At 68.4% G+C, this 88,053-nt stretch carries 85 protein-coding genes, 2 tRNA genes and 2 pseudogenes; 62 read left to right on the forward strand and 27 right to left on the reverse strand.

Annotated elements, in window-relative coordinates; all coding sequences use genetic code 11:
• Positions 1-75 precede the first annotated feature (75 nt).
• From KO481_RS09300 to KO481_RS09310, 3 genes are read right to left on the reverse strand one after another with little or no spacing between them, the layout of a single operon-like run.
• Positions 76-1,506 carry an NAD(P)(+) transhydrogenase (Re/Si-specific) subunit beta gene (locus KO481_RS09300; RefSeq protein ID WP_215916555.1) on the reverse strand — a complete coding sequence of 477 codons (1,431 nt, stop codon included), beginning with the start codon at positions 1,504-1,506 and terminating at the stop codon, positions 76-78.
• The gene (locus KO481_RS09305) at positions 1,506-1,820 is read right to left on the reverse strand and encodes an NAD(P) transhydrogenase subunit alpha part 2 (protein ID WP_215916556.1); all 315 of its coding nucleotides are present in this window, start codon (positions 1,818-1,820) and stop codon (positions 1,506-1,508) included. The genes KO481_RS09300 and KO481_RS09305 overlap by 1 nt, the downstream gene beginning before the upstream one ends.
• 56 nt (positions 1,821-1,876) lie before the next feature.
• The gene (locus KO481_RS09310; protein ID WP_215916723.1) at positions 1,877-2,935 is read right to left on the reverse strand and encodes a Re/Si-specific NAD(P)(+) transhydrogenase subunit alpha; all 1,059 of its coding nucleotides are present in this window, start codon (positions 2,933-2,935) and stop codon (positions 1,877-1,879) included.
• 353 nt (positions 2,936-3,288) lie between these two features.
• Here KO481_RS09310 and KO481_RS09315 point away from each other — a divergent pair, with 353 nt between their 5' ends.
• Genes KO481_RS09315 through KO481_RS09325 form a run of 3 tightly spaced genes read left to right on the forward strand, consistent with a single transcriptional unit; the run spans position 3,289 to position 5,287 of the window.
• Complete coding sequence (locus KO481_RS09315) at positions 3,289-3,822, forward strand: HIT family protein (protein ID WP_215916557.1); 534 nt, start codon at positions 3,289-3,291, stop codon at positions 3,820-3,822.
• Entirely contained in the window at positions 3,819-4,631 is an 813-nt protein-coding gene (locus KO481_RS09320; protein WP_215916558.1) for a maleylpyruvate isomerase family mycothiol-dependent enzyme, read from the forward strand. The genes KO481_RS09315 and KO481_RS09320 overlap by 4 nt, the downstream gene beginning before the upstream one ends.
• Positions 4,632-4,636: 5 nt before the next feature.
• Positions 4,637-5,287 carry a Type 1 glutamine amidotransferase-like domain-containing protein gene (locus KO481_RS09325; RefSeq protein WP_215916559.1) on the forward strand — a complete coding sequence of 217 codons (651 nt, stop codon included), beginning with the start codon at positions 4,637-4,639 and terminating at the stop codon, positions 5,285-5,287.
• 34 nt (positions 5,288-5,321) lie between these two features.
• Here the strand turns inward: KO481_RS09325 and KO481_RS09330 are convergent, their stop codons facing one another.
• Entirely contained in the window at positions 5,322-6,473 is a 1,152-nt protein-coding gene (locus KO481_RS09330) for a lactonase family protein (RefSeq protein WP_215916560.1), read from the reverse strand.
• 137 nt (positions 6,474-6,610) lie between these two features.
• A complete protein-coding gene (locus KO481_RS09335) occupies positions 6,611-7,264 on the reverse strand; it encodes a TetR/AcrR family transcriptional regulator (RefSeq protein WP_215916561.1) in 654 nt (217 codons plus the stop codon).
• A gap of 75 nt (positions 7,265-7,339) precedes the next feature.
• Between KO481_RS09335 and KO481_RS09340 the strand changes: the two genes are divergently transcribed.
• Complete coding sequence (locus tag KO481_RS09340) at positions 7,340-7,729, forward strand: DUF1761 domain-containing protein (RefSeq protein WP_215916562.1); 390 nt, start codon at positions 7,340-7,342, stop codon at positions 7,727-7,729.
• Positions 7,730-7,831: 102 nt separating this feature from the next.
• A complete protein-coding gene (locus KO481_RS09345; RefSeq protein ID WP_215916563.1) occupies positions 7,832-8,146 on the forward strand; it encodes a hypothetical protein in 315 nt (104 codons plus the stop codon).
• Positions 8,147-8,174: 28 nt separating this feature from the next.
• Here KO481_RS09345 and KO481_RS09350 read toward each other — a convergent pair whose 3' ends face one another.
• The 3 genes from KO481_RS09350 to KO481_RS09360 form a co-directional block, all read right to left on the reverse strand.
• Complete coding sequence (locus KO481_RS09350; RefSeq protein ID WP_215916564.1) at positions 8,175-8,963, reverse strand: oxidoreductase; 789 nt, start codon at positions 8,961-8,963, stop codon at positions 8,175-8,177.
• A gap of 77 nt (positions 8,964-9,040) precedes the next feature.
• Positions 9,041-9,634, reverse strand: a complete 594-nt coding sequence (locus KO481_RS09355) for a TetR/AcrR family transcriptional regulator (RefSeq protein WP_245400563.1) — start codon at positions 9,632-9,634, stop codon at positions 9,041-9,043.
• 14 nt (positions 9,635-9,648) lie between these two features.
• Complete coding sequence (locus KO481_RS09360; RefSeq protein ID WP_215916565.1) at positions 9,649-10,938, reverse strand: MFS transporter; 1,290 nt, start codon at positions 10,936-10,938, stop codon at positions 9,649-9,651.
• Positions 10,939-11,164: 226 nt separating this feature from the next.
• On the opposite strand from KO481_RS09360, the gene KO481_RS09365 reads away from it, so the two are divergent.
• Positions 11,165-11,602: an acyl-CoA thioesterase gene (locus KO481_RS09365; RefSeq protein WP_308166455.1), complete on the forward strand. Its 438-nt coding sequence runs from the start codon at positions 11,165-11,167 to the stop codon at positions 11,600-11,602.
• Positions 11,603-11,687: 85 nt separating this feature from the next.
• Here the strand turns inward: KO481_RS09365 and KO481_RS09370 are convergent, their stop codons facing one another.
• The 3 genes from KO481_RS09370 to pdhA form a co-directional block, all read right to left on the reverse strand.
• The gene (locus KO481_RS09370) at positions 11,688-13,106 is read right to left on the reverse strand and encodes a dihydrolipoamide acetyltransferase family protein (RefSeq protein ID WP_215916567.1); all 1,419 of its coding nucleotides are present in this window, start codon (positions 13,104-13,106) and stop codon (positions 11,688-11,690) included.
• 102 nt (positions 13,107-13,208) lie between these two features.
• A complete protein-coding gene (locus KO481_RS09375; RefSeq protein ID WP_215916725.1) occupies positions 13,209-14,210 on the reverse strand; it encodes an alpha-ketoacid dehydrogenase subunit beta in 1,002 nt (333 codons plus the stop codon).
• A 47-nt stretch (positions 14,211-14,257) separates the two neighbouring features.
• Positions 14,258-15,349, reverse strand: a complete 1,092-nt coding sequence (gene pdhA, locus KO481_RS09380) for a pyruvate dehydrogenase (acetyl-transferring) E1 component subunit alpha (RefSeq protein WP_215916568.1) — start codon at positions 15,347-15,349, stop codon at positions 14,258-14,260.
• A 172-nt stretch (positions 15,350-15,521) separates the two neighbouring features.
• Between pdhA and KO481_RS09385 the strand changes: the two genes are divergently transcribed.
• Positions 15,522-16,064, forward strand: a complete 543-nt coding sequence (locus tag KO481_RS09385; RefSeq protein ID WP_215916569.1) for an Lrp/AsnC family transcriptional regulator — start codon at positions 15,522-15,524, stop codon at positions 16,062-16,064.
• A gap of 68 nt (positions 16,065-16,132) precedes the next feature.
• Here the strand turns inward: KO481_RS09385 and KO481_RS09390 are convergent, their stop codons facing one another.
• Positions 16,133-16,945, reverse strand: a complete 813-nt coding sequence (locus KO481_RS09390) for an alpha/beta fold hydrolase (protein ID WP_215916570.1) — start codon at positions 16,943-16,945, stop codon at positions 16,133-16,135.
• Between the two features lie 124 nt (positions 16,946-17,069).
• Here KO481_RS09390 and KO481_RS09395 point away from each other — a divergent pair.
• The 3 genes and pseudogenes from KO481_RS09395 to KO481_RS09405 all read left to right on the forward strand — a co-directional run.
• Positions 17,070-17,477, forward strand: a pseudogene (locus KO481_RS09395) (SDR family oxidoreductase); the annotation flags it as partial.
• Positions 17,478-17,553: 76 nt separating this feature from the next.
• Entirely contained in the window at positions 17,554-18,954 is a 1,401-nt protein-coding gene (locus tag KO481_RS09400) for a benzoate/H(+) symporter BenE family transporter (protein ID WP_245400564.1), read from the forward strand.
• Between the two features lie 190 nt (positions 18,955-19,144).
• The gene (locus KO481_RS09405; RefSeq protein WP_215916727.1) at positions 19,145-19,960 is read left to right on the forward strand and encodes a sulfurtransferase; all 816 of its coding nucleotides are present in this window, start codon (positions 19,145-19,147) and stop codon (positions 19,958-19,960) included.
• 154 nt (positions 19,961-20,114) lie between these two features.
• On the opposite strand, the gene KO481_RS09410 is transcribed toward KO481_RS09405, so the two are convergent.
• Together KO481_RS09410 and KO481_RS09415 are read right to left on the reverse strand one after the other, a co-directional pair.
• Positions 20,115-20,819, reverse strand: coding sequence for an HNH endonuclease family protein (locus KO481_RS09410; protein ID WP_372451970.1), 705 nt, complete (start codon positions 20,817-20,819; stop codon positions 20,115-20,117).
• Positions 20,820-20,852: 33 nt separating this feature from the next.
• On the reverse strand, positions 20,853-21,215 hold the full coding sequence (locus KO481_RS09415; RefSeq protein ID WP_215916572.1) for a hypothetical protein: 363 nt from the start codon (positions 21,213-21,215) through the stop codon (positions 20,853-20,855).
• A gap of 806 nt (positions 21,216-22,021) precedes the next feature.
• Between KO481_RS09415 and KO481_RS09420 the strand changes: the two genes are divergently transcribed.
• The 4 genes from KO481_RS09420 to KO481_RS09435 all read left to right on the forward strand — a co-directional run bounded on the left by KO481_RS09420 (position 22,022) and on the right by KO481_RS09435 (position 27,611).
• Entirely contained in the window at positions 22,022-22,828 is an 807-nt protein-coding gene (locus KO481_RS09420) for a hypothetical protein (protein ID WP_308166457.1), read from the forward strand.
• 120 nt (positions 22,829-22,948) lie between these two features.
• The gene (locus KO481_RS09425) at positions 22,949-25,957 is read left to right on the forward strand and encodes a DEAD/DEAH box helicase (protein WP_215916574.1); all 3,009 of its coding nucleotides are present in this window, start codon (positions 22,949-22,951) and stop codon (positions 25,955-25,957) included.
• Positions 25,958-26,722: an SWIM zinc finger family protein gene (locus KO481_RS09430; RefSeq protein WP_215916575.1), complete on the forward strand. Its 765-nt coding sequence runs from the start codon at positions 25,958-25,960 to the stop codon at positions 26,720-26,722.
• Between the two features lie 91 nt (positions 26,723-26,813).
• Positions 26,814-27,611 carry a helical backbone metal receptor gene (locus KO481_RS09435; protein WP_215916576.1) on the forward strand — a complete coding sequence of 266 codons (798 nt, stop codon included), beginning with the start codon at positions 26,814-26,816 and terminating at the stop codon, positions 27,609-27,611.
• Between the two features lie 53 nt (positions 27,612-27,664).
• On the opposite strand, the gene KO481_RS09440 is transcribed toward KO481_RS09435, so the two are convergent.
• Positions 27,665-28,297, reverse strand: coding sequence for a TetR/AcrR family transcriptional regulator (locus tag KO481_RS09440; RefSeq protein WP_215916577.1), 633 nt, complete (start codon positions 28,295-28,297; stop codon positions 27,665-27,667).
• Between the two features lie 109 nt (positions 28,298-28,406).
• On the opposite strand from KO481_RS09440, the gene KO481_RS09445 reads away from it, so the two are divergent.
• The gene (locus tag KO481_RS09445) at positions 28,407-28,808 is read left to right on the forward strand and encodes a Dabb family protein (RefSeq protein WP_215916578.1); all 402 of its coding nucleotides are present in this window, start codon (positions 28,407-28,409) and stop codon (positions 28,806-28,808) included.
• Between the two features lie 9 nt (positions 28,809-28,817).
• Here the strand turns inward: KO481_RS09445 and icmF are convergent, their stop codons facing one another.
• The gene (icmF, locus tag KO481_RS09450) at positions 28,818-32,069 is read right to left on the reverse strand and encodes a fused isobutyryl-CoA mutase/GTPase IcmF (protein WP_245400565.1); all 3,252 of its coding nucleotides are present in this window, start codon (positions 32,067-32,069) and stop codon (positions 28,818-28,820) included.
• A 243-nt stretch (positions 32,070-32,312) separates the two neighbouring features.
• Between icmF and KO481_RS09455 the strand changes: the two genes are divergently transcribed.
• The 7 genes from KO481_RS09455 to KO481_RS09485 are packed head-to-tail and all read left to right on the forward strand — an operon-like array spanning position 32,313 to position 38,875.
• Positions 32,313-33,812: a CoA-acylating methylmalonate-semialdehyde dehydrogenase gene (locus KO481_RS09455; RefSeq protein WP_215916580.1), complete on the forward strand. Its 1,500-nt coding sequence runs from the start codon at positions 32,313-32,315 to the stop codon at positions 33,810-33,812.
• Positions 33,813-33,815: 3 nt separating this feature from the next.
• Entirely contained in the window at positions 33,816-34,955 is a 1,140-nt protein-coding gene (locus KO481_RS09460; protein ID WP_215916581.1) for an acyl-CoA dehydrogenase family protein, read from the forward strand.
• Positions 34,956-34,966: 11 nt separating this feature from the next.
• A complete protein-coding gene (locus tag KO481_RS09465; RefSeq protein ID WP_215916729.1) occupies positions 34,967-36,061 on the forward strand; it encodes an enoyl-CoA hydratase/isomerase family protein in 1,095 nt (364 codons plus the stop codon).
• Between the two features lie 17 nt (positions 36,062-36,078).
• Complete coding sequence (gene mmsB / locus KO481_RS09470) at positions 36,079-36,984, forward strand: 3-hydroxyisobutyrate dehydrogenase (RefSeq protein WP_215916582.1); 906 nt, start codon at positions 36,079-36,081, stop codon at positions 36,982-36,984.
• A 36-nt stretch (positions 36,985-37,020) separates the two neighbouring features.
• Positions 37,021-37,797: an enoyl-CoA hydratase gene (locus KO481_RS09475; RefSeq protein ID WP_215916583.1), complete on the forward strand. Its 777-nt coding sequence runs from the start codon at positions 37,021-37,023 to the stop codon at positions 37,795-37,797.
• A gap of 33 nt (positions 37,798-37,830) precedes the next feature.
• On the forward strand, positions 37,831-38,358 hold the full coding sequence (locus KO481_RS09480) for a DUF3558 family protein (protein ID WP_215916584.1): 528 nt from the start codon (positions 37,831-37,833) through the stop codon (positions 38,356-38,358).
• Between the two features lie 4 nt (positions 38,359-38,362).
• A complete protein-coding gene (locus KO481_RS09485; RefSeq protein WP_215916585.1) occupies positions 38,363-38,875 on the forward strand; it encodes a DUF3558 family protein in 513 nt (170 codons plus the stop codon).
• A 20-nt stretch (positions 38,876-38,895) separates the two neighbouring features.
• On the opposite strand, the gene KO481_RS09490 is transcribed toward KO481_RS09485, so the two are convergent.
• Both KO481_RS09490 and KO481_RS09495 read right to left on the reverse strand, forming a co-directional pair.
• The gene (locus KO481_RS09490) at positions 38,896-39,978 is read right to left on the reverse strand and encodes an Hsp70 family protein (RefSeq protein ID WP_245400566.1); all 1,083 of its coding nucleotides are present in this window, start codon (positions 39,976-39,978) and stop codon (positions 38,896-38,898) included.
• 93 nt (positions 39,979-40,071) lie between these two features.
• Positions 40,072-40,608, reverse strand: coding sequence for a MarR family winged helix-turn-helix transcriptional regulator (locus KO481_RS09495; protein ID WP_215916586.1), 537 nt, complete (start codon positions 40,606-40,608; stop codon positions 40,072-40,074).
• A gap of 94 nt (positions 40,609-40,702) precedes the next feature.
• Between KO481_RS09495 and KO481_RS09500 the strand changes: the two genes are divergently transcribed.
• A tRNA-Cys gene (locus tag KO481_RS09500) sits at positions 40,703-40,773 on the forward strand.
• 33 nt (positions 40,774-40,806) lie between these two features.
• Here the strand turns inward: KO481_RS09500 and KO481_RS09505 are convergent.
• Positions 40,807-42,174, reverse strand: a complete 1,368-nt coding sequence (locus tag KO481_RS09505) for a metallophosphoesterase (RefSeq protein ID WP_215916587.1) — start codon at positions 42,172-42,174, stop codon at positions 40,807-40,809.
• A gap of 140 nt (positions 42,175-42,314) precedes the next feature.
• A complete protein-coding gene (locus KO481_RS09510; RefSeq protein ID WP_215916588.1) occupies positions 42,315-42,983 on the reverse strand; it encodes an EthD domain-containing protein in 669 nt (222 codons plus the stop codon).
• Between the two features lie 172 nt (positions 42,984-43,155).
• Here KO481_RS09510 and KO481_RS09515 point away from each other — a divergent pair, with 172 nt between their 5' ends.
• The 4 genes and pseudogenes from KO481_RS09515 to KO481_RS09530 form a co-directional block, all read left to right on the forward strand.
• Positions 43,156-43,737: a TetR/AcrR family transcriptional regulator gene (locus KO481_RS09515; protein ID WP_215916589.1), complete on the forward strand. Its 582-nt coding sequence runs from the start codon at positions 43,156-43,158 to the stop codon at positions 43,735-43,737.
• Positions 43,738-43,805: 68 nt separating this feature from the next.
• Complete coding sequence (locus tag KO481_RS09520) at positions 43,806-44,099, forward strand: hypothetical protein (RefSeq protein WP_215916590.1); 294 nt, start codon at positions 43,806-43,808, stop codon at positions 44,097-44,099.
• Positions 44,096-44,539 (forward strand): type II toxin-antitoxin system VapC family toxin, encoded by a 444-nt coding sequence (locus tag KO481_RS09525; RefSeq protein ID WP_308166458.1) that lies wholly within the window; start codon positions 44,096-44,098, stop codon positions 44,537-44,539. Before KO481_RS09520 ends, KO481_RS09525 begins: the two co-directional genes overlap by 4 nt.
• 85 nt (positions 44,540-44,624) lie before the next feature.
• Positions 44,625-45,209 (forward strand): annotated as a pseudogene (locus KO481_RS09530) (FAD-linked oxidase C-terminal domain-containing protein); the annotation flags it as partial.
• A 30-nt stretch (positions 45,210-45,239) separates the two neighbouring features.
• Here the strand turns inward: KO481_RS09530 and KO481_RS09535 are convergent.
• The 4 genes from KO481_RS09535 to KO481_RS09550 are packed head-to-tail and all read right to left on the reverse strand — an operon-like array spanning position 45,240 to position 49,235.
• Positions 45,240-46,001, reverse strand: coding sequence for an IclR family transcriptional regulator (locus KO481_RS09535; RefSeq protein ID WP_215916592.1), 762 nt, complete (start codon positions 45,999-46,001; stop codon positions 45,240-45,242).
• Positions 46,002-46,994 (reverse strand): U32 family peptidase, encoded by a 993-nt coding sequence (locus tag KO481_RS09540; RefSeq protein WP_215916593.1) that lies wholly within the window; start codon positions 46,992-46,994, stop codon positions 46,002-46,004.
• Between the two features lie 31 nt (positions 46,995-47,025).
• Complete coding sequence (locus KO481_RS09545; protein ID WP_215916594.1) at positions 47,026-48,066, reverse strand: zinc-dependent alcohol dehydrogenase; 1,041 nt, start codon at positions 48,064-48,066, stop codon at positions 47,026-47,028.
• Positions 48,063-49,235, reverse strand: coding sequence for a mandelate racemase/muconate lactonizing enzyme family protein (locus KO481_RS09550; protein WP_215916595.1), 1,173 nt, complete (start codon positions 49,233-49,235; stop codon positions 48,063-48,065). The genes KO481_RS09545 and KO481_RS09550 overlap by 4 nt, the downstream gene beginning before the upstream one ends.
• Before the next feature lie 169 nt (positions 49,236-49,404).
• Between KO481_RS09550 and KO481_RS09555 the strand changes: the two genes are divergently transcribed.
• From KO481_RS09555 to KO481_RS09570, 4 genes are all read left to right on the forward strand, one after another.
• Complete coding sequence (locus KO481_RS09555) at positions 49,405-50,913, forward strand: aldehyde dehydrogenase (NADP(+)) (protein WP_215916596.1); 1,509 nt, start codon at positions 49,405-49,407, stop codon at positions 50,911-50,913.
• Positions 50,914-51,121: 208 nt separating this feature from the next.
• Positions 51,122-52,264, forward strand: a complete 1,143-nt coding sequence (locus KO481_RS09560) for a substrate-binding domain-containing protein (RefSeq protein ID WP_215916597.1) — start codon at positions 51,122-51,124, stop codon at positions 52,262-52,264.
• A gap of 12 nt (positions 52,265-52,276) precedes the next feature.
• Positions 52,277-53,902: a sugar ABC transporter ATP-binding protein gene (locus KO481_RS09565; RefSeq protein WP_215916598.1), complete on the forward strand. Its 1,626-nt coding sequence runs from the start codon at positions 52,277-52,279 to the stop codon at positions 53,900-53,902.
• Complete coding sequence (locus tag KO481_RS09570; RefSeq protein ID WP_215916599.1) at positions 53,899-54,915, forward strand: ABC transporter permease; 1,017 nt, start codon at positions 53,899-53,901, stop codon at positions 54,913-54,915. Before KO481_RS09565 ends, KO481_RS09570 begins: the two co-directional genes overlap by 4 nt.
• A 133-nt stretch (positions 54,916-55,048) precedes the next feature.
• On the opposite strand, the gene KO481_RS09575 is transcribed toward KO481_RS09570, so the two are convergent.
• The gene (locus KO481_RS09575) at positions 55,049-55,621 is read right to left on the reverse strand and encodes a TetR/AcrR family transcriptional regulator (protein WP_215916600.1); all 573 of its coding nucleotides are present in this window, start codon (positions 55,619-55,621) and stop codon (positions 55,049-55,051) included.
• Between the two features lie 49 nt (positions 55,622-55,670).
• Between KO481_RS09575 and KO481_RS09580 the strand changes: the two genes are divergently transcribed.
• Positions 55,671-56,633: an alpha/beta fold hydrolase gene (locus KO481_RS09580; protein ID WP_215916601.1), complete on the forward strand. Its 963-nt coding sequence runs from the start codon at positions 55,671-55,673 to the stop codon at positions 56,631-56,633.
• 148 nt (positions 56,634-56,781) lie between these two features.
• On the opposite strand, the gene KO481_RS09585 is transcribed toward KO481_RS09580, so the two are convergent.
• A tRNA-Arg gene (locus tag KO481_RS09585) sits at positions 56,782-56,854 on the reverse strand.
• A 149-nt stretch (positions 56,855-57,003) separates the two neighbouring features.
• Between KO481_RS09585 and argS the strand changes: the two genes are divergently transcribed.
• The 9 genes from argS to prmC all read left to right on the forward strand — a co-directional run bounded on the left by argS (position 57,004) and on the right by prmC (position 69,052).
• Positions 57,004-58,662, forward strand: a complete 1,659-nt coding sequence (gene argS / locus KO481_RS09590; protein WP_215916602.1) for an arginine--tRNA ligase — start codon at positions 57,004-57,006, stop codon at positions 58,660-58,662.
• 22 nt (positions 58,663-58,684) lie between these two features.
• Positions 58,685-60,106, forward strand: a complete 1,422-nt coding sequence (lysA, locus tag KO481_RS09595) for a diaminopimelate decarboxylase (protein WP_215916603.1) — start codon at positions 58,685-58,687, stop codon at positions 60,104-60,106.
• Positions 60,103-61,434: a homoserine dehydrogenase gene (locus tag KO481_RS09600; RefSeq protein WP_215916604.1), complete on the forward strand. Its 1,332-nt coding sequence runs from the start codon at positions 60,103-60,105 to the stop codon at positions 61,432-61,434. The genes lysA and KO481_RS09600 overlap by 4 nt, the downstream gene beginning before the upstream one ends.
• Complete coding sequence (gene thrC, locus KO481_RS09605; RefSeq protein ID WP_215916605.1) at positions 61,431-62,525, forward strand: threonine synthase; 1,095 nt, start codon at positions 61,431-61,433, stop codon at positions 62,523-62,525. Before KO481_RS09600 ends, thrC begins: the two co-directional genes overlap by 4 nt.
• A gap of 37 nt (positions 62,526-62,562) precedes the next feature.
• Positions 62,563-63,504 carry a homoserine kinase gene (gene thrB / locus KO481_RS09610; protein ID WP_215916732.1) on the forward strand — a complete coding sequence of 314 codons (942 nt, stop codon included), beginning with the start codon at positions 62,563-62,565 and terminating at the stop codon, positions 63,502-63,504.
• A 320-nt stretch (positions 63,505-63,824) separates the two neighbouring features.
• The gene (rho, locus tag KO481_RS09615) at positions 63,825-65,822 is read left to right on the forward strand and encodes a transcription termination factor Rho (RefSeq protein WP_215916606.1); all 1,998 of its coding nucleotides are present in this window, start codon (positions 63,825-63,827) and stop codon (positions 65,820-65,822) included.
• Between the two features lie 775 nt (positions 65,823-66,597).
• Entirely contained in the window at positions 66,598-66,825 is a 228-nt protein-coding gene (rpmE, locus tag KO481_RS09620) for a 50S ribosomal protein L31 (RefSeq protein WP_215916607.1), read from the forward strand.
• Between the two features lie 99 nt (positions 66,826-66,924).
• Positions 66,925-68,004, forward strand: coding sequence for a peptide chain release factor 1 (prfA, locus tag KO481_RS09625; protein WP_215916608.1), 1,080 nt, complete (start codon positions 66,925-66,927; stop codon positions 68,002-68,004).
• Positions 68,005-68,170: 166 nt separating this feature from the next.
• On the forward strand, positions 68,171-69,052 hold the full coding sequence (gene prmC / locus KO481_RS09630; RefSeq protein WP_215916609.1) for a peptide chain release factor N(5)-glutamine methyltransferase: 882 nt from the start codon (positions 68,171-68,173) through the stop codon (positions 69,050-69,052).
• On the opposite strand, the gene KO481_RS44280 is transcribed toward prmC, so the two are convergent.
• On the reverse strand, positions 69,040-69,171 hold the full coding sequence (locus KO481_RS44280) for a type II toxin-antitoxin system YoeB family toxin (RefSeq protein WP_215916733.1): 132 nt from the start codon (positions 69,169-69,171) through the stop codon (positions 69,040-69,042). The two genes, prmC and KO481_RS44280, sit on opposite strands and share 13 nt — an antisense overlap.
• A gap of 40 nt (positions 69,172-69,211) precedes the next feature.
• Between KO481_RS44280 and KO481_RS09640 the strand changes: the two genes are divergently transcribed.
• The 21 genes from KO481_RS09640 to murA all read left to right on the forward strand — a co-directional run bounded on the left by KO481_RS09640 (position 69,212) and on the right by murA (position 87,699).
• Entirely contained in the window at positions 69,212-69,709 is a 498-nt protein-coding gene (locus KO481_RS09640) for a MarR family winged helix-turn-helix transcriptional regulator (RefSeq protein WP_308166459.1), read from the forward strand.
• Between the two features lie 96 nt (positions 69,710-69,805).
• Complete coding sequence (locus KO481_RS09645) at positions 69,806-70,645, forward strand: ABC transporter ATP-binding protein (RefSeq protein WP_215916610.1); 840 nt, start codon at positions 69,806-69,808, stop codon at positions 70,643-70,645.
• A 77-nt stretch (positions 70,646-70,722) separates the two neighbouring features.
• Positions 70,723-71,565, forward strand: coding sequence for an ABC transporter permease (locus tag KO481_RS09650; protein WP_215916611.1), 843 nt, complete (start codon positions 70,723-70,725; stop codon positions 71,563-71,565).
• Positions 71,566-71,628: 63 nt separating this feature from the next.
• Positions 71,629-72,294: an L-threonylcarbamoyladenylate synthase gene (locus KO481_RS09655; RefSeq protein WP_215916612.1), complete on the forward strand. Its 666-nt coding sequence runs from the start codon at positions 71,629-71,631 to the stop codon at positions 72,292-72,294.
• Between the two features lie 11 nt (positions 72,295-72,305).
• A complete protein-coding gene (locus KO481_RS09660) occupies positions 72,306-73,493 on the forward strand; it encodes an MraY family glycosyltransferase (RefSeq protein WP_215916613.1) in 1,188 nt (395 codons plus the stop codon).
• Positions 73,494-73,664: 171 nt separating this feature from the next.
• A complete protein-coding gene (locus KO481_RS09665; RefSeq protein ID WP_215916614.1) occupies positions 73,665-74,114 on the forward strand; it encodes a Cg1360 family ATP-synthase-associated protein in 450 nt (149 codons plus the stop codon).
• Positions 74,115-74,366: 252 nt separating this feature from the next.
• Entirely contained in the window at positions 74,367-75,200 is an 834-nt protein-coding gene (gene atpB / locus KO481_RS09670) for a F0F1 ATP synthase subunit A (protein ID WP_215916615.1), read from the forward strand.
• A gap of 80 nt (positions 75,201-75,280) precedes the next feature.
• Positions 75,281-75,529 carry an ATP synthase F0 subunit C gene (locus tag KO481_RS09675; RefSeq protein ID WP_215916616.1) on the forward strand — a complete coding sequence of 83 codons (249 nt, stop codon included), beginning with the start codon at positions 75,281-75,283 and terminating at the stop codon, positions 75,527-75,529.
• Positions 75,530-75,534: 5 nt separating this feature from the next.
• Positions 75,535-76,089: a F0F1 ATP synthase subunit B gene (locus KO481_RS09680; RefSeq protein ID WP_215916617.1), complete on the forward strand. Its 555-nt coding sequence runs from the start codon at positions 75,535-75,537 to the stop codon at positions 76,087-76,089.
• Positions 76,090-76,106: 17 nt separating this feature from the next.
• On the forward strand, positions 76,107-76,916 hold the full coding sequence (locus tag KO481_RS09685; RefSeq protein WP_215916735.1) for a F0F1 ATP synthase subunit delta: 810 nt from the start codon (positions 76,107-76,109) through the stop codon (positions 76,914-76,916).
• A 57-nt stretch (positions 76,917-76,973) separates the two neighbouring features.
• On the forward strand, positions 76,974-78,611 hold the full coding sequence (atpA, locus tag KO481_RS09690) for a F0F1 ATP synthase subunit alpha (RefSeq protein ID WP_215916618.1): 1,638 nt from the start codon (positions 76,974-76,976) through the stop codon (positions 78,609-78,611).
• A gap of 54 nt (positions 78,612-78,665) precedes the next feature.
• A complete protein-coding gene (locus KO481_RS09695) occupies positions 78,666-79,637 on the forward strand; it encodes a F0F1 ATP synthase subunit gamma (RefSeq protein WP_215916619.1) in 972 nt (323 codons plus the stop codon).
• Between the two features lie 23 nt (positions 79,638-79,660).
• Entirely contained in the window at positions 79,661-81,109 is a 1,449-nt protein-coding gene (atpD, locus tag KO481_RS09700) for a F0F1 ATP synthase subunit beta (protein WP_215916620.1), read from the forward strand.
• A 6-nt stretch (positions 81,110-81,115) separates the two neighbouring features.
• Complete coding sequence (locus tag KO481_RS09705) at positions 81,116-81,499, forward strand: F0F1 ATP synthase subunit epsilon (RefSeq protein WP_215916621.1); 384 nt, start codon at positions 81,116-81,118, stop codon at positions 81,497-81,499.
• Positions 81,500-81,960: 461 nt separating this feature from the next.
• Positions 81,961-82,629, forward strand: coding sequence for an MspA family porin (locus KO481_RS09710; protein WP_245400569.1), 669 nt, complete (start codon positions 81,961-81,963; stop codon positions 82,627-82,629).
• 5 nt (positions 82,630-82,634) lie between these two features.
• On the forward strand, positions 82,635-83,354 hold the full coding sequence (locus tag KO481_RS09715) for an MspA family porin (protein WP_245400570.1): 720 nt from the start codon (positions 82,635-82,637) through the stop codon (positions 83,352-83,354).
• Positions 83,355-83,510: 156 nt separating this feature from the next.
• On the forward strand, positions 83,511-84,173 hold the full coding sequence (locus KO481_RS09720; RefSeq protein WP_215916622.1) for an MspA family porin: 663 nt from the start codon (positions 83,511-83,513) through the stop codon (positions 84,171-84,173).
• A 29-nt stretch (positions 84,174-84,202) separates the two neighbouring features.
• A complete protein-coding gene (locus KO481_RS09725) occupies positions 84,203-84,883 on the forward strand; it encodes an MspA family porin (RefSeq protein ID WP_215916623.1) in 681 nt (226 codons plus the stop codon).
• A gap of 285 nt (positions 84,884-85,168) precedes the next feature.
• Entirely contained in the window at positions 85,169-85,588 is a 420-nt protein-coding gene (locus KO481_RS09730; RefSeq protein WP_215916624.1) for a DUF2550 domain-containing protein, read from the forward strand.
• A gap of 38 nt (positions 85,589-85,626) precedes the next feature.
• The gene (locus KO481_RS09735) at positions 85,627-86,244 is read left to right on the forward strand and encodes a cob(I)yrinic acid a,c-diamide adenosyltransferase (protein WP_215916625.1); all 618 of its coding nucleotides are present in this window, start codon (positions 85,627-85,629) and stop codon (positions 86,242-86,244) included.
• A gap of 192 nt (positions 86,245-86,436) precedes the next feature.
• Positions 86,437-87,699 carry a UDP-N-acetylglucosamine 1-carboxyvinyltransferase gene (gene murA / locus KO481_RS09740; protein ID WP_215916626.1) on the forward strand — a complete coding sequence of 421 codons (1,263 nt, stop codon included), beginning with the start codon at positions 86,437-86,439 and terminating at the stop codon, positions 87,697-87,699.
• The last annotated feature ends 354 nt before the right edge of the window (positions 87,700-88,053 follow it).

Consider the following 88,053-nt stretch of genomic DNA (forward strand, 5'->3'; position numbering starts at 1 on the left):
GGTTGCGTGGGGGCCCCCCCACCGGGGGGGCGCGCCCCCCCCTCCCCCGGCGCCCCCCCCGCCGCGCTCTTTCCTCTACAGCGCCTTCAGTTCCTCGGTGACGGCGCCGACGGACTTCTTCGCGTCGCCGAACAGCATCGAGGTGTGGTCGGCGTAGAACAGCGGGTTGTCGATGCCCGCGAAGCCGGAGTTCATCGAACGCTTCAGCACGATAACCGATTTCGCCTGGTCGACGTTCAGCACCGGCATGCCGTAGATCGGGCTGGAGGAGTCCTCCCGCGCGGCCGGGTTGGTGACGTCGTTGGCGCCGATCACCAGCGCCACGTCGGTGCGGGAGAATTCGCCGTTGATGTCGTCCATCTCCTTGAGTGCGTCGTAGGAGACCTCGGCCTCGGCCAGTAGCACGTTCATATGTCCTGGCATGCGGCCCGCGACCGGATGAATGGCGTACTTGACCTCCACGCCCTTGGCCTCGAGCAGCGAGGCCATCTCCTTGACCGCGTGCTGGGCCTGGGCCACGGCCATGCCGTAGCCGGGTACGACGATGACCTGGTTGGCGTACGCCATCTGGATAGCGGCGTCCGCGGCGCTGGTCGCCTTGGCCTGCTTCTGTTCTCCGCTGCCCGCGCTGGGAGCCGTTCCGCCGCCGCCGAATCCGCCCGCGACGATCGCCGGGATGGACCGGTTCATCGCCTTGGCCATCAGGTTGGTCAGGATCGAACCCGAGGCGCCAACGATCATGCCCGCCACGATCATCGCGGTGTTGTTCAGCGCCAGACCCGCTGCCGCGGCGGACAGTCCGGTCAGGGCGTTGAGCAGCGAGATCACCACCGGCATGTCGGCGCCGCCGATCGGCAGCACCACCATCAGCCCGAGCACCCCGGCCAGCACCAGCACCGCGATCATCCACAGCTGTGACACACCGTGATTCGTCGCGCCGACACCGATCACCACCGCGCTGGCGACGGCGCCGGCGAACAGCAGCAGGTTCAGCGGCTGCTGCAGCTTTCCGACGCCCATGGGGCGGCCGGGCAGGATCTCCTGCAGCTTGCCGAAGGCGATGAGCGAACCCCAGAACGAGACCGATCCGATGATCGCCGCGAACAGCGAACCGACCACGATGTGCACCGTGGGCTGCTCGTCGAAGTGCGAAAAGCCGTGGGAGTTGATGAATTCCGACCACGCGATCAGCGCGACCGTGCCGCCGCCGACGCCGTTGAACGCGGCCACCAGCTGCGGCATCGCGGTCATCTTGGTGAACCGCGCGGGCGGCACGCCCAGCAGCACGCCGACGACGATGCCCGCGATGATCAGGATCCAATTGCTGGTGTGCCGCACCGAGATCAGCGTCGCCACCACCGCGATGAACATGCCGACCGCGGCGATCAGGTTGCCGCGCACCGCGGTCTTGGGTCCGGTCAGGCCCATCAGGCCGTAGATGAACAGCGCGAACGCGATGATGTAGAGGCCGTTGACCAGATAGCTGACGTTGTCGAAGGTGTGCATCACTTACCCGCCTCTTTCGGGGCAGCCTTCTTGCCCTTGAACATGCCCAGCATCCGGTCCGTGACCACGAATCCGCCGATGACGTTGAGGGTTCCGAAGACGACGGCGACGAACAGGATTATCTGGGTGAGCACCGATGGATGCTGCACATTGCCCAGGGTCACCAGCGCGCCCAGCACCACGATGCCGTGAATGGCGTTGGTGCCGGACATGAGTGGGGTGTGCAGGGTGTTGGGCACCTTGGAGATCACCGCGAAGCCGACGAAGCCGGACAGCACGAGGATCGCTATGTTGGCCAGAAGTTCGGTATACATCAGTAATCCTCCTCAGAGGGCAGCCAGCTTTTCGCATGTGGCTCGGTATGCATCAATTACCCTTCTCGGGTGACGCAGGAGTCGGCGAGCACCTGATCGCCGAAGTCGGGCGCCAGCTTTCCGTCGACGAGCATCAATTCCAGCAGGGCCGCAATGTTTTTCGAATACAGCTCGCTGGCGTGCTCGGGCATGGTGGCGGGCAGATTCAGGGGGGAGGCGATCGTGACATCGTGCACGACAACGGTTTTGCCGGGCTCGGTGAGCTCGCAGTTGCCGCCGGTCTCTCCGGCCATGTCCACGATGACGCTGCCGGGCTTCATGCCCTCCACGGCGGCGGCGGTCACCAGGCGCGGTGCGGGACGCCCGGGCACGAGCGCGGTCGTGATCACCACGTCGAAGCCCTTGATCGCGTTCTCCAGCGCCTGCTGCTGCTGAGCCCGCTCCTCCTCGGTGAGCTCGCGGGCGTAACCGCCCTCACCGGCAGCGTCGATACCCAGATCCAGCCACTGCGCGCCCACCGAACGCACTTGATCGGCGACCTCTGGCCGCACGTCGTAGCCGGTGGTGCGCCCGCCGAGGCGCTTTGCCGTGGCCAACGCCTGCAGGCCGGCTACACCCACGCCGAGCACAAGCACCGTCGCGGGCTTGACCGTGCCCGCCGCGGTGGTGAGCATCGGGAAGAAGCGGGTGGACTCCGAGGCCGCGAGCAGCACCGCCTTGTACCCGGCCACATTCGCCTGGGAGGACAGCGCATCCATGACCTGTGCGCGCGAGATACGCGGAATCGCCTCCACCGCAAAGGCCTGCACGCCCGCCTCGCGCAGTGCACCGATCTTGTTGTCGGCGTTGCGCGGCGCCAGAAAGCCGATGAGCGTCTGCCCCGCAGACAGTTTCGCGATCTCGGCGTCGCTGGGCGGGGCCACCTTGACGACCACATCCGCGGTCCAGGGATCGCCGATCGACGCACCGGCCTCGAGGTAGGCCGCATCCGGGATCAGCGCGCCCGCTCCCGCGCTGGACTCGATGATCACCTGTACGCCGTGCTTGACCAGGCTCGGAATGATCTTCGGCACCAACGCGACACGACGCTCGTCCGGGGTGGACTCCCGCACCACCCCGACACGCGTGTGCTGCGGGGCGCTCCCCTCACCCTCGGGTGGCGCTGCGTCGACGCCGCTATGCGTAGTCTCCACTGGTCAACATCCTCACTAGTGACGGTTTCACACCTGCGGGCCGCTCGGGCCGCACACGGTCTCGAAACTTACTCCTTGGTAAGTTTTGAGTTAGGCAACCTTAACGGCTCCAGGCTGAGCGTAACCGAGATCAATCTCACATGCTGTCCCGGTTCGACCGGATCTCGAGACACCCCTACGAAACCCGTACCGTCCCGGCGATGTTCCGTCCCCGCCTCCGACGCGCGGCGGGACGGGGGTGTCCTCCAGGGCTTGTACACCGTAATGTCACCCGCATGGTCACGGAGCGCGCGGCAACCGAGCGCCGGCAGGGCACGGTCGGGGACGACTGCGTGTTCTGCCGGATCGTCGCGGGCACCGCCCCGGCCACGACCGTCTACGAGGACGACACGCTGTGCGCGTTCCTCGATATCCGGCCCATCGCCCGCGGCCACACCCTGGTGATCCCCAAGCGCCACGCGGGCACCCTCGACGATCTCGACGCCGCGCTGGGCGCGCGGGTGTTCGCCCTGGGTCATCGGCTGGCAAAGGCGTTGCGGCGCAGCCCACTCGGGTCCGACGGCGCGAATCTGATCCTCAACGACGGCAAGTCGGCGTTCCAGACGGTGCACCATGTTCACCTGCACGTGGTGCCGCGTCAGAACGGGGACATCCGGACCTTCGCCACCGGCTTCCTGTTTCGCGGCCGGGTGGGCCGCCAGCCCGATCGGGCAGCCACGGCCGCGGCCATCCGCACCGGCCTGGCCCGGCTCGATACCGAAGAGCCCGCGGGACCATCGGACACTCGAGACAAGGAATCGAAGGCATGACCGAACGCAGCACCTACACCACCGCGCTGTCGGATCAGTGGGATGCGCTGGCCCGCCTCGTCACCGGCCTCGGCGAAAAGCGCTGGCGCACACCGACCGTACTGCCCGGCTGGACCGTCTTCGATGTGCTCGCCCACGTGGTCGGCACCGAATCCATGCTGCTGGGCGAGCCGACGCCGAAACACGACGGCGACCTGTCGGCACTGGAGTACGTGCACAACGAGATCGGCGCCCTCAACGAGGCCTGGGTCGCCGCGCTGCGGCCGCTGACGGGCGAACAGCTGCTGGCGAAGTTCACCGAGATCACCGACCGCCGCCGCGCGATGCTGACCGGCATGACCGACGAGCAGTGGGAGACGCCCAGCCCCTCACCCGTTGGCACCGTGCCCTATTCCCGCTTCATGCGGGTCCGGCTGTTCGACTGCTGGATGCACGAACTCGATATCGCCGATGCGCTCGGGGTCCGGGTGGACGAGGGTGGTCCGCGCGCCGAGATCGCCTTCGCCGAGCTCACCGGCGGTCTCGGGCGTGCGGTGGTCAAGGGCGCGCAGGCGCCGGATGGTTCGCGAATCACCTTCGCGCTCACCGGCCCCGCGGCCCGCGCCCTACATCTACAGGTCGACGGGCGCGCGAACCTCGTCGACGAGCTCGACGGCCCCGCCACGGTGACGGTCGAGATGCCGTGCGGCCTGTTCGCCCGGCTCCGGGGCGGAAGGACGACCGTCGCAGAGCATTCGGACGAGATCACCGTCACCGGCGATCGCGACCTGGGCAACCGGCTGGCAGACACGTTGCGCTTCACCATCTGACGCCGATGCGCCTGTTCCTGTCCAGCTATCGATTCGGAGCCCACTACGACCGGTTCGCCGCGCTGACCGGCGAGCCGGGTCCGGTGGCGGTGATCCCGAACGCCTGCGACGCCTGGCCCGCGGCCTGGTCGAGCGCGGTGACCAGCGACCTGACACCGTTGCGCCGGTTGGGTTTCCGCCCCGAGGTGGTGGACCTGCGCGACTACGTCGGCCGCACCGGCGAGCTGGAACGAAAGCTGCGCGGTTATCCCCTGATGTGGGTCCGTGGCGGCAATACCTTCGTGCTGCGCGCCCAATTCGCCCGCAGCGGAGCGGATCTGGTGCTGCCCGCGCTGCTGGCCGAGGACGCGCTGGCCTACGCGGGATACAGCGCGGGCGCCTGCCTGCTCACCCCCGATCTGCACGGCCTCGAGCCCGCCGACGATCCGGCCGAGGTGCTGCCCGCCTGTGGAATCGAAACCCGCTGGGACGGACTCGGATTGGTGGACCGTCGCATCGTCCCGCACGTCGGCTCCCCCGACACCGACCCCGACGGAGTCTGCGACCGGATCGCCGAGACCTACCGCGCCGAGGGCGTCGCACACTGGGCCCTCACCGACGACGATGCCGTGGTCGTCGACGGCGGTCGAGTCGAGACCCTGCTGACCGGACGGTGATACCCCGCGAGCACCCGGGAACGACGGGTGGCGCTCAGGCGAAGAGCACGCAAGTCGCCGTGCCCGTGTCCAGGCGGCCCGACGGCGCGTGCGGCAGCCCGGTCAGCGGATCGAGATCGAGCCAAGTCACCGAATTCGACTTCTGATTGGACGAATACAGCCGCCGGCCGTCGGGGGAGAGGGTCAGATCGCGCGGGAACACGCCGCCGCAGGGCGTGGTGCCCAGCGGGACGAGCAGCGGCCCGGCGATGGCGAAGGTGGCGATGTTGTCGTGGCCCCGGTTGGCCAGATACAGCAGCCGTCCGTCGCGCGAAATCACCGGCTCGGACGGGTAATTGCGCGGCCCGCCGCCGTCGATGTCGGCGGGCAGGCTCTGTCCGGGGCTCAGGGTGCCGGTATCGGACTGCCAATCACACACCGTCACGGTCGAATTCACCTCGTTGGCCAGATAGGCGCGACGGCCGTCGGGGTGGAAGGACAGGTGCCGGGGACCGCTGCCCGGGGTCACCGCCACCTGTGCGTGCCGCCGCAGCTTCCCGACGCCGAGTTGATAGACGTAGACCGCGTCGACGCCCAGATCCACCGCGAGCACCCAGCGGCCCGACGGGTCGAACAGCACCTGATGGGTATGTGGGCCGGGCGTGCGATCCGAGTCGGGCGGACCGGTGCCGGTGTGCTGGACGACGTCGGTGATCGCGCCGAGCGCGCCGTCACCGGTCACGCTCAGCACGCTGATGCTGCCCGAACCGTAGTTCGCGGTCACGACGTGGCGCCCGTCCGGGCTCACGCACAGGTGCGTGGGGCCATCTGCTTGCGCCGCAACGGTATTGAGCACGCGCGGTTGTGCGCCGTGCAGATCGACCGCGGTGACCGAGCCCTCCTTCGGGCCCTCGTCGACCGCGTACAGGAACCGGCCGTCGGGGGACAGTGCCAGAAACGACGGGTCCGCGACGGGCACGGTGCTGCGCACGCTCAGCGCGCCGGTGCTCGACTCGACGTCGGCAACGCCGATTCCGTGGCCCGTGCCCTGCCCATGGCTCGTGTAGCACCCCACATAGGCGCGCGTCCCGGTCGCCGCGCGCGCCGGTGCGGGCCGCACCAGCCCGCTCGTCAGGGCGGCCCCCATACTCAGGGCCCCGCCCGCGACCCCGAGAAAACGTCTGCGCCCGAATTTCGCGTTGCGCACGTCTGTGCTCCTTCCGCACCACGTGTCCTGTCTCATCGAAGTTGAGGCAGCGTGCCTCTCTGGCCTGCGGTGCCTCACATTCGCGAGACGGCATGGGTTGAATTCGTCTCGTTGATCCGAGGCAAAATCGTGTCTCGCTACGGCTGAGGCAGCCCTCGCGGTGACTCTGTTCGGTAGCGGCCGAGGAAGGTGGCGACTGCCTCTCGGGCGACGAGCGACAGGTCGTCATCGTGAATCCGGTCGCCACACAACGAAAGCCGGTTGAGCGGAGCGCCGATCGCCAGCCACACGAACTGCTCGGCCGCGACGCGGGGGTGTTCGATTCGCAACTCGCCGCGCTCGGTGAGCTCGGCGAGCACCTCGGCAAGTGTGTTGATATTGCGGTTCCAGCTCCGGGCGACGTAGTCCCGGGCGACGTCGGGAAAGGATGCTGCCTGGGTGGCGACCAAGGTGCGCATCTGCATCACTTCGGCACTGAGGATTCCCGCCTGCAGCACAGTGGCCAGCCGATAGAGGTCCCCGACGATATCGGTCGAGTTCAGCAGGGCGAGGGCGTGCGGCCGCAGTGCGTCGTACCCCCGATCCACCCAGTCGCGGACCACGGCCGCGAAGAGCAGGTCCTTGGATCGGTAGGTGCGATACAGCGTCTGCTTGGACACGCCGGAATTCGCCGCGACGGCGTCCATGGTCGCTCTATCGAACCCATGTCTGACGAACTCGTTTCGAGCGATGGTCAACAACTCCGCACCACTACTTCCTCGGGGACGGCCCCGACCGCGCGCACTAGACATGACGCCATTTTAGTACTTGACAGTTCAAAAATGCATGAATACTGTACGCGTGAGTACTAAAACGGAGGAGTTCGGATGCTCGTCGTTGGAATCGCGGTAGCCGCGTTGGCGGCATTTGTAGCCAGTTCCGTCTACTACGCTGTCGTCACTCCGCTGGAGCGGCGGGTGCTCGGTGCCGCGGCGCTGGACCGCGGCGGACGGCCTGCGCCATGGAAGGTGGCATGCGAGCTGCTGCGGACGGTGGTCGTGGCAGGTATGTTCCATTGGGTCGCATCACGCTCGGGCATGCAATCGGTGTCCGGAGGTCTGGTGCTCGCAGTCGTGCTGTGGATCGGCTTGCCGGTCATCCTGCTGACCGGGTCGATCATGTGGGAGCGTGTCGCGCCTGTCACTGCGGGCATGCACGCAGGCGATTGGCTGCTCAAATTGGCGTTGCTGGGGGTTATTCTCGGTCTTGTCCATTGAGGCCGATCCAGTGCCGAACTCCAGGATTCTTTCCGGTGGTCGAATCGCAGTAAGCTAGCGACGACGCAGACAAGGGTTCGGCCATTCATTGCAGGGGGCGAGATGACGCTTAGGGAACGATTCGATCTTCCCGAGGCCGTCGGCGATTCGGCGGTCTTCGGCACGCCGTACCAGACGCCCGATGGGGCGACTGTCATCACCGTGGCTCGGCCGGGCCCGTTTCGTTCGGGGCTGCGGCCGCTGGGTGTCGTCGTGGTGCAGGGCGGGGAATCCACCTGGCATCCCGCGACGGACGAGACGCGCATCGCCCTGACCGCCCTGCTGATCGGGCTGGTGGCCGCGACCCTGTCCACCCTGGCGATGGTGCGCCGCCCACCGTGGCCCGATATCCACATCACGCAGACCCCGGACCGGTAGGCGGCGCAACGCCGTTCGGATTCGCCGTTCAGATCTGCTTGAGCGTGCCGCCGTCGATGACGTACTCGGCGCCTCGAATATTGGTGGCCTTGGCCGAGACCAGGAAGGCGACCAGCGCGGCGACCTCTTCCGGTTCGGTGATGCGGTCCGAGGCCATGTTGAACTGCTTCGGGATTGCCGCGAGCAGTTCCTCGTGCGAAATCCCCTGGGTTTCCGCGATTTTGGCCCCGAAACCGTCGGCGCCCCGCCACAGCGGGCTGCCCACCGCGCCGGGCGAGATGGTGTTCACGCGCACGCCCTGCGGGCCGAACTCCTCGCTCAGGCGCTTGCCGAACGCATTGAGCGCCGCCTTGGCCTCGCTGTAGCCGGACGGGCCGGCCGCGGGCCAGCGCCCGTTGATCGAGGAGATGTTCACGATCGCACCGCGCCGCTCCAGCAGGCTCGGCAGCGCCGCGCGGCTCGCCCAGACCGCACTGAACAGGTTGAGATTCAGAATATTTCGCCACTGCTCATCGGAGATGTCCAGGAATCCACCGATCTGCAGGGTGTTCGCATCCCCGGCCCCGACATTGTTGATCAGGATGTCGATCCCGCCCAGTTCCGTCAGCGCGGCGTCGATCAGCGTGGTGACGCCCTCCTGAGTGCTCAGGTCGGCAGAAATCGCTGCGACACTTGCCTTTTCGAGGTCCGGTGAGATGGTCCGGGCGCCGCCGACCACGCGCACGCCCTCCTCGGTGAGGGCCTGCGCGATGGCCAGGCCGATGCCCCGGCTGGCGCCGGTGACGACGGCGGTCTTGCCGGTGAGTTCGAGATCCACGGTGTACCTTCCTTCAACTTTCTTGAACTTGAGGTCAAAAACTTGGGTATGCGAAAGGGGTTGTGATGAAAGTGGATTCAGAGGATGTTCAGGGCGGTGTCGATAATCCCGTGCAGCGTGGGCGCGTCGTAGATCTTCGCCATGACGCGCAGTCCGGCGATGGTATTGAGTAGAAACTCCGCGGTCGCCTGGGGGTCGGTGCCCGCCCGGACGTCGCCGTCGCGCAGCCCCTGGTCGATGCGGCAGGCCAGGACGTCGAGCATGTGGTCCTGTATGGCGCGCAGGACCCGGGTGATCTCCTGGTCGTTCCCCGCGAACTCGGTGGCGACGTTCACGGCCATGCAGCCGCGCCGGATCGGTTGCGACAGATCCGAATCCACGAGAAAGCGCATGAGTTCCCGGATTCGCTCGCGGGTGCTGCCGGGTTGCGCGAGCACATCTCGGGCGATGGCCGCCCCGGCCTCGTCGTACCGGATCAGGGTGCGGTCGAACAGCTCTCGCTTGCTGCCGAAGGCGTTGTACAGACTGCCCTTTCCGACACCGGTGGCCTCGGCCAGCTGCGCGGGAGAGGTATTGGCGTATCCATGCGTCCAGAACGCCTCCATTGCGCGCTCGACGACGGTGTCGTCGTCGAAGCTGCGCGGCCTGCCCATGTCGACCACGGTACTCATTCTTGACTTCGGGGTCAATAATTCGGGCGGACGATGCGCGCGAACACGGCGCATACCAGGATCAGCACGAGCGGGAATGCGAGCGCGGCGGTGAGCGAGCCCAGCTTGGACAGCCAGCCGATGACCGAGGGGCCGGCCAGGAACCCGAGATAGCCCAGGCCGAATACCCGCGACATATCCGTCGCCGCCGCGGCGGTGCCGAGGTTGCCCGCGGCACTGAATATCTGAGGTATCCCGCCCGAGAGCCCGACGCCCAGCAGTGCCCATCCGACCAGCGTCACGGGCAGCCACGTCGAGATGATGATCAGGATCAGCCCGGCCGCGGCGAGAAGCGCGCCCCAGCGCACCACCGCGACCCGCCCGAACCGGCCGCTGACCCGGTCCGCGGTGAAGCGGCCCGCGGTCATCGTCGTGGAGAAGGCGCCGAAGGCCAGCGCGGCGGTGGCGTCGCTGACGCCCAGATGCTCCCGCACCTGCAGCGCGCTCCAGTCGTTCGCCACGCCCTCGGTCATCAGGAAGGCGAAGGCGATCGCGGCCAGCGCGAAGACCTTGCGATGCGCGCTCTCTCGCGGCGCCCTCGCGGGCGGCTGCGCGGATTCGGCCTGCGCAGTTGCCCTTGTCGGCCTGGCGTCCACGGCTGAGCCAGCGGATTCGGGCGTAGTGACGCGCTCGCCAGTCTGCTCGGCCACTATTTCCCCGCCGATCGAATCGGCTACCGCGGGCAGCGCATCGATGCGCGGCAGCAGCCTGGGCACACACAGCCCGATCACCACCAACCCCAGTACACCCGCAGCCGCCATGGTCGCGCGCACATCCCACCCGCGGTGCATGGCGGCCGCTCCGACCAGCGATCCGGCCAGCCCGCCGCAGGAGAACAGCGCATGGAATGCCGACATGATCGGGCGCGGATAGGCCCGCTCGACCTGTACCGCCTGGGCGTTCATGGACACGTCCAGCGCGCCGTTGCCGACGCCGAAGGCCAGCAGTGCCAGCGCCAGGGCCAACGGACCGGTGGCTAGGGCCGGCCCCAGCACCGCCAGCGATACCCAGCATCCGGCCGCGGCCACCAGAGTGCGACTGCCGAACCGGTCGGCCAGCGGCCCGGCCGCCTGCATGCCCGCGATGCCGCCGAGGGCCATCAGCAGGATCAGCATGCCGAGTGTGGCGTGGGAGGTGCCGGTGCGCTGCGATATCGCCGGGATGTGCACCACCCACATGGCACACAGGAACCCGTTCAGCCCGAACACCGCGAACACGCTGGCCCGCGCCATCCGAATCGGGGGAGCGAGTGTCGAAGCAACCATTGATTCGACGGTACCGGTCGGAAGTACCGGCCGCTCCCATTCCCGGCCATCCGCAGCATCGTCGATGTGGGTGGCAGGGCTCCGAACTTCTACCAATTCCAACTGGTTTCGCCTTCGAGTGTATTCCGGGTCACCGACAAGTTCCGGCCCCAACATGCGGTGCCGGGAAAGGTGGGGGCTCGTCCCCGCGCGGGTCCGCGGCCATCGGGTGACTATCGTCTGGTCGGTGACTACTGCGCAGGATTACCCGGTGCTCTGGCCGGTGCCGACCCGGTGGGCCGACAACGATCACTACGGCCACGTCAACAACGTCACCTACTACTCGTACTTCGACACCGCGGTCAACGCCTGGCTGATGCACGCCACGGGCACCGATATCCGGGAGCTGCCCGCGATCGGCGTGGTCGCGCAGACCTCCTGCCACTTCGCGGGATCGCTCAGCTTCCCGGACCAGCTGCGCGTCGGCCTGCGAATCAGCCGCCTGGGCCGCTCCAGCATCACCTACGAGCTGGCCATCTTCCGCGAGGCCGGTGACGACCTGGAACTCGCCGCGACCGGCGGTTTCGTGCATGTCTACGTGGACAACGACACCCGCAAGTCGGTCGAGATCCCGGCCGTCATCCGCGATGCGGCCGCCGCGCTGGTCGTGGAGCCGACCAGCTGACTGTGTCCCATCGGTCAGGCGTGCTGTCGGCCGGACTCCACGATCTCGGCCGAGCGCACGCCGGCACGACCGGGTGGGCGCGTACTCAGATCCGGCCGAGCAGCGTGAGCGGATCCTCCAGCAGCGAGGCGACCGTCGCCAGGAACCGCGCCCCGAGCTCGCCGTCGATCATGCGGTGATCGAAGCTCAGCCCCACCGTGGTGACCCACCGCACCGCCAGTTCGTCGCGATAGACCCACGGCCGCTTGCGGATCGAGCCCAGGCACAGGATCGCGGCCTCGCCCGGATTCACCAGTGGCACACCGGTATCCACGCCGAAGACGCCCACATTGGTGATGGTGAAGGTGCCACCGCGCAGGTCCGCCGGCGTCGCGGATCCGGCGCGTGCGATGTCGGCGAGCCAGCCGATCTCCCGGCACAGCTCGCGCAGGCTCAGGGTGTGCGCGTCCTTGATGTTCGGCACCAGCAGGCCGCGGTCGGTGGCCACCGCGATGCCCAGGTTCACGTAGTGCTTGGTGACGATCTGCTTGGCCTCCTCGTCCCAGAACGAGTTGAGGCCGGGGAATTCCGCCATCGCCGCCACGGTCGCCTTGGCCACCAGGGCCAGCGGGGTCAGGGTGAGCCCGGTGAAGGAGTCGGTGCCGCGCAGGTGGTCGAGCAGTTCCATGGAGGCCGTGAAGTCGGTCGTGACGAACGTGCTGGCCTGCGGAATCGTGCGGGCGCTGGCCAGCATCGCGGCCGCGGTGCGCTTGCGCACCCCGCTCACCGGGGTGCGGGTCTCGGTCGTGGTCGGCGTGGGCCGGATGACCCCGCCGTCGGGCCGCATCGCCGGCACCCGCGGCGCGCTGGGACGCGGGGCGGCCGCGGCCGGGTCGTCCTCGCGAATTCGGTTGCCCGGCTGCGAGACCGGCACCGCATGGCGCACATCCTCGACGGTGACCGCGCCACCGGGCCCCGAACCCGCGACGAAGGTGAGGCTGATGCCGAGCTCGCGGGCCAGTTTCCGGGCGCCGGGGGTGGCCGCCGGGCGATCGGGGTAGGCGACCGGCGCCTCCTCCTCCCCGGATTCCTCGTCGTTCAGCGAATTGGCTTGCGCGGCATCGAAATTTGCCGATCGGCGGGTGCGGCGAGAGGTGCTCTCGTCGTCGGGGCCGTAGCCGACCAGCACCGAGCGGCGTTCGGACGGTGCCGCCGTCTCTCCGGACGCTTGGCGCTCGGCCGTGCCGTTCGCGCCGGCGCTCGCCGCCGGGGTGTCGCTGTGCACGCGAATCAGTGGCGCGCCCACCGGCACCGTATCGCCGGGCTGGGCCAGCAGCTCGGTGACCCGTCCCGCGAACGGACACGGCAGCGCGACCTGCGCCTTGGCCGTCTCCACCTCGGCGATGGTCTGATTCAGCTCCACCACATCGCCGACGGCCACCGCCCAGGAGATCAGCTCGGCCTCGGTCAACCCCTCTCCGAGATCGGGAAGCCGGAATTCAAGTTCTCGCGCAGCGTCGTCCACGGGCACCTCTGTCTGTGTTGGATAACGGGGCCTGTGCGGGGCCCTGCGTGGTTACGCAGGCTTCCTGCTTCGGGCCCGCCGGTACGCCCCGGACCTGGCGGGTCAGGCGGCTAGTGTGCGGTCGACCGCGTCCAGGATGCGGTCGGGGTCGGGCAGGTGGTGCCGTTCGAGCTTAGCCGGGGGATAGGGGATGTCGAAGCCTCCGACGCGCAGGACCGGCGCTTCGAGCTGGTAGAAGCAGCGTTCGGTGATCCGGGCGGCGATCTCCGCGCCCAGTCCGGCGAAGACCGGCGCCTCGTGGGTGACGATCAGCCGCCCCGTCCGGCGCACCGAGGCCTCGATGGTGTCGAAGTCGATGGGAGAGAGGCTGCGCAGATCGATCACCTCCAGCGAATGGCCTTCCCCCGCCGCGATTTCGGCCGCGGTGAGCGCCGTGCGCACCATGCCGCCGTAGGCCACGACCGTCGCGTCGGTGCCGGCGCGGCGGATGCGCGCGGAGTCCAGCGGATACGGATCGGCGTCCAGGGCGGCGAAATCCACCTCGGCCTTGTCCCAGTAACGCCGCTTGGGCTCGAAGAAGATCACCGGGTCGTCCAGCGAAATGGCCTGCCGGATCATCAGATAGGCGTCGTCCGGCGTGCTCGGGGAGACCACCCGCAGCCCCGCGGTGTGCGCGAAGTACACCTCGGGTGACTCGGAGTGGTGCTCGACCGAGCCGATGCCGCCGCCGAACGGAATGCGAATCGTGATGGGCGCGCGGACCTTTCCCTGCGTGCGGTAGTGGATCTTGGCGACCTGGGACACGATCTGATCGAAGGCCGGATAGACGAAACCGTCGAACTGGATCTCGCACACCGGCCGGTAGCCGCGCAGCGCCATGCCGAAAGCCGTTCCGATGATGCCGGATTCGGCCAGCGGGGTATCGATGACGCGGTTGTTGCCGAAGTCCTTCTGCAGCGTGTCCGTGACCCGGAAGACGCCGCCGAGGCGCCCGATGTCCTCGCCCATCAGCAGGACCTTCGGGTCGTCCTCGAGGGCGCGGCGCAGGCCGGTATTGAGGGCGCCCGCAAAGGTTGTCGTGATCGCCGGGAGGTGGGTGGTCATCGGGGACGGTGAGCCGATGGAGCTTGCGGAATCGGCGGGGTGGGTAGTCACTGCGGTGCTCCCTCCAGGTAGGCCGCGTACTGGCGCCGCTCGGAGTCGATCAGGGGATGCGCGGTGGTGTAGACGTGTTCGAACAGTTCCCCCGGTTCCGGATCGGGCATCTCGATGGTCGCGCCGCGCAGCCGGTCGCCGACGTCGTCCGAGCGTTCCCGCACGCGTTGCTCGAAATCGCTGTCCCACAGCTCTTCCCGCTCGAGCAGCCGTCGCATGCGGTCGATGGGGTCGCGGCGCTGCCACAGCTCGGTCTCGGCGGCCGAGCGGTAGCGGGTGGGATCGTCGGCGGTGGTGTGCGGGCCCATACGGTAGGTGATGGCCTCGATGAAGGACGGGCCGCCGCCCGCCCGGGCCCGCGCCACGGCCTGCCTGGTCACGGCCAGCACCGCGAGCGCGTCGTTGCCGTCGACCTGGACGCCGGGAATGCCGTAGCCGTACGCGCGCCGCGCGATCGGCGTGGCGCTCTGCACCCGGACCGGTTCGCTGATGGCCCAATGGTTGTTCTGGCAGAAGAACACCACCGGCGCGCTCCACGAGGCGGCGAATCCCAGCGCCTCGGCGATATCGCCCTGACTGGTGGCGCCGTCGCCGAAGTAGGCGATCACCGCGATCTCGGCGCCGTCCAGATTGGCGGCGTAGGCGTAGCCGGTGGCGTGTAATCCCTGCGACCCCACCACGATTGCCGGATTCGTCATATTGATCTCGGCCGGATCCCAGCAGGAGTGCGCCGCACCGCGCCACAGCCGGGTGAGCTGCGCCGGATCCACCCCGCGGCAGTAGGCCACGCCGGCTTCGCGATAGCTGCAGAACACGTAGTCGTCGGAGTGCAGCGCGTGCGCGGAACCGATCTGCGCGGCCTCCTGCCCCAGCAGCGGCGGCCACAGCCCGAGCTGGCCCTGCCGCTGCAGGGCCGTGGCCTCGACGTCGATCCGGCGGGTGACGACCATGTCCTCGTACAGCCGCCGCAGCCGGTCGGGGCCGACGTCGGCCACCAGGGCCGCGTGCTCGCGGTCGAAGACCCGGCGGCCGTCGGGCTGGACGAGTTGCACCGGATAGCTGGACGCTGCCTCGCGGGTGGTGGGCATGGCCTCTGCCTTCCTACTCCGTCGGCGCTCCGGGGTCTGGGCGCCGTGGCGACAAGGGCATTATGTGCTCTACCTCACAGCATCCACGATTGGGCGACCTGCGCAAGCATTAACATGCCAACTGGGCAGAATGCGTCGTCACGGGGTCCGGATTGCTGTCATACTGCGTAACATGTCCAGTGGAGAACCCGTCGGAGCCGTGGTCGATGCGACAGATGCGCGACTACTGCTGGAATTGGTCGCGAATCCCCGCGCGACCGGCGTTGAATTGGCCACCAGGCTGGGCCTGTCGCGCAATACCGTGCAGGCCCGGCTGGCGCGCTGGGAGGCGGCGGGGGTGCTGGCCGATTTCGATCGCCGGGTCGATCCGCGCGCCCTGGGCTACCAGCTGGCGGCCTTCGTCGCGGTGGTGTGCGATCAGCATCGGCTCGATGCGATCGTCGCCGAATTGTCCGAGGTCCCCGAGGTGACCGAGGTCTGCGGCATGACCGGGCTGACCGATCTCACCGTGCGCGTGGTCGCCCGCGACGCCGACGATCTGTACCGCATCGCCGGGCGGATCCTGAAGATCCCCGGCGTGGAACGCACGAACATGGCCCTGGTGATGCAGCAGCTGGTCGGGCCCCGCACCGCACCGCTGCTGCGCAGGCTGTCCCGCGCCAACGGTGCCGCGCGCCAGGATTCGGTCCGCCCTGCGGCCCGTTCCGCGCGCTGATCGCCGCGCCCTCGACCTGTCCCCGGCGCGGCCGGACCGAGTGGGCCGGGGGCGATCTTCGCGCCCGGTTATCGGCTCTCCCGGATCTCCGCGCCCGCAACCTCACGGACGGCGTCGGCGACGGCGCGGAAGTCCTTGCGCAGGATGTGGTCGTGGTTGCTGGCCACCTTGGCGCTCACCTTGATGTGCGGGTTGCGAGCGACCACCGCATCGGTGGCGGCGCGGATCTTTTCCTGCTCGTCCCCGTGGCTGCCGAACGACGCCCCGGAGGCCAGCACATACCGGGTCGGGACGGTGATGGAATCCAGTACCGGCCCCAGGTTCGCGGCACGGGAGATCTTCCCGAGTTCGATGTTGCACTCGGCCTGCTGCGCGGCGGGCAGGCGCGGGGTCAGACCGGTCGGGCGCAGCAGGGTAGTGACCGGGGACAGCAGCTTGAACAGCCGGCGGATCCGGGCCTCCATGGCGTCGTCCAGCCAGTCGTACGGCTCGGCGCCCTCGACCAGGACGGCGCCCAGGGCGCGCTGGGGATTGCGGGCGGCCCAGTGCGAGGCGACGAACGCTCCGTAAGACCAGCCCACCACCAGCGCCCGGTCCACGCCCCGCGCCGCGAGCACGGCGTCGACATCGCGCACGCACGCCTCGAAGGAGTAGTCGGCCGAGGTGCCGGACTTCTTGCCGCGGGCCCGCTCGTCGAAGGTGATGTGCCGGAAGCCGGGGCCGAGGTCGGCCAGGACCCGCTTCCAGTAGCCCTGGGTGGCGAACTGTCCGTTGCAGTAGATCACCGGGATGCCGGACCCGCCGGTGTCGGTGACGGCCAGGGCGGTGTCGTCGACCGGAATCATGCCGGTCCAGGCCGCGGAGGTGGTGTTGTTCGTCATGGCTTGCGTCCCTTGCTCTTCGAGTGTTATCGGGTGACTGGAGATACTGTCGCCGGGCGAGCTGACACCGACCTGATACGGATCTGACGCGTCGATCGGCCGCATGTCGGCCGGATGGCACGACGCCACCGCGGTGGGGCTGCTCACCCAGATCGGCTCGGCGCCCTACGCGGTCACCAAGCACGCCGCCGTCGGCTTTGCGGAGTGGCTCGCTGTTACATACGGCGACAAGGGAATTCGGGTGAGCTGTGTCTGCCCGATGGGGGTCGACACGGATCTGCTGCGCGCGGGCTCGCAGACCTTCGCCGATGCCGCCGAATCCGAGCAGGCGATCCGCGCGGTCGTATCGGCCGGTGAGGTGCTGACGCCCGAGCGGGTGGCCGCGGAGATCCTCGCCGGAGTCGCCGACGAGCGGTTCCTGATCCTGCCGCATCCGCAGGTGCTCGAGATGTACCGGCACAAGGGATCGGATTACGACCGCTGGATCTCCGGCATGCGCCGCTACCAGGCGACCCTCGCCGCGCAGAACTGATCGTCCGACTAATTTCAGTCCAGTTTCGAGCAATTGGCTCGTGACTGGACTGGTCCGAACCCGGGAACATGACGTCATGACCGTCACCGACCCGCAGGCCGGGCTTTCCGACGTGCGGGCCGAGGGGTCGGCCGTGCGCGTCGGGGAGTCCATGACGCCGGATGTGGATATCCTCGCGCCCGATACGACCCCGGACGCGTCAGGGGCCGATTCGGAACTGGCGGTGTCGAGGCCGGCGCCTTCGCCCTCGGCCGCGTCGTCCGGTGAATTCGACTCGGACGATCCGGGGGCGGTGGCGGCCGATCCCGGCGTCTGGCAACCGATCAGCGCCGGGATCGTGGCCGCGCTGGTGGGGTTCACCAGTGCCTTCGCTGTGGTGTTGACCGGACTGGAGAAGGTGGGCGCGACGCCCGCGCAGGCGGCCTCGGGTCTGCTCGCGGTGTGCCTCGCGCAGGCGGTCGGGATGCTGGTGCTGAGCCGGCGCTATCGGATGCCGATCGCGCTAGCCTGGTCCACGCCCGGCGCGGCGCTGCTGGCCACGACCGGCGTGGTGGCCGGCGGGTGGCCCGCCGCGGTGGGCGCGTTCGTCGTGACCGGCGCCCTGATCGTGCTCACCGGCTACTGGGGGCTGCTGGGCCGGCTGATCGCGGCGATTCCGGTCGAGATCGCCCAGGCCATGCTGGCCGGGGTGCTGATGCCGCTGTGCCTGGCGCCGGTGCATGCCCTCACGGCGAGTCCCCTGGTGGTCGTGCCCGTCATCGCGGTCTGGCTGGCGCTGCAGCGGTTCGCGGCGCGCTGGGCGGTGCCCGCGGCGTTCGCGACCGCCGCGATCGGCGCCGGCATCTCCATCGCCCTCGGGCACCGCGGACTCGACCTCGCGGCGATGACGCCGAGGGTGGAACTGACGGTGCCGCATTGGAGTTGGCAGGCGATGATCGGCATCGCGGTACCGCTCTACATCGTCACCATGGCGGGGCAGAACATCCCGGGCACCGCCATCATGAACTCGTACGGCTATACGGTGCCGTGGCGCGCCGCGATGACCGCGACCGGCGTGGGCACGATGCTCGGCGCGGCGGCGGGCGGGCACGCGATCAACCTGGCCGCGATCAGTTCGGCGCTGTCCGCCGCGCCGTCCGCGCACCCGGATCCGCGTCGCCGCTGGATCGCGGTGTTCAGCGTCGGCTGCAGCTATCTGGTGCTGGCACTGGCCGCGGGCGCACTGGTGGTGCTCGCCGCGGCCGCACCCAAGGGCGTGCTGGAAACCGTTGCCGGGCTTGCCCTGATCGCCACGTTCGCCGGGGCGCTCACCGCGGCCCTCGCCACCGCCGAGCATCGGCTCGCCGCCGCGGCCACCTTCCTGGTGGCGGCCTCGGGCTTCGCGGTGTTCGGCATCGGCGGCGCCTTCTGGGGGCTGCTCGCCGGGCTGCTGGTGCGCTGGGTGCTCACCGCGCGCCGCCCCGCGCCGACTACTTGACGTTGCCATCGCCGGAGCCTGGTCGTCGGGCTGGTGTCCGGCTCACTGTGTTTCGCTATGCGGGCCCGGATCGTGGCATATGCCGGTATGGGGGCGGACCGGGCTCGAGGTGCGCGGATTGCCGTAGGGTGAAGGGCGTTCGCGTCCCGGGGGTACCCATGTGGCAGAGGAGCTGAGCTTGACGGCGGTATTGATCTCGGCGGACGACCTTCGGAAGTTGCTGTCCGGCAGTGATTCCGGCGTACATCTGTTGGACGTGCGCTGGGCACTGGGCGATCCCGATGGGCCGCAGCACTATCTGGAAGGTCACATCCCCGGCGCGGTATTCGTCGACCTGGAGACCGAGCTCGCCGCGCCGCCGTCCCCGGCGTGGGGCCGGCATCCGCTGCCCGAGATCGCGCATCTGCAGAAGTGCGCCCGCAGCTGGGGGTTGCGCGCCGGCGAACCGGTCGTGGTTTACGACGCCACGGGCGGCATGGCCGCGGCGCGGGCCTGGTGGCTGCTGCGCTGGGCCGGAATGGCCGATGTGCGCATCCTGGACGGGGGCCTGCCCGCATGGGAACGGGTCGGTGGGGAGCTGGCCACGGGCAGCGAATCGGATCCCGCCGCCGGCGATGTCGTGCTCACCGCGGGGAATCTGCCGATGATCGATGCGGACGGCGCGGCCGGGTGGGACGGGCTGCTGCTGGACGCGCGGGCCGGGGAGCGCTATCGCGGCGAGGTGGAACCGGTCGACCCGCGTGCGGGTCACATTCCGGGCGCGGTCAGCGCCCCCACCGCCGAGAACCTCACCGCCGAAGGCACTTTCAAGGATCCGGAGCGGCTGCGGGAACGGTTCGCCGGGCTGGGCTCGGGTCCTGTCGCGGTCTATTGTGGCTCGGGAGTCACCGCCGCGCACCAGATCGCGGCCCTGGCTGCCGCAGGGATCGACGCCACGCTGTATCCGGGTTCGTGGTCGCAGTGGTCCAGCGATCCCGAGCGTCCGGTCGCCACCGGGGAGAAGTAGGGCGCGCGCTCGCACCGTCGTCCCCGCCGGCGGCACGGTGTCCTCGATGCGGATCTCCGCGGGCCACGGAACCGCGGGTATTGGCCTGCCCGGCCGCAATTCGCGGCAGCGTCGGCGCCACGTCGGCACGCTCGACCCGCTGCGCGCACGATGCTCACGGGCAGTGGCGGGACACGTCACGCAGCGCGTCGCGGTCTGCGGCGGTGATCGGCAGGGCATACCGGGTGGCAGTGGTGAGGTACTTGCCCGCGTAGTAGCAGCGGTAGGCGTGCGCGGGCGGTAGCCAGTCGGCGGGGGTGCGGTCGCCCTTGTCCTGGTTGGCCTCGCCGTCGACCGCCAGCAGGTTGTATTCGACGTCGTTGGCGAATCGAATTCGTTGTGGCAGAGGCCATTGCGCGGCGCCCATGTCCCACGCGGCCGCCAGCGGGTACACGTGGTCGATCTGTACCCCGCGAGCATTGGATCTGGCGAATGCGACGCTTCTGCCGGTATAGGGGTCCTGCAGGGTACCGCCGGTCACCACGCAGTCGCCGCCGTGCGCGCGGTGCCGCACCGCGCGTAATTGCCGTGCCAGCACCGTGTTACGGGAATCGCAACCGCCGCCGGTGCCGGCCCAGGCCGCGCCGAACACGCAGCCCTGCCCGGCGCCGCAGCCACGCTCGTAGCCGCCGGGATGCGGGCGGTGCGGCACGACACGGACCGCGGCGAGCAGCTGCTCGAGCCGCGCCCGCGTGGGACTGCCCGGCGCGGGCGGGCCGTGGCCGAGCAGGGCCGGACCGGCCAGCAGCCCGAGCGCGACCAGTATTGCGACGATCGGCGCCGCCAGTGCCCATCCCCATCCGCCCCTGTTCGAATGCACGGCACCACTTCTACACCGTGGCGCCGACAGGTTTCACAACCAGGCGCGCGCCAGCAGGTCGTCGGCCGCCAGCTCGGTCGCCTGCGGCGGGAAACGAGTTGCCGCGAGGGTCACCGCCCGCGCCCCGTCGTGGCCGATCAGCCACGAGCCGCCGCGATCCTCGCACTCGGCGATCTTCGCGAAGGTGGTGAGCAGGAACGTGATCGCCTCCTGCGGAGTGTCCGTGTGCGCCAACCGCTGTGATTCGCCGGGGCGCGAGAGATCCAGCCACACTCCGGACTGGCCGTCCAGGCGCATGCCGACGATCTTCGCGGCATCGACGAAGGTGAATTTGCGCCGTTCCCAGGGTGTGGTCGGCGTGAAACTCTGCTCGAGTACCTGGAGCAGAATCGTCATATTCACTGCCCTCCTACAGGCGCGGCGCCTCGACGCCGCCGGTTCGCCCCGTCTGGGTGCGCGGGGCGCGAACCGTAGTGGTTTCGCGGTGCGAAATATTGTGTTGCTGCATTCCACTGCCGAACCCCTTTAGTCGGCTGTGACCAGCGGATATATCAGTGTATCCATCGTAACGCCGCCCGCGATGCGGCGATAGGCCAGCGCTGGCGGAACTTCTTCGCCCGAATAATTTCCGCATCGGCTTCCGCGGCAGCCACGGGTAATTTGTGCCGATTCGATCCCGCGGCTCGATTGCGACGGTGTTCGTCCCGCCGCGCGATATTCGGTGGCGTTGCGAACGCACGAATGACGGGGATTCGGCGCGGGCGAATCGAGGGCCGGCGCCGTTGCGTTTCGGTGAATCTCCGCCATTGCCGCGACGCGCCGGGGAATGTCTGCCGCGCAGAGTTTTTCGCTGAGGTGTGCCTCGAATAGAGTGTGCGACAAGCGTTGTCATACCGAGTGGTCGCATTTACGTGTTGGCTTCTGCGGGTGCGGATTCGAACTGATTGTGGTGCTCGTCACAGTTGTTTGCCACGATACGTTATCGGGTAGTTACCATGCGGGTCGCACACGTGACGCTTCGGTCGCGGGGGAGCGGTTCGGTCCGGAACTGATGAGGGTGGTGTGGCGACGTGGGTCGGCATCGGAAATTGAACATGGCACGCCGCGTGGTGTTGCCTGCTGTGGGGGCGCTCCCGTTGGCGCTGGTCGTCGGGTGTTCCAGCACTACGAACAACCAGGCTGATCATTCGTCCTCTGCCGCGGTGCCGACCACGGCGGGCACCGCACCCACCGAGCAGTCCACCGCGCCGAGCCTGCCCGGCACCGCCATCACGCCGCCGCCGGATCACGAGCAGCAGCCGACCGTCGTGGCCCCGCCGACGACTTCCCAACCGGGTGTGACCCCGAGCATTGCCAACAGCCTGTACGGCGGCACCGTGGGCCCGGTGCAGCCGGGCGTGACGCCGTCCATGCCGCAGCCCGGTGTGGTCGCGCCGAATTATGTTGTCCCGCCCGACTTCCGGCCCATCCCGGAGGCGGAATACACCGAGCCTGCCCCGGCGGTCGACTGGCAGGATCTGCATGCGCCGACTGCCGTCAAGCCGGTCAAGCCGATCGCGCCGCCGCCGCGCACGCTCCGTCTCGGGAATTTCACCAGCCCAGTGCCGAATTCCGTTCCTGACAACGTGCTCAACACGGTCAACGTCACCTCCGCGAACGGTGAGGCGGCCCTCGCTACCGACATGAACTCGGTGGGAATCAGCCCGTCCCGTTCGGACAAGATCGCCGCCGGTACCGCGGCGGGCGCCGCGCTGGGTGCAGCGGTGCTCGGCGTACCGAGTGCCGTGGTCGGTGGCGTTGTCGGCGGAGCACTCGGCGGGGTTATCGGAGGCACCGTGGGTGGCGCGGTCCTGGCCGTGCCGACGCTCGGTACGAGTGTTGCGGTCGCTCCCGTCGTGGGCACGGTTGTCGGTGCGGCCGCGGGTGCGGCCGTGGCGGGCATTCCGGCCGCGGTCGTCGGTGGTGTGATCGGCGGCATCGCCGGTGCTGCCATCGGCAGTGCCGTCTGATCCCGTAAAGGGGTCGGCTTCCGAGTTGCGGGCGGCCATGATTTCGGGCCGAAGACGTACCGGAACAGCGGGTATTGATCCCCCAGCCGACCTGTCGGGGGCGGCTGGTTGGATGGGCTGATGCTGCACGGACTGTGGACGCCGGGTTCGGGGCTGGTGCTGTGGCAGCACCCCGAGTCCGATGTCGTCGCCGCTATTGATGCGGTCGCGGTCCCGGATCCGCTGGGGGCGGTCGTGCAGGCGGCGCGATTCCGTCATCGCGCACAGGTTGTGGTCGCGGGGCCGGATGGTCCGCGCACCCTGGAGGTGAAGGCGCACGCGCTGGCGCCGCAGGCCGCCGCGCCCGTGCTGTTGCAACCGCTGCCGCCGGGCGCGGTCGCCGCCGACCTGCGCTTCCTCGGCCACGCGGCGCGGGGCGTCGAGCGGTGGGTGCGGGCCGGGCGGATCGTGCCGGAGCTCCGGCGCGACGACGGCGACTGGTGGGTCCGCTGGCGGCTGGTCGGCGGGCAGCGCCAGCGCGCGTGGCTCGCCGAGCTGGCCGCTGCCATGCCGCCCGCGCTACGGGCCGCGGGTCGCGGCGCCGCGGTGCTGGAGGATCTGGTGACGGAATTGGCCGACCCGATCGCACACCTGTGGATCGATGCGAGGTCGGTGGGCGTCGGGCGCGCCGCCGATCCGCACCCGCTGATCGGCGCGCTGATATCGGGCGCTGCGCTGGACTCCGGCTCGCACCGCGTCGCCTCGGCGCTGCAGGAGTGGCGAACCAGCCTCACGAGCGGCGAGCCGGAGCTGGTGCTGCGGTTGATCGAGCCCGACGACGATCCGGAGCAGGGTGCGGAGACCCTCGCGGCGCTGTGGCGTCTGCAGGTGTGCCTGCGATCGGAAGGCGAAGCGCCACAGCCGGTTCCGCTGCAGGGCGATCCCGCTCAGCTGCGACTGGCCGGAGAGCGTGTGACCGCGGCGATCGCGGCGTATCCGATGCTGCAGCGGCTGCCACGCGATCCCGGCGGCATCGACTTCCTGCTGCCGACCGAGGTTGTTCTCGATCTGGTGGCGCACGGTGCGAACGAATTGCGTTCGGCGGGTGTACATCTGCTGCTGCCGCGGGCCTGGCAGATCGTGGCCCCGAGCATGCGGATGCAGGTGCAGAGCCCGGCCGCGACCGAAAGTACCGTCGGCATGGACGGTTTGGTGTCCTATCGCTGGGAGTTGGCGCTCGGCGATGTCGTGCTGACCCCCGCGGAGATGTCCCGCCTGGTGCAATCCAAGTCGGATCTGGTGCGGCTGCGCGGAGAGTGGGTGCAGGCCGACCATCGGGCGCTGGCGGCCGCGGCGCAATACCTGGACGGCCGCACCGACGAAACCATCGGCTCGTTGACCCAGTTGCTCGCGGAGATCGCCGCCAGCGAGGTCCGGCAGGTGCCGATCGAGGACGTGACCGCGACCGGCTGGGTGGCAGAGCTGCTGGCGGCCGATCGCGATGCCGCACAGGTCGATCCGCCTGCTGGGCTGAAAGCCGAGCTGCGCCCGTATCAGCTGCGCGGCCTGTCTTGGCTGGCGACGATGAACCGCCTCGGCTGCGGCGGCATCCTCGCCGACGATATGGGCCTGGGTAAAACCGTGCAGGTGCTCGCGCTGCTGGTGCACGAAAGAGAAACGGCGACAGTAAATCCCGTACCACTGGCCGCCGCTCAGGATGTGACGGGCGCCGCCGGTTCCGATCAGCCCGATGCAGACGGATCGCCCGCCGGTTCGCGACTCGATGCGACCGCTCCCGCGTCCGACTCCGATCAAGCCGAGGGGCCGGGCGTTGCGAGCAATGCGGCCAACCGGCACATCGGCCCTACCCTGCTGGTAGCGCCCATGTCGGTGGTCGGCAACTGGCAGCGCGAGGCGGAGCGGTTCGCCCCGGGGCTTCGGGTAATGGTGCACCACGGTGCCGGACGTCGCTCGGGAGCGGATTTCGATGCCGCCGTGGCGGATTCGGACCTGGTGATCACGACGTATGCGCTGCTCGCTCGCGATATCGAGGAGTTGAAGCGCCAGCACTGGCAGCGGGTCGTGCTGGACGAGGCGCAGCACATCAAGAATTCCGCCACTCGCCAGTCGCGGGCCGCGCGTGCGGTGCCCGCGCGGCATCGCCTGGCGCTCACCGGAACTCCGGTCGAGAACCGGCTCGAGGAGCTGCGCTCGATCCTGGACTTCGCCGCGCCGTCCCTGCTCGGCAAGGCCTCCCAGTTCCATGCCCGCTTCGCGGTGCCGATCGAACGCGAACGCGACGCGAACGCGCTCACCCGATTGCGCACGGTCACCTCGCCGTTCGTGTTACGCCGGGTGAAGACCGATCCGGCGGTCATCTCGGACCTGCCGGACAAGATCGAGATGACGGTGCGCGCCAACCTGACCGTGGAGCAGGCGGCGTTGTATCAGGCGGTCGTCGACGACATGCTCGCGAAACTGAAGGACGCCGAGGGCATGTCGCGCAAGGGTGCGGTGCTGGGCGCGCTGACCAGGCTGAAGCAGGTGTGCAATCATCCGGCCCACTACCTGGGCGATGGGTCGGGGGTGCTGCGGCGCGGGCAGCATCGCTCGGGCAAGCTGGGGTTGGTCGAGGACGTGCTCGAGTCGGTGCTGGCCGATGGGGAGAAGGCGCTGCTGTTCACGCAGTTCCGCGAGTTCGGCGAGCTGATCGCGCCATATCTGACCGAGCGGTTCGGCGTCCCGATCCCGTTCCTGCACGGCGGGGTGAGCAAGAAGGGGCGCGATGCGATGGTCGAGCGATTCCAGGAGTCCGGCGGGCCGCCGCTGATGTTGTTGTCACTCAAGGCCGGCGGTACCGGCCTGAACCTCACCGCAGCCAATCATGTTGTGCACCTGGATCGCTGGTGGAACCCGGCGGTGGAGAACCAGGCCACGGACCGCGCCTTCCGGATCGGGCAGCGCCGGGACGTGCAGGTACGAAAGCTGGTGTGCGTCGACACCATCGAGGAACGCATCGACGACATGATCAGCGGCAAACAGGAATTGGCGGATATGACTGTCGGCACGGGGGAGAACTGGATCACCGAACTGAGCACCGAGGAGATCGGCACGCTGTTCGCGCTGGGCGCAGAGGCGGTGGGTGAGTAGATGCCCTTCGAGGATTACAGCAAGTACGGCAAGGCGATACCGGTCCGCGGCGGTGTCTCCTCGCGCAGTCGCCGCGGATCCTTCGCGCGCACCTGGTGGGGCCGGTCGTTCATCGATGCGGTCGAGCAGGTTGCCGACGCCGGACGGCTCGCGCGCGGGCGGACCTATGCCCGCTCCGGGCAGGTCGTGAACTACCACATCGAGCCCGGCTCGGTGACCGCCGAGGTGCAGGGCAGTCAGCCGCGCCCGTTCACCGCGCAGCTGACCCTGCGCCGGCTGCGCGACGACCGGCTCGACGAGGTCCTGGACCTGATCCGCGGTACGCCCGGCATGCTCGCCCAGATCGCCTCGGGCACGCTGGCCCAGGAGCTCGGGCCGCTGCTGCTGCCCACGACGGCATCCGAACTGAATTTCTCCTGCAGCTGCCCCGATGCGGGCTGGCCCTGCAAACACGTGGCCGCGGTCTGCTACATCGTCTCCGAGCGCCTCGACGAGGAGCCCGCGGTCATGCTCACCCTGCGCGGCCTGGACCTGGACACCCTCATCGGCGGGGTGCAGCGCGAGCAGGGCCCCACGGTGTCCGACGACCTGTACGGCGAGAACGTCGTCCTGCCGGAACTGCCGCGGCCCGAATTCCGTGCGGCGGTGGACGATCTGGACCCGATCCCGCTGCGGCAGGCGTTGCGCATGACCGCCGAGGACGAACGGACGGCCGAGGCGGGGCTGCGCGAGCTGCGCAAGCTGTACCAGAGCCTGGACCGATGAGTGCACAGGACGGCTGCGCACCCGCGCGCTACCGGATGGCCTGGGCCGCGCGGCCGCAGCAAACCGCGACGCCGCGAACTATCGTGAGAGTATGCCCGCCGGTGAGGTGACGGACGATCTCGGCGCGCCGGTGCCGCTCACGTGTCCGGTGCGGCGAGTCGTGTCCCTGGTCCCGTCGCTGACCGAGGCGATCGCGGTGAGCTGCCCGGGAATGCTGGTGGCGGCCACGCGGTGGTGCACCCATCCCGGGGATCTGGACGTGGAGCGGGTACGCGGGACGAAGAACCCGGACACCCGGCGGATCGCGCAACTGGCGCCGGACCTGGTGGTGTGCAATCAGGAGGAGAACCGGCTCATCGATGTGGAACGATTGCGGTCGGCCGGAATCCCCGTATGGGTAACCAGGATTCGAACCGTCGACGAGTCGTTCCAATCGCTGGCAAGGCTTTTCGAGGTCGCGCTGGGCGTGGACCGGCCGGCGTGGCTGGCCGAGGCCGAGGCGGTCTGGTCGCCACCGCCGCCGCGTCCGGTTCTCGACGCGGTCGTGCCGATCTGGCGGCGCCCCTGGATGGTCGTCGGCCGTGACACCTTCACCGCGGATCTGGCCCACCGCATCGGATTACGCCTCGTGCACGCCGACCGGGACGAACGCTATCCGACGGTCACCGACGCCGAGCTGGTGGCCGGGGTGAGCCTCGCGGTACTACCCGACGAACCGTACGTATTCACCGAATCCGATGGCCCGGAGGCGTTTCCGGACATTCCGGTGGCACTGGTGTCCGGCCGCGACCTCACCTGGTACGGCCCCTCGCTGGTGAGCGCCCGCGCCCGCCTGGCCGATCGGCTCACCCACGCCGTCGAGGGCGCCTCGACCCGCTCGAACCGATAGTCCCCGAGATCGAAACGGCCCACCGAGGAGGGCCTCCCGGGTGAAGCGGGGCGCTATTCCTGCGGTCCGTAGGCGCGCAGGAAGGTGTCGAGGGCGGCGTCGGCTATCGCGTCGAGTTCGGCCTCGGGGACCGGGCGGGTGCCCAGGCGGGAGTGGTATTCCAGGGGGCCGGTCAGCAGGGACAGAAAGTGTTCGGCGGCGCGGGCGGGGTCGCAGGGGCGCAGGGCGCCGCCCAGGGCCAGGCGGGCGAAGCGGTCGGCGAGGGCCTCGGCCAGGTTCAGGGACGTTCGTTCCTGCACTGCCACAGCGAGATCCGGGAATATGGACGATTCGGCGTAGGCGAGCGAGCGCAGCGCGTGGGCGCGCGCTCCGATGCAGATGCGCAGGAGTTGTTGCGCCGCGGTGGTGAGGTTCGGACGCGGGTCGCCGGCGATGTCGCGGAGCGGTTCGACCGCGGCCAGGCATTCGGCCGCGACGGCGTCGGCGGCCGCCTCCATTGTGTGCCTGAACAGGGTCTCCTTGTCGTTCAGGTGGTTGTAGACGGTGGGTTTCGCCACGCCCGCCTCATCGGCGATCTCCTGCACACAGGTGCGTTCGTAGCCGCGACGGGCGAATACAGCGAACGCCGCGCTCAGGATGGCCTGGCGCTTGTCGATTCTTCCCCGGGGACCGGCCGTCTTCGTCACCACCAGATTCTACCGATATGTCCATTGTGTCGAACTACAGTGTCAGCTCTTGCGGCTTCACTGGTTAGTTCATTAGATTGAACCAGTAAGTTCAAATTAGGAGGAAGTCATGATCGCTCATCTCCTGCGCTTCGCCTTCCGTGCGGACACCACCGAGGCGCAGCAGGCCAGAGTCCTGGACCTGATGCGCCGGACCGCTTCGGTCGACTCGGTGTCGTTCTCCACGGTCGGGCGGCACGTCGGCGATCCCGAGGCGGGATATACGCACGGCCTGCTGGTCGGCATCGCCGATCTGGACGCGCTCGAGCGCTACATGTATGACCCCGTGCACCTGGCCGGCGATCCGGAGATCATTCCCTTCCTGGCCAGGCTGCACGTCGGCCCGGAGATCACGGACGATGGCGATCCGCATCTCGGCGCCAAGATCGCCGAGATGCACCGGGGCAAGGTCGCGAGGTATCCCGAATGGGATCGGCTGATGAACTCGATCCCCGAGGTCACCTTCGGCTGACGGCCGTCCTCACACGTTGCGCCGGTACTGGCCCCCGACGGTGAAGAACGCGTCGGTGATCTGCTGGAGGGTGCAGACGCGGGCGGCATCCATGAGGACCTCGAAGACGTTGTCGTCGGTGCGGGCGGCGGCCTCGAGGCGGGCCAGCGCCGCGTGGGCCGCGTCGCCGTGCTGCGCCTGAAAGTCGCGGGTGCGGTGCAGCTGCGACTGTTTTTCCTCCTCGGTGCCGCGGGCCAGTTCGATCTCGCGGTGTTCCTCGCCGTTCGGGTTGCGGAACGTGTTCACGCCGATGATCGGCAGCGTTCCATCGTGTTTGCGATGCTCGTACCGCATCGACTCGTCCTGGATGCGGCCGCGCTGGTAGCCGGTCTCCATGGCGCCCAGCACGCCGCCGCGTTCGGAGATCCGCTCGAATTCGGTGAGCACCGCCTCCTCCACCAGGTCGGTGAGCTCATCGATGATGAAGCTGCCCTGCAGCGGATTCTCGTTCATCGCCAGGCCCCATTCCTTGTTGATGATCAACTGGATGGCCAGGGCGCGGCGCACCGATTCCTCGGTGGGCGTCGTCACCGCCTCGTCGTAGGCGTTGGTGTGCAGGCTGTTGCAGTTGTCGTACAGGGCGATGAGCGCCTGCAGGGTCGTGCGAATGTCGTTGAAGCTCATCTCCTGTGCGTGCAGCGACCGCCCGGAGGTCTGCACGTGATACTTCAGCTTCTGCGAGCGCTCGGAGGCGCCGTACTTGTCCCGCATCGTGATCGCCCAGATCCTGCGGGCCACCCGCCCGATCACCGAATACTCGGGATCCATGCCGTTGGAGAAGAAGAAGGACAGGTTCGGTGCGAAATCGTCGATGTGCATGCCGCGCGCGAGATACGCCTCGACATAGGTGAATCCGTTGGACAGGGTGAAGGCCAGCTGGCTGATCGGATTCGCGCCCGCCTCGGCGATGTGATAGCCGGAGATCGACACCGAGTAGAAGTTGCGAACATTGTTGCGCACGAACCATTCCTGGATATCGGACATCATGCGCAGGCTGAATTCGGTGGAGAAGATGCAGGTGTTCTGCCCCTGATCCTCCTTCAGGATGTCGGCCTGGACGGTGCCGCGCACCGTGGCCAGCGTCCGAGCGCGGATATCGGCGGCCTCGTCCGGGCCGGGCTCGCGTCCCTGTGCGTCCCGGAACCGTTGCAGCGCTTGGTCCATCGCCGTGTTCAGGAAGAACGCCAGAATCGTCGGTGCGGGACCGTTGATGGTCATGGACACCGAGGTGGTGGGCGCGGTCAGGTCGAAGCCGTCGTAGAGCGCCTTCATGTCGTCCAGGGTGGCGATGGAAACCCCCGAGGTGCCGACCTTTCCGTAGATGTCGGGCCGCTCGGCCGGATCGTGGCCGTACAGGGTCACCGAATCGAAGGCGGTGGACAGGCGCGTCGCCTCGGCATGCTCCGAGAGGACCTTGAAGCGGCGGTTGGTGCGGAACGGATCGCCCTCGCCGGCGAACATCCGCGCGGGATCCTCGTTGTCGCGCTTGAACGGAAAGACCCCGGCGGTGAAGGGGAATCGCCCGGGCAGATTCTCCGCCCGCAGGAACCGTAGCAGCTCACCGTGATCGGTGAAACGCGGCAGGGCCACGCGCGGAATCGAGCTGCCCGACAGCGACGTTCGGCGCAGGGGCGTGTGAATCTCCCTGTCCCGCACCTTCACGACCTGCTCCTCGCCCCGATAGGAGTCGGCGACGGCGGGCCAGTCGCGCAGCAGTTCGGCGTTGTCGGCGCTCAGATCGGTGCGCGCGCGATCGAGGAGGTCCGACACCGCGGTATGCGCCGCGGCCGGCCCGGCCGTCGCCGTGGAGTCCGGCGACGCGGCACGCAGTTCCGCCAATACCTGCTCGAAACGCTGCACCCGCTGCGCGGCAAGCACTTCCCGCTCGGTGTCCGCGTGATAGGCACGCACCGTCTCGGCGATCTCGGCCAGGTACCGCACTCGCGCGGGCGGAATGATCTGCGCGAACCGGGTCGAGGCCCGGGTGTCCACGCGCGGCAGCACCCCGGGCTCCAACGGCAGGCCCGACTCGGACAGCCGCTCCACCAGATGCTGATACAGCGCCGTCACGCCGTCGTCGTTGAATGTCGCCGCGCTGGTACCGAATACCGGCATATCCTCCGGGGCGCTGCCGAACGCCTCCCGGTTGCGCACGAGCTGACGTGCCACATCGCGCATTGCGTCGGCGGCCTCTCGGCGCTCGAACTTGTTGATGGCCACCACATCCGCGTAGTCGAGCATGTCGATCTTCTCGAGCTGCGAGGCGGCGCCGAATTCCGGCGTCATCACGTACAGCGCCGTATCGACGTGGTCGACGATCGCCGCATCGCCCTGGCCGATGCCCGGCGTCTCCAGGATCACCAGGTCGTATCCGGCGGCCTTGCAGGCCAGGATCATCGGGTCGATATTGTTCGGGAGCTCGTGACCGCCGCGGGTGGCCAGCGACCGGAAGTAGACGTGGTCGCCGTCGAGCGAGTTCATCCGGATCCGGTCGCCCAGCAGCGCGCCCCCGCCGCGCCGCCGCGTCGGGTCCACCGCCAGGATCGCCACGCGGAGCTTGTCCTGCTGATCCGAGCGCAGCCGCCGGACGAGTTCGTCGGTGAGAGAGGACTTTCCGGAGCCGCCGGTGCCGGTGATGCCGAGCACCGGCACCGCGCGGGCGGCGGCCGCGGCCGTGATCGCGGCGAGATCGTCCGCCGGCAGATTGCCGACCTGCAGGCAGGTGATGGTGCGCGCCAGGGCATTTCGCTCACCGGCCAGCACCGCGTCGACCGCCGCCGGTTCCCGCGACAGGTCGACGTCGCAGTCGCGCACCAGCTCGTTGATCATGCCCGGCAGGCCCAGCCGCTGCCCGTCCTCGGGGGAGAAGATCCGTACCCCGGCCGCGGCGAGCCGGGCGATCTCCGGCGCCACGATCACTCCGCCGCCGCCCCCGAAGATCCGCACGTGCCCGGCGCCGGCCTCGCGCAGCGCGGCGGCCAGGTACTCGAAGTATTCGACGTGCCCGCCCTGATACGAGCTGATCGCCACGCCCTGCGCATCCTCGGTGAGCACCGCGTCGACGACCTCGCGCACGGCCCGGTTATGTCCGAGGTGAATCACCTCCGCGCCCTGCGCCTGCAGGATCCGCCGCATGATGTTGATCGCGGCGTCGTGCCCGTCGAACAGCGCCGCCGAGGTCACGAAGCGCACCGGATGCACCGGAACGTGCAGGTCGGCCATGGCATCCTCCATAAGAGGCCGTCGTAAAGTCGATGTCCCAATAGTAGGACATCAAAGTAATTCTACGATCGGACCCGTCGGTGTGCCAGGGGTTCGGGATGAAGCCGGCGACATGGGATGGATCACATCCCGCAGCCGTGGAATAGATGGACGTCCAACTATAGGATGACCGCATACCGATTGGTCCGGCCGGAAGCCGGACCGTTCTTTCGTCACACCGCACAAGTAAGGGCAGGGACTGGGATGGTTCGCGAACTCACGCACTATGTCGGCGGTAAGCACGTGGCCGGGGCGTCCGGCAGGTTCGGCGACGTGTACAACCCGAGCACCGGACGGGTACAGGCCCGGGTGCCGCTGGCGAGCAAGAGTGAGGTCGAGGCGGTCATCGCCGATGCGGCCGAGGCGCAGCAGGCGTGGGCGGCGCTGAACCCGCAGAAGCGGGCGCGGGTGCTGATGAAGTTCCTGAGCCTGGTCCAGGACGAGATGGATTCGCTGGCGGCGCTGCTGTCCAGCGAGCACGGCAAGACCATCCCCGATGCCAGGGGTGACATCCAGCGCGGGCTCGAGGTCGTCGAATTCGCCACCGGCATACCGCATCTGCTCAAGGGCGAATACACCGAGAGTGCGGGCACCGGCATCGACGTGTACTCCCTGCGTCAGCCCCTCGGTGTGGTCGCGGCCATCACGCCGTTCAACTTTCCGGCCATGATCCCGCTGTGGCAGGCGGGCCCGGCGCTGGCGTGCGGAAACGCCGTGGTACTCAAGCCCTCCGAGCGGGACCCCTCGGTGCCGCTGCGGCTCGCCGAACTCTTCCTCGAGGCAGGGCTGCCCGCGGGCGTGTTCAACGTCGTCAACGGCGACAAGGAGGCCGTGGACACGCTGCTGCACGACGAGCGCATCAAGGCGGTCGGATTCGTCGGTTCCACCCCGATCGCGCAGTACATCTACGAGACCGCGACCGCGAACGGCAAGCGCGCCCAGTGTTTCGGCGGCGCGAAGAACCACGCCGTGGTCATGCCCGACGCCGACATGGACGACGTGGCCGACCAGCTCATCGGCGCGGGCTATGGCTCGGCGGGGGAGCGCTGCATGGCCATCTCGGTCGCGGTGCCGGTCGGTGACGAGACCGCGGATCGCCTGCGCGGCAAGCTCATCGAGCGCATCGAGAAGCTGAACGTCGGCCTGTCCGACGATCCGGGCGCGGACTTCGGGCCGCTGGTCGGGCGCGACGGCGTGGACCGGGTGAACAGCTACATCGGCATCGGCGTCGAGGAGGGCGCGGAGCTGGTGATCGACGGCCGCGGCCTGGTCGTCGAGGGCGGCGAGGACGGATTCTTCGCGGGCGCATCGCTTTTCGACCGCGTCACCCCCGACATGCGTATCTACCGGGAGGAGATCTTCGGCCCGGTGCTGGCGATCGTGCGCGCCGCGGACTACGAGGAGGCGCTGCGCCTGCCCAGCGAGCACGAATACGGCAACGGCGTCGCGATTTTCACGCGCGACGGCGACACCGCTCGCGACTTCACCGCCCGCGTGCAGGTCGGCATGGTCGGGGTCAACGTGCCGATTCCGGTGCCGATCGCCTACCACACCTTCGGCGGCTGGAAGCGTTCCGGCTTCGGCGATCTCAACCAGCACGGCCCGGACTCGATCCGCTTCTACACCAAGACCAAGACCGTCACCCAGCGCTGGCCGTCGGGCATGAAAGAATCCAACGCATTCGTCATCCCCACCATGGACTGACCGGTGTTCACACTGGACGAGGACGAGAAGGCGATCGCCGAGACCGCCCGGAGTTTCGCCGACGAACTGCTAGCGCCGAATGCCCTGGAATGGGACGAGCGCAAGCACTTCCCGGTCGACGTGTTGCGCAAGGCCGGCTCGCTGGGCCTGGGTGGCATCTACATCCGCGACGACGTGGGCGGCTCGGCGCTGCGGCGGCTGGACGCGGTGCGGATCTTCGAGCAGCTGGCCACCGGCTGCCCGGCCATTGCCGCCTACATCTCCATCCACAACATGGCGACGTGGATGATCGACACGTACGGCGATGAGGCGCAACGGAATCGGTGGCTGCCGGGCCTGACGTCGATGGACCTGCTGGCCAGCTACGCGCTCACCGAGCCGGGCGTCGGCTCCGATGCGGCGGCCCTGAGCACCAGGGCCGTTCGGGATGGCGACGACTATCTGCTCACCGGCGTCAAGCAATTCATCTCCGGCGCCGGCAGCACCGACGTGTACGTAATCATGGCGCGCACCGGACACCCGGGGGCGCGGGGCATCTCGGCGTTCATCGTGCCCGCCGACACCCCCGGACTCTCGTTCGGCGCGAACGAGCGGAAAATGGGCTGGAACGCCCAGCCGACCCGGCAGGTCGTTCTCGACAATGCCCGGGTGCCCGCCGCCAACCTGCTCGGTGTGGAGGGCAACGGTTTCCGCATCGCCATGAACGGGCTCAACGGCGGACGGCTCAACATCGCCGCCTGCTCCCTGGGCGGGGCGCAGACCGCGCTCGATCGGACCGTCGCATATCTGAACGAGCGCAAGGCATTCGGTTCCCGGCTGCTGGACAACACCGCCCTGCAGTTCGACCTGGCCGACATGCGCACCTCGCTCGAGGCCGCCCGCACGCTGCTGTGGCGGGCCGCGGCCGCACTGGACGCCGACGCGCCCGACAAGGTCGAACTGTGCGCCATGGCCAAGCGATTCGGTACCGACGCCGGGTTCGAGGTGGCCAACAAGGCCCTGCAGCTGCACGGCGGCTACGGCTATCTGGCCGAATACGGAATCGAGAAGATCGTCCGCGACCTGCGGGTGCATCAGATTCTCGAGGGAACGAACGAAATCATGCGGGTCGTCGTGGCCCGCTCGGTGGTAGGAGCAGCATGAGCGAGCGACCCATGGAGACAGCCGAACCCGAGGTTCTGATCGAGAAACTCGACGGCCTCGGCCTGATCACGCTGAACCGGCCCAAGGCCATCAACGCGCTGAATCATCCGATGGCGCTGGCCATTCTGGACGCGCTGCACGCCTGGGCGGACGATGACGAGGTGCGCACGGTGGCGCTCACCGGGGCCGGCGAGCGCGGGCTGTGCGCGGGCGGAGACATCGTCGCCATTCACGAGGATGCGAAAAACACCGTCGCCCGGGGTGATTCGCCGTACGACGCCGCGGACTCGCCGAGCGGGCGGTTCTGGCGTGACGAGTACGTCCTCAATGCCCTCATCGACCGCTACCCCAAGCCGTACGTCGCGATCATGGACGGCATCGTCATGGGCGGCGGTGTGGGCCTGTCCGGACATGCCTCGCACCGCGTGGTGACCGAACGATCCAAGGTCGGCATGCCCGAGACCGGCATCGGTTTCGTGCCCGATGTGGGCGGCACCTACCTGCTCGCCAACGCCCCGGGAGAGATCGGCACGCACGTCGCGCTGACCACGGCGCGAATGAGCGCCGGGGATGCCATCGCGGCCGGATTCGCCGACTATTTCGTTCCGTCCGAACATGTTCCGGCGCTGCTCGAGGCGCTGCGGACCGCGGATGCGGAGGTGGCCATCGGCAAATTTGCGCAGCCCGCGCCGGTGTCGGCCTTCGTGGCACAGCGGGATTGGATCGATGCCTGCTACGGCGCGGACACCGTGGAGGAGATCGTGTACCGGCTGCAGAACGACGGCCGTCCCGAGGCCGCCGCGGCGGCCGCCGACGTGCTGTCGAAATCGCCGGTGGCGCTGAAGGTTACGCTGCGCTCGCTGCGCGGCGCGCGCGAGGCCGCGAGCCTGGCGGAGGCGCTGAACCGGGAGTACCGGGTCTCGGCCGCGTCGCTGCGCACCCACGACCTGGTGGAGGGGATTCGGGCCCAGGTCGTCGACAAGGACCGCAACCCCCGGTGGTCACCGGCCACCCTGGCCGAGGTCACCGATGCCGACGTCGCGGCCTACTTCGGCGATCTCGGCGATCGCGAATTGGGCCTGACCGCACCTCGAGACGCACAGTGAGCCACGGGAGGACACGCATGACTACCGAGAACCCGAAGGTCGGATTCCTGGGCCTGGGCCACATGGGCGGACCCATGGCCGCCAACCTGGTGCGCGCGGGATACGCGGTCGTCGCCTTCGACCCCGTGCCCGCCGCGCAGGATCAGGCCCGCGCGGACGGTGCGAGTGTTGTCGCGACCGCGGCGGAGGCCGTGGCCGAAGCCGACATCGTCGTCACGATGCTGCCCAACGGCCGCGTCGTGCTCGATCTCTACGGCGAGATCCTGTCCGCCGCGAAACCCGGGACGCTGTTCGTCGACTCCTCCACCATCGACGTGGCCGATGCGGTGGCCGCTGCGGAACTCGCTGTCGCGCAGGGATATCGGGCCCTGGACGCGCCCGTCTCCGGCGGCGTCGCGGGCGCGGCCGCGGGCACCCTCACCTTCATGGTGGGCGGCGCGCCGGACGATTTCGCCCAGGCCCTGCCGCTGCTCGAGGTCATGGGCGGCAAGGTTGTGCACTGCGGCGGCGCGGGCGTCGGGCAGGCCGCCAAGATCTGCAACAACATGTTGTTGGGCATCTCGATGATCGGACTGTCCGAGGCCATCGTGCTGGGTGAGAAGCTGGGCCTCACGCACGAGAAATTCTTCGACGTGGTGTCCACCGCCTCGGGGCAGTCTTGGGCGCTGACCTCGTATTGCCCTGTGCCGGGCCCGGTTCCGGCCAGCCCGGCGAACAACGACTACCGGCCCGGCTTCGCCACCGCCCTGATGACCAAGGATCTGGGCCTGGCCGCGAACGCCCTTGCCGCCAACGGCGTGGACGGGCAGCTCGGGCAGCTGGCCGCGCAGATCTACCAGCGCTTCAACCGGGACGAAGCGGGCAGGGACTTCTCCGCTATCGTGACCGACATCCGCACGCGATCGGAACAGGAACAGGCATGACCGGCCGCCCCGGACGTGCCCGGAAAGGGATGTGACATGACTGATTTCGAGACCATCCTGCTCGAGCGCAAGGGCCGCGTCGCCCTCGTCACGCTGAACCGGCCCAAGGCCCTCAACGCCCTGAATTCGCAGGTGCTGACCGATATCTCGGCCGCGCTCGACGAGCTCGAGGCCGACGAGGAGATCGGTGCGGTCGTGCTCACCGGATCCGAGCGGGCCTTCGCCGCCGGCGCGGACATCAAGGAGATGCAGTCCAAGTCCTACATGGACATGTACCTGGCCGACCACTTCGCCGGCTGGGACCGCCTCGTCGCGTTCCGCAAGCCGATCATCGCGGCGGTCGCCGGGTACGCCCTGGGCGGCGGCTGCGAGCTGGCGATGATGTGCGACCTGCTCATCGCGGCCGACACCGCCAAGTTCGGCCAGCCCGAGATCAAGCTCGGCGTCATCCCCGGGATGGGCGGTTCCCAGCGCCTGACCCGCGCGGTGGGCAAGGCCAAGGCCATGGATCTGATCCTGACCGGCCGGAACATGGATGCCGAGGAGGCCGAGCGCGCGGGGCTGGTCTCGCGCATCGTCCCGGCCGCCGAGCTGGTCGCCACGGCCCTCGAGGTGGCTGCCACGATCGCCTCGATGTCGCTGCCATCGGTGATGATCGCCAAGGAGGCGGTCAACCGCTCCTTCGAGACCACCCTGGGTGAGGGCCTGCGCTTCGAGCGCCGGGTCTTCCACTCGCTGTTCGCCACGGCGGACCAGAAGGAGGGCATGGCGGCGTTCGTGGAGAAGCGGGCGGCGAATTTCGGCAACCGCTGAGCCGTCGGTTCACGTTCCCCGTGGCACGGGGCGATGGGTAGCCTGGGCCTGGTGTGGAAGCGGGTGGCGGCAGCGGTCGGGACGGGCGCTGCCCTGATGGTGGCGATGGGGTGCGGTTCGCCGGGCACCCCCACCACGACACCCAGCCCGTCCACCCCTGCGCCCGCCGCCGCGATCGGGCGCTGCGGTTCGGTCGGCGACGCGCAGATCGCGCAGGCCACGGGCCTGTCCGGACTACAGCAGGTATCGGCCAATCCGCTGCGTTGCGCCTGGGAGACCGGCGGCGGCGCCGACTACGCGGTCGTCTTCGAGTGGTTCCGGGGCACGCCGCTGGCGGACCGCCGCACCCAGGTCACCCTCGGCACGTCCGCCTCGGTGCAGGTCGCCGGCCATTCCGGGATCCTCTGGTCCGGTCCGCAGGCCTGCGAGCTCGCCGTCGAGTCGGGCGGGGAGGACTTCATCGACTGGATCGTGACGGCCGCGGGGCGCGGGTCCGCCCGCCCAGCGGCCTGCTCCGACCTCGAGAAGCTTGCCGCCGCCACGCTCGCGAAGGCAGGCTAGGGGCATGGGGCGGTTCATGCGCGTGGCGGCCGCGGTCCTGCTGACGGCCGCGGTGGCGGGATGCTCGTCGGGAGGCACGCCGCCGTCCTCCGCCGACCGGTCGGCATCCGATCCGAACTTCCTGGCCGGGTGCGGGCCCGTGACCGATCAGTTCCTCGCGCGCAGCCTGCAGGGCACCGTGGTGCGCCAGCAGACCGCGCCCACCGTCTGCACCTGGCGGGCGCAGACCGCCCACGGCGTCGTCGACGTCACCTACAGCTGGTTCCAGGACGACGTCCTGATGCGGGACACCCAGGTCGCGGCCCAGTACGGGTATCAGATCGAGAAGCTGGTGGTCAAGAAGTTCGGCGGCATGTACTGGCGCGATCCGAACGACCCGGGCAGCTGCGGGATCACCACCGCGGACACCGGCACCATCACGTGGTGGATTCAGAACCGCGACCACGCCGCGCAGCCGGATCCGTGCGCGGTCGCCATGAGCCTGATGCAGCACACGCTGCTCATCGACGGCACCTGAGTTCTGTGCGAGGCGCGAATCTATTTGGAGGGCACCGGATTCGCGGGCGTGCCCGCGACCTCCACCGGGGTCGGCGCGGGGCTGGGACCGTGCGTGTCGGGCCGCGTCGAATCCCGGTTCGTGCTCAGCAATCCGACCACCGTCGCGCCGAGCGTCGCCGTAACGGCCAGCGCCGCAACCAGTTTGCGCTTGGACACCGGCGCGGTGCGCTTGGGCGGCACGGTCGGCAGTGGCGGCAGGCGCACGCCCCGCACCCGGCGGGCCGAGGGCAGCTGGGTGGCCATCAACACCGCACCGCGCGCCGAGACGAATTCGGGCTCCGGATCGTAGATGATCGGCAGATTCAATAGCTGCGCCACCGACTCGCGAATGCGGGGATTGCGGGAACAGCCGCCCAGCAGCGCCATCGCCAGTGGTGGGACACCCGTCTCGTCGATCATCTGCCGCACGTACGACACCGAATGGTGGATGCCCGCCTCGGTCAGATCCTCGAAATCGCTGCGCGTCACCACCATTCGCCGGCCGCTGTGCGGATCGCTCGCGGTGAGCACCGGCGTGCTCGTCAGCGCCTCCTTGTAGGCGCGGCTGGTCGGCTTGTCGACATTCACGGCGGCATGCGCCAAATGCCAGCGCAGCAGGGCGTCGTGCCCGTCGCCGCCCAGCACCCGGCTGCGCTTGACGGCCAGAATGGCGTCGGTGCGGCAGTCGGCCTCGGTGACGGTGAGCCCCGCGGCGCCCAGGTCGTAGAGCAGCACCGCGCCCTCGTCCGGGAGCTGCCCGCTGAAACGCAGGTAGCGCAGCTGGGCGAGGGGTTCGTCGACGATCGTGAGGCGGCTGCGCCCGGCCATGGTGCGGATGGCGTCCTCGTGCAGGGAGGTGCGGCAGGTGACCGCGATGCCGGTGATGAACTCGTCGCGGCGCGCCGCGGCTTGACGCATCAGATTGATCGCCGCGAACACCGCCTCCTCGACCCCGCCCCCGGCCCGGCGCGGCACCGTGCAGCGGTCGATCGGCGGAAGATGCGGCTGATCCGAATGCGTGAGCATCGCGCGGGCGCCCCCAGCGCCCGCCGACACCCCCAGGACCAGCACCATGGCCTCCATGGTGAACCTTTTGGGGCCGGATGTGAAGGCAATGGGCCTGATGTCGCTGGCCGGATGCTGAATGGTTATGGCGTTCCGGGCGGGCTCGCCGGGCTAAGCCCAGCGTGTCGGCGTGTCGCCGGTATCGAAGTCACCGGCGGTTCGGCGGAATTCCGACAGCAGTTGCAACAGCAGGTGCAGGCGCTCCGGCGGTAGGCCGGGGCGCGCGAAAACCGACTCGTTGAGCTCGCGCGTTGCCTGGGTGACCAGCTCGCGGCCCGCGTCGGTGATCTCGATCAGCGTTGCCCGCCGATCACTGGGGTGCGGTACTCGCTTGACCAGTCCGGCGGCCTCGAGCCGGTCGACGGTGTTGGTGACGCTGGTCGGGTGCACCTGCAGGCGCGCGCTGGCCATGGCCATCGGCAGGGCGCCGGACTTGCTGAAGTTCAGCAGCGCGAGCAGTTCGTAGCGGGAGAAGGTCAGCCCCGAGGGCCGCAGCGCCTCGTCCACCCGCGCCATGACGATCTGCTGGGCCCGCACCAGCGACGTGACCGCCGCCATCCCGTCGGCCACCTCGCCCCAGCCGTGGGCGGTCCACTGGCGATGCGCCTCCTCGATCGGGTCCAGCGGCAGCGGGCGGGGGGTAGCCATGCGACGAGTCTATTTGCTCCGCTCCCGAACTTTCCGATCATGGTGACCGAAAATGTAGGCATTGGGACTCTGTCGCGGCACCATGAACTGCGATGCGGGTGTGCCTGAGTGGTTAGGGGGCGGTCTGCAAAACCGTGCACGCGGGTTCGATTCCCGCCATCCGCTCTGCATCCTCTGCCTCCGCTCCGGCGGGGTCGGTCAGGTCAGGCCCGAAAGATCGCGCAGGACAGTGTGATTGCGGTCGGCCGTGCTGCCGAGCGTGTAATCCGGCCACAGGCCCAGGTATTCGGCGCGGCTGCGGTGGCTCCAGCGGCGGGCGTCGGGGGTTCGGGTCTTGTAGAAGTTGACGATGTAGCCGCCCTCGTAGATGCGCACCAGGGTGTAGCCGCCGGGATATTCCTTCACCGCGCCGACTTCCAGGAACTCGACATTCAGCGGGATGTCCGCGCCGCTACGGCGATTGCGATGGGTGTGTCCGGCATGGTGCAGGAATACTCCCGGCGCGGACCGATAGAGCGACTGCAGCGCCAGCGAATCGGTCCGGTTCAACACGAAATCCAGTCCGTTGATATTGGATACGGCCGCGTCCTGCGTCACCGGATGGTGGCCGAAGATCAGGGTCGGGCGGTCCGGGTCGGCCCGCAGCAGCGTGCGCAGGTGGTCGAATTGGGCCGGGTCGATGGCGCCGCCGGGGGCGTCGAGCAGGGTGGTGTCCAGGCCCAGTACCCGCAGGTCGCCGAGCCGGTGTTCGGTGAGTTGCCCTCGCGGGCCGAAGGATTCGCCCCAGCAGTCGTGATGGACGGCATCGGCCACGGCGGGGCAGCCCGCGTACTCCGGGCCGACGTGCGGGCGGTCGTGGTTGCCACGCACGGCAAACCAGTCCCGCTCGCGCACGCCCCACGAATCCAGATGCGCACGCACGGAACCGGTCTGGGCCGGTGTCGCCTCGGCGGTCAGGTCGCCCGCGACGAGCAGATGATCGGCACCACGGTCGGGCAGGCGCAGATCGCCCAGCAGCGCGGTGAGCATCACCTCCGGATACGGCGGCAATCCGGGCTCCTGCCGCACGCCGGGCAGCTCCGCAGCATGGATCAGCCCGGCGGTCTCCTCGCCGATGTGCAGATCGTTGGACAGTGCGAGGGTGCGCAGCAGGCGGCCCGGGGGGAGTGCGAGTGTCGTGAACTGCCCGGTGCATTCGGGGCTTCCGGGCAGATGGGTGACCACGGTCGAGCCCGGCGTCGCGCGCACGCCGTCCGACCAGGCCTCGAAACGGTAGGCGCGACCGGGCTCGAGCCCGGTGATCTCGGCGTAGTGGTACGACGTGCGATCGGAATCGTCGTGCCGGATCCGCGCCGGGCCGCGGGCATCCGCCGGAGCCAGGCGGACCTGCGTGCCCGCCGGCACCGGGTTCCCACCCGGGCCGGGCGCGAGCGTGGTCCAGGTCAGGATCACCGACGTCGGGGTGACGGTGACCACTTCGAGATCGGTCGCGATCATCGAATTCTCCTGCGCGCGAGCCGGACCCGCGGCGGCAACGATCGGGATGGCGGCAAGTGCGGCGAGCATGCGACGCCGATTCGGTCCGCAACACGTCACTTCGGCGGTCCCATTTCGTCGGCCCGGCGCCCTCGCCCCGGACTGCTGCCACGGTCACAACGCACATTACGGTACGGCGCGCGCCCGCGAAACGGCCACCGCAACGGCGGTCAGGGCAGGTCGTAGCGGTATCGGCTGGTGGGGATGATGTCCAGGTCGCGATTGGCGCCGAAGGTGTTGACGCTGTCCATCATTCGGCTCATCCGGCGCTGCAGCTCGGCATCGTCCCCGGCGCTGCCCCAGAACGCGTGCGGATCGGTCATCGCGGCCATCGGGAACAGCTCCTCGACGAGCGCGTCGACCCGGGGACCCGGGGTGATCGCATCGACGACGGTGTTCTGCACGTATCCGAACGTCGCCTGGGTCTCGATCGCGACCATGGTGTGCGTGCCGTGCCAGTGCCGCTGCCATTCCTCGCGGGACAGGTCCGCCGGAATCCGCAGCAGCGCGATATTGGCCAGCGCATCGCAGCGCACGCCGCTGGCGGTGTACGGCGGGGTGAGCGGCACCCGCTCGTCCACGATCCAGCCGTTCACGTTCACCGCAACGGCGGACAGGGCATCGGTGACGGTCGCGGTGTCGAACTCGCCCCACACGCTGACGATCGCGTCGACCGGTGCGTCGTAGGTGGCGTGGCGCAGCTGCGCGGCCGCCACCTCCGCATCGGCGATATTCACCTGAAGTTCGGTCGCCCCGCTCGCGCGCAGGCGCGCGTGCAATTCCGGCGCGCCCAGCGCCTTGCCCAGCTCCGGCCCCCACAGCGCGTACATCAGTTTCATCGCGAGCAACCTTTCGGCATCGGTATGCACCATGACGGTAGCCGCGGCGGTGTCGCCGGGACGCGGTTTCGGGTCGTGGTCTCGCTGAACGAGACACTCCGGCGGTACCCCCGGATCGCTGCCGGATAGCTCGCACTGGCATGCCAACAAATGTTGGCATACAGTCGTTGGCATGACCGCCGAGACCGCGTCGCGCCGCTCCGACGCCACCCGCGCCGCCATCCTCGACGCTGCCCGGCGCCGCTTCGCGCAGGACGGCTACCGCAAGGCCACGATCCGGGCAATCGCCGCCGACGCGGAGATCGACCCGTCGATGGTGATGCGGTACTACGGCAACAAGGAGGGGTTGTTCGGCGCCGCACTCGAGATCGATCTCGAACTGCCGGATCTCGATGGGGTGGCCCAGGATTCGCTGGGGGAGGTGCTCGTGCGCCGGTTCCTCGAGCTGTGGGAGGTCACCCCGGGCAACGAGATTCTGCTGACGATCCTGCGATCGGCCATGACCGATGACGCCATGGTCGAGCACCTTCGGCGGCGGGTGTTCGGTGAGCAGCTGATGCCGATGGTGCTGCGCGTCGGCGATCCCGCCGACGCCCCGCGGCGCGCCGGGCTCATCGCCAGTCAGATACTGGGTCTTGCCCTGTGCCGCTACGTATTACAGCTCCCCCCGGTCGTCGCGCTGACGCCCGCACAGATCGCCGCGGAGATCGGCCCGACGCTGCAGCGCTACCTGACCTCGTCCCCGGGCGCATAGCCCGGCCACCGAATCCGGCTGCGGTGGGTCCTTCGGTTCGCGGTATTACGGCGTGGTACGCTGTATGTATGGCTAACCCAGAGGTTCGGCCCCCCACTGAGGTCAGCGTGCGTCAGTTCGTGACCGATTCTGGCAACATCACGCGAGGTCTTCGCGAGGGCAAGCAGTACGTACTCACGCTCAATGGTGAGCCGTTAGCAGAGGTGGTGCCGATCCGGCGACACCGCTTCGTTCCCACAGTGGCCGCTCAGGCAATGTTCGCCACGGCGCCGACGCTCGACTACGACCAGTTGCGCCGCGATCTGGACATTGCCATTTCGGACGAGCTGTCGGACGATCCGCTCGCAGGAACTGGACTGTGAGCGAGGTGGCGGTAAGCCGTGCCGCGAGGGGTGTACTCGACACGAGCATTGTCGCGGCATTGTCCTTGTTCAACCCGGCCCAGCTTCCTGTCGAATCGGCGATTACCGCCGTGACTCTAGGGGAATTGTCGCGAGGGCCGTACGCAACCGATGACGCGGTCACACGTGCGCGGCGGATCGCGGTGCTGCAGCACGTGGAGGCCACATTCGGGGAGGCGTTGCCGTACGACAGCGAGGCTGCGCGAATGTTCGGCTTGATTTGTGCCGCCGTCTACGCGATCGGTCGGCAGCCTCGTCGCCGGACTGCGGATTTGATGATTGCCGCCATTTCGGCACGTTATGGCTTGCCGCTGTATACGACCAATCCGAAAGACTTTGCGGGCATCGACGCACTCGTTACGGTCATTCCTGTGGCTCGACCCGATGGTGCAACCGGCTGACCAAACCCCGTTGCCCTCGTTGGGGCGAGTGATGCCCTGAGCGTTCGATCGCCACGGCTTGCGCGCGATGGGAATCTATCGAAGCTCGGTGGACGCCGACGCGGTGCTGCTGGGCCGGATCGACACCGCCGGTGCGGCCGGCGAGGCGGAGGCGGAGACGATGCGCCGGTGCTTCGAGTCCGCCGGCGCCACCTGGAGCGCGATCTCCACCGACGAGACCGAATCCGAGGCGCTGTTCGCCGCCCGGCGCCTGGCCTATCCGGCCATCGAACGGCTGGGACCCGTTCTCACCGAGGACATCTGCGTTCCGATCCGGGCGGTTCCCGGCATGCTCGCCCGCATCGAGGAGATCGCCGCCCGCCACGACACCGTCATCGCGAATGTCGCCCACGCCGGTGACGGCAACCTGCATCCCCTGCTGATCACCTCCCACGACGATCTGTCCGCCCGCGACCGAGCCCACGCCGCCTTTGCCGACATCATCGACGCCGCACTGGAATTCGGCGGCACCGTCACCGGCGAACACGGCGTGGGCCTGCTGAAGATGGACGGCCTGGCCAAGGAACTGGACCCCGTCGTGATGTCCATGCACCACGCGATCAAGCAATCCCTCGACCCCTTCGGAATCCTCAACCCGGGCAAGGTGATTCCCAACCGCGTGCGGCGCTGAAGGGGAATCGCCGGGCGTCCGGCGTTCCGGTCATCCGCGGTAACCGAGATGCTCGGAGAGGTCTTCGGCGCCCGCTGTCACCAGTTTCCGGAGTTCGTCGCGTCGCTGGGGCGTCCACCTGATCAATGGCACGGAGATCGACATCGCGGCAACTACGTTTCCGGTGTGATCGCGGACCGGGGCGGCAACGCACGCAACATCGAGATTGGATTCGCACTGCTCGAACGACGCCCCGCAGCTGCGGGCCTCGTCCAGGTCGGCTCGCAGCGCCGCCGGGTCGGTGATGGTGGCGGGGGTCATCGCCTGCAGCGGATGCTCGGGCGAGAGCAGTTCGTTCAGCGCCGATTCCGGAAGCGAGGCCAGCAGCATCTTCCCGACGGCGGTGCAGTGCGCCGGTAGGCGCAGGCCTGCGGCGGAGACCATCCGGACCGCGTGCGTCGAATCGACCTTCGCGATGTAGACGACATCGCGTCCCTCCAGGATCCCGAGGTGAACGGTCTCCTGGCATTGATCGGACACCCGCTGGGCGGCGGCCCTGCCCTCCCGGACAAGGTCCAACTGCTCGGCGTAGCGGCTGCCGAGCTGGTGCACGCGCACTCCCAGGCGGTACCGGCCGGATCCGTCGGCGACCAGATAACGGCGCTCGACCAGCGTGGCGATCAACTCGTGCACCGTGGTTCGCGGAAGTTCCAGGGTCCGAACGATATCGGGAGCCGATATCGAATCGGTGCCCTCGAGAAAGAGTTCCAGGATATCGAGGGCGCGGGTGACCGCCGGTACGAGACGAGCCATTCAGTCGGCCTCCGAGGTGTGCGCGGTCCCTGATTCGTGGACCGGGAAACGTTCGAGGTCACCGGGCAGTCTAGCCCCCGCCGCAGACATGCCCTCGGCGGCGTCGAGCCGCTCGAGCAGGTCGAGCAGCAGCCGCCCGCGACGTACCCGCTCGCGGGCGGTCGCGACCACCGTCTCGCGAAGATGCGCCCCGGCCGGATAGATGCCCGGCGCCTTGGACAGGCCGAATTTCAGGTAGATCGGCGCACCCCGCCGGATCAGTTCAGCCGCCTCGTACATTCGCACATATCCGCCGAGATCGTCCGGGGCCTCGACGTACATGTCCAGAGGCACCCGGCTGGCCCGGCGGATCTCGGTGATATGTGCGGTGGTGAGATCGGACGGAACGTTCACCGAATCGGCGCCCAGCCGTTCGAACACCGCGACCGCGGCGGGATTGACCGGGCCGATCAGCGCCGAAACCTTCAGGGTGGTATCGGCGGGGAGCATCCCCGCGACGCGGAGCCGGTGCAGTACCCACAGCACGCCCTCGTCGGCGACGAGTATGCACTTCACGCCGAGCTCGGTGGCGCGGACCGCATCCTCGACGCACCCAGCGACCGCGGTGTGCCCGTAGGCGCGCGGGCCCGTGCCGCCGGCGGGGGTGCGAGTGCCGGCGCCGATATCCCAGGTGCCGCGAGGACCGGTGAACAGGCACAGTTCGACATTGCTTTCGGCGCAGGCCTGGACCATGTCGGTGATCTCGGCGTCGGTCAGCATCCAGATGCCGCTGCCCTGACTTATCCGGTGGATCATTACGTCCAGCCGCTGTGCCTCGGTCAGCACGGTATGCACCGCCTCCGGTCCCTCGACCGAGGGGACCTCGGTGCGCCACCGGCCCCCGTCCGGAAAGGTGTGCCCTGACGCGTCGTCCGGGTGGAGGGCGGTCGAGTCCAGGCCGAGCGCGCGCAGCTGGCGCTCGCCGGGGCGTCGAGGGGTGCTGGGAGATGTCATGAGATGCCCTTCGGGAACGAGAGTGGGTGAGTCACGGGATCGGGGCGGGTCCGACCGAGTTGGGGAACAGCAGCACCTTGCCTACGGCGGGATCGCCGCGGCCGATCAGGTCGAGCGCATCGGCGAACTCCGCCAACGGGATTCGGTGCGTCACGAGTGGAAGCGGATTCAGGATTCCGGCGGCGAAGGCGCGGACGGCATGCGCCCACGCGGTCGCGGTCGCCCCGAATACCGTGTGGACCTCGAGCTTTCGGACGACGAGATCGACCGGGTCGAGGCCGTCGGAGCCGGGTGCCGGGATGCCGGTCAGCACCAGACGCCCGCCGCGACGCAGCAGCGAGGCGGCCAGCGCCGCGGTGCCCGGGGCTCCGGCCGCCTCGACGACGACATCGAAATCCCCTGCGCCCGAACGGTCTTCCGAGCTCCGGAATTCGGTCGCACCGAAGGCCAGCGCCCGATCGGCGTGCTGCGGGGCGCGTCCGATCGCGAGCAGCGCGCCCGGGGACGAGGCCGCCAGGAACTGGACGATGAGCAATCCCAGTGTGCCGGTGCCGACGACGGCCACGCGTTCGCCCGGCCGGACCCCGGCCAGGAGCGCGGCGGCCGCGCCGCACGCGGCCGGTTCCATCAGCGCCGCCGCCGTCGGATCCGCGTCATCGGGAAGCAGGTGCAGCAGCCGCGCAGGCAGGGTGAGCGTGGCCGCCATCGCGCCGGGACGAGTGAATCCGGTTTCCTCGTATCCTGCTGTGCACAGGGTACTTTCGCCGTCACGGCAGCGCGCGCAGACCTGGCAGTTGCGAAAGCCCTCGCCTACCGTCAACCGGCCGACCAGCTCCGCGCTGACACCCGGGCCGACCGCCTCTACCCGGCCGGACCACTCGTGTCCGGGGACCACCGGGTACCGCACATAGCCTTCGGGCCGAGTCCCCCGGTACACCTCGCGGTCGCTGCCGCAGATGCCCACGCTGTGCACTCGGATCAGCGCCTCGCCGGGACCCGGCGGCCGGGGCGTGTGCGCGGCGAGGCGATGCGTGCCGGGCCGCTCCACCACCAGCTCGAGGTCCGCGGTCACCGGCTCACCTGCGGCGCCCGTTTCTCCCAGCCCTCGGCCCATAGATCGAAATGTGCCTGTTGCTGCGGGAATTCGGCCGCGGCCGCGGCATCGAACTCCACGCCGAGCCCGGGCCGGTCGTGGCGCACGAAGTATCCGTCGACCACCTCGGGCGCCCCCGTGACGACATCCTTGATGCCGGCGTCGGCGAAGTCGTTGAAGTGTTCGAGGACCTTGAAATTGGGCGTGCAGAACGCCACCTGCAGTGAGGCGGCGGTCAACACCGCGCCGCCGACGTTGTGCGGCGCGATCAGCCGGTAGTAGGTCTCGGCCGTGGCGGCCAGTTTGCGGGTCTCGCCGATGCCGCCGATGTGGCCGAGGTCGGGTTGCACGATGTCCGCGAGTTGGTCCTCGAACAATTCGCGGAACTCGATCCGGTCGTGGATGCGCTCCCCGGTGGCGATCGGGAGTTCGGTCTTGGCGGCGACCTGCCGCAGTGCCGCGAGGTTTTCCGGTGGCACCGGCTCTTCGATCCAGGCAGGGCGGAAGGGCGCCATCTCGTGGGCCAGCCGCACCGCGGTGGCCGGGCTGAACCGCCCGTGCATCTCGAGCATGAGCTCGGCCCCGGGCCCGATCGCCGACCGCACCGCCTCGATGAGCGCCACCGCTTGCATGGTCTCGGCATGGGACAGCTCGAAGTGGCCTGTGCCGAACGGGTCGATCTTCAGGGCCCGGTATCCGCGTTCGATGACCGCACGCGCGGCGGTCGCATAGGCCTCGGGCGTGCGTTCGGTGGTGTACCAGCCGTTGGCGTACGCGGGCACGCGATCGGTGACCGCGCCACCGAGCAGCTGCCACACCGGCACCCCCAGCGCCTTGCCCTTGATATCCCAGCAGGCGGTCTCCACGCAGGCGATGCCCGACATGACGATCTCGCCGGCGCGCCCGTAGTCACCGTATTTCATCCGTCGCACCAGGTCCTCGATCGCGAACGGATCCGAGCCGCGAATGTGGTTCCGCTCGGCCTCCCGCAGATATCCCAGCAGGGCGTCGGTATGCCCCAGCATCCTGGTTTCGCCGACCCCGTGCAGGCCCTCGTCGGTGTGCACGACCACGTATGTCAGGTTCCGCCAAGGCGTTCCGACGACATGGGTCTCCAAGTGGGTGATGCGCATGGACTGTCCAATCATGTTCGAAATTTCGAACGATGTCCGATATGTCAAACAAGAGTAGCAATCCGGCTCGATACGTCAAATGCGCTCGCGCTGCCGGTCGGGCATTGACGAACGACGCACGATGACCCACTATATGTTCGACTAGTCGGACTGCGTTCGAGATTTCGAACACAAGGAGGTGTCGATGTCCGCTCCCGTCTGGAGTGTGGACCCGCGTACGGGCGGTCGGCGTGAACCGGTGACCACCGAGGCGACCTCGACGGATGTCGATCGCGCGGTCCGTGCCGCACATGGCTCGCGGGTCGCGCTGAGCGACCGGACGGCTCGCGCCCGATTTCTGCGCGAGGCCGCGCAGGAGCTCGAGCGAGACCGTGATCGCCTGGTGTCCGTGGCCGATGCCGAGACTGCGCTCGGCGCGATACGGCTGGCGGGTGAAATCGGAAGGACCTGCGGGCAGCTGCGGGCATTCGCCGAAATCGCCGCCGCGGGAAACTATCTCGCGATCATCATCGATCACGCCGACGGCACGGCGACCCCGCCCAGGCCCGATCTGCGGCGGTACAAGATCCCGCTGGGAGTGGTCGCGGTGTACGCCGCCTCGAACTTCCCCTTCGCGTTCTCCGTCGCGGGCGGCGATACCGCCAGCGCCCTGGCGGCCGGTTGCCCGGTCGTGGTGAAGGCTCATCCGGACCATCCGGCCACCTCGGAACTCACCGCGGCGGCGCTGGCCCGCGCCGCCGAGCGAACCGGATTGCCCAGCGGGGTAGTGCAATTGGTGCACGGATTCGAGGCCGGGGCCGAGCTCGTGCGGCATCCCCTGGTGGCCGCCGCCGGATTCACCGGATCGATCCGGGGCGGCCGGGCGCTGTTCGATGCCGCCGCCGCGCGGCCGGCGCCGATACCGTTCCACGGCGAGCTCGGCTCGGTGAATCCGGTCGTGATCACCGCGGCCGCCGCGGCCGAGCGGGCCGAACGGATCGGCACATCGCTGGCCGCCTCGGTAACGCTCGGGCACGGGCAGTTCTGTGTCAAACCCGGCCTGGTGCTGGTCCCGGCCGGTCCGGACGGTGATCGGCTGGTGGCGTCACTGGCCCGAGCGCTGGCCGAGACCGCGCCGAATGTGCTGCTGGACAGCCGAATCCGGGAGAACTTCCTGCGGGGCGCCGCGGAACGTGCCGGGCTTGCCGGGGCGTGGGCGCCCGTCCCGGCGGGCGCGGACGGTGAACACGCCGTGCGCGCGGGCCTGCTCACGGTGTCCGCGGATGCCATCGCCGATCACGATGTGCTGCTGGAGGAGTGCTTCGGGCCGATCACCGTCGTGGTCCGGTACGAGAGCGCGGAGCAGCTGTCCGGGGTGCTCGACCGGGTGCCGGGCAGCCTGACCGCGACTGTGCAGCTCGCCCGCGACGGAGATCAGCAAGCGGACGAATTACTCACGCGCATGCGGGAATTCGCCGGCCGTATCGTCGTGAACGAGTGGCCCACCGGCGTCGCAGTGACAGCGGCCCAGCATCACGGCGGACCGTATCCGGCCTCGACATCGACGTTCACCTCCGTCGGTGCCACGGCCATCGAGCGGTGGCTGCGCCCGGTCGCCTTTCAGAACACGCCGGATGCCCTGCTGCCGCCGGAGCTGCGCGAAGCCAACCCGCTCGCGCTGCCTCGCTGGGTCGACGGCCGGCCATGCGCCTGATCGGGCGGAACGATTCGGCGGGCGCGGCGCCCGGCGTGCTCGATACGTCGACCCGATCGCCGCCGGGGACGGCGGTCCGCCACATCCCCGATATTCGTCGCAGGTCCGCGCTCCCACCCGAGGTGAGCGCCAGCACATTTCATGTTCGACCCATCGCTGTCGGGGCCCCCGCCCCGGTTGGCGATACCATTCGAGAGGACCGGGCCCCATGCCCTCCGTATCCCCCACTCGCCGTTCCGTGACGGCCCTGCGCGTCGGCGCCGTCGCCGCCGCCCTCGCGATCGCCCTCACCGCCTCGGGCTGCAGCAAACAGGGCGCCGGTGCGTCCACCCAGTCCGCCGCCCCGGCCGGTACCGCCATCCAGGGCGACATCACGTTCAACGACGCCAACCTCGCGAAGCTGGACGACGCGCTGAAGACCGCGCTGACGGGCAAGGACCTGTCCCAGCTCGACCTGGCCATGGTTGTCAACGTCGCGGTCGACTATTGGAACGCCGGCAAGGTCGGATTCACCAAGGGCCTGAGCGATCTCGGCACCAAGGGCACCTACCAGGCTCCCGCCAACGGCCGTTTGGACCAGCAGCTTTCGATGATCCAGACGCTGCGCGGCCAGAACATCAGCGCCTTCTCCGTCTCGGCGATCGATCCCACCGCCATCAAGGAGCCCATCGCCTCGGCCAACGCCGCCGGAACTCCAGTGCTGGCCATCGACTCCCCGCTCCCTCCGGAGGACGGCGCCGCGCTCTACCTCGGCACGCCCAACTATGAGGCGGGCAAGAAGGCCGGCGAGGCGATGAAGCAGGCCCTCGGCGGCAAGGGTGAGGTGGCGATCCTGGTCGGCTCGCTCACCGCCTCCAATGCGGTGCAGCGCATCGCCGGATTCGAGGATGCTCTGAAGGGCACCGACATCAAGGTGGTCAACAAGCTGAGCGACAGCATGGACGCCTCCAAGGCGCTCACCAACGCGGAGACCGCGATTCAGACCGATCCCAACATCACCGGCCTCTACGGCGTGTACTCGTATGACGGTCCGTCGGCAGGTCAGGCCGTGCAGTCGGCGGGCAAGACGGGCAAGGTCAAGATCATCTGCGACGACAGCGACGCGCAGACGCTGAAGTTCGTCAAGCAGGGCGTGATCGCCGCGACCGTGCTGCAGGAGCCGTATCAGCAGGGCTACACCGGTGCCTACCTGCTCGCCGCGCTGAAGGTGCTGGGCAAGGACGCCACCATGAACATCGTCAAGCCTTACCTCGAAAGCGACGGCAGCACAGTCAGTTCCGGCGTCGGTCTGGTGACGGGGGCCAACCTCGACGCCTACCAGGCCATGCTGACCAAGCTCGGAATCGGGTAGGTACTTCGCGCAATGAGTGAGAACGACATCGGCATGCCCGTTCAGACTCAGGTCGACGCCGGTAGTAATGAGGGCGGCGTCGACCTGCGCGAATCCTCGGTGGCCGCACTGCGCGGAGTCAGCAAGCAGTACGGGCCCGTCACCGTGCTGCGGATCGAGGAACTCGAGCTGCGTCGCGGGCAGATCGTCGGTGTCGTGGGCGAGAACGGCGCCGGAAAGTCCACCTTGATGGGTTTGCTGTCCGGCACCGTCACCGCCACCACCGGCACGATCGAGATCGAGGGGCAGACCCTGCACAGCGGTCGGCCGGACCACGCCCAGGAACTCGGCGTCGCCCTGGTGGCGCAGGAGTTTCCCCTGGTCGGGCAGCTGAGCGTGGCGGAGAACCTGTTGCTGGGACGCCGCCCGCGCACGGCGTCGCGGCGGCGGCTGGGCAGCTGGCTACTGGATCGGGCCGGGCTGCGCGCGGAGGCCCGCGACCTGCTGGCCGACATCGGCGTCGAGGATGTGGACGTCGACCGCCCGGTACAGCTGCTGCCCGTTCCGGTGCGGCAGATGGTGGAGATCGCCAAGGCGTGGGGCCGCCGCCCGCGGGTGCTGATCCTGGACGAGCCGACCTCCTCGCTGGGGCCCGTGGAGGCGGAGAAGGTGCTGACGCTGGCGCGCAGGCATGCGGCCGACGGCGGCGCGGTGCTGTTCATCGGGCACCGGCTCGACGAGGTGCGGGCCATCTCCGACCGGGTCGTGGTGCTGCGCGGCGGGCGGCTGGTCGCCGACCTGACACCGGAACAGGCGAGCGAGGAACGGCTGATCCGGGAGATGGTCGGCAGCGAATTGGCCCGGGCCGATCTCAGCCCGCCCGCGGGCGTCGAGCGGGATGTCGTGCTGCGGGTGAGCGGCCTGTCCGCGGACGGGCTCGGTCCGGTCGATCTCGAGGTCCGATCGGGCGAAATCGTCGGTGTGGCAGGGCTGATGGGCTCGGGCCGGAGCAGACTGCTGCACACCATCATGGGTGCGCAGCCGCGGACCGGGGGCGAAATCGCGTTGCGCGGGGTCGATTTCCGCCCTCGGCACCCGGCCGACGCCGTCGCGGCGGGAATCGGCCTGGTGCCGGAGGACCGCAAGGAACAGTCCCTGCTGCCCGCGCATTCGGTGCGCTGGAATGTCACGCTCGCGACGCTGCGGCGCATCAGTCGGCGCGGAATCCTCACGCCCGCAAGGGATAAGGAACACGCCCGGCGCATCGTCGCCGATCTGGGCGTACGGATGCACACCCAGGAGCAGCCGATCAGCGGCCTGTCCGGTGGCAATCAGCAGAAGGCCGTCTTCGGGCGGTGGCTGGCCGCCGAGCCTCGGCTGCTGTTGCTGGACGAGCCGACCCGCGGGGTCGATGTCGGTGCGAAGGCCGAGATCTACGGTCTCATCGACGACGCGGCCCGTGACGGCCTTGCGGTCCTGGCGGCCTCCTCGGAACTCGAAGAGCTGCTGTGGATCTGCCACCGCGTCGTGGTCATGGCCCGCGGCCGGATCGTCGCGGACATCGAGCGCGCGCAATTCAGCAAGGAACTCATCATGACCGCCGCGGCGGGAAATCAGAACAACTCCGCGAACAGCAAGGAAGAGCAGGAAATCCGATGACGACCGGCACCGTATCGTCGGCCCCCGCGGCCGCTACCGGGTCCTCGCCCGGCTCCACCCTGGTCCGCCGCCTGATCGAGACGCCCGAGGTCGGCGTGGTCGTGGCCTGTGTGGTGGTATTCGTCGCGCTTGCCGTCGACAAATCCTCCTTCGCCGGCGCGGTGAACCTGCAGGGGATGGGCTTCGACCTGTCCCAGTACGGCCTGATCGCGATCGGCGAATCCCTGGTCATCCTCACCGGCGGCATCGATCTGTCCGTCGGCGCGCTCCTGGGCACAAGCGTGATCGCGATGTCGTGGCTCAACGTCCACGGTCACCTACCCGGCCCGGTGGCGGTGCTGGTCACCCTCGTGCTGACCGGCCTGGTCGGGCTGCTGCATGGCCTTGCCGTAACCCGTTTGAAGATGGCACCTTTCGTGGTCACGCTGGTGACATACACTGTGGCGCAGGGCATTACGCTGGCAATCACCTCGGGCACGTCGATCGTGGGGATCTCGCCCTTCTTCGGCGACGTGGGCCAGTCGTACCTCGCCCAGATCCCGGTTCCGTTGATCCTCTTCGCGATCGTCGCGGTGGGCGCCTGGTTCTTCCTGGAACGCACCTACGCCGGTCGCCAGGTCTATGCGGTCGGCGGCAACGCCGAGGCCGCCCGCCTGGCCGGCATCCGCGGCAATCGCCGCGTGGTCTCGATGTACGTCACCAGCTCCCTGCTCGCGGGCTTCGCCGGAATGCTGGTTCTGGGCCGAATGGGCGTCGGCTCGGCCAGCGGCGTCGGCGTCGGCTGGGAACTCTCCGCCATCGCCGCTGCGGTGATCGGCGGCGTCAGCCTGGTCGGCGGCCAGGGCCGCATCGCGGGCATCGTCGCGGGCACTGTCCTGTTGGAACTGATCAACAACGGCCTCACAACCCTGCAAATCAACGCCGACTACGTCAACATCGTCCTCGGCAGCGTCCTGGGGTTGGCCATCACCGCCGACCGCCTCCGCGCCCGCCGAGTCGCCCGCAGATCGTAAGCCGCGCCAGGGAATTCGTCACCGCATCTCAGGAGTGCCAGCCCCGGCCTTCCTCTGGGCCGGGGCTGCCGCGTGCGTGCTGTCGGTGACCCCACTCGCCAATCCCCGGGCTGCTCAGGGAAATTCGGGCCGGTCACGCGGTGGGGCCGGCGGGCCAGACCGCGCTGAGCACGCGATCGGGCCAGTCGTCCGGGATGCCGTCGACGGTGACGTAACGGCCGTAGAAGGACCCGATGAGCATGCTGGTGAGCGCGTCGAGGTCGGTGGACTCGGGGAATCCGCCCTCGGCCAGTGCCCGGCGCAGCAGCGCCCGTCGCGGCTCGACGAGGCGCGTCTTGAACAGGCCGAGCAGTTCCGGGTGGCGTTCCTCCTCGGCGAGCAGTGAGCCCAGGATGGCCATCGCGGGGATGGCCCGCAGGTTGAGCAGGAAGTTCTCCAGGATCGCCAGGGCGTCGGCGCGGGGAAAAGCGGTGACCTCGGGCGGTTCCTCGACTCGTAGTGAGTCGATCACCGCGGCCACCAGTTCGGCCTTGTTCCGGTATCGGCGCCGGAGGCTGGGGACCGTGGTGCCCGCGGTGGCCGCCACCGACTCCAGTGACATGCGGGCGTAGCCGCGCTCGCCGAGCTGGCGCGCCGCGGCCGACAGGATCGCCTGGTCCAGCGCCGGATTTCGGGGTCGTCCGGCCTTCGCTTGCGGAGTGCTCATTACATTGCGATAGTACATCGCAATGTAATTGCTCGAGAAGGATCCACCGATGCGTTTCTCCGCGTTCCACCGACGACTTGTGCCCCTCGCGGCCGCACTGACCATGGCCGGCGCGCTCGTCACCTCCTGTTCGTCCTCGCATCCGGCCGCCGCGGCGGATCCGCTGCCCGGCTTCCACGACGGCACGATTGACAACGACGGCGTCGCGGTGCACTACGTGATCGGCGGCCATGGCCCGGCGATCGTGCTGCTGCACGGCTATCCGGAGACCTGGCGAGCCTGGTCGAAGATCGCTCCGGATCTCGCCAAGGATCACACCGTCGTCGCAGTCGACCTGCGCGGCATGGGCGACTCCGGCTTCGCCAAGTCCGACGACGGTTACCAGGCACTCGCCGTCGCCACCGACGTGCATGCGCTCGCCCAGCACCTGAACCTGGGGCACTTCGATCTGTTCGCCCACGACTTCGGCGGCGAGATCGCCCTGGCCTACGCCGACGAATACCGTTCGGACCTCGCCCATCTGGCGATCATGGAGGCCGCGCCGACCACCGACTACGCGGCGTTCGCGCACTCGCGACCCGACTTCCTCTGGTTCGACTGGCTGGCCCTCGGGCCCAAGGACCAGCTCGCCGAGAAGTTGATCGCCGGCAAGGAAGCCGACTTCTACGGCGCGCTGTACGAGGCGAAGGACGGTCCGCTCGACAAGGCCGAGACCGACGGCTACATCGCCGCCTTCAGCCGGGCCGGCCGCACCCACGCCGGCCTGGAGTACTACCGCGAGAAGGACGCCGGCGACAAGGCCGAGGACGCCCTGTTCGCCCAGCAGGGCAAGCTGACGATTCCGGTATTGGGCCTGGGCGGCCAGGACAGCATGGGCCCCACCGTCGGCGCCATGCTCGCCCGCGTCGCCACGAACGTGACCACCGACGTCGTCCCCCACGCCGACCACTGGGTGCTCGACGAGAACACGAGTTACGTGATCGCCGGCCTCCGCAAACTTCTCGCGGAGTGACCGCGCGGTGGCGGCGCAACTCGACCGGTCCGCACGGATCTCGGCGGATCGCGAAATCCTCGCGGGCACAACTGAATAGGCGATTGCCGCGGCAGCGGAAAACGAAGAGCCCCGATCAGCCGATGCTGATCGGGGCTCGAAGTATCGGTGCCCTCGGTAGGATTCGAACCTACGGCCTTCTGCTCCGGAGGCAGACGCTCTATCCCCTGAGCTACGAGGGCGGGGATTGGACCCGCTCGTCTTTCGTCCGATCGGGCTGGGAAAGCGTATCGCATCGAGGGCGCAGCGCCAAAAGGGCGCGTTCGGCGCGGGCGGGCCAGCCGAAACCCACTGGCGGTGGCTCATGGGTGTAACCATAGGATGGTTACTCGTGACTCCAGCTGACCTTGCAGATCTCCTTCGCGCCACCGCGGCGAAGGTGCTCGTCGAACGTGGATCGGACCCCTCGGTCCTGCCCGACGAGGTCACTGTGGAGCGACCCCGCAATCCGGAACACGGCGATTACGCCACGAATGTGGCGATGCAGGTGGCGAAGAAGGCGGGCATGAATCCCCGCGAGCTGGCCGGGCTGCTCGCCGAGGCGCTCTCGGCCACCGACGGCGTCGAGTCCGCCGAGGTCGCGGGCCCGGGCTTCCTGAACATCCGGCTGGCCGCGGCCGCGCAGAGCGCCATCATCGAGACGGTCCTGGCGGCGGGGGAGAAGTACGGCACCGCCGCGGCCCTGGCCGGCACGAAGATCAACCTGGAGTTCGTCTCCGCGAACCCGACGGGCCCGATCCATCTCGGCGGCACCCGGTGGGCGGCGGTCGGCGACGCGCTCGGCCGCATCCTGGCCGCGCAGGGCGCCGCGGTCACCCGCGAGTACTACTTCAACGACCACGGCGCGCAGATCGACCGCTTCGCCAACTCCCTGGTCGCGGCCGCGACCGGGCAGCCCACCCCGGACGACGGCTATGCGGGCGCCTACATCGGCGAAATCGCCGGCACGATCGTCGCGGCCAATCCGGGCGCGGCCGACCTGCCGCAGGACGAGCGGCACGAGCTGTTCCGCCGCGAGGGCGTCGAGCTGATGTTCGCGCAGATCAAGCAGACGCTGCACGAGTTCGGCACCGACTTCGACGTCTACTTCAACGAGAGCTCGCTGTTCGCCTCGGGCGAGGTCGAGCGGGCCGTCGCCGAGCTGAAGGCCTCGGGCAAGCTGTACGAGAAGGAGGGCGCGTGGTGGATCGCGTCCACCGAATACGGCGACGACAAGGACCGCGTCGTCATCAAGAGCGACGGCAAGTCCGCCTATATCGCCGGTGACATCGCGTACTTCCACAATAAGCGCGGGCGTGGCTTCGACCTGTGCATCTACATGCTCGGCGCGGACCACCACGGCTACATCGGCCGCCTGAAGGCCGCCGCGGCCGCGTTCGGCGACGATCCGGACACCGTCGAGGTGCTCATCGGCCAGATGGTGAATCTGGTGAAAGACGGTGTGGCCGTGCGGATGTCCAAGCGCGCGGGCACGGTCGTCACGCTCGACGACCTGGTCGAGGCGATCGGGGTGGATGCCGCGCGGTATTCGCTGGTGCGGTCCTCGGTCAACAGCAGCATCGATATCGATCTGGACCTGTGGACCAAGCAGGAGAGCGTCAACCCGATCTACTACGTGCAGTACGCGCACGCCCGCACCTGCCGCATCATCGAGAATTCGAGCGAATTCGATTTCGCCTCGGTGACACCGGATTTCGCCGCGATGACCGCGGACCGCGAGGGTGAGCTGATGCGCACGCTCGGCGAGTACCCGCGAGTGGTCGCCACGGCCGCCCAGGCGCGCGAGCCGCATCGGGTGGTGCGCTACCTCGAGGAACTGGCCGGTGTCTACCACCCCTTCCAGTCCGACGACGACATGCGCGTGCTGCCCAAGGGCGACGAGCCGGTCACCCCCCGCCACGCCGCCCGCCTGGAGCTGGTGAAGGCCACCCGTCAGGTGCTGCGCAACGGCCTGGCCCTGCTCGGCGTCAGCGCACCGGAGCGCATGTGAATCCGCTATGGAAGGAACGACTTTGAGCGCGCACCCGGCGGGACCTCGGCACGCCGAGATTCCGCATGCCCCGAATCTGCCGGAGCGGCCCGGTGACCCGGCACGGATGACCGAGCTGCCCGCGAATGTATGGCCCCGCAACGCCTCCCGCGGCGACGACGGCGTGGTGCGGCTGGCCGGCGTGCCCGTGACCGAGCTCGCCGAGCGGTTCGGCACCCCGCTGTTCGTGGTCGACGAGGACGACTTCCGTTCCCGCTGCCGGGACATGGTGCGCGCGTTCGGCGCCAATACCCGAGTCCACTACGCCTCCAAGGCATTTCTGTGCGGCGAGGTCGCGCGCTGGGTCCGCGACGAGGGTCTGTCCCTGGACGTGTGTTCCGGCGGCGAGCTGGCCGTCGCACTGCACGCCGATTTCCCCGCCGAGCGAATCGCCCTGCACGGCAACAACAAATCCGTCACCGAACTCGACGCCGCCGTGCGGGCCGGGGTCGGCCACATCGTGGTGGATTCGCTGATCGAGATCGATCGGCTGGAGGCCGTGGCCGGTCGCGCCGGGGTGGTGCAGGACGTGCTGGTCCGTGTCACGGTCGGCGTGGAAGCCCATACCCACGAATACATTTCGACCGCGCACGAGGATCAGAAGTTCGGGTTCTCGATCGCCGGCGGCGGCGCCATGGAGGCCCTGGCGCGGGTGTTCGAGGCGCAGAATCTGCGCCTGGTCGGCCTGCACAGCCACATCGGCTCGCAGATCTTCGACATCGACGGCTTCGAGATCTCTGCCCGGCGCATGCTGCGCCTGCTCAGCGATGCGATCGCCAAGTTCGGCGTGGCGCGCACCGAGCAGATTCACACCCTGGATCTCGGTGGCGGACTGGGCATTTCGTATCTGCCGAGCGACGACCCGCCACCCCTGGACGACTTCGCGCGCAAGGTATGCGATCTGGTCGCCGACGAGGCCGCCCTGATCGGGCTGCCCGCCCCGCAGATCGCGGTCGAGCCGGGCCGCGCCATCGCCGGCCCGGGCACCGTCACGCTCTACGAGGTCGGCACCATCAAGGACGTCGCCCTCGACGCCGGCGCCCAGCGCCGCTACATCAGTGTCGACGGCGGGATGAGCGACAACATTCGCCCCGCGCTGTATCAGGCCGACTACGACTGCCGCCTGGTCTCGCGCACGTCCGCCGCGCCCGCGGTGGTAGCTCGCGTGGTCGGAAAGCATTGCGAGAGCGGCGATATCGTCATTCGAGACGCGTGGATGCCCGAGGATGTCGGCCCGGGCGATCTGATCGCGGTGGCCGCGACGGGCGCGTACTGCTACTCGATGTCGAGCCGGTACAACCTGTTGACCCGCCCGGCGGTGGTCGCCGTGCGCGCGGGCGAGGCCCGCCTGATCCTGCGCCGCGAGACGGTGAACGATCTGTTGAGCTTGGAGGTGCAGTCATGACTGGCGCATTCGGATCCGATCATCCGATCGGAGTCGCGGTCCTGGGCATGGGCAATGTCGGCGCCGAGGTGGTACGCATCATCCTCAACAACGCCGAGGACCTGCGTCAGCGCGTGGGCGCCCCGCTGGTGCTGCGGGGAGTCGCGGTGCGCCGCCTCGACATCGACCGCGGCATCCCGGCCGAGCTGCTGACCACCGACGCGCGCGCCCTGGTCACCCGCGACGACGTGGACCTGGTCGTGGAGGTGATGGGCGGCATCGATCCGGCCCGCGAGCTGATCGGGGCCGCGCTGAACGCCGGCAAATCCGTGGTCACCGCGAACAAGGCGCTGCTGGCCGATTACACCGGCGAGCTGGCCGCGGCCGCCGAGAACTCGCGCGCCGACCTGTATTTCGAGGCCGCCGTGGCCGGCGCGATCCCGGTGGTGCGCCCGCTGATCCAGTCGCTGTCCGGTGACCGGGTCAACCGCGTCGTGGGAATCGTCAACGGCACAACCAATTTCATCCTCTCGGCGATGGACGAGACCGGCGCCGACTACGGGCAGATGCTCGCCGACGCGCAGCGGCTGGGCTATGCCGAGGCCGACCCGACCGCCGACGTCGAGGGCTACGACGCCGCCGCCAAGGCCGCGATCCTGGCCTCGCTGGCCTTCCACACCCGGGTGACCGCCGCCGACGTCTACCGCGAGGGCATCTCCAAGATCACCGCCGAGGACCTGGAGACCGCCGCGGCCGTCGGTTGCACGGTCAAGCTGCTGGCGATCTGCGAGCGCGTGCCCGGCCAGCCCAGCGCGGACGAGGGCGGCAAGGACCGCATCTCGGTGCGCGTGTATCCCGCGCTGATCCCGCGCAAGCATCCGCTGTCCGCGGTCACCGGCGCGTTCAACGCCGTCGTCGTGGAGGCCGAGAACGCGGGCCGGCTGATGTTCTACGGCCAGGGTGCCGGTGGCGCGCCGACCGCCTCCGCGGTGATGGGCGATCTGGTGATGGCCGCCCGCAACAAGTTCTTCGGTGGCCGCGCGCCGGGCGAATCGGTCTATGCTGAGCTGCCGATCGCGCCGATCGGCGACACGCCCACCCGCTACCACGTGAACCTGCAGGTCGCCGACCGTACCGGGGTTTTACAGGCCGTCGCCGGCGAGTTCGCCCAGCATGGGGTCAGCATCTCGACGGTCCGCCAGGAGGGCTCCGACGCGGGCGCCCGACTGGTCGTGGTGACCCACCACGCGTCCGAGTCGGCGCTGGCCGATACGGTGGCCGCACTGGCCGAGCTGGAATCCGTCACATCCGTGACCAGCGTCTTGAGATTGGAAGGCACCGAGGAATGAACAAGGCAGGAGTGCCCCTTCCCGCCGCGGTACACACCCCCTGGCCGGGCCTGATCGAGGCATACCGCGATCGTCTCGCGGTCGGCGCGGACTGGGAGACGGTCACGCTGTTCGAGGGCGGCACCCCGCTGGTGCCGGCGCATCATCTCTCGCAGCTCACCGGCTGTGAGGTATATCTCAAGGTCGAGGGCCTGAACCCGACCGGATCCTTCAAGGATCGCGGCATGACCGTGGCGATGACCGATGCCAAGGCCCGCGGTCAGAAGGCCGTGCTGTGCGCCTCCACCGGCAACACCTCGGCGTCGGCCGCGGCGTACGCCACCCGGGCAGGCATGCACTGCGCGGTGCTGATCCCGCAGGGCAAGATCGCGATGGGCAAGCTGGCCCAGGCCGTCATGCTCGGCGCCAAGATCATCCAGGTGGACGGCAACTTCGACGACTGCCTCGAGCTCGCCCGCAAGGTGACCGCGGAATTCCCGCAGGTCGGCCTCGTGAACTCCGTCAACCCGGCCCGCATCGAGGGCCAGAAGACCGCGGCCTTCGAGATCTGCGATGCCCTCGGCCGCGCCCCCGACGTGCACGCGCTGCCGGTCGGTAACGCGGGCAACATCACCGCGTACTGGAAGGGCTACAGCGAGTATCACGCCGACGGCCTCACCACCGGCCGCCCGCGCATGCTCGGTGTGCAGGCTGCCGGGGCCGCGCCGCTGGTCAACGGGGCGCCGGTGAAGAACCCCGAGACGATCGCCACCGCCATCCGAATCGGCGCGCCCGCGTCGTGGAACAGCGCGGTCGCGGCGAAGGAGGAGTCCGGTGGCGCCTTCCGCGCGGCCACCGACGCGGAGATCCTCGAGGCGTACCGCCTCGTCGCGAGCACCGAGGGCGTCTTCGTCGAGCCCGCCTCGGCCGCCAGCGTGGCCGGGCTGCTGGCCGCGCGCAAGGAGGGCTGGCTCGATGACGGGCTGACCGTGGTCTGCACCGTGACCGGCAACGGCCTCAAGGATCCGGACACCGCGCTCTTGGGCATGCCCGAGGTGCAGGCGATCGCGGTCGACCCGGTCGCGGTCGCCCATGAGCTGGAACTAGCCTGAGGTGAGTCATTTCACAGCATCGAGCCGAGCCGGGCAGGTGACCGCAACCCTGCCCGCCGGATTGTGCGTGACGGCGCGGGTGCCCGCGTCCAGCGCCAACCTGGGGCCCGGATTCGATTCCCTGGGCATCGCGCTGGGCCTGTACGACGAGATTGCCGTGCGAACCACCGATTCGGGGCTTACGATTCGGGTGGAAGGCGAGGGTGCCGATGAGGTGCCTTGGGACTCTTCACATCTCGTGGTACGCGCGATCCAAAGGGGGCTGGAATCGGCGGGTGTGTGGGCCGACGGCCTGGATGTGGTGTGCCGCAATGTGATTCCGCATTCGCGGGGGCTGGGATCCTCGGCCTCGGCGGTGGTCGGCGGGCTGGCCGCCGGGCGGGCACTGGCGGCGAAGTTCGATCCGCAACTCGCGGGCAGCGAGGCCGAATTGGTCCAGCTGGCATCGGAATTCGAGGGACATCCCGATAATGCCGCGGCCAGTGTGCTGGGCGGAATTGTGGTGTCCTGGACCGAAAACGATCAGGTGGCCGACGGCGAGCGGCCCGGGCGAGCCTATTTCGCGGTGCGGCTGAGCCCGCATCCGCTGCTGCGGGCGCACGTGCTGGTTCCCGAGGAGCGCTCGGCGACCGCGCACACCCGCGGACTGCTCCCCGAGACCGTCCCGCACGGCGACGCGGCGTTCAACGCCAGTCGCGCCGCGCTCGCGGTGGTGGCGCTGACGCAGCGCCCCGACCTGCTGATACCCGCCACGGCGGACCGGCTGCACCAGGGGTACCGGGCCGGTGCGCTGCCCCTGACAACCGCCTGGATCGCCCGGTTGCGCGCGGCCGGGATCGCCGCCACGGTGTCGGGCGCGGGGCCGACGGTGCTGGCGTTGACCACCGGCGAATTCCCTGCCGAACTGCGCGAACTCGCGATTGCGGAGGGGTTGCGGGTACTCGAGCCGGCCATTTCCGAGGGTGTGCGGACCGATTGACCGCGTGCCTGCCTTGCAGGCATTCCCGCAGGGAGCTATCCTGGGCGAGTCCGTACATCGTGCGCATCAGACGCCGGTGCTTCATTTGGGCAATCGCTCCAGCAGGCTCCTTGCTCAGGCTCGCGACGCGGGTCTCGGATATTGGGGTCGACACTGGAATGATCAATCCCACCTTTGTGAACCGGTGGCGCAGACCTGGTGGCACTAGCCGCTGGTCCGGCGGGGCAGGCGATACGGCATCCGAGCTCGGCACGATGATCGGGCTTCGGGAAGAAACCCTCGAATAAGCACACGGCAATCGAGGGAAGGAAAGGATCTCCGTGACAGATACGGACCTGCTCGCGACACCCGGGGTGGAAACCAATGGACGTACCTCGGACGACCGCGAAAGTGACTCCGGACAGATTTCGAAGATGAGCGAACACACCGACGTCGCACGATCGGGGCTGACAGGAATGTTGTTGCCGCAGTTGCGCGCGCTTGCCGGGGAACTCGGTATCCGAGGCACATCCGGGATGCGTAAGGGCGATCTCATCGCCGCTATCAAGGAGAATCAGTCCAGTTCCGGCAAGCCGACGAAGGGTCGCACCGACGCTGCCGCGGCCGAGGCCAAGCCGGCGCAGGAGGCGCCCGCGGCCGAGGCCGTGCGGGCCCCGTCGTCGCGGTCCAAGTCCGCCCGCGCCGAGCAGCAGACCCTCGACAGCATCGTCGCGGACAAGCCTGCTGCCGAGAAGTCCGCCGGGAAGTCCGAGTCGGGCGCGGCCAAGACGGATTCGCCTGCGCGCCCGGCGGATTCGGCCGAGGATGCCGGGCGGGAGTCGGGTCGTGGCCGTGGTGGCCGCCAGCGCCGGGGGCGCGAGGCGCGTTCGGCCGCTACCGAAACCGCGGAAGCGAAGACCGAGACCAATGGCGCCGAGGCGCGCCCGGAGCAGGAGTCCGGCGAGCGCCGGCGCGACCGAGGCCAGCAGGGCGACCGAGGCCAGCAGGGCGAGCGGAACCAGAACGGCGGCCAGAACCAGGGCAACCGCAACGGCGCGCCCCGCAGCAACGACGGTGACGAAGAGGACGGCCGCGGCCGCCGGGGCCGTCGCTTCCGCGAGCGTCGCCGGGGCCGGGACCGCGAGGGCGGCGCCGCCGGTGGCGAGGGCCGCGAGGTCGAGATCCGTGAGGACGACGTCCTGCAGCCGGTCGCCGGAATCCTCGACGTGCTGGACAACTACGCGTTCGTGCGGACCTCCGGCTACCTGGCCGGCCAGAACGACGTGTACGTCTCGATGAACCTGGTCCGAAAGAACGGCCTGCGCCGCGGTGACGCGATCACCGGTGCGGTGCGTGCGCCCCGCGAGGGCGAGCAGGGCAACCAGCGCCAGAAGTTCGATCCGCTGGTGCGTCTGGACACCGTCAACGGCACCGATCTCGATTCGGCCCGCCGTCGTCCGGAGTTCAACAAGCTGACCCCGCTGTACCCGAACCAGCGGCTGCGGCTCGAGACCACGCCCAACAAGCTGACCACCCGCGTGATCGATCTGATCATGCCGATCGGCAAGGGCCAGCGCGCCCTGATCGTGTCCCCGCCCAAGGCCGGTAAGACCACGATCATGCAGGACATCGCGAACGCGATCGCGACCAACAACCCCGAGTGCTACCTGATGGTGGTGCTGGTCGACGAGCGTCCCGAAGAGGTCACCGACATGCAGCGCTCGGTGCGCGGCGAGGTGATCGCCTCGACGTTCGACCGGCCGCCGGGCGATCACACCTCGGTCGCCGAGCTCGCCATCGAGCGCGCCAAGCGCCTGGTGGAGATGGGCCAGGACGTCGTGGTGCTGCTGGACTCGATCACCCGCCTGGGCCGCGCGTACAACAACTCCTCGCCTGCCTCGGGCCGCATCCTGTCCGGTGGTGTCGACTCGACCGCGCTGTATCCGCCCAAGCGGTTCCTGGGCGCGGCGCGCAACATCGAGAACGGCGGCTCGCTGACGATCATCGCCACCGCCATGGTGGAGACCGGCTCGACCGGTGACACGGTGATCTTCGAGGAGTTCAAGGGCACCGGTAACGCCGAGCTCAAGCTGGACCGCAAGATCGCCGAGCGGCGCGTGTTCCCGGCGGTGGACGTCAACCCGTCCAGCACCCGCCACGACGAGCTGCTGCTGGCGCCCGACGAGGCCGCGGTCATTCACAAGCTGCGGCGCGTGCTCTCCGGTCTGGACTCGCAGCAGGCCATCGATCTGCTGATCGACCGGCTGAAGAAGTCCAAGAACAACATGGAGTTCCTGCTGCAGGTCGCCAAGACCGCACCGGGCGCCATGGACGACTAGAGAATCGAGAGATGAGGGAGGTTCCGCAGAGGCGGGACCTCCCTTTTCTCGCGGTAGCCCCGCCTCGGCGGGGCCGAACTGCGTTCCGGGGGTTGAAGAACAGCACCGCGATGAGGGCCGCGCCCAGGATCAGGATCGCCAGAATCAGCGCGGCGGCCGCGGTGAGGCCGCCGGTCGGGACGGCCGTGACCGTGAACTGGTACGGCTCGTCGCCGGAACCCGGTGTGGGCGCAGGGGTGGTCCGATCTCCCGGCGCGGCCCACCAGCCGATCGCGGCCAGGCCGAGCATCAGCACGACTGCGCTCGCGGCCAGGTATTCCGCGCGCCAACCCCCCGGCAGGGCGCGGATCAACCGCCGCAAGCGCCGCGGCGGTGCCGATCCCGGTGATCGTGATCCCCGAGCTCCCCGAGCGGTGTGGAGATTCACTGGCTGTCCCTCCTGTAACGGCCTGCTCTCACACTGCGAAACTCTATGAACATAAGTGTTCGCATTCTTGAGTAGCGAACTACTTGTCTTCAGCGTGGCTCGAGAGCTGCGAATATGCGTGCCCGTAATTACTTGGGGGCCGCCCGGGGGAGAAACCGACCCGTCGTCCGGACGACGATTTCCCGCCGCGAACGCCGGTGGTCGGGCCGGGCGGTCCGGCGTCCGGGAGGGGGGAACAAACGGGGGAGGAGCGGCGGTTATACTTCTCCGTTGGCAACAATGCCTAGTCGGTTCCGGTTCACGTCCATGGCTACAGCGGGCGACCCGGCGACCATTGAAAGGACACCCATGAAGGCAGGAATCCACCCCACCTACGTGGACACGACCGTCGTCTGCGGTTGTGGCAACACGTTCCAGACTCGCAGCACCAAGGAGTCGGGCCACATCACCGTTGAGGTCTGCTCCCAGTGCCACCCGTTCTACACGGGCAAGCAGAAGATTCTGGACACCGGCGGCCGCGTCGCCCGCTTCGAGGCGCGCTACGGCAAGCGCGCGAAGAACGCCGACGCCAAGTAGCTGCTTACCCGACGCCCGTCCTGCCCGTGCGCAGGGCGGGCGTCGGTGCGTTCTCCAGCCGCGCCGGACAGATGGATCAGACCCGAAGGAGCACCCGCGATGGCCGACAAGACGGCCCCGAACGCGATCGACGACATCCTGGCCGAGCACGCCGGGCTGGAACTGCAGCTGTCCGATCCGGCGCTGCACAACAGCCCGGGCGAGGCGCGGCGCGTCGGCAAGCGGTTCGCCGAGCTCGCTCCGATCATGTCCACCTACACCAAGCTGAACGCCGCGCGGGACGACCTGGCCGCCGCGCGCGAGCTGGCCGCCGACGACGCGTCCTTCGCCGCCGAGGTGCCGGGGCTCGAGGAGCAGGTCGAGGAGCTCGAGAAGGCCCTGACCGACCTGCTCGCCCCGCGCGACCCGCACGACGGCGACGACATCGTGCTCGAGGTGAAATCCGGCGAGGGCGGCGAGGAGTCGGCGCTGTTCGCCTCCGATCTGGCCCGCATGTACATCCGCTATGCCGAGCGGCACGGCTGGAAGGTCGAGGTCCTCGGGGTCACCTACTCCGACCTGGACGGCTACAAGGAGGCCACGTTCTCCATCCGCAGCAAGGAGCCCACCCGCGACGGCGTGTGGTCGCGCCTGAAGTGGGAGGGCGGCGTGCACCGGGTGCAGCGCGTACCGGTCACCGAATCGCAGGGCCGCATCCACACCTCCGCCGCGGGCGTACTGGTCTATCCGGAGCCGGACGAGGTGGCCGAGGTCGAGATCGACGACAAGGATCTGCGCGTCGACGTCTATCGCTCCTCGGGCAAGGGCGGCCAGGGCGTCAATACCACCGACTCGGCCGTGCGCCTGACCCACCTGCCCACCGGCCTGGTGGTGACCTGTCAGAACGAGCGGTCCCAGCTGCAGAACAAGATTCGCGCCAAGCAGGTGCTCGCCGCGCGCCTGCAGGCCCTGGCCGAGGAGCAGGCCGAGCAGGACGCCGCCGCCGGACGTGCCTCGCAGATCCGCACAGTGGATCGCTCCGAGCGCATCCGCACCTACAACTTCCCGGAAAACCGGATCGCCGACCACCGCATCGGCTTCAAGGCCCACAACCTGGATTCGGTGCTGGACGGGGATCTGGATGCCCTGCTGGACGCACTGGTCGAGGCCGATCGCGCCGCCCGGCTGGCCGCGGAGTAACGGGGAATCGTCGTGCATGACGAGGCAGACGCGACAACTGATTTCGCACGCACATGGGTAACTCACCGTGGACGGGCCCACCGGGAGCGGGCCGTCATCCGCCGGCCCGACGAGAAGGTCTCCTGGTAGGCAACGGCACGCTGACATCGCGGAGAGGCGGAACAGTGTGAGTCGCATACAACTCCGTCCCGTGATCAGCCGGGGCGCCGAACGGCTGCGGGCGGCCGGTGTGCACAGCCCCGGCGCCGACGCCGAATTCCTCGCCGCGCACGTGCTCGGCATCGAGCGCTCGCGCCTGGCGCTGGTCCCGATGGTGACCGCGGAGCAGGTGGCCGAGTTCGAGAAGCTGATCGACCGGCGCGCCGAACGCATTCCGCTGCAGCATCTCACGGGCCTCGCGGCCATGGGCGAGCTCGATCTCGAGGTCGGCCCCGGGGTTTTCGTGCCCCGGCCCGAGACCGAGCTGCTGTTCGCCTGGGCGCTGGGGCAATTGGAGGGGATCGGGCACGAACACATGCCCGTCGTCGTGGATCTGTGCACCGGATCGGGCGCCCTGGCGCTCGCGCTCGCCCACGCCCGCCCCGACATCGACGTGCACGCGGTCGAAATCGACCCGGCCGCACGCGAATGGGCGCAACGCAATGCCGATCGTCAGGCGGCCGAGGGGGATACGCCGATTACGCTGCACGCCGGCGACGTAACCGACCCCGGAATCCTGTCCGCCCTGAACGGCCGTGTCGACGTCGTGGTCTCCAATCCGCCGTACATTCCCGAGGGTGCCGCACTCGATCCCGAAGTCGCGGACCACGATCCGCACCTGGCCCTCTTCGGCGGCCCCGACGGCCTGACCGTAATCCGCCCCATGATCGCCACCATCACCCGCCTGCTACGCCCCGGCGGCGTCGCGGCGATCGAGCACGACGACACCAACGGTTCCGGGGTGGCGGCCCTGCTGGTCGCCACTTCCTTCGAAGCCGTCACCGAACACCCCGACCTCGCGGGCAAGCCCCGCTTCGTCACCGCCCGCCGCACCATTCAGTCGCCGTAGCGCCCGCCGACCTGCACCACGACGATCTCGGTGTCGGTCACGTAATAGATCAATCGGTGTTCCTGAGTGATTCGGCGAACAACATTCGGCGCTGTCGATGGCTGGAAAATAGCTCTGATTCAGAGGGAAATTACTCTGGGTTAGAGGTATTCTCGGCGTGTGGAGACGGTGCGCGAGGTCGCTGCCGCCGATCGGGATTCGGTTCCGGAGCTGGTCGGCGGGATGCTTGGGGCGTTCGGGCGGTTCCGCAGGCAGGTGCGGCGGTTGGCGGGGCGGGCCTTCGATCAGCCGGGGATCAGCGATTCGCAGGCCGAGTTCCTGCGGCTGGTCGCGCGGCGGCCGGGGATCTCGGTGAAGGAGGTTGCCGCGGAGATGGGGCTGGCGGCCAACAGTGTGTCGACCTTCGTCAGTGCGCTGGTCAAGGCGGAACTGCTGGTGCGAGAACAGGATTCGGACGATCGGCGGGTGATGCGGCTGTCCCTGCCCGCGTCGGTGCAGCGCACGGTCGACGAAACCCGTAGGCGCAGACACGAAATCGTCGCGGTTGCGCTGGACGATCTCTCCGTGGGCGAGCGCGCGGATCTCATCCGGGGGCTGGCCGTCATCGACAAACTCACTGGCTTGCTGCACGAGCGAGAACAAGGCTCGCGGCGATAAGACCCGGACCTCGGCCGATCACCGCTGACCGACCGGCGTCCGGCACCTGACACTACAGCGAATATCGAACACCGAGCAGGAACAGGGGAGGCCGACATGACGGCGAAACCCGTTGCGCCACCCGGCGATACACCCGCCGTCGAATGCCGCGGCCTGACCCACCGCTACGGCGAGCACACCGTGGTCGACCACCTCCATCTGCGCATCGCGCGCGGCGAGGTGTTCGGCCTGCTCGGCCCCAACGGCGCGGGCAAGACCACCACCATCCGCCTGCTCAACACCCTGATGCCGGTGCAGGAGGGGCGGGTTCGGGTGCTGGGCTTCGAGGTCGGTCGCGAGAACACCGATATCCGGTACAACCTCGGCTATGTGCCCCAGCAGCTCTCGATCGAGGGCGCGCTGACCGGACGGCAGAACGTCGCCTGGTTCGCGCGGCTGTTCGATGTGCCGCGCCGTGAGCGGGCCGCGCGGGTCGAGCAGGTGCTGGCCGCAATGGACCTGCTCGAGGTGGCCGACCGGCTCGCCTCGGGTTACTCCGGGGGGATGGTGCGCCGCCTGGAATTGGCGCAGGCGCTGGTCAACCGGCCCGCGCTGCTGATCCTCGACGAGCCGACCGTCGGGCTGGACCCGATCGCCCGCGACAGCGTCTGGGATCGGGTGCGGGAGCTGCGCCGGCGATTCGGCACGACCGTCCTGCTGACCACCCACTACATGTCCGAGGCCGATGAGCTCTGCGATCGCGTCGCAATGCTGCACCGGGGCGTGCTGCGGGCGGTCGGCTCCCCGGCCGAGCTGAAGGCCGCGCTCGGCCCGAGCGCCACCCTCGAGGACGTGTTCCGCCACCACGCGGGCGCGGGCCTGGACGAGGACACGAACCTGGAGGGAGGGCTGCGCAATGTCCGGAGTACGCGTCGGACCGCTCAGCGGGCGGGCTGAAGTCCCGCCGCCCTCCCCGGGGATACCGTCCGCCACTCGAGCTGGTCTCGTCCGGCGAATCGGAAGGGAGGTGCGCGATGTCCGAAGCCTCCGTCGAACCGCACAGCGAACCCGTTGAGTTTCCGCCCCTGCGCCAGGCGCCGCGGGGCCTGGCCCGCGCGCGGGCACTGAGCTCGCGAATCGGGATATTCGCGCTGGTGGAGTTGCAGAAGCTGCGCCACGATCGCAGCGAGCTGTTCACCCGCGCCGTGCAGCCCGCGCTGTGGATGGTGATCTTCGGCACCACCTTCTCGCGGCTGCACACCATCCCGACCGGGCACCTGGCCTATCTGGACTTCCTGGCGCCGGGCATCATCGCGCAGTCGGCGCTGTTCATCGCCATTTTCTACGGCATCATGCTGATCTGGGAGCGCGACGCCGGCATCCTCAACAAGCTGATGGTGACCCCGACCCCCCGCTCGGCGCTGATCGCCGGCAAATGCTTCGCGGTGGGGGTGCGATCGGTGGCGCAGGTGCTGATCATCGTGGTGCTGGCCCTGATCATGGGCGTGCACCTGACGATGAATCCGCTGAAGCTCCTCGGCGCCATCGTCGTGGTGGTACTGGGTGCCTCCTTCTTCGCCTGCCTGTCCATGACGATCGCCGGGCTGGTGGTCAAGCGCGACCGGCTGATGGGGATCGGCCAGGCCATCACGATGCCGCTGTTCTTCGCCTCCAACGCGCTGTACCCGATCAACCTCATGCCCGGCTGGCTGCGCGCGATCAGCCACGTCAATCCGCTCAGCTACGAGGTCGATGCCCTGCGCGGGCTCCTGATCGGCGCCGCGGACAATCTGTGGCTGGATCTGGGGGTCCTCGTCGCGGCCGCGGTGCTCGGAATCGCCTGCGCCTCGGCCCTTCTCGGCCGCCTGGTGCGTTGAATGGGCGGCTCCTCGGCGACTCCCGTCACACCGCTCTCAGGGGCAACACCTACACTCTCCCGGGTGAGTACCGTCTACGACTGCTCCGATCCCGATACACGCGCCGCCGGGCTGACCGCCGCCCGGACCGCGCTGAAATCCGGACGATTGGCCGTCATCCCGACCGACACGCTGTACGGCATCGCTGCCGACGCGTTCGATTCGGCCGCCGTCGGCGCGCTGCTGGCGGCCAAGCGCCGCGGCCGGGACATGCCGGTGCAGGTGCTGGTCGGCTCGTGGAACACCATCGACGGTCTCGTGTTCTCGGTGCCGCAGTCCGCGCGCGATCTGATTCGAGCCTTCTGGCCGGGTGGGCTGAGCCTGGTGGTGCAGCAGGCACCTTCGCTGGCGTGGGATCTCGGCGACACCCGCGGCACGGTGATGCTGCGGATGCCGCTGCATCCGGTCGCGCTGGAGCTGTTGCGTGAGGTAGGCCCCATCGCGTGCTCGAGCGCGAATATTTCCGGGCAGCCCCCGGCCGCGTCCGCCGAGGAGGCCCGGATCCAGTTCGGTGAGGCAGTGAGCGTTTATCTGGACGGTGGACCGGCCGAGCACGGTGTGGCCTCGACGATCGTCGATCTGACCGGGGACGCGCCGCGCATCCTGCGCGAGGGCGCGATCACCGCCGCGCAGGTGGGCGAGGTCCTGGGTATCGCGCCCGGCGAACTGTCGCCCGAAGTCGCGCGGTGACGGCCTGGTAGATGATATTCAGCCAGGGCGCGGTCGTTCCGCTGCGTGAGCTACTGCTGGTACTGCTGGTGGCGGCGGTGGTGACGCTGCTGTCCACCGGCGCCATTCGGGTGCTGGCGATCAAGTTCGGCGCCGTCGCGGTCCCCCGCGCGCGTGACGTGCACACCAAACCGATTCCGCGAATGGGTGGCGTCGGCATCTACCTGGGCGTGCTGGCCGCGGTGCTGTTCGCCCACCAGTTGCCCGCGCTGCGGCGCGGCTTCGACTATCCCCACGACATCCCGGCGGTGGTGGTCGCGGGCACGCTCATCGTGCTGGTGGGCATCATCGATGACCGGTGGGGTCTGGACGCGCTGACGAAGTTCGTCGGCCAGGTCACCGCCGCCGGCGTGATGGCGGTGATGGGGCTGAGCTGGGTGGCGATCTACAACCCGTTCACCAACACCACCGTGGTGCTGGACCAGCTGTACGGCGGCATGGTGACCGTCGCCATCACGGTCACGATGATCAACGCATGGAATTTCGTGGACGGCCTGGACGGGCTCGCGGCCGGCCTCGGGGTGATCGCGGCCGTGGCGGTGTTCGTATTCGCCGCCGGGCTGCTGTATCAGCAGGGCGGGGCCACCGACGGCTATCCGCCCGCGCTGCTTGCCGCCGCGCTGGCGGGCGGCTGCCTGGGATTTCTGGCACATAATTTCCAGCCCGCGCGAATATTCATGGGCGATTCCGGATCGATGCTGATCGGTCTCATGCTCGCGGCCGTCTCCACCGGCGCGTCCGGCCGAATTCCGCTCACCAGCTACGGCGCCCGCGACATTGTCGGTCTGCTCTCGCCATTGTTGCTGGTGGGGGCCGTGATGTTTATTCCGGTGCTGGATCTGGTGCTCGCTATCGTGCGCCGCGCGCGTGCGGGTGTGAGCTTTTCCACACCGGACAAAATGCATCTGCACCACCGGCTGCTGCAGATCGGACATTCGCAGCGCCGGGTCGTGCTGACCATCTATCTGTGGGTCGGGGTGCTGGCCTTCGCGGCGGTGGGTTCCTCGCTGATCGATCGTCGCCTGGTGGTGCTGCTGTTCGCGGCCGGATTGGTGCTGGCGCTGGTGCTGACCGCGGTGCCCTCGCTGCGCGAGGCCGTGGGCCTGCGGCGCCGGCGCGGTCGTCGGGCGGCGGACGGGCCCGAAGTAAGCGGCGAGTAAACTCGGGCGGCGTGAGCGGAGCGAAGCGCAGCGAACCGATGAGCCGGCGCGCGGTGCGCACGACGGAGCCGAGCGCCAGCGAGGTGGAGTCGTGAGCGGAGCGAAGCGCAGCGAACCGATGAGCCGGCGCGCGGTGCGCACGACGGAGCCGAGCGCCAGCGAGGTGGAGTCGTGAGCACACCGGACAACCATCAGGACGCGCCACTTCGCGGAGCGCTGCGCTACGGCATTGCCGGATTGATTGTGCTGGTGGTGGTTTCGTCCGTCGTCGGTTCGATCGTCGCGGGCCTGGCCGGCCTGTGGGGCGCGCTGATCGGTTCGGCAATCGGCGGGTTCTTCATCCTGACCACGGCCGCTCTGGTGCTGTTCAGTGCGAAATTGGAATCCGGCATTCAGGGCATGGTGATGCTTGCCAGCTGGGTTGGCAAACTCCTGGTTGTCATGATCGTGATCGCCGTGTTGAAGCAGTTCGACTTCTACAGTCGCGGAACGCTGTTCCTCACCGTCGTCGCGGCGCTGCTGATCGTGCTGGGCGCCGAGACGTTCGGTCTACTGCGCCAGCGTGTTCCGATCACGCCCACCCCGGATGACCGGCAACAACAAGATCATTCAAATCTTTGAGCGGGACCCCCTACACAGCGTCGTAGATTGCTTGGTAAACTCTTTACCGTAAGCATCCGATCAGTGGGGGCGATCGCCTCGATCCAGCCACTCCGGGTTATGCTTGCAGCCGTGCCGGACCTCTGGGTTCGGCTCTGCACCGTCGACGATGTCGCCGACGTACAGACGCCTCGAGCGGGATCTTCCCGCCTCAGCTGCTGACGAACCTCGAGCCGACCTCAGTCGACCCACCTGATCGTCAATGTCCGAACCGTGAGTTCACTATGGCTCGCGGCCCGAACACGGGAGAGAACGCTGAGCGTCACCACTTTGGCGGGCGAGTTCCATGCGCCTTCGCTAACCGACTTCTTCCCTTCAGCGGTGCTGTTCGCGGGGACGCCTTTCGAGCTCAACCGGCTGATGCTGATTCGCATCATCATGGCGGCCGTGCTGGTGGCCGTGATGTTGCTCGCATTCCGCAGCCCCAAACTCGTACCGCGCGGTCTGCAGAACGTCGCCGAATACGGACTGGTATTCGTGCGCGAACAGATCTGCTTCGAGGTACTCGGCAAGGAAACCGGCCGCAAGTATTTCCCGCTCATCGCGTCGATCTTCTTCACGGTGCTGTTCCTGAACTTCTCCAGCGTCATCCCGTTCCTGAACGTGTCGTCGAATGCACGTATCGGTATGCCGCTGGTGCTGGCGCTCGTCGCGTACGTCACGTTCAACTACGTCGGCATCAAGAAGTACGGCTTCTGGCGATACCTGCACTCGTCCATCGTGGTGCCCAATGTGCCGTGGGCGATGCACATCCTGCTGATTCCGATCGAGTTCATCTCGACCTTCATCCTGCGCCCGTTCACGCTGACCGTCCGACTCATGGCAAATATGCTCGCCGGACACGTCATGCTGGTGCTGTTCTTCGCGGCCACCCAGTTCTTCCTGTTCGACGGCGCCGTCTGGATGAAGGGCCTGTCCCCGTTCTCGCTGGCCGGCGGTTTCGCCTTCACACTGTTCGAACTGCTGGTCATCTTCCTGCAGGCGTACGTTTTCGCGCTGCTGACAGCCGTGTACATCGGCCTGGCGCAGCATGCGGATTCGCACTGACCTGCGACACAACTGCACACGCACATGAACTGCCCCACCCGCTGCCGGCGGGTGGGCAACAGAAAGGGAAATGAAATCTCATGAGCCTCTCCTACATGGCCACCGAGCTCGCCCAGACCACCGACAAGGTGAGGGGCTACGGCGCCATTGGTTATGGTCTGGCTGCTATCGGCCCCGGCATCGGTGTCGGCATCGTCGTCGGTAAGGCGATCGAGGGCATCGCCCGTCAGCCCGAGCTGCAGGGCACCATCCGGACCAACATGTTCCTGGGTATCGCGTTCACCGAGGCGCTGGCCCTGATCGGTCTCGTCGCCGGCTTCATCTTCTGATTGCCATGAACGGGATGATTTTGCTCGCGGACGCTGGTTCGGATCCGAACCCGCTGATTCCCGAGCCGTACGACATTTTCTGGTCGGCGGTGGTTTTCATCGTCGTCGGCGTCGTCTTCTTCAAGTACGTCGTCCCGCGGTTGACCAAGGTGCTCGACGAACGCTCCGAGAAGATCGAGGGCGGGCTCGAGAAGGCGGAGGTCGCACAGGAGCAGGCGCAGGCCACGCTATCGCAGTACCAGCAGCAACTGGCCGACGCCCGGCTCGAGGCCGCGCGGATCCGTGAAGAGGCGCGCAACCAGGGCCAGCAGATCCTCGCGCAGTTGCGCGCGGAGGCGCAGGCCGAGGCCGACCGCATCGTGGCGTCCGGGCACGCACAGCTCGAGGCGCAACGTCAGCAGATCGTGACCGAGCTTCGTTCCGAACTCGGCCACACTGCGGTAGACCTTGCTGAGAAGATCATCGGGCAGTCCGTGGCCGATGAGGCCAAGCAGGCTGCGTCCATCGACCGGTTCCTTGCAGAATTGGATCTGCAGGCAGGCATCGGGGTCGGAAGGTAACGACACAAGTGGGAAGCATGTACGCAGCGAGCCGCGAGGCGAACTCCCGTGCCCGGGAAGCTCTTTCGGCCGCTCTCACCGGGAGTGACACCGTCGCCGCCACGACGGGTTCCGAATTGTTCGCCGTCGTCGACGTGCTCGACGACCAGCGTTCGTTGCGTGTGGCGCTCGCAGACAAGTCGGTGGCCAGCTCGGCGCGCGCCGAGCTGGCCGAACGGCTCTTCGGCGGAAAGATCAGCGTGGCCACGCAGGCCGTGCTGACCACCGCCGTCGCCCAGGACTGGTCCCGTAGCCGGGATCTGGTCGACACCCTCGTCCTGCTCGGGCGGGAGGCGCTGCTGCGTGCCGCGGCCGACCGCGGGCGCATCGACGCGGTCGAGGACGAACTGTTCCGGCTCGGCCGGATCGTCGAGGACCATCCGGACCTCGAGCAGGCGCTGGCCGACCGCGGCAAGTCGGCGCAGGCCAAGCGGGAGCTGGTCGCACGCCTGCTCACCGGAAAGGTCGAGGACGTCACCCTCCAGCTCGCCGAGCAGGCCGTGAGCCGCTCGCGCGGCGACGTGGGCACGGCCTTCGACGAGCTGTCCGATCTGGCCGCGGCGCTGCGCAAGCAGATCGTGGCGCACGTGCGGGCGGCGACCGAGCTGACGCAGCAGCAGCGCGAGCAGTTGGCGGCCTCGCTGCAGCGCATCTACGACCGGCCGATCACCGTGCATGTCCAGGTCGACCCGGAGCTGCTGGCCGGTGTCGTCGTGCGCGTCGGCGACGACGTGATCGACGGCAGCGCCGTCGGGCGGCTTGCGCGCCTGCGGCAGACGCTCCTCTAGCCGACACCGGCACCCCACAACGACATTCCAGACCAGACCAGCGAGAGCAGGAAGAACATGGCGGAGCTGACGATCTCCCCCGATGAGATCCGTAGCGCGATCGAGAGCTACACCCAGGCCTACACCCCCGAGACCTCCATCGAGGAGGTCGGCACGGTCACCGACACCAGCGACGGCATCGCGCACGTCAGCGGCCTGCCCTCGGCGATGGCCAACGAGCTGCTCGAATTTCCGGGCGGCGTGTTGGGCGTCGCACTGAACCTGGAGGACACCGAGATCGGTGCGGTCATCCTGGGTGAGTTCGACACCATCGAGGAGGGCCAGACGGTCCGCCGCACCGGCGACGTGCTCTCGGTGCCCGTCGGCGACAAGTTCCTGGGCCGCGTGGTCAACCCGCTCGGCCAGCCGATCGACGGCCTGGGCGAGATCGAGGCCGACGACCGCCGCGTGCTCGAGCTGCAGGCGGCCACGGTGCTCCAGCGCCAGCCCGTCGGCGAGCCGATGGCCACCGGCATCACCGCCATCGACGCCCTGACCGCCATCGGCCGCGGCCAGCGTCAGCTGATCATCGGCGACCGCAAGACCGGTAAGACCGCGGTCTGCATCGATGCCATCCTGAACCAGAAGGCGAACTGGGAGTCGGGCGATCCGACCAAGCAGATGCGCTGCATCTACGTCGCCATCGGTCAGAAGGGCTCCACCATCGCGGGCGTGAAGGCCGCGCTGGAGGCGCAGGGCGCGATGGAGTACACCACCATCGTCGCGGCGCCCGCGTCGGACTCCGCCGGCTTCAAATGGCTTGCGCCCTACACCGGTTCGGCCATCGGCCAGCACTGGATGTACCAGGGCAAGCACGTGCTGATCGTGTTCGACGACCTGTCCAAGCAGGCCGAGGCCTACCGCTCGATCTCGCTGCTGCTGCGCCGCCCGCCGGGCCGCGAGGCGTACCCCGGCGACGTGTTCTACCTGCACTCGCGCCTGCTGGAGCGCTGCGCGAAGCTCTCGGACGAGATGGGCGCCGGCTCGATGACCGCGCTGCCGATCATCGAGACCAAGGCCGGTGACGTCTCGGCGTTCATCCCGACCAACGTCATCTCCATCACCGACGGCCAGGTCTTCCTCGAGTCCGACCTGTTCAACAAGGGTGTGCGCCCGGCGATCAACGTCGGTACCTCCGTCTCCCGTGTCGGTGGCGCCGCCCAGACCAAGGGCATGAAGCAGGTCGCCGGTTCGCTGCGCCTCGAGCTGGCCCAGTACCGCGAGCTGGAGGCGTTCTCCGCCTTCGCCTCCGACCTGGATGCCGCCTCGCTGGCCCAGCTCGAGCGCGGCGCCCGCTGGGTCGAGCTGCTCAAGCAGAACCAGTACTCGCCGGTCGCGGTCGAGGACCAGATCGTGTCGATCTTCCTGGTCGACGCGGGCTACTACGACACCGTCCCGGTCGGCGACGTGCGCCGCTTCAACTCCGAGCTGCTCGAGAGCCTGCACCGCACCGCGGCCGAGGCATTCAAGGCCATCGAGGGCGGCAAGAAGCTCGAGGGCGAGACGGCGGACAAGTTCAAGGCCGAGACCGATCGCTTCAAGCAGGGCTTCATCGCCGCTGACGGCAGCCGCGTGGTCAACGAGGCCGCCGCGGGCAAGCTGGACCACGAAGAGGTCGAGTCCGTCGCCGTCCACCGCAAGCACGTCGAGAAGTAACGCGGGCGAGCCAATGGGATTGTCGGACAAGACGAATGAAGGGAGGCGGTAGGCATGGCAAGTATTCGCGAACTGCGCTCCCGCATTCGTAGTGTGAGTTCGATCAAGAAGATCACCAAGGCGCAGGAGCTGATCGCGACCTCGCGAATCAGCAAGGCGCAGGCCCGGGTCGCCGCCGCGAAGCCGTATGCGGAGGAGATCACCAAGGTGCTCGGCGAACTCGCCGGCGCCTCGCAGAATCTCTCGCATCCGCTGCTGGTCGAGCGGGCCCAGCCGACCCGCGCCGCGATCCTGGTGATCACCAGCGACCGCGGTATGTGCGGCGGCTACAACTCCAACGTGCTCAGGCGCGCGGAGGAGCTCATGCAGACGCTGCGCTCCGAGGGCAAGGAGCCGGTGATCTACGTGATGGGCGCGAAGGGTGTGACCTACTACACCTTCCGCAGCCGCCGTCCGTTGGGTTCGTGGACGGGGTTCTCCCAGCAGCCGCACTACACCGACGCGTCGGAGGCCTGCAACCACCTGGTGGAGGCCTTCATGGCCGGCTCCCAGGAGCAGGTTCCGGCGCCGAGCGGCGAGGGCACCGTCGCCGGCGTGGACGAGCTGCACATCGTCTACACCCGGTTCGTGTCGATGCTGTCGCAGGTGCCGGAGGTTCGCCGGCTGGCACCGATCCACGTGGACTACATCGAGGAGACCTACGAGCTCGGCGAGGACATGCTGTCCGATTCGCCGACCGCGCAGATCAGTTCGCTGTACGAGTTCGAGCCCGATGCGGACAAGCTGCTCGGCGCGCTGTTGCCGAAGTACATCAACACCCGCATCTACTCGTCATTGCTCGAGGCCGCGGCCTCGGAGTCGGCCGCGCGCCGCACCGCAATGAAGGCGGCCACCGACAACGCCACCGATCTGGTCAGCACGCTGACCCGGCAGGCGAACTCGGCACGGCAGGCCCAGATCACGCAGGAAATCAGCGAAATCGTCGGCGGCGCAAACGCGCTGGCGTCGGCATCGGATCGCGACTAGCCCGTCCATCCAGAAAGAGAACAATGACCGCATCTCTCACACAAGAGAACACGAGCCGGGCGGGCGCTGGCACAGGCCGCGTCGCCCGGATCATCGGCCCCGTCGTCGACGTCGAGTTCCCGCGGGGTTCCATCCCGGAGCTGTTCAACGCCCTGCACGCGCAGGTCACGCTGCCCTCGGTGGCCAAGACCCTGACCCTCGAGGTCGCGCAGCACCTGGGCGACAACATCGTTCGCACCATCTCGATGCAGCCGACCGACGGCCTGGTCCGCGGCGTGCCCGTCGAGGACACCGGCAAGCCGATCTCGGTGCCCGTCGGTGACGTCGTCAAGGGCCACGTCTTCAACGCCCTCGGCGACTGCCTCGACGCGCCGGGCACCGGCCGCGACGGCGAGCAGTGGGGCATCCACCGCCAGCCGCCGTCGTTCGACCAGCTCGAGGGCAAGACCGAGATCCTCGAGACCGGTGTGAAGGTCATCGACCTGCTGACCCCGTACGTCAAGGGCGGCAAGATCGGTCTGTTCGGTGGCGCCGGTGTCGGCAAGACCGTTCTGATCCAGGAGATGATCACCCGTATCGCCCGCGAGTTCTCCGGCACCTCGGTGTTCGCGGGCGTCGGTGAGCGCACCCGTGAGGGCACCGACCTGCACCTGGAAATGGAGGAGATGGGCGTCCTTCAGGACACCGCCCTCGTCTTCGGCCAGATGGACGAGCCGCCGGGCACGCGTATGCGCGTGGCCCTCTCGGCACTGACCATGGCGGAGTACTTCCGCGATGTGCAGAACCAGGACGTGCTGCTGTTCATCGACAACATCTTCCGGTTCACCCAGGCCGGTTCCGAGGTCTCGACCCTGCTGGGCCGCATGCCTTCGGCCGTCGGTTACCAGCCGACCCTGGCCGACGAGATGGGCCAGCTGCAGGAGCGCATCACCTCGACCCGTGGCCGCTCGATCACCTCGATGCAGGCGATCTACGTGCCCGCGGACGACTACACCGACCCGGCGCCGGCGACCACCTTCGCCCACCTGGATGCGACCACCGAGCTCTCCCGCCCGATTTCGCAGAAGGGTATCTACCCCGCCGTCGACCCGCTGACCTCGACCTCCCGCATTCTGGAGGCCTCGATCCTGGGTCAGCGGCACTTCGATGTGGCCAACGAGGTCAAGCGAATCCTGCAGAAGTACAAGGAACTTCAGGACATCATCGCGATTCTGGGTATGGACGAGCTCTCCGAGGAGGACAAGGTCCTCGTCGGTCGCGCCCGTCGCCTGGAGAAGTTCCTGGGCCAGAACTTCATCGTCGCCGAGAAGTTCACCGGCCAGCCGGGTTCGGTCGTGCCGCTGGAGCAGACCATCGACGACTTCGACCGCGTCTGCAAGGGCGAGTTCGACCACTTCCCCGAGCAGGCGTTCAACTCCTGCGGTGGCCTGGACGACGTCGAGGCGGCCGCGAAGAAGATCGCCGGGAAGTAGGCCACCATGGCTGACATGTCAGTGGATCTGGTCTCGATCGAGCGCCGGCTGTGGTCCGGGACGGCGAGCTTCGTCAGCGCCCAGACCACCGAGGGCCAGATCGGTATTCTGCACGGCCACGAGCCGGTGCTGGGCCAGCTCGTCGAGGGCGGCGTCGTGACGATCGTCGGGACCGAGGGCGAGCGGATCGTCGCGGCGGTGAACGGCGGATTCTTCTCGGTTACCGGCGCCACCGTGCGGATTCTCGCGGAGACAGCGGATTTCGCGGGCGATGTGGATGTCGATGCGGCCCGCGCGGTGCTGGCCGACCCGAACGCCACCGAGCAGGAGCGCAACATGGCCACGGGCCGCGTGCGGGCGGTCGAGGCCGCCGGCTCGAGCTCCATATAGCGAAATCGCATTCACCAACGAGTGGCGATTCCGGGCAAATCCGGAATCGCCACTCGTTTTTTGTGTCTCGGGTCGTTCTATCGGATTGCGCTGGGGGAGAACCATTCTCGCGGGCGCGGTGGTCTCGGCGGCCGACGCAGCGACACAATTCGATGCATCCGGTGTACGCAAATGCAAACGTATGGTTATGATTCTGCGCGAGGTCGTAAAGCGCGTGCACCACTGCAACATTGAAGTTCTTCCGGCGCAGTGCCGTTCGCTGACCCGTCACCAGTTATATCCGAGCACGCGGATTTTCACGCGTGCTGCTCCACCTGAACTTCGCACTACCTGATCACGGCTCGACCACGATCGGGCAGTTCTGCCCGATTGATCGGCTTTACCTCCAGCACGACGAGTTGGCGCAGCGCGGTCGCACTCGGCATGACGGGTGGGACCTCGCCACACTGAGCGAGGGGTGGATGAGGAAGTACAGGCGGGCGATCCCCCGGCCGCGGAATGTCTGCGCCGTCACCTCGATTACGGCCGCCGCCATGGCGATCGGATTGTTGTCGCCCGGCGCGGCCTCGGCCGACGCGTTCGTCGCATTACCCCCGGGACATATTGACAGCCACGGCATTCGGATCTCCAGCACGGGGGAGCACGCGGTGGTGTCGCCGTCGCTGGCGGCCAACGGCGCCGGCCGCGTCGCCTGGGTCTCTGGCGATGTCACCGCCGAGATCGACACCCCGCCGGGCGCCGTCGGACCCAATAACGGCGCGCAGAACAATCCCGGCACCAACGACTCCTCGACGCACGGTTCGTCCGGGCTCACCGTCGGCTACATCGTGGGATGTCAGGTGCAGCTGCTCAATACGCCGGTCGGCGCGACGCTGGCGTTCGACAACGCCATCCCCACCATCGGCGGCAACGCCACGATTCCCATTGCACCCGGCCAGGTCAAGTGGGTGCAGATCAACAACATCGATATGACCAAATCGGGCACATATCACATCAGCTACCAGGACGTTTCCATGAATATCGAGAACTGCGGCGGATTCGCGCAGGCGCGCCAGTTTTCGGTGGTCGAGATCATCGGCCCGGATTACGGCAAGACCACGTTGTACGGCCAGCCGTTCAGCATCGGATGATCCGGATGAAGCGGCCGCGAACCGATCGCATGCCGGGCCGACGTGGGACATTCCTGCGCGCCGCGGCCGTGGCCGCGCTGCTGGTGGGAGTGATCGCCATCGTGATGGGCGATCCGGGCAGGAGCCGGGCCGATACCCACATTCCCCTGCCGGGTGGCGCGATCAATCGGACGCTCGCGGACGGCACCGCGGTATCGCTGCATATCGACGGGGAATCCGCGACGATCAACCCCTCGCTGGGTGACACTCCGCTGCATCGCAATGTGTGGGTGTCCGGTCGCGGGGTGGTCGATGTGTCCGGGCCCAAGGCGCATCAGCCGGGCCTGTCGATCAAGCTGTATCCGGGCTACATCGTCGGATGCCAGGTGTCGATCGGCGGGCTGAACTCCGGTGTGGTGGAGGCATATACGCCGCACACGACGGCTCGCAGCGCCGGAACCCTGCAGTCCACGCTCGCCGAAGCGCTGACTATCGGCCCGGGACAGGCGCAGGCCCTCTACATCCTGGACCTGGAACAGCCCGACGACTACCACCGCGAATCGCACAAGCAGTACACGCAGGTGCTCGGCAGTCCACATTCGAGCGTCACCTGGGGAGATGAGACGTTCGCGATCGACGGATGCGCCGGCGCGGCCACCGCGCGGTCGTTCATCGCCGCCGATGTCGCCACGGACAACACCGAGAGCATGGTCACGCTGTGGGGGGAGCCGTTCAGTATGGGGTGATTCGAGTCTTTGCCAGGCCGGCGTAGCACCGGCACGGAATTACCGCGAAATCGGATTTATCAGAGCTTTCCGTACCGAGTTGTGGATTGGCGCGGGGGCCGTCTTCTCCGGGCAGTGGCGACGGGCCGCGCAATCGCAATGATGAGCGAGGGGTCGATGAGCACGATGGACACGAGGAAATGGCCGGGCCTGGCCCGGTTGGGCGTCGGCGCGATGGCGGTTGTCGCCGCCCTGGGGCTGTGGTCGCCGGGTGCGGCCCGCGCCGACAGTTTCATCCCGCTGCCGAACGGGCATATCAACGGACCCGGCGTGCGGATCGTCAGCACCGGGGAATCGGCCAAGGTTTCGCCGTCGCTGGCGGCGAACGGCGCCGGTCGCACGGCGTGGGTGTCGGGAAACGTCACCGTCGATCTCGTCACGCCGAACGGTGCGGTCGGGCCCAACAACGGTGCGCAGAACAATCCCGGCACCAATGATTCCTCCACGCACGGATCATCCGGTCTGACCGTCGGTTATATCGTCGGGTGCCAGGTGTCGCTCGGCAATCTCTCCGCGGGTGCGGGTTTCACCATCACCAATCCGCCCTCGGTGCTGGGAGCGGTGTCCTTCCCGCTGAGCCCGGGCTCGGTGACGTGGGTGCAGATCGACAACATCGATATGACCAAGTCCGGCACCTACCACCTCAACTATCAGGACTTCGACATGAACGTGCAGGGGTGCGCGGGCTACGCGCAGGCCCGGCAGTTCTCGGTGGTCGAGGTCATCGGCGCCGACTATTCCAAGACGACCCTGTACGGCCAGCCGTTCACCCTCGGGTGACGACCGCAGAGCGAACGGAGACCACACGCATGACCGGAATATCCACTCGCAGTTCCCGCGTAGCCGCGATCATCGTGACGGTCGGGGTAGGCCTGGGGTTCGGCTCGTCGGGCGCGGCCAACGCCGACACCTTCATTCCACTGCCGGACGCGTCGATCACCCGCACGCTTGGTGACGGCACGGTCGTTCACCTGTCCATCGTCGGGGAGTCGGCCAAGGTCAGCGGGTCGATGGGCGCCACGCCGTTGCATCGCAACGCGTGGACGACCGGCCGGGTGGTGGTGGACGTGTCCGGGCCCAAGGCGTCCAGCGCGTCCATTGAGATCAACCCCGGCTACATCGTGGGCTGCCAGGTCAACATCGGCTCGCTCGGCACCGGCGAGGGCGAGTCCGGAACCGCGCCCGCCTCCAGCACCGCCCTCCTGACGGGCGCGATCGGCGACACCGAAACCCTGACGCTCGGCCCCGGCCAGGCGGGCGCGAACTTCATTCTGGACATCGAGCAGCCCGACGACTACGGCCAGGAGAGCCACAAGAAGCACACCACCGTGCACGGGCCGCACGCGAGCGTCAGCTGGACCGACGAGACGTTCGCGGTCAACGGCTGCGGCGGGTACGCGCAGGCGCGCCTGTTCGCGGGCGTGGACGTCTCGACCGACAACACCGAGAGCTTCAGCACCATCTATGGAGCGCCGTTCACGATGGGCTGAGTTCGTCCGCCGCGCCGACGGGGTGTCCGATATGCCGGGCGCCCCGCCGGCGCGGCATGCGTGTTTCTGGGGGTCTTGAATCTCCTTGTGCACGTGTAATTTTCGCCTGAAGAACGCAGGCGGGCCCAGACATCGGCGGCCGCGCGCGGGGCAGGGGTGTACCGGGCGATTCCCCGCGCGGGGCGGTTTGTAGACTCGCCCACACGGTGACGTTGTACGGGATGGCACGGCACTCGCGACGAACAGGGGCTTCAGCGAAGGGACGGACCTGGATTGCGGACCGGGATGGTGTTGCTGATCATTCTGGTGTTGCTGCTTGTCGCTGTCGGGCTCGCCTCGTTGTACCGGCTGGTGATGTTGCGCCGCGGCGGCACGGCCGCGATCCTGCGCGTGCTTCCGGCCAAGGGCGGCCAGGGCTGGCGCCACGGGCTGATCCGCTATCGCGAGAACCAGCTGGTCTTCTACAAGCTGACCAGCCTGAAATTCGGTGCGGATTCGACGATTCGGCGCCTCGGCATCGAGGTCGTCGATCGGCGCGGGCCGGTGGGTGACGAGTACGACATCATGACCGATGACATCATCGTGATCGCGGTGTCGGACGGCGACGGCAGTTACGAGCTCGCCCTGGATCGGGGTGCGCTGGCCGCGTTCCTGTCCTGGGTCGAGTCGAGGCCTTCCGAGCGGATCCGCCGCCGGCCGGCCTGACCGGGACGAGGATGTACTTCTGATATGAGGGTGAGCCTGTGAGTGTGCATCTGACGCGGATCTATACGCGAACCGGCGACGACGGCACCACCGGTCTGAGCGATTTCTCGCGCGTGGCCAAGACCGATCCGCGGCTGGTCGCATACGCCGACTGTGACGAGGCCAACGCCGCGATCGGTGTCGCAATTGCGTTAGGGCAGCCCGAACCGGCGCTGGCCGACGTGCTGCGCCGGGTCCAGAACGATCTGTTCGACGCCGGTGCGGACCTGTCCACTCCCGCTGTGGCCGAACCGAAGTATCCGCCCCTGCGCATCACCCAGCCATACATCGACCGGCTCGAGGCCTGGTGTGATGAATTCAATGCCGAACTGGCACCGTTGAATTCGTTCATTCTGCCTGGTGGCACGCCCCTGGCCGCGCTGCTGCACACCGCGCGGACGGTGGTCCGGCGGGCCGAGCGCGCGGCCTGGGCGGCCGTGGACGCGCACCCGGAGGACACGAGCGTGCTGCCGGCGAAGTACCTGAATCGCCTCTCGGACCTGCTCTTCATACTCGGGCGGGTGGCGAATCCACACGGCGATGTGCTGTGGCGTCCCGGTGCCACCGGACAGGAGCACACCGGCGGAGAGGCCACGATCGATGGCCCCGACCGTTAGGCTGACCGCTGTGAACGAACCCTCAGCACAGCGTGCTACATGCACGACGCCGACGAGCGCCAGCCGTGAGGGAGCTTGCGACCGAACCAATGACACTGCGGGCGCCGCGACGAGCGCGAGCCGTGAGGGAGCTTGCGACCGAACTAATGACACTGCGGGCGCCGCGGCGACGAGCGCGAGCGAGGAGTCGCTGTGAGTGAACGGTTTCTGGTTACCGGGGGCAGCCGGCTCGTCGGCGAGGTCGCGGTGGGAGGTGCGAAGAACAGCGTCCTGAAGCTGATGGCCGCCGCCCTGCTGGCCGAGGGCACGACGACGATCACGAACTGCCCGGACATTCTCGACGTGCCGTTGATGGCGGAGGTGCTGCGCGGCCTGGGCTGCGATGTCGCGGTCAACGGGTCGGTGGTCAGGATCACCACCCCGGCGGAGCCCAAGTACCACGCGGATTTCCCGGCGGTGACGCAGTTCCGGGCCTCGGTCTGCGTGCTCGGCCCGCTGATGGCCCGGTGCCGCCGGGCGGTGGTGGCGTTGCCGGGCGGAGATGCGATCGGTTCGCGCCCGCTCGATATGCACCAGGCGGGCCTGCGGCTGCTCGGTGCGACCAGCGAAATCGAACATGGCTGCGTGGTGGCCCGAGCCGACGAGCTGCAGGGCGCCCGGATCCGGCTGGACTTCCCGTCGGTCGGCGCCACCGAGAACATCCTGATGGCGGCCGTGCTCGCCGAGGGCGAGACGGTGATCGACAATGCCGCGCGCGAGCCCGACATCGTCGATCTGTGCACGATGCTGACCCGCATGGGCGCGCGGATCCACGGCGCCGGCACCTCGGTGCTGACCATCGAGGGCGTGCGCAAGCTCTCCCCGGCCACCCATCAGGTGATCGGCGACCGGATCGTCGCCGCGACGTGGGGCATCGCGGCGGCGATGACGCTGGGCGATGTGCGGGTGAGCGGGATCAATCCCAAGCATCTGTCCCTGGTACTGGACAAGCTGCGCTCGGCCGGGGCGCGAATCTCATTCGAGCCCAACGGTTTTCGTGTCGTGCAGCCGGAGCGCCCGCGCGCGGTGAACTTCGCGACGCTGCCCTTTCCGGGATTCCCGACCGACCTGCAGCCGATGGCCATCGGCCTGGCGGCGATTGCGGACGGCACCTCGATGATCACCGAGAATGTCTTCGAGGCGCGGTTCCGGTTCGTCGAGGAGATGATCCGGCTGGGCGCCGACGCGCGGACCGATGGTCACCACGCGGTGGTGCGCGGCATTCCGCGGCTGTCGAGCGCGCCGGTGTGGTCGTCGGATATCCGGGCCGGCGCGGGTCTGGTGCTCGCGGGTCTGGTGGCCGACGGGGTAACCGAGGTGCACGACGTCTTCCACATCGATCGCGGCTATCCGAACTTCGTGGAGAACCTCGCCGCGCTCGGCGCCGACGTCCAGCGCGTGGGAAACCAGTCCTGACCAGGCGATTTGACATGATCATGGCGGACACGTAACTTTATTCGAGTCAGAGCGACACGGACACCGACCCGGAGCCGAGAGGCCCGGGACACGAGGATGTACGATGAGCGCCTGACGATCACACTGGATCAGCACAAGATCACGGATTTGGTTCCGCACGCTTGACTGAGCTAAGCTGTAAAAGTTGCCCAGCCGATCGAGACCCGGTTCACGCCGGTGAGATTCTGGTGCGTGTGTTCTTTGAGAACTCAATAGTGTGTCGATGAATGTCAGTGCCAAATATTTATTTTGGTTCCGGCGCTTACACCCCCGTGTGGGTGTCGGACATTTTTGTCAGCTATTTTCCGGCTGGCG

Origin of the sequence: Nocardia albiluteola (assembly GCF_018860155.1) — a bacterium.
GTDB classification, from domain to species: domain Bacteria; phylum Actinomycetota; class Actinomycetes; order Mycobacteriales; family Mycobacteriaceae; genus Nocardia; species Nocardia albiluteola.

What these genes read in the sequence shown, in the direction of transcription:
- KO481_RS09300 (WP_215916555.1), bottom strand. Translation starts at nt 1,506, where the DNA reads ATGCACACCTTCGACAACGTCAGCTATCTGGTCAACGGCCTCTACATC.
- KO481_RS09305 (WP_215916556.1), bottom strand. Translation starts at nt 1,820, where the DNA reads ATGTATACCGAACTTCTGGCCAACATAGCGATCCTCGTGCTGTCCGGC.
- KO481_RS09315 (WP_215916557.1), top strand. Translation starts at nt 3,289, where the DNA reads ATGGTCACGGAGCGCGCGGCAACCGAGCGCCGGCAGGGCACGGTCGGG.
- KO481_RS09320 (WP_215916558.1), top strand. Translation starts at nt 3,819, where the DNA reads ATGACCGAACGCAGCACCTACACCACCGCGCTGTCGGATCAGTGGGAT.
- KO481_RS09325 (WP_215916559.1), top strand. Translation starts at nt 4,637, where the DNA reads ATGCGCCTGTTCCTGTCCAGCTATCGATTCGGAGCCCACTACGACCGG.
- KO481_RS09335 (WP_215916561.1), bottom strand. Translation starts at nt 7,264, where the DNA reads ATGTCTAGTGCGCGCGGTCGGGGCCGTCCCCGAGGAAGTAGTGGTGCG.
- KO481_RS09340 (WP_215916562.1), top strand. Translation starts at nt 7,340, where the DNA reads ATGCTCGTCGTTGGAATCGCGGTAGCCGCGTTGGCGGCATTTGTAGCC.
- KO481_RS09345 (WP_215916563.1), top strand. Translation starts at nt 7,832, where the DNA reads ATGACGCTTAGGGAACGATTCGATCTTCCCGAGGCCGTCGGCGATTCG.
- KO481_RS09355 (WP_245400563.1), bottom strand. Translation starts at nt 9,634, where the DNA reads ATGAGTACCGTGGTCGACATGGGCAGGCCGCGCAGCTTCGACGACGAC.
- KO481_RS09360 (WP_215916565.1), bottom strand. Translation starts at nt 10,938, where the DNA reads ATGGTTGCTTCGACACTCGCTCCCCCGATTCGGATGGCGCGGGCCAGC.
- KO481_RS09375 (WP_215916725.1), bottom strand. Translation starts at nt 14,210, where the DNA reads ATGACCACCCACCTCCCGGCGATCACGACAACCTTTGCGGGCGCCCTC.
- pdhA (WP_215916568.1), bottom strand. Translation starts at nt 15,349, where the DNA reads ATGCCCACCACCCGCGAGGCAGCGTCCAGCTATCCGGTGCAACTCGTC.
- KO481_RS09385 (WP_215916569.1), top strand. Translation starts at nt 15,522, where the DNA reads ATGTCCAGTGGAGAACCCGTCGGAGCCGTGGTCGATGCGACAGATGCG.
- KO481_RS09390 (WP_215916570.1), bottom strand. Translation starts at nt 16,945, where the DNA reads ATGACGAACAACACCACCTCCGCGGCCTGGACCGGCATGATTCCGGTC.
- KO481_RS09400 (WP_245400564.1), top strand. Translation starts at nt 17,554, where the DNA reads ATGACCGTCACCGACCCGCAGGCCGGGCTTTCCGACGTGCGGGCCGAG.
- KO481_RS09415 (WP_215916572.1), bottom strand. Translation starts at nt 21,215, where the DNA reads ATGACGATTCTGCTCCAGGTACTCGAGCAGAGTTTCACGCCGACCACA.
- KO481_RS09425 (WP_215916574.1), top strand. Translation starts at nt 22,949, where the DNA reads ATGCTGCACGGACTGTGGACGCCGGGTTCGGGGCTGGTGCTGTGGCAG.
- KO481_RS09430 (WP_215916575.1), top strand. Translation starts at nt 25,958, where the DNA reads ATGCCCTTCGAGGATTACAGCAAGTACGGCAAGGCGATACCGGTCCGC.
- KO481_RS09435 (WP_215916576.1), top strand. Translation starts at nt 26,814, where the DNA reads ATGCCCGCCGGTGAGGTGACGGACGATCTCGGCGCGCCGGTGCCGCTC.
- KO481_RS09445 (WP_215916578.1), top strand. Translation starts at nt 28,407, where the DNA reads ATGATCGCTCATCTCCTGCGCTTCGCCTTCCGTGCGGACACCACCGAG.
- icmF (WP_245400565.1), bottom strand. Translation starts at nt 32,069, where the DNA reads ATGGCCGACCTGCACGTTCCGGTGCATCCGGTGCGCTTCGTGACCTCG.
- KO481_RS09455 (WP_215916580.1), top strand. Translation starts at nt 32,313, where the DNA reads ATGGTTCGCGAACTCACGCACTATGTCGGCGGTAAGCACGTGGCCGGG.
- KO481_RS09465 (WP_215916729.1), top strand. Translation starts at nt 34,967, where the DNA reads ATGGAGACAGCCGAACCCGAGGTTCTGATCGAGAAACTCGACGGCCTC.
- mmsB (WP_215916582.1), top strand. Translation starts at nt 36,079, where the DNA reads ATGACTACCGAGAACCCGAAGGTCGGATTCCTGGGCCTGGGCCACATG.
- KO481_RS09475 (WP_215916583.1), top strand. Translation starts at nt 37,021, where the DNA reads ATGACTGATTTCGAGACCATCCTGCTCGAGCGCAAGGGCCGCGTCGCC.
- KO481_RS09480 (WP_215916584.1), top strand. Translation starts at nt 37,831, where the DNA reads ATGGGTAGCCTGGGCCTGGTGTGGAAGCGGGTGGCGGCAGCGGTCGGG.
- KO481_RS09485 (WP_215916585.1), top strand. Translation starts at nt 38,363, where the DNA reads ATGGGGCGGTTCATGCGCGTGGCGGCCGCGGTCCTGCTGACGGCCGCG.
- KO481_RS09490 (WP_245400566.1), bottom strand. Translation starts at nt 39,978, where the DNA reads ATGGAGGCCATGGTGCTGGTCCTGGGGGTGTCGGCGGGCGCTGGGGGC.
- KO481_RS09495 (WP_215916586.1), bottom strand. Translation starts at nt 40,608, where the DNA reads ATGGCTACCCCCCGCCCGCTGCCGCTGGACCCGATCGAGGAGGCGCAT.
- KO481_RS09505 (WP_215916587.1), bottom strand. Translation starts at nt 42,174, where the DNA reads ATGCTCGCCGCACTTGCCGCCATCCCGATCGTTGCCGCCGCGGGTCCG.
- KO481_RS09510 (WP_215916588.1), bottom strand. Translation starts at nt 42,983, where the DNA reads ATGAAACTGATGTACGCGCTGTGGGGGCCGGAGCTGGGCAAGGCGCTG.
- KO481_RS09515 (WP_215916589.1), top strand. Translation starts at nt 43,156, where the DNA reads ATGACCGCCGAGACCGCGTCGCGCCGCTCCGACGCCACCCGCGCCGCC.
- KO481_RS09520 (WP_215916590.1), top strand. Translation starts at nt 43,806, where the DNA reads ATGGCTAACCCAGAGGTTCGGCCCCCCACTGAGGTCAGCGTGCGTCAG.
- KO481_RS09535 (WP_215916592.1), bottom strand. Translation starts at nt 46,001, where the DNA reads ATGGCTCGTCTCGTACCGGCGGTCACCCGCGCCCTCGATATCCTGGAA.
- KO481_RS09540 (WP_215916593.1), bottom strand. Translation starts at nt 46,994, where the DNA reads ATGACATCTCCCAGCACCCCTCGACGCCCCGGCGAGCGCCAGCTGCGC.
- KO481_RS09550 (WP_215916595.1), bottom strand. Translation starts at nt 49,235, where the DNA reads ATGATTGGACAGTCCATGCGCATCACCCACTTGGAGACCCATGTCGTC.
- KO481_RS09555 (WP_215916596.1), top strand. Translation starts at nt 49,405, where the DNA reads ATGTCCGCTCCCGTCTGGAGTGTGGACCCGCGTACGGGCGGTCGGCGT.
- KO481_RS09560 (WP_215916597.1), top strand. Translation starts at nt 51,122, where the DNA reads ATGCCCTCCGTATCCCCCACTCGCCGTTCCGTGACGGCCCTGCGCGTC.
- KO481_RS09565 (WP_215916598.1), top strand. Translation starts at nt 52,277, where the DNA reads ATGAGTGAGAACGACATCGGCATGCCCGTTCAGACTCAGGTCGACGCC.
- KO481_RS09570 (WP_215916599.1), top strand. Translation starts at nt 53,899, where the DNA reads ATGACGACCGGCACCGTATCGTCGGCCCCCGCGGCCGCTACCGGGTCC.
- KO481_RS09575 (WP_215916600.1), bottom strand. Translation starts at nt 55,621, where the DNA reads ATGAGCACTCCGCAAGCGAAGGCCGGACGACCCCGAAATCCGGCGCTG.
- KO481_RS09580 (WP_215916601.1), top strand. Translation starts at nt 55,671, where the DNA reads ATGCGTTTCTCCGCGTTCCACCGACGACTTGTGCCCCTCGCGGCCGCA.
- KO481_RS09600 (WP_215916604.1), top strand. Translation starts at nt 60,103, where the DNA reads ATGACTGGCGCATTCGGATCCGATCATCCGATCGGAGTCGCGGTCCTG.
- thrC (WP_215916605.1), top strand. Translation starts at nt 61,431, where the DNA reads ATGAACAAGGCAGGAGTGCCCCTTCCCGCCGCGGTACACACCCCCTGG.
- rpmE (WP_215916607.1), top strand. Translation starts at nt 66,598, where the DNA reads ATGAAGGCAGGAATCCACCCCACCTACGTGGACACGACCGTCGTCTGC.
- prfA (WP_215916608.1), top strand. Translation starts at nt 66,925, where the DNA reads ATGGCCGACAAGACGGCCCCGAACGCGATCGACGACATCCTGGCCGAG.
- KO481_RS09645 (WP_215916610.1), top strand. Translation starts at nt 69,806, where the DNA reads ATGACGGCGAAACCCGTTGCGCCACCCGGCGATACACCCGCCGTCGAA.
- KO481_RS09650 (WP_215916611.1), top strand. Translation starts at nt 70,723, where the DNA reads ATGTCCGAAGCCTCCGTCGAACCGCACAGCGAACCCGTTGAGTTTCCG.
- KO481_RS09660 (WP_215916613.1), top strand. Translation starts at nt 72,306, where the DNA reads ATGATATTCAGCCAGGGCGCGGTCGTTCCGCTGCGTGAGCTACTGCTG.
- KO481_RS09675 (WP_215916616.1), top strand. Translation starts at nt 75,281, where the DNA reads ATGAGCCTCTCCTACATGGCCACCGAGCTCGCCCAGACCACCGACAAG.
- KO481_RS09680 (WP_215916617.1), top strand. Translation starts at nt 75,535, where the DNA reads ATGAACGGGATGATTTTGCTCGCGGACGCTGGTTCGGATCCGAACCCG.
- KO481_RS09685 (WP_215916735.1), top strand. Translation starts at nt 76,107, where the DNA reads ATGTACGCAGCGAGCCGCGAGGCGAACTCCCGTGCCCGGGAAGCTCTT.
- atpA (WP_215916618.1), top strand. Translation starts at nt 76,974, where the DNA reads ATGGCGGAGCTGACGATCTCCCCCGATGAGATCCGTAGCGCGATCGAG.
- KO481_RS09695 (WP_215916619.1), top strand. Translation starts at nt 78,666, where the DNA reads ATGGCAAGTATTCGCGAACTGCGCTCCCGCATTCGTAGTGTGAGTTCG.
- atpD (WP_215916620.1), top strand. Translation starts at nt 79,661, where the DNA reads ATGACCGCATCTCTCACACAAGAGAACACGAGCCGGGCGGGCGCTGGC.
- KO481_RS09705 (WP_215916621.1), top strand. Translation starts at nt 81,116, where the DNA reads ATGGCTGACATGTCAGTGGATCTGGTCTCGATCGAGCGCCGGCTGTGG.
- KO481_RS09710 (WP_245400569.1), top strand. Translation starts at nt 81,961, where the DNA reads ATGAGGAAGTACAGGCGGGCGATCCCCCGGCCGCGGAATGTCTGCGCC.
- KO481_RS09715 (WP_245400570.1), top strand. Translation starts at nt 82,635, where the DNA reads ATGAAGCGGCCGCGAACCGATCGCATGCCGGGCCGACGTGGGACATTC.
- KO481_RS09720 (WP_215916622.1), top strand. Translation starts at nt 83,511, where the DNA reads ATGAGCACGATGGACACGAGGAAATGGCCGGGCCTGGCCCGGTTGGGC.
- KO481_RS09725 (WP_215916623.1), top strand. Translation starts at nt 84,203, where the DNA reads ATGACCGGAATATCCACTCGCAGTTCCCGCGTAGCCGCGATCATCGTG.
- KO481_RS09730 (WP_215916624.1), top strand. Translation starts at nt 85,169, where the DNA reads ATGGTGTTGCTGATCATTCTGGTGTTGCTGCTTGTCGCTGTCGGGCTC.